100 protein-coding genes and 1 pseudogene (1 of these 101 only partly in view) are annotated in these 115,343 nt (G+C 40.8%); 47 read left to right on the top strand and 54 right to left on the bottom strand.

Annotated features, from left to right (window positions below; genetic code table 11):
• The 4 genes from N6B01_RS00210 to N6B01_RS00225 all read right to left on the bottom strand — a co-directional run.
• Positions 1–1,235: the beginning of an error-prone DNA polymerase gene (locus tag N6B01_RS00210; protein WP_262079339.1), read on the bottom strand. 2,026 nt of this gene lie to the left of the window's left edge; only the first 1,235 of its 3,261 coding nucleotides appear in the window; its start codon is at positions 1,233–1,235; its stop codon lies off the left edge, out of view.
• Positions 1,236–1,254: 19 nt separating this feature from the next.
• Positions 1,255–2,823: a Y-family DNA polymerase gene (locus tag N6B01_RS00215; RefSeq protein ID WP_262079341.1), complete on the bottom strand. Its 1,569-nt coding sequence runs from the start codon at positions 2,821–2,823 to the stop codon at positions 1,255–1,257.
• Positions 2,723–3,577, bottom strand: a complete 855-nt coding sequence (locus N6B01_RS00220) for an ImuA family protein (protein ID WP_262079343.1) — start codon at positions 3,575–3,577, stop codon at positions 2,723–2,725. The genes N6B01_RS00215 and N6B01_RS00220 overlap by 101 nt, the downstream gene beginning before the upstream one ends.
• A 192-nt stretch (positions 3,578–3,769) precedes the next feature.
• Positions 3,770–4,270, bottom strand: coding sequence for a DUF2938 domain-containing protein (locus N6B01_RS00225; RefSeq protein ID WP_262079344.1), 501 nt, complete (start codon positions 4,268–4,270; stop codon positions 3,770–3,772).
• 180 nt (positions 4,271–4,450) lie between these two features.
• Between N6B01_RS00225 and N6B01_RS00230 the strand changes: the two genes are divergently transcribed.
• Positions 4,451–5,101: an ArsR/SmtB family transcription factor gene (locus N6B01_RS00230; RefSeq protein WP_262079345.1), complete on the top strand. Its 651-nt coding sequence runs from the start codon at positions 4,451–4,453 to the stop codon at positions 5,099–5,101.
• A 336-nt stretch (positions 5,102–5,437) separates the two neighbouring features.
• Positions 5,438–5,809, top strand: a complete 372-nt coding sequence (locus N6B01_RS00235) for a hypothetical protein (RefSeq protein ID WP_262079346.1) — start codon at positions 5,438–5,440, stop codon at positions 5,807–5,809.
• A 280-nt stretch (positions 5,810–6,089) separates the two neighbouring features.
• Here the strand turns inward: N6B01_RS00235 and N6B01_RS00240 are convergent, their stop codons facing one another.
• The 9 genes from N6B01_RS00240 to hrcA form a co-directional block, all read right to left on the bottom strand.
• Complete coding sequence (locus N6B01_RS00240; protein ID WP_262079347.1) at positions 6,090–6,968, bottom strand: ribokinase; 879 nt, start codon at positions 6,966–6,968, stop codon at positions 6,090–6,092.
• Complete coding sequence (locus N6B01_RS00245; RefSeq protein WP_262079348.1) at positions 6,965–7,837, bottom strand: MurR/RpiR family transcriptional regulator; 873 nt, start codon at positions 7,835–7,837, stop codon at positions 6,965–6,967. Before N6B01_RS00245 ends, N6B01_RS00240 begins: the two co-directional genes overlap by 4 nt.
• A 255-nt stretch (positions 7,838–8,092) precedes the next feature.
• The gene (locus N6B01_RS00250; RefSeq protein ID WP_262079349.1) at positions 8,093–9,076 is read right to left on the bottom strand and encodes a sugar phosphate isomerase/epimerase family protein; all 984 of its coding nucleotides are present in this window, start codon (positions 9,074–9,076) and stop codon (positions 8,093–8,095) included.
• Between the two features lie 105 nt (positions 9,077–9,181).
• Positions 9,182–9,622, bottom strand: coding sequence for an RbsD/FucU family protein (locus N6B01_RS00255; RefSeq protein WP_262079351.1), 441 nt, complete (start codon positions 9,620–9,622; stop codon positions 9,182–9,184).
• A gap of 74 nt (positions 9,623–9,696) precedes the next feature.
• Positions 9,697–10,755, bottom strand: coding sequence for an ABC transporter permease (locus N6B01_RS00260; protein ID WP_262079353.1), 1,059 nt, complete (start codon positions 10,753–10,755; stop codon positions 9,697–9,699).
• Entirely contained in the window at positions 10,752–11,747 is a 996-nt protein-coding gene (locus tag N6B01_RS00265) for an ABC transporter permease (protein WP_262079354.1), read from the bottom strand. Before N6B01_RS00265 ends, N6B01_RS00260 begins: the two co-directional genes overlap by 4 nt.
• The gene (locus N6B01_RS00270) at positions 11,740–13,224 is read right to left on the bottom strand and encodes a sugar ABC transporter ATP-binding protein (protein WP_262079356.1); all 1,485 of its coding nucleotides are present in this window, start codon (positions 13,222–13,224) and stop codon (positions 11,740–11,742) included. The genes N6B01_RS00265 and N6B01_RS00270 overlap by 8 nt, the downstream gene beginning before the upstream one ends.
• Positions 13,225–13,285: 61 nt before the next feature.
• Complete coding sequence (locus N6B01_RS00275; RefSeq protein WP_262079358.1) at positions 13,286–14,287, bottom strand: substrate-binding domain-containing protein; 1,002 nt, start codon at positions 14,285–14,287, stop codon at positions 13,286–13,288.
• 747 nt (positions 14,288–15,034) lie between these two features.
• Positions 15,035–16,105, bottom strand: coding sequence for a heat-inducible transcriptional repressor HrcA (hrcA, locus tag N6B01_RS00280; protein ID WP_182418359.1), 1,071 nt, complete (start codon positions 16,103–16,105; stop codon positions 15,035–15,037).
• A 388-nt stretch (positions 16,106–16,493) separates the two neighbouring features.
• On the opposite strand from hrcA, the gene rph reads away from it, so the two are divergent.
• The 8 genes from rph to N6B01_RS00320 all read left to right on the top strand — a co-directional run bounded on the left by rph (position 16,494) and on the right by N6B01_RS00320 (position 24,190).
• Complete coding sequence (gene rph / locus N6B01_RS00285) at positions 16,494–17,216, top strand: ribonuclease PH (RefSeq protein WP_262079360.1); 723 nt, start codon at positions 16,494–16,496, stop codon at positions 17,214–17,216.
• Positions 17,217–17,218: 2 nt separating this feature from the next.
• Entirely contained in the window at positions 17,219–17,863 is a 645-nt protein-coding gene (locus N6B01_RS00290; RefSeq protein WP_262079361.1) for a non-canonical purine NTP pyrophosphatase, read from the top strand.
• On the top strand, positions 17,863–19,008 hold the full coding sequence (hemW, locus tag N6B01_RS00295; protein ID WP_262079363.1) for a radical SAM family heme chaperone HemW: 1,146 nt from the start codon (positions 17,863–17,865) through the stop codon (positions 19,006–19,008). Before N6B01_RS00290 ends, hemW begins: the two co-directional genes overlap by 1 nt.
• A 34-nt stretch (positions 19,009–19,042) precedes the next feature.
• Positions 19,043–20,041, top strand: coding sequence for a hypothetical protein (locus tag N6B01_RS00300; RefSeq protein ID WP_262079365.1), 999 nt, complete (start codon positions 19,043–19,045; stop codon positions 20,039–20,041).
• Positions 20,042–20,069: 28 nt separating this feature from the next.
• The gene (locus N6B01_RS00305; protein WP_262079366.1) at positions 20,070–21,068 is read left to right on the top strand and encodes a hypothetical protein; all 999 of its coding nucleotides are present in this window, start codon (positions 20,070–20,072) and stop codon (positions 21,066–21,068) included.
• 312 nt (positions 21,069–21,380) lie between these two features.
• Positions 21,381–22,124, top strand: coding sequence for a hypothetical protein (locus tag N6B01_RS00310; RefSeq protein ID WP_262079367.1), 744 nt, complete (start codon positions 21,381–21,383; stop codon positions 22,122–22,124).
• A gap of 63 nt (positions 22,125–22,187) precedes the next feature.
• Positions 22,188–23,204, top strand: coding sequence for a hypothetical protein (locus N6B01_RS00315; RefSeq protein ID WP_262079368.1), 1,017 nt, complete (start codon positions 22,188–22,190; stop codon positions 23,202–23,204).
• 338 nt (positions 23,205–23,542) lie between these two features.
• On the top strand, positions 23,543–24,190 hold the full coding sequence (locus tag N6B01_RS00320; RefSeq protein WP_262079370.1) for a hypothetical protein: 648 nt from the start codon (positions 23,543–23,545) through the stop codon (positions 24,188–24,190).
• 115 nt (positions 24,191–24,305) lie between these two features.
• Here N6B01_RS00320 and N6B01_RS00325 read toward each other — a convergent pair whose 3' ends face one another.
• Positions 24,306–24,476, bottom strand: coding sequence for a YdcH family protein (locus N6B01_RS00325; protein WP_371739635.1), 171 nt, complete (start codon positions 24,474–24,476; stop codon positions 24,306–24,308).
• A gap of 307 nt (positions 24,477–24,783) precedes the next feature.
• Between N6B01_RS00325 and N6B01_RS00330 the strand changes: the two genes are divergently transcribed.
• The 7 genes from N6B01_RS00330 to N6B01_RS00360 all read left to right on the top strand — a co-directional run bounded on the left by N6B01_RS00330 (position 24,784) and on the right by N6B01_RS00360 (position 29,226).
• Positions 24,784–24,990 (top strand): YdcH family protein, encoded by a 207-nt coding sequence (locus N6B01_RS00330; RefSeq protein ID WP_182418371.1) that lies wholly within the window; start codon positions 24,784–24,786, stop codon positions 24,988–24,990.
• Positions 24,991–25,069: 79 nt separating this feature from the next.
• Positions 25,070–25,567 carry a 5-(carboxyamino)imidazole ribonucleotide mutase gene (purE, locus tag N6B01_RS00335; RefSeq protein WP_262079372.1) on the top strand — a complete coding sequence of 166 codons (498 nt, stop codon included), beginning with the start codon at positions 25,070–25,072 and terminating at the stop codon, positions 25,565–25,567.
• Between the two features lie 2 nt (positions 25,568–25,569).
• Entirely contained in the window at positions 25,570–26,643 is a 1,074-nt protein-coding gene (locus N6B01_RS00340; protein ID WP_262079374.1) for a 5-(carboxyamino)imidazole ribonucleotide synthase, read from the top strand.
• Positions 26,644–26,949: 306 nt separating this feature from the next.
• The gene (ykgO, locus tag N6B01_RS00345) at positions 26,950–27,075 is read left to right on the top strand and encodes a type B 50S ribosomal protein L36 (protein WP_182419567.1); all 126 of its coding nucleotides are present in this window, start codon (positions 26,950–26,952) and stop codon (positions 27,073–27,075) included.
• A gap of 273 nt (positions 27,076–27,348) precedes the next feature.
• Positions 27,349–27,822, top strand: coding sequence for a YcgN family cysteine cluster protein (locus tag N6B01_RS00350; RefSeq protein ID WP_262079376.1), 474 nt, complete (start codon positions 27,349–27,351; stop codon positions 27,820–27,822).
• Positions 27,823–27,879: 57 nt separating this feature from the next.
• Positions 27,880–28,659, top strand: coding sequence for an N-formylglutamate amidohydrolase (locus tag N6B01_RS00355; RefSeq protein ID WP_262079377.1), 780 nt, complete (start codon positions 27,880–27,882; stop codon positions 28,657–28,659).
• 279 nt (positions 28,660–28,938) lie between these two features.
• A complete protein-coding gene (locus N6B01_RS00360; RefSeq protein ID WP_182418376.1) occupies positions 28,939–29,226 on the top strand; it encodes a DUF2312 domain-containing protein in 288 nt (95 codons plus the stop codon).
• Between the two features lie 115 nt (positions 29,227–29,341).
• Here N6B01_RS00360 and N6B01_RS00365 read toward each other — a convergent pair whose 3' ends face one another.
• From N6B01_RS00365 to N6B01_RS00405, 9 genes are all read right to left on the bottom strand, one after another.
• On the bottom strand, positions 29,342–30,058 hold the full coding sequence (locus N6B01_RS00365) for an ABC transporter ATP-binding protein (RefSeq protein WP_262079378.1): 717 nt from the start codon (positions 30,056–30,058) through the stop codon (positions 29,342–29,344).
• A complete protein-coding gene (locus N6B01_RS00370) occupies positions 30,055–30,804 on the bottom strand; it encodes an ABC transporter ATP-binding protein (RefSeq protein WP_262079380.1) in 750 nt (249 codons plus the stop codon). The genes N6B01_RS00365 and N6B01_RS00370 overlap by 4 nt, the downstream gene beginning before the upstream one ends.
• Positions 30,801–31,835 carry a branched-chain amino acid ABC transporter permease gene (locus N6B01_RS00375; protein ID WP_262079381.1) on the bottom strand — a complete coding sequence of 345 codons (1,035 nt, stop codon included), beginning with the start codon at positions 31,833–31,835 and terminating at the stop codon, positions 30,801–30,803. Before N6B01_RS00375 ends, N6B01_RS00370 begins: the two co-directional genes overlap by 4 nt.
• On the bottom strand, positions 31,832–32,698 hold the full coding sequence (locus N6B01_RS00380; RefSeq protein WP_262080681.1) for a branched-chain amino acid ABC transporter permease: 867 nt from the start codon (positions 32,696–32,698) through the stop codon (positions 31,832–31,834). Before N6B01_RS00380 ends, N6B01_RS00375 begins: the two co-directional genes overlap by 4 nt.
• A gap of 227 nt (positions 32,699–32,925) precedes the next feature.
• Complete coding sequence (locus N6B01_RS00385; protein ID WP_262079382.1) at positions 32,926–34,098, bottom strand: ABC transporter substrate-binding protein; 1,173 nt, start codon at positions 34,096–34,098, stop codon at positions 32,926–32,928.
• A 95-nt stretch (positions 34,099–34,193) separates the two neighbouring features.
• A complete protein-coding gene (gene pobA, locus N6B01_RS00390) occupies positions 34,194–35,366 on the bottom strand; it encodes a 4-hydroxybenzoate 3-monooxygenase (RefSeq protein ID WP_262079383.1) in 1,173 nt (390 codons plus the stop codon).
• Positions 35,367–35,384: 18 nt separating this feature from the next.
• The gene (locus tag N6B01_RS00395) at positions 35,385–36,425 is read right to left on the bottom strand and encodes a 3-carboxy-cis,cis-muconate cycloisomerase (protein WP_262079384.1); all 1,041 of its coding nucleotides are present in this window, start codon (positions 36,423–36,425) and stop codon (positions 35,385–35,387) included.
• Positions 36,426–36,622: 197 nt separating this feature from the next.
• A complete protein-coding gene (locus tag N6B01_RS00400) occupies positions 36,623–37,621 on the bottom strand; it encodes a complex I NDUFA9 subunit family protein (RefSeq protein WP_262079386.1) in 999 nt (332 codons plus the stop codon).
• 266 nt (positions 37,622–37,887) lie between these two features.
• Positions 37,888–39,318 (bottom strand): aminotransferase-like domain-containing protein, encoded by a 1,431-nt coding sequence (locus N6B01_RS00405; RefSeq protein WP_262079388.1) that lies wholly within the window; start codon positions 39,316–39,318, stop codon positions 37,888–37,890.
• A gap of 211 nt (positions 39,319–39,529) precedes the next feature.
• Between N6B01_RS00405 and N6B01_RS00410 the strand changes: the two genes are divergently transcribed.
• Positions 39,530–40,438: a DMT family transporter gene (locus tag N6B01_RS00410; RefSeq protein ID WP_262079390.1), complete on the top strand. Its 909-nt coding sequence runs from the start codon at positions 39,530–39,532 to the stop codon at positions 40,436–40,438.
• Positions 40,439–40,532: 94 nt separating this feature from the next.
• On the opposite strand, the gene rplS is transcribed toward N6B01_RS00410, so the two are convergent.
• From rplS to rpmE, 4 genes are all read right to left on the bottom strand, one after another.
• Positions 40,533–40,919 carry a 50S ribosomal protein L19 gene (gene rplS / locus N6B01_RS00415; protein ID WP_182418384.1) on the bottom strand — a complete coding sequence of 129 codons (387 nt, stop codon included), beginning with the start codon at positions 40,917–40,919 and terminating at the stop codon, positions 40,533–40,535.
• A gap of 179 nt (positions 40,920–41,098) precedes the next feature.
• Positions 41,099–41,797, bottom strand: a complete 699-nt coding sequence (gene trmD, locus N6B01_RS00420; RefSeq protein ID WP_262079392.1) for a tRNA (guanosine(37)-N1)-methyltransferase TrmD — start codon at positions 41,795–41,797, stop codon at positions 41,099–41,101.
• 23 nt (positions 41,798–41,820) lie between these two features.
• Entirely contained in the window at positions 41,821–42,411 is a 591-nt protein-coding gene (rimM, locus tag N6B01_RS00425; RefSeq protein WP_262079394.1) for a ribosome maturation factor RimM, read from the bottom strand.
• A 335-nt stretch (positions 42,412–42,746) separates the two neighbouring features.
• Positions 42,747–42,968: a 50S ribosomal protein L31 gene (gene rpmE, locus N6B01_RS00430; RefSeq protein WP_182418387.1), complete on the bottom strand. Its 222-nt coding sequence runs from the start codon at positions 42,966–42,968 to the stop codon at positions 42,747–42,749.
• A gap of 155 nt (positions 42,969–43,123) precedes the next feature.
• Here rpmE and N6B01_RS00435 point away from each other — a divergent pair, with 155 nt between their 5' ends.
• Positions 43,124–44,923 carry an ABC transporter transmembrane domain-containing protein gene (locus N6B01_RS00435; protein ID WP_262079397.1) on the top strand — a complete coding sequence of 600 codons (1,800 nt, stop codon included), beginning with the start codon at positions 43,124–43,126 and terminating at the stop codon, positions 44,921–44,923.
• A gap of 107 nt (positions 44,924–45,030) precedes the next feature.
• On the top strand, positions 45,031–46,347 hold the full coding sequence (locus N6B01_RS00440) for a bifunctional folylpolyglutamate synthase/dihydrofolate synthase (RefSeq protein WP_262080682.1): 1,317 nt from the start codon (positions 45,031–45,033) through the stop codon (positions 46,345–46,347).
• Positions 46,348–46,353: 6 nt separating this feature from the next.
• On the opposite strand, the gene N6B01_RS00445 is transcribed toward N6B01_RS00440, so the two are convergent.
• Together N6B01_RS00445 and N6B01_RS00450 are read right to left on the bottom strand one after the other, a co-directional pair.
• Positions 46,354–46,887, bottom strand: coding sequence for a metallophosphoesterase (locus tag N6B01_RS00445; RefSeq protein ID WP_262079398.1), 534 nt, complete (start codon positions 46,885–46,887; stop codon positions 46,354–46,356).
• A gap of 125 nt (positions 46,888–47,012) precedes the next feature.
• The gene (locus N6B01_RS00450; RefSeq protein WP_410007270.1) at positions 47,013–48,584 is read right to left on the bottom strand and encodes a phospholipase D family protein; all 1,572 of its coding nucleotides are present in this window, start codon (positions 48,582–48,584) and stop codon (positions 47,013–47,015) included.
• A 302-nt stretch (positions 48,585–48,886) separates the two neighbouring features.
• Between N6B01_RS00450 and N6B01_RS00455 the strand changes: the two genes are divergently transcribed.
• Entirely contained in the window at positions 48,887–50,116 is a 1,230-nt protein-coding gene (locus N6B01_RS00455; RefSeq protein ID WP_262079400.1) for an MFS transporter, read from the top strand.
• Positions 50,117–50,211: 95 nt separating this feature from the next.
• On the opposite strand, the gene N6B01_RS00460 is transcribed toward N6B01_RS00455, so the two are convergent.
• A complete protein-coding gene (locus N6B01_RS00460; RefSeq protein WP_262079401.1) occupies positions 50,212–51,210 on the bottom strand; it encodes a KpsF/GutQ family sugar-phosphate isomerase in 999 nt (332 codons plus the stop codon).
• Positions 51,211–51,401: 191 nt separating this feature from the next.
• Positions 51,402–52,286: a UTP--glucose-1-phosphate uridylyltransferase GalU gene (gene galU, locus N6B01_RS00465; protein WP_410007216.1), complete on the bottom strand. Its 885-nt coding sequence runs from the start codon at positions 52,284–52,286 to the stop codon at positions 51,402–51,404.
• A gap of 286 nt (positions 52,287–52,572) precedes the next feature.
• Here galU and N6B01_RS00470 point away from each other — a divergent pair, with 286 nt between their 5' ends.
• A complete protein-coding gene (locus N6B01_RS00470) occupies positions 52,573–53,046 on the top strand; it encodes a hypothetical protein (RefSeq protein ID WP_262079402.1) in 474 nt (157 codons plus the stop codon).
• A 131-nt stretch (positions 53,047–53,177) separates the two neighbouring features.
• Here the strand turns inward: N6B01_RS00470 and lpdA are convergent, their stop codons facing one another.
• Entirely contained in the window at positions 53,178–54,584 is a 1,407-nt protein-coding gene (gene lpdA, locus N6B01_RS00475; RefSeq protein WP_262079403.1) for a dihydrolipoyl dehydrogenase, read from the bottom strand.
• 527 nt (positions 54,585–55,111) lie between these two features.
• Here lpdA and arsC point away from each other — a divergent pair.
• The 5 genes from arsC to ptsP all read left to right on the top strand — a co-directional run bounded on the left by arsC (position 55,112) and on the right by ptsP (position 62,396).
• Positions 55,112–55,477 carry an arsenate reductase (glutaredoxin) gene (gene arsC / locus N6B01_RS00480; protein WP_262079404.1) on the top strand — a complete coding sequence of 122 codons (366 nt, stop codon included), beginning with the start codon at positions 55,112–55,114 and terminating at the stop codon, positions 55,475–55,477.
• Positions 55,478–55,661: 184 nt separating this feature from the next.
• Entirely contained in the window at positions 55,662–56,801 is a 1,140-nt protein-coding gene (locus tag N6B01_RS00485) for a phosphatidate phosphatase App1 family protein (protein ID WP_262079405.1), read from the top strand.
• A gap of 903 nt (positions 56,802–57,704) precedes the next feature.
• Complete coding sequence (locus N6B01_RS00490) at positions 57,705–58,025, top strand: septal ring lytic transglycosylase RlpA family protein (RefSeq protein ID WP_246708240.1); 321 nt, start codon at positions 57,705–57,707, stop codon at positions 58,023–58,025.
• A gap of 440 nt (positions 58,026–58,465) precedes the next feature.
• Entirely contained in the window at positions 58,466–59,719 is a 1,254-nt protein-coding gene (locus N6B01_RS00495; RefSeq protein ID WP_182418399.1) for an aspartate kinase, read from the top strand.
• A gap of 406 nt (positions 59,720–60,125) precedes the next feature.
• Entirely contained in the window at positions 60,126–62,396 is a 2,271-nt protein-coding gene (gene ptsP, locus N6B01_RS00500) for a phosphoenolpyruvate--protein phosphotransferase (protein WP_262079408.1), read from the top strand.
• Between the two features lie 85 nt (positions 62,397–62,481).
• On the opposite strand, the gene N6B01_RS00505 is transcribed toward ptsP, so the two are convergent.
• The 4 genes from N6B01_RS00505 to N6B01_RS00520 all read right to left on the bottom strand — a co-directional run bounded on the left by N6B01_RS00505 (position 62,482) and on the right by N6B01_RS00520 (position 67,993).
• Positions 62,482–62,994, bottom strand: a complete 513-nt coding sequence (locus N6B01_RS00505) for a hypothetical protein (RefSeq protein ID WP_262079409.1) — start codon at positions 62,992–62,994, stop codon at positions 62,482–62,484.
• Positions 62,995–63,218: 224 nt separating this feature from the next.
• A complete protein-coding gene (locus tag N6B01_RS00510; RefSeq protein ID WP_262080684.1) occupies positions 63,219–65,210 on the bottom strand; it encodes a MacB family efflux pump subunit in 1,992 nt (663 codons plus the stop codon).
• Positions 65,211–65,215: 5 nt separating this feature from the next.
• Positions 65,216–66,424, bottom strand: a complete 1,209-nt coding sequence (locus tag N6B01_RS00515) for an efflux RND transporter periplasmic adaptor subunit (protein WP_262079410.1) — start codon at positions 66,422–66,424, stop codon at positions 65,216–65,218.
• Positions 66,425–66,490: 66 nt separating this feature from the next.
• Positions 66,491–67,993, bottom strand: coding sequence for an efflux transporter outer membrane subunit (locus N6B01_RS00520; protein ID WP_262079411.1), 1,503 nt, complete (start codon positions 67,991–67,993; stop codon positions 66,491–66,493).
• Positions 67,994–68,648: 655 nt separating this feature from the next.
• Between N6B01_RS00520 and N6B01_RS00525 the strand changes: the two genes are divergently transcribed.
• The 4 genes from N6B01_RS00525 to acs all read left to right on the top strand — a co-directional run bounded on the left by N6B01_RS00525 (position 68,649) and on the right by acs (position 74,110).
• Positions 68,649–69,407, top strand: a complete 759-nt coding sequence (locus N6B01_RS00525) for a lysophospholipid acyltransferase family protein (protein ID WP_182418405.1) — start codon at positions 68,649–68,651, stop codon at positions 69,405–69,407.
• Between the two features lies 1 nt (position 69,408).
• Positions 69,409–70,737, top strand: a complete 1,329-nt coding sequence (locus N6B01_RS00530; protein ID WP_262079413.1) for a 3-deoxy-D-manno-octulosonic acid transferase — start codon at positions 69,409–69,411, stop codon at positions 70,735–70,737.
• A gap of 4 nt (positions 70,738–70,741) precedes the next feature.
• A complete protein-coding gene (gene lpxK / locus N6B01_RS00535; RefSeq protein WP_262079414.1) occupies positions 70,742–71,746 on the top strand; it encodes a tetraacyldisaccharide 4'-kinase in 1,005 nt (334 codons plus the stop codon).
• A gap of 414 nt (positions 71,747–72,160) precedes the next feature.
• Positions 72,161–74,110, top strand: coding sequence for an acetate--CoA ligase (acs, locus tag N6B01_RS00540; protein WP_262079415.1), 1,950 nt, complete (start codon positions 72,161–72,163; stop codon positions 74,108–74,110).
• A 153-nt stretch (positions 74,111–74,263) separates the two neighbouring features.
• Here the strand turns inward: acs and queE are convergent, their stop codons facing one another.
• The 3 genes from queE to N6B01_RS00555 all read right to left on the bottom strand — a co-directional run bounded on the left by queE (position 74,264) and on the right by N6B01_RS00555 (position 77,059).
• Entirely contained in the window at positions 74,264–74,986 is a 723-nt protein-coding gene (queE, locus tag N6B01_RS00545) for a 7-carboxy-7-deazaguanine synthase QueE (RefSeq protein WP_262079416.1), read from the bottom strand.
• Between the two features lie 12 nt (positions 74,987–74,998).
• Positions 74,999–75,367: a 6-carboxytetrahydropterin synthase QueD gene (queD, locus tag N6B01_RS00550; RefSeq protein WP_262079417.1), complete on the bottom strand. Its 369-nt coding sequence runs from the start codon at positions 75,365–75,367 to the stop codon at positions 74,999–75,001.
• A 171-nt stretch (positions 75,368–75,538) separates the two neighbouring features.
• On the bottom strand, positions 75,539–77,059 hold the full coding sequence (locus N6B01_RS00555) for a metallophosphoesterase family protein (RefSeq protein WP_262079418.1): 1,521 nt from the start codon (positions 77,057–77,059) through the stop codon (positions 75,539–75,541).
• Positions 77,060–77,280: 221 nt separating this feature from the next.
• Here N6B01_RS00555 and N6B01_RS00560 point away from each other — a divergent pair, with 221 nt between their 5' ends.
• From N6B01_RS00560 to N6B01_RS00600, 9 genes are all read left to right on the top strand, one after another.
• Complete coding sequence (locus N6B01_RS00560) at positions 77,281–79,383, top strand: ATP-binding protein (protein WP_262079419.1); 2,103 nt, start codon at positions 77,281–77,283, stop codon at positions 79,381–79,383.
• Positions 79,384–79,593: 210 nt separating this feature from the next.
• Entirely contained in the window at positions 79,594–80,229 is a 636-nt protein-coding gene (locus N6B01_RS00565; protein WP_262080686.1) for an ankyrin repeat domain-containing protein, read from the top strand.
• A 1,129-nt stretch (positions 80,230–81,358) separates the two neighbouring features.
• Positions 81,359–82,795, top strand: a complete 1,437-nt coding sequence (locus tag N6B01_RS00570) for an FAD-binding oxidoreductase (RefSeq protein ID WP_262079420.1) — start codon at positions 81,359–81,361, stop codon at positions 82,793–82,795.
• Between the two features lie 78 nt (positions 82,796–82,873).
• The gene (locus N6B01_RS00575) at positions 82,874–83,950 is read left to right on the top strand and encodes an ABC transporter substrate-binding protein (protein ID WP_262079421.1); all 1,077 of its coding nucleotides are present in this window, start codon (positions 82,874–82,876) and stop codon (positions 83,948–83,950) included.
• A gap of 219 nt (positions 83,951–84,169) precedes the next feature.
• Positions 84,170–85,270 carry an ABC transporter ATP-binding protein gene (locus N6B01_RS00580; RefSeq protein WP_262079422.1) on the top strand — a complete coding sequence of 367 codons (1,101 nt, stop codon included), beginning with the start codon at positions 84,170–84,172 and terminating at the stop codon, positions 85,268–85,270.
• Entirely contained in the window at positions 85,267–87,027 is a 1,761-nt protein-coding gene (locus tag N6B01_RS00585) for an ABC transporter permease subunit (protein ID WP_262079423.1), read from the top strand. The genes N6B01_RS00580 and N6B01_RS00585 overlap by 4 nt, the downstream gene beginning before the upstream one ends.
• A 65-nt stretch (positions 87,028–87,092) precedes the next feature.
• Positions 87,093–87,992: a 4-hydroxy-tetrahydrodipicolinate synthase gene (gene dapA, locus N6B01_RS00590; protein WP_262079424.1), complete on the top strand. Its 900-nt coding sequence runs from the start codon at positions 87,093–87,095 to the stop codon at positions 87,990–87,992.
• 209 nt (positions 87,993–88,201) lie between these two features.
• A complete protein-coding gene (locus N6B01_RS00595; RefSeq protein WP_262079425.1) occupies positions 88,202–89,023 on the top strand; it encodes an IclR family transcriptional regulator in 822 nt (273 codons plus the stop codon).
• 29 nt (positions 89,024–89,052) lie between these two features.
• Positions 89,053–90,204, top strand: a complete 1,152-nt coding sequence (locus N6B01_RS00600) for an alpha-hydroxy acid oxidase (protein ID WP_262079426.1) — start codon at positions 89,053–89,055, stop codon at positions 90,202–90,204.
• A 149-nt stretch (positions 90,205–90,353) separates the two neighbouring features.
• Here the strand turns inward: N6B01_RS00600 and N6B01_RS00605 are convergent, their stop codons facing one another.
• On the bottom strand, positions 90,354–91,328 hold the full coding sequence (locus tag N6B01_RS00605; protein ID WP_262079427.1) for an NAD-dependent epimerase/dehydratase family protein: 975 nt from the start codon (positions 91,326–91,328) through the stop codon (positions 90,354–90,356).
• Between the two features lie 297 nt (positions 91,329–91,625).
• Positions 91,626–92,099, bottom strand: coding sequence for an SUKH-3 domain-containing protein (locus tag N6B01_RS00610; RefSeq protein WP_182418423.1), 474 nt, complete (start codon positions 92,097–92,099; stop codon positions 91,626–91,628).
• 221 nt (positions 92,100–92,320) lie between these two features.
• Here N6B01_RS00610 and N6B01_RS00615 point away from each other — a divergent pair.
• Together N6B01_RS00615 and pncB are read left to right on the top strand one after the other, a co-directional pair.
• Positions 92,321–92,543, top strand: a pseudogene (locus tag N6B01_RS00615) (IS6 family transposase); the annotation flags it as partial.
• A gap of 242 nt (positions 92,544–92,785) precedes the next feature.
• Positions 92,786–94,090: a nicotinate phosphoribosyltransferase gene (gene pncB / locus N6B01_RS00620; protein ID WP_262080688.1), complete on the top strand. Its 1,305-nt coding sequence runs from the start codon at positions 92,786–92,788 to the stop codon at positions 94,088–94,090.
• A 113-nt stretch (positions 94,091–94,203) separates the two neighbouring features.
• Here the strand turns inward: pncB and N6B01_RS00625 are convergent, their stop codons facing one another.
• The 12 genes from N6B01_RS00625 to N6B01_RS00680 form a co-directional block, all read right to left on the bottom strand.
• Positions 94,204–94,572 (bottom strand): hypothetical protein, encoded by a 369-nt coding sequence (locus N6B01_RS00625; protein ID WP_262079428.1) that lies wholly within the window; start codon positions 94,570–94,572, stop codon positions 94,204–94,206.
• Between the two features lie 111 nt (positions 94,573–94,683).
• Complete coding sequence (locus N6B01_RS00630; RefSeq protein ID WP_262079429.1) at positions 94,684–95,010, bottom strand: hypothetical protein; 327 nt, start codon at positions 95,008–95,010, stop codon at positions 94,684–94,686.
• Between the two features lie 28 nt (positions 95,011–95,038).
• Complete coding sequence (locus N6B01_RS00635) at positions 95,039–95,803, bottom strand: glutamine amidotransferase (RefSeq protein WP_262079430.1); 765 nt, start codon at positions 95,801–95,803, stop codon at positions 95,039–95,041.
• Positions 95,804–96,335: 532 nt separating this feature from the next.
• Positions 96,336–96,785 carry an alternative ribosome rescue aminoacyl-tRNA hydrolase ArfB gene (gene arfB / locus N6B01_RS00640; RefSeq protein WP_262079431.1) on the bottom strand — a complete coding sequence of 150 codons (450 nt, stop codon included), beginning with the start codon at positions 96,783–96,785 and terminating at the stop codon, positions 96,336–96,338.
• A 177-nt stretch (positions 96,786–96,962) separates the two neighbouring features.
• A complete protein-coding gene (locus N6B01_RS00645) occupies positions 96,963–98,057 on the bottom strand; it encodes a ceramide glucosyltransferase (protein WP_262079432.1) in 1,095 nt (364 codons plus the stop codon).
• 232 nt (positions 98,058–98,289) lie between these two features.
• Positions 98,290–98,961: a ligase-associated DNA damage response endonuclease PdeM gene (pdeM, locus tag N6B01_RS00650; RefSeq protein ID WP_262079433.1), complete on the bottom strand. Its 672-nt coding sequence runs from the start codon at positions 98,959–98,961 to the stop codon at positions 98,290–98,292.
• A gap of 110 nt (positions 98,962–99,071) precedes the next feature.
• Positions 99,072–100,214 carry a molecular chaperone DnaJ gene (gene dnaJ, locus N6B01_RS00655; RefSeq protein ID WP_262079434.1) on the bottom strand — a complete coding sequence of 381 codons (1,143 nt, stop codon included), beginning with the start codon at positions 100,212–100,214 and terminating at the stop codon, positions 99,072–99,074.
• Between the two features lie 211 nt (positions 100,215–100,425).
• Positions 100,426–102,330, bottom strand: coding sequence for a molecular chaperone DnaK (gene dnaK, locus N6B01_RS00660; protein WP_262079435.1), 1,905 nt, complete (start codon positions 102,328–102,330; stop codon positions 100,426–100,428).
• 407 nt (positions 102,331–102,737) lie between these two features.
• Positions 102,738–103,922, bottom strand: coding sequence for a M20 aminoacylase family protein (locus tag N6B01_RS00665; RefSeq protein WP_262079436.1), 1,185 nt, complete (start codon positions 103,920–103,922; stop codon positions 102,738–102,740).
• 11 nt (positions 103,923–103,933) lie between these two features.
• Positions 103,934–105,235 (bottom strand): MFS transporter, encoded by a 1,302-nt coding sequence (locus tag N6B01_RS00670; RefSeq protein WP_262079437.1) that lies wholly within the window; start codon positions 105,233–105,235, stop codon positions 103,934–103,936.
• Between the two features lie 389 nt (positions 105,236–105,624).
• The gene (locus N6B01_RS00675; RefSeq protein ID WP_262079438.1) at positions 105,625–105,849 is read right to left on the bottom strand and encodes a hypothetical protein; all 225 of its coding nucleotides are present in this window, start codon (positions 105,847–105,849) and stop codon (positions 105,625–105,627) included.
• 68 nt (positions 105,850–105,917) lie between these two features.
• On the bottom strand, positions 105,918–107,135 hold the full coding sequence (locus N6B01_RS00680; RefSeq protein WP_262080690.1) for a lytic murein transglycosylase: 1,218 nt from the start codon (positions 107,133–107,135) through the stop codon (positions 105,918–105,920).
• Positions 107,136–107,716: 581 nt separating this feature from the next.
• Between N6B01_RS00680 and N6B01_RS00685 the strand changes: the two genes are divergently transcribed.
• From N6B01_RS00685 to N6B01_RS00705, 5 genes are read left to right on the top strand one after another with little or no spacing between them, the layout of a single operon-like run.
• Positions 107,717–109,969: a TonB-dependent receptor family protein gene (locus N6B01_RS00685; protein ID WP_262079439.1), complete on the top strand. Its 2,253-nt coding sequence runs from the start codon at positions 107,717–107,719 to the stop codon at positions 109,967–109,969.
• 47 nt (positions 109,970–110,016) lie between these two features.
• Positions 110,017–111,015: an ABC transporter substrate-binding protein gene (locus tag N6B01_RS00690; RefSeq protein ID WP_262079440.1), complete on the top strand. Its 999-nt coding sequence runs from the start codon at positions 110,017–110,019 to the stop codon at positions 111,013–111,015.
• Entirely contained in the window at positions 111,012–111,860 is an 849-nt protein-coding gene (locus N6B01_RS00695) for an ABC transporter permease (RefSeq protein WP_262079441.1), read from the top strand. The genes N6B01_RS00690 and N6B01_RS00695 overlap by 4 nt, the downstream gene beginning before the upstream one ends.
• A 4-nt stretch (positions 111,861–111,864) precedes the next feature.
• Entirely contained in the window at positions 111,865–112,599 is a 735-nt protein-coding gene (locus N6B01_RS00700) for an ATP-binding cassette domain-containing protein (RefSeq protein WP_262079442.1), read from the top strand.
• Complete coding sequence (locus N6B01_RS00705; RefSeq protein ID WP_262079444.1) at positions 112,600–113,784, top strand: NnrS family protein; 1,185 nt, start codon at positions 112,600–112,602, stop codon at positions 113,782–113,784.
• A 14-nt stretch (positions 113,785–113,798) separates the two neighbouring features.
• Here the strand turns inward: N6B01_RS00705 and N6B01_RS00710 are convergent, their stop codons facing one another.
• Entirely contained in the window at positions 113,799–115,259 is a 1,461-nt protein-coding gene (locus N6B01_RS00710; RefSeq protein WP_262079446.1) for a phospholipase D-like domain-containing protein, read from the bottom strand.
• Positions 115,260–115,343: the final 84 nt, after the last annotated feature.

Genomic DNA, 115,343 nt, shown 5'->3' on the forward strand with positions numbered 1-115,343 from the left:
GCTTTTTCTAAACCATAACGGCGGTAAATATATTGCATCACTTCTTCACGCCGCTCATGCTCAAAATCAACATCAATATCGGGCGGTTCATCGCGTGCTTTTGAAATAAAACGCTCAAACAAGAGATCTATTTCATTGGGATTAACATTGGTGATACCAAGGCAATAGCAGATGGCAGAATTGGCGGCCGATCCGCGCCCTTGGCATAAAATGCCCTGTTCTTTTGCAAAAGAAACAATATCATAAACAGTTAAAAAATAAGGTGCGTAATTAAGTTCATCAATTAAAGTGAGTTCTTTTCGAATGATGGCAGTGATTTTATCTGGAATTGCATTTTTATAACGCTCATTTGCGCCTTGCCAAGTAAGATCGCTTAAATAGTTTTGCGGATCCTTGCCTTGTGGCACTGGCTCATCAGGATAGCTATAGGAAATTTCATCAAGTGAAAAGTGAATGGGAGTAACAAAGTCTTGTTGCGCTAAAAGACTATCGGCATAATTGCGGTAAATTCGCTGCAATTCGATTATCGGCTTCATATGTCTTTCAGCATTTTTAGCAAGCTGATAGCCAGCTTCATCAAGACTTGTATGTAAGCAAATTGCAGTAAGAACATCTTGCAATGGTCTGCGCTCGCTACGATGATAAAGAATATCTGTCGTGGCAATGAGCGGAATATTTACCTGCTGGCTAAGGGTCAGTAATTTGGCTGCGCGCCTTTGATCGCTGCCCATATAGGCCATATCAAGAGCAAGCCAAACTTGCCTTGGTGCAGCATTGACAATTTGCAATAATTGGCTTTTTAAAGTTTCAATCTCTTTAATAGTGGGAATGGTTGCTGGTGCAATTGTAATAATTTGGAAAAACCGCGCGCGAAAGCAAAAATCTGCCCAGCTAATATGGCACTGCCCTTTGATTTGTGAGCGCATTTTTCCTTCGCTTAATAGGCGGCAAAGCTGGCCATAGGCTGCACGGTCACGCGGATAAACAATTAAATCAGGCATATTATCGGTAAATTGTAAGCGGCAGCCGACCAAATAGCGAAAATCTGGATTTTCTTGCTGTATTTTACGGGCTGCGGTTAAGCCACGAATAATGCCGGCAAGACTATTAATATCGGCAAGGCCAATGCCGCTATATCCAAGCTTCGCGGCTTCCTCAATCAGCTCATGGGGGTGGGATGCGCCTTGCAAAAATGAATAATTGCTGCGTGTTACCATTTCAAAAATTGCAACCATTTTGGGCTACCTTGAATTTTTAAGCAAATAGGCCATGCAAAAACCATTTTGGCGAAGCTTTTTCGCTGTAAAGTCCATAGCGAAAAATCCAAAAACGCCGGCCAATTTCATCTTCCACCCGATAATAATCGCGGGTGGGTGCAGAATTTTTCCACCATTCTGCACCAATACGCTCTGGCCCTTCAGCAAGGCGGATACGGTGTAAAACACGTCGCCAACGAAAAGAGGCAGGTGGGCTGTCGGGAACGGCAGCCACCACATCAATCGGTTGCGGCGGCACAAAAATGCGGCAGGGGCGTTCTGCGGCCTCTTGATTTTGAGCAAAAAACATCGCCTCATCAAAATGATCTGTTTTTACCTTGCCGGCATAAAGCGCGGGTTGCCATGCAAAGGCTTTTTCGGGGATATGGCTTTGGTGAAGCTCAAGGCGTAAAACCCGATCATGCCCTAAACGGGTGGAAAGCCTATCAATAAAGCTAGTAATTTCACTATTATCTTGGGATTTTACAAATAGATTTTGCTCCACTGCAACAATTTTTTCACATTCAAGAGCTGCAAAAGCAAAAGCATCAAAACCATAACCAATATCTAGTGGCGTTGTCAAAGATGTAAGACGCTCTTTAATCAGCCGCATTAATTGCGCCGCTTCGTTTAAGGGCTTACTTGTTTCAATGGCAATGATTTGCCGTGCGCCATCAACTCTAAAAAATGCAATATGGATAAGTTTTGCACCTTCACCGCAATCACGCAATTTTTTACAAAAATCTTGTGCTAGAGGTTCTAATACGACAATCATCTGATCTTCGTTCATCACTGGATCATTAAGGCGACCAATTTTATAGTATAAAGGTTTAGGCGTAATTGGTGAAATGGGATGATGTTTCTGCCCATAGAGTAATTGTAATTTAGTAACTGGTACTGCGCCAAACCGGGCATTTAATGCAGCAGGCTTTAAATTGCGTATTGCACCAATGGTTTTAAAGCCAGCCTTGGTTAAGCCATGATAAATTGCCCCCTCAAGCTCTAAGGCTTTAAGTGGCATTGTATCAAGTGTAGGAGCTAAATTTTGCTTTTCAACAATTCCACCCTTGCCAAAACGCGCAAAAATACGTGCCGCATGGGGTGTCGTCGTGATAGCGGCTTTGGTTTCAAACCCCAAATTTTGATAAAATTCTATAACCCTATCAAGCATAGTTTTTGCGCCACCAAAAAGATGATCGCAACCGGTAATATCAAGCATTAAACCAAAGGGAAGATTATAGGCGATAAGCGGCGTAAAACGCTCAGCAGCTTCAGCTAGCCATTTTAAACAAGCACTATCCTTATGCGGCTCGCTCATTTGTACTTCAAATTCTGGAAAAATGGCTTTAGCTTCGCTCATGCTTTGGCCAATATAAAGTCCTTTTGCTGCTGCCTGCCGGTTGATAGCAGTGATAACCAGTCCCGATGCCTGACGGCTAATTAAAGCCAAGGCATTGTTTTCACTTTTAACTGGCGTGTTTTTTTGCCTTGAACGCATGATGCGATTGGTTGGTAGGTATGGAAAATAAAGGGCGAGATAAAGTCGGTTCACTAAAGGTTTTGTCATGAAAGTTCCATTCCATAGACCAATGGCCAATGCCGCCAGAGCGGTTACGAATAAGTTCAACATCAAAAAAAGGCGCACCGGGTGCCATTGCACCCGATGAGATTGATTGGCCACTTGCTATGCGCCAACGTGTAAAAGCACTGCTGGTTTTGGGGGCGTTTTTGGCCATGAGCATGAAAGCTGGAATATTGTTTTTTTCACTGGCAAGATGCAAACGGCGACTGGTGGTAAAATCCAACGCTTTGCAACTATCCGATAGGCTTAAAACAACACCGCTAATATTTTTTAATTGTAATGCGTCATCACCAGCTTTTAAAACATCGGTTAAATGGGCGCAGCGGATAAGGATTAATTGCGAAGGATCAAGCCCCATAGCAATAATGCCATAGGGATTTAAACCACCATATTCAAACAAAATGCCATCATCTTCAATCCAGATAAGCGGTTGTAAGCTTTGACCCTTATTGGCACGTAAAATTAAAGCTAACACAAAACCATAAGCGGCTTGCCAATGCGATGGGGCAGGGACAATTTCATGTAATGATCCACGCAAAATTGGCTTTATAATCTCATCTGCTTCACTTAAACCTAAGCAAAAATGGCTAAATTCAACATTATTTAGGCTTTGATGATTATAATTTGTATCAGCTTTATGAAAATGGTCTATTTGATTATTTGATAAAATGTGCGCAGCTGGACGGCCTTCCATTTTGGCAATTTGCTGACGCAATTTGTTTAAATTAGCTTGATCCATGCTCGACTCACATTTAATATGTTCTTGTTTTGTTCTTTATGCTGGATAAAGCAAAAAGAGTCAAGAATGCAAATGTGATGGCCATTTTATGGTAATGAGTGCATCAGAAAAATTAAGAGTTAAATCTATGATATAGTAATTAAAAAACCATATTTCATTTTTCTATTTAGCGGGATTATCTGTTTGATATTTTTAATGTAGATATAAAGGTAGAAATATTAAAGCTGCAATATAAAGACCTAAGCCAAATGATAAATGCGCATTTAAACTTTTAACACGAGCTATAAAAGGTTGCGGGGTTTTATTGGCTGCAAAGCCAAAACCAAATGCTGGTTGCATGATAAAAAAAGGCATGACTGTACTTATCAAGCCCATGACTAAAGCAGGCCAAAGGCTTGGGTGTTGTAGCCAGTTTTTACCAGTAAAATAGATGAAAATTGCTGCAAAAATAATGCCTATAAGATAATGAGAAAACCATCCTAATATTTTTTCACCCGCGATCGGCTGGCTTTTAAAAATATTATTGTGGCTTAATTGGCCGTGGCGCATATGGCCAATTAAGCGGCCAACTAAACGATAATCAAGAGATGAAATGGCAAATATTTTTTGTAAAAATAATGCCCATAAATCCATAATCAATGTTGCTCCGATGCCAATAATTATGATTGAAAAAAATAAATCAAAGTCATTCATAAATATTGTCCCCTTAATCATTCAATCAATATATTGAATGATTAATTTATGGTAATGACAATGTCAATAAAATATTATATAGGGTGCTAAAGGTGTATTGTTTGGTTTTTCAAAAATTGTGTGACAGAGGCAAACAAGAATTCATATAATTATTTTTATTGTTTAAATGAAGAACTCATCATGACACAAATTGAGCTTGTATATATGGAAAAAATGGCTGATATTGCAAAAACTTTAGGGCATAGCCATCGCTTAAGTTTATTGAACCATATTGCTCAAGCAGAACGTTCCGTTGAGGTTTTGGCAGAGCTTTGCCATTTGTCGATTGCCAATACATCGCAGCATTTACAACATTTGCGTCGAGCTGGTTTTGTTGAAACGCGCCGCGAGGGTAAAAATATTCATTACCGTTTAGGCGAGGGACCAATAATTGGCCTTTTATTGTCTCTACGTGATTATGTTGAGTTCCAGCAAGTGGCTATGCAGCAAGTTATCAATGATAGTATCAGTAAACTTTCTAAGTTAGAAGCTGTTTCGATTGAACAATTATTGGCGGATATGCATGATCAAAGCATCGTGGTTTTGGATGTGCGCTCACATGAAGAATATGCAAGCGGCCATTTGGTTGGCGCAATCAATATTCCAACGGCTGAACTAGGACAACGCTTATCAGAATTACCGCTTAAGAGTTATATTGTCGCTTATTGTCGTGGGCCTTATTGTGTTTTATCGACTGAGGCAGTGCGTATGCTCAATTCTAAGGGATATAAGGCGAAGCGTTTAGCTGCTGGATTTCCCGAATGGAAAGCAGCAGGCTTACCCATAGGATAAAATCTTTCATAAAATTATTGAATGTTTCTTGTTAAGTGCAATTAATGATTTGGTGATCAAATCACGGATAAAGTTTTTATGGTAGATAAAGCAAAAAGAGTCAAGATTTCAAAACTAGTAGTAAATTATACAAAAGTGAGTTTTATAAATAGTCAATCACTAGGGACTGGACTATTTCGTGCAAATTAATGGAGTTTGACTCTAAAGCGGTAAAGCCCAAATAGGAGTAAACAAAATAAATGATAGAGATTATAAAAGGTTTTAAATATAATCTTTCGCAAAATGAGTTAAATTCTTTACTTGAAATGGGCTGGTTTCCAACAAGAAATGTCGATATTGAAAAAAATGTCTAGCCTTATTAAAGATGGCTGTATAATTTCAGATTTTGCAGTGAATTTTGCACGTCAATTTGATGGACTGTTCAAAGAATGGTGCCATTCTAGACATAAAACGTTATTAGCTGAATTTGATTTAGGTGGTTCAATAGCATTTGAGAAACCTGATTATCAGCGGTTTACTGATAATGGTCTTTTAGAAATAACTCCTATAGGTGAATATATAGTTCCTTCAGGCCTTTTAACGGATAAATTTGGAAATTTTTATTCTTTTGATGTTTGGGATCATATTGTCAGGCTTGGTTCATTTTGTGAATTTTTAAAAGGGTTATATTATGGAAAATTTAATTATACTGAAATTTATTTTAGATGAATAATTGTAAAATTATCCTCAGTAACGAATATTTTTGAGAAAATATTGTATGTAAACTAAGCACTTTTTTGTAATAGGTGGATTAAGATTTTATTTGTGATAACTTATCAAAATCGTTCCTTTTAAAACATCCCATATGGGGTGAAAAAGTTTAGTCTTTAAGCTTGTTAGCTTATAGGATACCTTAGATAAGTGAACTTAAAAGCAGGTTATGTTCCCTCGCATGAGGACAATTACTTTTCATTTATCCTCCCATTTAGCAACTATAATACGATATAGGCTATTTTTCGGCTTGGCTTACGTGAAGCGCCGCAGCACTGTTTCCCACGCTGATGGCTTCCGCGAGTGAAGCGCCTTTGAATAGCTCTGCTGCAAGTACCCCAATAAATTTATCGCCTGCACCATGAGTGCTCACAAGTTTAACCTTTTGGGCTGGAATTTGCCCTGTCTCACCGTTTTGGCAGGCAAATGCAACGCCATCGCCACCAGCGGTAACAACAATATTGGGATAATCTTTAACCAAAATTTTTGCGGCTTTCAGCGCAGCTGTAAGCGAGTTGATTGGTGCACACTTGGCTAATGCTTCGGCTTCAACTGTGTTGACAACCAAAATATCAATAAGTTTTGCGAGTTGTGAAGATAAAGGGCGCGCTGGTGCTGCATTTAAAATAACTGTTCCCCCAGCCTTGTGCATGGCTTGCGCCGCATGAACATTTGCTGTGTCTTGTATTTCATTTTGTAATACAAGAATTGAACCGTTACAAAATACGTCTTGGGCTGCGATTACGTCGTCTTCACATAAGGCAAGATTACTACCCGAAACAATAACTGCACCATAATCGCCTTCTGCATCGAATATGGCAACACTCATGCCAGAGCCGTCACCTTCAATAGTGCGCAGCCAACGGGTGTCAACGCCATGATGATTGAAATTATCTTTTAAAACCTGTCCAAATGTGTCTGATGCTACCACGCCGATCATGACGGATTTTACGCCATGATTTGCCGCCGACACAGCTTGATTGCCGCCTTTCCCGCCACATTTAGGGTGCCATGCCGTACCAGCAACGGTTTCACCTTTTTTTGGGCGATCTGGGCTTTTAACAATGATGTCGTAGTGAATACTACCAAATACAACAACGGCAGGGGTGATGGTCATATGAATTTATCCTTGCGCTTGGAGGCTACCGCAGTTCTGGTCTTGTTAAGACCACGTTCGGCGGCATCATAGTCACGTTGTGCGACAGCTACGAAAATAGCATCGAGAATATTGAGCTGCGCAATGCGAGCCGCAGCATTTTCGCCCATTAATGGTGAGCCTTGTGCTGTGGAACATAAAACCACATCGGCTTGTTGGGCAAGTGGGGAGGATTTATAATTGGTAATAGCAATTGTGCGTGCACCATTGCGGCGTGCCAATTGCAATGCCTCGATGACGGCAACTGTATTGCCTGAATGAGAAAAACCGATGGCGATATCCTCATGCCCAAGTAGCGATGCCGACATCAACATAATGTGAGAGTCATCATAAACGCTGGATCTAACCCCGATACGAAGAAATTTATGCGCGACATCACGCGCAATTTGGGCTGATCCGCCTGCACCATAAAAATCACGTTGCCGTGCATTATAAATGAGATCTGCAGCGCGATCAAAAGCTTCAATGTCAATAATCGCCAAGGTTTCTTCTAAAGCTTGAATAGAGGTGCGAAAGACTTTTTGGACGATTTGCTGTGATGTATCTTCGGGCGAAAGTTCTTGATGCATTTCGGCAGTAGGCAAGCGGTTATATTCGCTAACGGCACTGCGAAAATCCCTATAGCCGGAGAAGCCTAGCTTTTTTGCAATTTTAACCACCATAGCTTCGGATACGCCCGCTTCTTCAGAAAGTTCTTTAAGCGGCGTTTCATCGTCAAATCTTCTAAGCGAAAAAACCGTTTCAACCACTCTTGTTTCAAGAGGGGTAAGGAGCGGCATCATCATTCGAATATGAGGCCCGACGGCTTTGAAGTTTTTGTTAAATTTCATCGACGTTGCTTTCTCAAATGAATGTTAAAAATTATAGATTGCAATTTAAATCAATTGGGTAATCTTACCATTATAAATAGGTATAAAAATAGGCATATGGATCATAAAATTTATGTGTGTAATTGGGCTTAACCTCTCACTTGAGATCGAAATTTTTGATAACATATTTCAATATTTCTAATATTAGAGCATTTTTATCAAAAGTGTAAAATGACTTTTTAAAAATGCTCTAATATTGCTTTTGCAAAAATTGCTCTATGCGCCAATCAATGCTTCATTAACAATGCGCATAGCACTCACCGCATCTTGCTGTGCAATAGCTTCTCCAAGGCGATTATCGGCGTTTAGCTGATCGGCAATGGTAAGTAATCGCGTTACTGTTGCAATATTTGCTTCGCATTCGGCTACAGGGTCAAGACCGCTTGCATCGGGAAATGTGTCAAAGTAAAGAACACCATTATAACCATCATTGCGAATTTGCCGTAAAAGTTCAAGGGTTGAACGCATATGCACAGCCCCTACCATTAAACCATCATCGCGTTTGGCGTAACCATCATTAAGGTGCACACCTAATAAACGGCTGAAACGGTGGATTAGGGATGCCGCAAATGCGGGTTGTTCGCCGCAATAAAGCGAGTGGGCAAAGTCAACAGTCACGCCTAGATTGGGCGCGCCAACATTTTGGATGGCAAGTAAAGTTGTTGCAGCATCTCGCAATAGGGCCTGTGCTCTTGGCTCATCTGGTTTATATTCGATGCTGATCAAACATTCAGGGTCATGTTCTGCAACCTCGCGAATACCTTCAATTTCCCAATCCCAAACTTGCCCATAATCTAGTTGGAAATTATAATCAAAGCCATCTTGTCCTAGCCAAAGAGTCATCATATTGGCATCCATCGCCCGCGCCGCATCAATACCACGCTTGGTTAGATCAATCGCTGCGCGCCTTACATCCTTGTTAGGATTGGTAAATGCACCCATTTTGAAGCTTGGATTTGTATAATAGCGCATAGCAAGCCCGCTAATATTTAAGCCAAGATCATTAATGCGCTGACGCACTGTTGCTGGATCATCAAGGACATGATCGGGATAGTTTAAATCTACATCGGTGAGACCATTGGCCTTGGACGCTCGCTCAACCATTTGCATAAGGGTTGGCTTGCTTGTTTGGTCTGGCCATGCAAGATGAGGCGCGGAAGCAAAAGAGTTAAGGCGGGTTGCAAAACGAGTGAGGGACATAGTAAATCTCCAGAATTAAATATTTACAAAATTTAGTAATGTTGTGAAGTACGGTTAAGCAAATATGCTACACTTTTTTAAGTGTAGCGTAATTTTTGAAAAAGCCTAAATTACCCCCATCTTCAAGATGAAGCAGCCATATGGACTAAGGTCTGAAGTGCGCACAATTGCAAAAGCTTTCTTTGATGCTTCGTAAAACTCAAACCTTTCCAGCGAGCCAATCTTGATTGCTTTCCCTTCCGCCTTATCTATAACCGCTTGAATGGTGGTATGGATAGGCATAATTTTTTCTGCTTCGCCCACCACTTCCATTCTAAAAATTGGTACGTCAACAAAGGTATCTAATGGCATGACCGAAAGAATGGCTTCAACAGCCCTTGGCAGTTCGCAACCGGCCATATTGATAATTTTGCCATGGGTTGTATATTTTGCCATGCTTGTAGAGGGGTAATTGGCATCACAAATGACAATCTCGTCACCATGCCCCATTGCCATCAATACATTTAATAGCTCTGCACTGAGAGCAACATCTAAACCTTTTAACATTTGTTTCTCACTCTTTCATTGCCATGTTTAACTGAAGGCATTTTTGTAAAAATGAATTTATTGCGTCAAGTAAGCTAATGGGTAGTATTATCACTAGAAGATACTGGCATTGGCGGCTTTATTGAGTTTGATCGCCATAGATAGTAAAAAAATTCTCGTAGTGAAGCCGCCTCATACATGCTGGCTGCAATAAGAATCCCTCCCCAAATTGCAAAGGTGAGGAATTGGCTAACACTAAGTACGACGCAAGCAGTAGAGATAATTTGCAAGATGATAAGTGCCAAAACAACGCCGCTTACTTTGCCAAATCCACCTAAGGGATGTACACCGCCAAGAACGCAGGCCAATATAGTGACCAAGAGATAACTTTCTCCATAGGATGCATTGGCTGAGTTAAAGCGCGCCATCATTAATAACCCTGCTAAAAAAGCTAAAATTGAACTGATGACATAGATTTGGACAACAACTTTTCGGGTATTGATGCCAGAGAACCGCACCGCCCGTTCATTAGAGCCGAATAAAGCAATTTTAATGCCTAGTGGTGTGAAGCCAAGCAATATAGCCATTGGAATTGCAGTTACGATGAATAAAGCCAACGGCATTGGAATTCCAAAGACCGATCCGTTGCCAATAAAAACAATTCCCGATGGGAAGCCTGATATGACAGTGCCATGGCTTAATCCAACGGCAAGCCCTTTGACAAGTGTCATGGTTGCTAATGTTGCCAAAATGGGCGAAACTCGCAAATAGCCGATTAATATGCCATTTAATAAGCCGATAATCACCGCAACTATAAACCCCGTCGCTACTGCCCCTAGTTGCCAAAAAATAACAACCGAATTACTGGCATCTATCGGCATAAGTGTTAGGACATAAGCAATGGTGAGGGCTGATAAATTAGCCGTTGCAATAATAGATAAATTGATGCCACCAGAAAGCAGTGGCACCATCATTGCAAGCGATAAAAGACCAAGTTCTGGAAGCTGAAGAGCCATTGAGCGCAAGCCATCTTCAGAAAATAGACGATCGCCAATAAAAAGTCCAAGGACAAGGATCAATGCCAATAATAATGTGCAAAGGCGCGTATTATTGTTATTAAAGATTTGAAAAATTGAAGATTTGGCTTTCATCATGCAACTCCTGGAGCTTCGCGCCAACGCCGGCGGGCATCGCGTGCCATACTAATCACCGCAGCAATAATGACTAAGCCTGTGAAAAATTGTGACCAATAAGAGGATACGCCAAGCAAGGTCAAACCGTTTTCCATAATTGCGATAAGGGCAATGCCAAGCACTGCGCCGCCAACGGTACCTGCGCCGCCTGTCACGCTTGCCCCGCCTAAAAATGCGGCGGCTATGACATCAAGTTCTTTTCCAACCAATGCGGTTGGCGAAACTGATTGGGTATATTGAGCAAGAACAAGAGAGGCAATACCCGCAGCAAATCCCATATAGCCATAGACAAAAAGATTAAGACGAAAGACGTTAAAGCCAACACGCTGTGCAGCATCTGGATTACTTCCAAAAGCATAAATTTGCCGACCAATATTAGTTTTATTTAATAATATCCATGTAACTGCGAGAGTTAACACCAATGCAATTATTTGTAAGTTGATAGCATATTCCATACCGTCATTATCAGTATAGAAAACAAGGTCAACACCGTTAGTAAACCATTCAGGCAGCATAAATATATCTTGCCCTTTGGTGATGGTTAAGAGTAGACCAAATATGACACTTTGGGTTGCAATAGTCACGATAATGCTTGGAATACGCAAAGTGCTAACAAGAATCCCATTGATGACACCAAGGCTTAAACCCACAGCGCATGCGATTAGTGTAACGCCAAGCCAGCCAATGCCATAATTATTGGCGATGGTTAAAGCAACATATTGCGCAACGGTCGCAACAGCGGCAAAAGAAATATCGATCCCACCAGCGATGAGAACTACTAGCAATGCGGCAACCAATATGCCCATATAGGAAAACGAACTTAAAAGATCCATTATATTTTGTAGACTGGTAAAATTTGGCCTTAATATCGACAATACGACCACAAATATTATGATTACAATGGCGAGCCAAAATTCTTGACTTTTACGTAATTTCCAAAGTCGATCAAACATAAACGGCCTCCTTTAGCTCAGCTTCACTGGTCTGGTGGGATAAATATTCTGCGGTGATTTTTCCATCATGCATCACCAAAATGCGGTCGCTATGGTAAAGAACCTCTGATATTTCATCTGAAATGAGGATCACAGATAATCCACTTGAAGCTAAGTTTTTAATAACATTATAAATTCCATCCTTGCCATGGAAGTCAACGCCAACCGTTGGGCTGTCAAGGATCAAAATTTTAGGGTTGGTTGCCAGCCATTTTGCAATGACAACGCGTTGTTGATTGCCGCCCGACAAGGTTTGTACCGCAAGCTCTGGATCAGCTACCTTTATTTTAAGATCACCGATCCATTGACGGGCAATGTCATTGCAGGTGCTTTTTTTAATAATGCCAAATTTGCTTTTAATCGCATTAAGGACAGTAACAACAATATTGGTACTAATCGGTTGGTCAAGATTAAGCGATAGGTTTAATCGATCTTCAGGAACATAAGCAATGCCATTATGTATTGCTTGGGTATTGGAAGAAAATCTTACCGCTTTTCCCTCAATTTCGATTGTACCCTTGTCAGGCTTATTCATGCCAAATAAAGATAAGGCCAACTCGGTGCGACCAGAACCTAATAGACCGGTAATGCCGAGGATTTCACCTTTATATAGGCTTAAATTAATATCATCATATTCATGGCTACGGCTAAGTTCGTTGACCTTTAAAATCGGCTTTGCTCGATCAATAGCGCGTTCAGCCGTCTCGTAATGGAATTCCTTGCCGGACATGAGATAAACAAGCTGATTTTCAGTCATATCCTTGGCATCATAAGTACCAAGCTTTACGCCATCACGTACAACCGTGACACGATCGGCTATTTCGAGTACTTCATCAAAACGATGACTAACAAAGACAATGCTGATGCCGCGATTTTTTAACTCGACGGTTAAGGCTAAAAGTGCATCGACCTCATGACGAGTCAAGGACGCGGTTGGTTCATCCATAATCAGCAATTTTGCATCGGCGGCAATAGCTCTGCATATGGCGACCAATTGGCGTTTGGCAATAGGTAGTTCGATCACCAATTCATCAAGGTCAAGGTCAGCATTAATATTCTTTATTGCCGCTAACGCTGTTTGCCTAATTTTAGACCAGCTTATCGTATGTAATTTACCACGATGCTGACCAATGGCGATGTTTTCTGCAACAGTAAGATTGGGAAATAGCGATAAATCTTGATAGATAACCTGTATTCCCAAATTACTACTTTCAACAGTAGTTAAATGAGAATACTCCTTTCCTTCAATAATCAGTCGGCTGCCATAATCGGGAGATTGCACACCTGAAATAATCTTGATCATTGTAGATTTTCCAGATCCATTACCCCCAACCAAGCTATGGATCTCACCTTTTGCAAGATCAAAATCGACATTTGAAAGCGCTTTAACCCCGCCAAATGTTTTGCTTAGATTTTGCAACTCAAGAAAATTCACCATCACTATCTCCCTGTCATCGCTGCGATGACTACAGTTTAAAACGAGTTCTAATCCACGTTGATTAAAGACCCAGTTTAACGAGATCAGCGATATTTTCCTTGTTGATAGATAGAATTTGTTCTACTTGAACAGTATTATTGCTTTCATCGACAACCGCATCGCCTAGTCGAGGGATCGAAATACCCGTTTCAATTTTTTTGCCGTCCAACACCATACGAGCAAGAGCTACCATGCCATAGCCGGCATCTTTGGGATTCCATAAAAAGCCTTCCCTAATCACGCCAGTCATGATCATTTGTTGCGCTTGTGATGGAATGACCGTACCAACAATGGCGATTTTCTTTTGTAGCTTCTTTTGGCGGATAACATTACCAGCACCAATAGGCCCATTTGAACCCATTGAAAGAATGCCTTTTAAATTTGGATAGGTTTGGATAACGGCTTGGGTAACTTTAGCGGCTTCATCAATGCGATCAGCGCCAGGAAACCTATCTGCTGCCAACTTCATTTTAGGATAATGCGCTTTTTGATAAGCAATAGCTGCGTCAGCCCATTGATTATGGCCGGTTGTGGTGAGTGTGCCTACGTAAACAACATATTCACCTTCTTCACCCATTTCGCGGGCGAGGGCCTTCATTTGCGCTTCACCAAATGACTTGGCGCTCATCAATTCAAGATCCCAAGTTTTGTTTTTTTGTGTGTCACCTTCTTGGGTAATAACAGCAATACCAGCATCACGCGCGCGTTGGATTGCTTGAGCGGTCACATTTACATCAAGAGGTATAAGACCGATAACATCAACTTTTTTAGCAACCAAATCATCAATTAATTTGACCTGTTGGGCAGGATCAGCCTGTGCAGGTCCAACCATTGAGGCATGGATATTAAATTCCTTCCCGCCTTCTTGTAGGCCTTGGTTCAAAATATTAAACCATGGAATGCCGGCTTCTTTGACAACAACAACCATGGTTTTTGTTTCTGATGCCAGTGCTACTGAGGAAGTGCCGATAATGCCAGCAAGTGTGATGCTGGTGAGTAATTTAAGTATTGTTCTCCGATTCATAACCTATCTCCCAATATGGCTTTTGAAAGTGAGATTTGCAAAGCAGGTATCGCACCTCCATACGTATAAACTTTCTTAACTTTACAAAATTACAATTATAAGGAAAGTAGAAATATGTCAAGAAGGACAGGAGGATAATGCTGTTTTGTAAGGGGTTTGATATCAGCTTTTGTAAATAATATATTAACGATTGAAAATTAATTACAATCAGATCTATCTGAATTTAAACTATTTTTAGTTTTTGATAGTGATATTGCTATTTATCAAAAGTATTTTCGGATTGTCTAAAGTTTCTATTATAACGATAAAGTTCTTAATGAAAAAGGCGAGTTCCAAGTTGAAGTGCAACACTCCTGAGCAATATGGGATTGCTCACTTTACCGACCCAGAGTGTTGCCATGACATCTTATTCGCATGGGGGGTGAAGAAAGATCACAAATTCAGTATTTGCATATTTTGGGTTGTAATCTGAATGTGATTGCAAAACATCTGTCTAATCATCGTTTAATTATTGGCCCCAAGATCAATCGCAACCGCCTGCCCCATGGTGGTTATTCCTCGCTTGTTGCGTAAGGGCGCTATTTGCATCAATGCAAAAGGTTGCACCTTCTAGAAAAGAACAGCCCCTTGAAAATTTTCGTCTCGGCGGCTCTTCTTGCATTTAATCCTTAGGTTCTTACAAAAATTTACTCATACCATTTCGTTCAAATTAATATGTCCTGCCGCTAATTGTTTTTGTTGGCTAACTTAACGCAATAAGCGTGAGACAAGTTGGGCGGTATAATCAACCATCGGCACAATACGCGCATAATTAAGTCGTGTTGGGCCAATAACGCCTAAAGCACCAATGACCTTTTCATTGCTATCACGAAAAGGCGCAACCACCACCGATGAACCTGATAGGGAAAATAATTTATTTTCAGAGCCGATAAAAATACGCACGCCCGATGCTTCCTCGGCAAGGTCAAGCAATTGCACCATGCCATCGCGGGTTTCCAAATCATCAAACAAATTGCGTAAACGCTCGATATCTTCCTTGGCGTGAATATCTTCTAATAAATTTGCGCGGCCGCGCACAATAAGGCGCGCTGGCATATCAGCACTGACGCCGCCCCAAACGGCAAGGCCATTATCGACCAATTGTTGGGAAAGCGTATCGAGATTGGCACGTGTTTCATCACGTTCACGGGCAATATCATCACGCACTTCGTTTAAGCTTCGTCCCTTAATGTGGGCATTAAGGTAATTACTGGCTTCCGCTAATTGTGAATGGGTAACGCCTTCTGGCAATTCTACGATGCGGTTTTCAACTTCGCCATTTTGATTAACCAGTACAACTAAAGCGCGGCGCGGATCAAGGCGCACGAATTCAATATGCTTTAATGATCCATCGGATTTAGTTGCTAAAACAAGCCCCGCACCGCGCGATAGACCAGAAAGCACTTGGCTTGCCTCGGTTAAAAATTGTTCAACTGACTGGCTGGAACCCGCAGCATGCACTTGCTCTTCAATCTGTTTGCGTTCATTAGCCGGTAAATCACCAACTTCCATAAAAGCATCAACAAAAAAACGTAAGCCAAGCTCGGTTGGCATCCGACCGGCGGAAATATGCGGCGCATAAATAAGACCCGATTGTTCCAAATCGCTCATAACATTGCGAATAGTAGCAGGCGATAAGGACGATGTTAAATTGCGGGATAAATTACGTGAGCCTACCGGTTCGCCATCGGTTAAATAGCTTTCAACAATGCGGCGAAAAATCTCGCGAGAGCGCTCATCCATTTCACCCAATCCCATTGTATCAAAAACCGATGACATGATATTAAAACCCAAAACCTTTTTGTTCGCTTTAAGCGCGGTTAAAAGCAGCGCATAAATACATTGCTTTATATATAGCTATTTTAAAATATAGGATCAATAATTATAAATGATTGATAGTGGTCATGTATTTATAAAAAGCAAAAGCAAACGATTACAATTGTCCACACCAATATAGTCAATTCATGATAAAAATTGAAAAAAAAATCAAAATACGTATTTGTTTATTTAATTTCAAAGTCTAATAGTTTAAACGTGAAAATCTGCTTTTGGTATTTTATGAAAGCAGCTATATCTTATATTGTCCCCGTGCCCGATGAAAGATCAAGTTCTTATGAATTGCATCTTTTAATATCTTTCGTGGCATAAAATTAGAAAGGCCTTTTCCATGCGTCATTCCAACCGTTCCAATGATCAAATGCGACCAATTTCTTTTGAACGGGGGGTCAATAAGCACGCTGAAGGCTCATGTTTGGTTAAATTTGGCGATACCCATGTTTTATGTACGGCAAGCTTGGAAGAGCGCGTTCCTGGTTGGATGCGTAATACAGGTAAAGGTTGGATAACAGCTGAATATGGCATGTTGCCACGTTCAACCAACGACCGTATGCGCCGTGAAGCGTCATCAGGTAAGCAAGGTGGTCGCACGCTTGAAATTCAGCGTCTTATTGGCCGCTCATTGCGCGCTGTTGTTGATTTGCAAGCCTTGGGTGAAATGCAAATTACCGTTGATTGCGATGTATTGCAGGCTGATGGCGGCACTCGTACCGCAGCTATTACCGGTGGCTTCATCGCACTTTATGATTGCTTTGCTTTGATGGAAAAACGCCAGATCGTTCGCGTTGAGCGCGTATTGAAAGATCATGTTGCGGCGATTAGCTGTGGTATTATTGGCGGCGAGCCAATGATTGATCTTGATTATAATGAAGATTCAACTGCTGGAACAGATGCCAATTTTGTTATGACTGGCAAGGGCGGTATTGTTGAAATTCAAGGCACTGCTGAAGGTGAGCCTTTCTCACAAGACCAGTTCGACAGTCTTTTAAAGCTTGCCCGTAATGGCATCAACCAATTGGTTGAATTGCAAAAACAGGCAATTGCCAAGGCTTAAAAATGCGTACACTAGATACAAAAGACATTATTGTTGCCACGCATAATGCGGGCAAGGTAAAGGAAATTGCCGAGCTTATTGGTCCATTTGGCTTTCATACCAAATCAGCCGGTGAGCTTGGTTTGCCTGAGCCTGTGGAGACGGGCACTACTTTTGAGCAAAATGCCTATATCAAAGCATTTGCTGCCGCAAAAGCAACTGGCTTGCCAGCCTTGTCAGATGATTCTGGTTTAGAAGTTGATAGTCTTAATAAAGAGCCGGGTGTTTATACGGCTGATTGGGCTATTCAAGCCGATGGTAGCCGTGATTTTGCTCATGCTATGCAAAAGGTGGAAACTGCCTTGCAGGAAAAAGGCGCAGTGCGTGATGAGCAGCGTCATGGCCGCTTTGTGAGTGTGCTTTGCCTTGCTTGGCCTGATGGTCATGCCGAATATTTCCGTGGGGAAATTGAAGGCATAATTGTTTGGCCACCGCGTGGTGATCAAGGTTTTGGCTATGATCCAATTTTTCAGCCCGAAGGTTTTGATACCACTTTTGGTGAAATGTCGGCCACCCAAAAACATGGTTGGAAAAAAGGTGATAGTGAAGCGCTGTCGCACCGTGCCCGTGCCTTTAAACTTTTTGCCGAAAATATGCTGGAAGATTAATGCGCGAGCCTTTTGGCATTTATATCCATTGGCCGTTTTGCGCGGCCAAATGCCCCTATTGCGATTTTAATAGCCATGTACGGATGCGCGGTATTGATGAGCCGCGCTTTCGTGCGGCTTTTTCGCGTGAAATGGCAACATTACGCGAACGTATTGGCCATAAAACCATTACCAGTATTTTTTTAGGCGGCGGCACGCCATCCTTAATGGAGCCGCAAACCGTTGCCCATTTATTAAATGAAGTTGCCCGCCATTGGACAATTGAAAATGGGGCAGAAATTACGATGGAAGCCAATCCCTCAAGTGTCGAGGCAGATCGTTTCCGTGCTTATAAAAGCGCTGGGGTTAACCGTTTATCGCTTGGTGTGCAAGCGCTTGATGATGCAGAGCTAAAACGTCTTGGTCGTATTCATGATGTTAAACAAGCCATTTATGCAATTGGCCTCGCGCGTGATATTTTTCCGCGCCTGTCTTTTGATCTTATCTATGCTCGCCCCAATCAAACACCGCAATCATGGGAGAGTGAGTTAAATCAAGCAATTGACCTTGCTGCCGATCATTTATCGCTTTATCAATTAACTATTGAAGAAGGCACTGCCTTTCAGCGCCTTTATGAAGCAGGAAAATTAAAACTGCCAGAGCCTGAAGATGCGGCATTGCTTTATGACATTACCCAAAATATAACGGCTAAGCGTGGTTTGCCCGCTTATGAAATTTCCAATCATGCGGTGCCGGGGGCTGAATCGCAGCATAATTTACTTTATTGGCGCTATCAGCAATATTTAGGCATTGGCCCTGGTGCGCATGGTCGTTTTATTGAAGGTGATAAGCGCACGGTTACAATAACCGAAAAACTGCCAGAAAAATGGTGCGATTTGGTTGAAGAAAAAGGCCACGGTATTATTGAGGAAGAATATTTAACCAAAGATAATCAAGCCGATGAAATGCTGCTTATGGGGCTTCGCCTTTATGAGGGGCTAGATATCCATTCGCTTGAAACCTTGCGCGGAAAGCCGCTTGATAATAAGGTGATGGCTGAATTACAAGAATATGGCCTTATTGAAATGGTTGGCAATAGCCGCTTACGCGCTAGCGATAAAGGGCGCATTTTGCTTGACCATATTATTGGAAAACTTGCCGCTTAAATGATTCAAAAAATCAAAATAAGGGTGATGGTCAATGAGTGAAATACAAGGGAATATTTTACCTATAGAGTTACCCGCAAAAAGAATTCAACTGGTTTATCTTACCAACTGGGCTATTGTTTTAGCCGTTTTACCTTGGGCGCTGTTTTTTTTGTTATTGTTTTTTGGACCATTTTTGATTGGTGGTTATCACCCTATGAAACACTTATGGAATGATTGGGTTGTTTCTAGAAATTATGAAACCATTCCTAATGCTTATGCTGATTATTCTTGTTGGGATAACGGAGGGGGTCCAAGATACATAACTTGCGGCGTTACATATTATGAAAATATTCCCTCGCTTAAACAAAAGCTCAATATTAGGTTTGAGAATTATCCTTATAGCTGGTTTAATTTTTTAACACCGGATGATTTGGTTTTAGAGGGACAATCACCAATGATCCGTAGTGTTTATAACCCCAATAGAACAACGTTTCTTTTTGGCGTTGAAACAATTAAAATACGTTTTTTAACTTATTTTGCTTGGCAATTATTACTATTTTTGATTCTCGTTGCTTGGTTTTTCGGCTTGTTTTTTTATTGGCGCATATATTATTGGCGCAGTGTTGCCAATGATGTATGTTTAAAAGCAGTAAAAATTGTTGACGTAACGCAGAGCCGACGAAAAAATATATTATATCATTATTATGGCTTAAGCCCATCAATACTTGCTATGAATATGCGGACTTTACCCTCTTCTTCAACCGGTATTTTAATAAATCTTGCTGCTTTTAATACTTCATTTACTTCTTTTAAAAAAGATAAGCAGCCTTTTTATTTAGATGAAGAGAAAACAATTGCTGTTGCGATTGAAGCAAAGCAAGCAGGCGGCGGTTATATACTTGATCATGATTTAACGTGGCTAAAACTATCACCACAAGACAAACAAAAACTTGTTGCAAATATTAAAGCCTATCAACAATGGATTGCACAGCACCCTGAAAAATTGCAACAATTAAGTGAGGCAATCGACGCAAAGCCAAAAAATAGATAAATGCTTAAAAAGCAAGGGCGGCAAAGTAATGAGTGAGCTAAAAGACAATAGTTTAGATATAGAATTGCCGGTTAAAAAAATCCGGCTCACCTATCGAAGCAATTTAGGGATTATACTTGTTTTAACTTTTTGGACTTTGTCTTTTTGTCTAATTTTAATTGGACCTGTTATTATAGGTTCCTATTATCCAATTAAGCGTTTATGGAATGATTGGATTGTTTCAAAAAATTATGAATTTATTCCAAATGCTTATGCAGGTTTTGGCTGTAACGAATATGAGAGTCTGTTAGATTATGTTAATTGTGGTGTTATATTCAATGTTGGTAACCCGTATAAAGAAGAAAAATTAAGAGATGGTTTTGAAGATTATCCTTATAGTTGGCAAGTTTTTTTAACGCCGAAGAATTTGTCTATGGAAGGCAAATCTCCAATGGTTAGGAGTGTTGATGATCCAAGTAGAACCAGTTTTTTATTTGGTATTGAAACAGTAAAAATACGTTTTTTAAGTCTGTTGATAACAAAAGCGTTTCAATTTACATTTATAGCCGTATGGTTTTATGGGCTTTATATATGGTGGGAAATTTATTATTGGCGGCGTTTCCCCAATAATGTGAAGCTGAAAGCAGTCAAAATTGCTTCGATTTATGTAGCTGAAGGTAAGGGAAAAGTTTACCACTTCTTTGGCTTAAGCCCATCTATTGCTGCTAGCGGTATAAGATATTTGCCTTCATCAGTTACGATTGTTATGCCAAACCCTATGCGGCATGCCTTGGCAGCAACGCAATTGCGTAACGGGTTAGAGCCTATATTTTTAGATAAAGAACAAACCATTGGTGTTGCCATCGAAGCGCAGCAAGCTGGTAGCGGCTATCTGCTGGATTATAATTTGACCTATCTTGTTTTATCAAAAAAGGACAAGGAAAAGCTCATTACCAATATTAAAGCCTATCAACAATGGCTTGCTCAACATCCTGAAAAATTGCAACAATTAAGTGAGGCAATCGACGCAAAGCCAAAAACTAGATAAATATCTATAGTAGTTAGGGTGACAGTTGCAATGAGTGAAATACAAGATAATACTGTTGATATAGAGTTACCTAAAAAGAGAATTAGGTTAAAATACGGAACGAATTGGATCATTATATTAGTATTGTCTTTTTGGACGCTTTTTACTGCGTTAGCAATATGGTTTTTAATTTTTGAGGGTAGTTACGCTGGCATTAAACGCTTATGAAATGATTGGCGTGTTTCGCAGAATTACGAAATAATTCCAGATAGCTATGCTAGATATCAATGTTGGGATGATGTCGGTAATGCAGGTGACATAAAAAATTGTAGTGTGATATTTAATTTAGGTCAGCGCAATGAACAAAAATTAAATTACCGCAGAGAACATAATCCTTATAGTTGGTATCAATTTTTAACTCCCGATAACCTTTCTTTATCCGGCGATTCACCAATGATAAAAAGTGTTAATGACCCAACTAAAGTATCTTTTATTTTTGGTGTTGAGACTATAAAAATAAGGTTTTTAACTTTTCTAGGTCAAAAACTTGTTTGGGGTATAATATTATCTGTTTTCCTTTGGGGGCTATATATTTGGTGGCGGGTTTTATATTGGCGCAGTGTGCCTAATGATGTCCGATTAAAAGTCGTCAAAATTGTTGGATATCACGATAGATGGCTTGGTAGAGTTTACTCATATTATGGTTTGACAAAAGCTGAAGTGCTTGAGGCTTTAAAAATAAACCCGACACCTAACACTTGGGTTTTTACAAAGCCACTACGCACGCAGTTATCGAATAATCCGATAAGAAAAAGTCAAAAACCCATTTTTTTAAGTAAAGAACAAAAATTTGGGTTAGCTATTGAAGCCAAGCAAGCAGGTGGTGGTTATTTATTAGATTATAATTTAACGCGGCTTGCTTTATCCAAACAGGATAAAGCAAAATTACAGACCAACATTAAAACCTATCAGACGTGGATTGCCCAGAACCCTGAAGCATTGCAGAAATTTGATGCTTATATTGAAAATATGCCAGAAACTGAGCTTGAAAAAACTTATAACCCACCTAAACAATAAGTGATTTTGAGTTACCTTATATATTGGGGCAATAAATAGTTAGAATATAAAAGCGACAAACTAATGAATGACCTACAAGATAATAGTTTAGATATAGAGCTACCGGTTAAAGAAATTCGTTTAAAATATCCTGGTACTTGGTTTTTTACCGGCATAGCAATATTTTGGACTGTATTTTTTGGCGGGACTTTTTTAGCTATTGTCGTATTCAATGGGTATCTTCCTCTCAAGCATATTTGGACAGATTGGGTCATTTCTCAAAATTATGAGGTCGTTCCGGAATTACAGGCTGATTATGGATGTAGGCAAAGTAATTATCATCTTATTGAATGTGGTTTTAGCTTTGAAAAAGATGGAATTTTAGTAGAGAAGTATAAAGGTAAATTTGATGACTACCCATTTACTTTATATGATTTTCTAACTCCTGATAATTTTGCATTACGCGGAAAATCTGCTGTTGTAAGAAGTGTCAATGACCCTAATAAAATTACAATTCAAGTTGGTATTGATACGTTAAAAACACGTTTAGTTGCTTTTCTGGCCATTTATATATTTATGGGTAGTATGGTGTTACTTGGCTTGTGGGGGGCAAGTGTCTGGTGTCGGTTTTGTTATCATCGGCTTACGCGAAATAAGGTACATATTTGTGCGGTCAAAATTGATAGGGTTGATAAACGTTGGGGCGGTACATTTTATTACCTTTATGGTTTAAAGCGCGATGGTTACAGCGATGTTTTGATAATTGTACCCAACTCTTTAGCTCTGGCTTTAACATATAAAGCACGAAATGCTGGGCCTTTTACTCTCATAAAAAGGCGCCAAGAGCCTATTTTTTTGGATGAAGAACACACAATTGGTGTTGCCATTCAACCGCAGGGTAATGGCGGCGGCCTTTTATTAGATTATAATTTAACACAGCTTGCTTTATCAAAGGAAAATAAAAATAAGCTGCTTAATAATATAAAGGCCTATCAGCAATGGATTGCACAGCACCCTAAAAAATTGCAACAAATAAGCGATTTCATAGATCAGGAACCAGAGACAAAAATCCAAAAAATATTTAATCCGCCGAAAAATTAGGATTTCGTGTTTTTTGTAGATGATCAAATTTATAAGATAACGATTTTGAGATGAAATATTACTTGCCAATCGTCAATAAGTTATATCTTACGCTGCTGATAGGCATTCTCATCGTAATTAAATGGTAGCACCTTGTGATTGTAATTTGTTGATAATTTAGAAAAATGAGCAGGAATGAGTATTGGTTTGATTATAACTTAATTGATTTTAGGTTTAGCATGAAATACATATTATTATAGAGTAATTATAAATAAAATTTGAGTAAACATATACAATCCAATTGCATATATTAAAATATTTTATATAAATATCTTTTTTATAAATTGGAAACCTATCCCATGCAAAACCGTGATTTGGAAGAAAATGACTTTACGCTACAAGAAATTATAGCTTTAAAGAATATTGCACGCCAAGCAAATGAAGTGCGTCCTATTCGGCACGGGCGTGTTATTGTTCCAATTATAGCTATATTTTCAGGTCTTATTTTTCTAGCCATTTCAATTGGAATATTTATAATTATGTTTTATATAGATGAACCTCTTGAGGATAACGCTAAATATGGCTTTGCTGGCATTTCTATATTTCTTTTTCTTATAAGTATCGTTGTTTTATTTAAAGGTTTTAGAAATATGTTGGGTAAGGGCAAGCCGGTTATTACCTTAACCCCTGAAGGTTTTATTTTGCCAAGGGGCAATAAATTTATTCCTTGGAATTTACTCGTAAACCTTAATATGACAACCTTTAGTTTCATGTCACACATTATAGAATTTAAGATTGCAAAAACACTTGAAGATAAACAACGTTTTTTGGAGAAAAAACCAAAAATAACAGGAACTTTATTTGATAAATCAATCTATAGAGTTGCCGTAACCGCTTTGGGTTTTGAAGGCTTATCATCGGGTAAAATGATGCGTTTAATGGAAACCTATATAGAAGCTGATGCCGCCCGAAAACAATTAGATGCGCTAAATATTATCTATAACTAATAATGTTCATATCTGTTGAACTATAAAATAAGAGCGCTCCTTTGATAGGATTAAACCAAGGGCGCTCAAATATTTATATTATCAGAAATAATTTCGATTTATTGATAAAAATGTTTTAAGCTTCACTGCGCAGAGCTTCAATTTCATCTTTGATTAAGAGTTTTTTGCGCTTTAAATCAGCGACCACAAGGTCATCAACGGATGGAGCATTACTAGCTGTCTTAATTTCAGCCTCTAAAGCATCATGTTTTTTTTCCAATGCTTCAAGATGTGCAGATATGGTCATTATAGTACCTCCATTTTGTTGAACTCTTTAAATACTATGTTGCAATAAATAATTATTGCTTACCTTTTAGATTTATGGATTTTTAAATTTTGATCAAGGGGGATGTGCATTAAAATTTATTTATTTATCTTTTTTTGCAAATATTGCCTTGATTGCTAAAAGCATGTTTTGATTGCCTGTAAAATTGTGCTAACATGCGCGCGAAAACATGGTGACCGGTTATTGCGAAAAATGCTTATTGGCTATCATTTAATTGAAATTTAAGTAATGCCACCTTTAACAGTCGCTTTTAAAAAGCAGGAAAAAAATGGCCTCTGAACAAGAACAAGTTGAAGTGAAGCTCGCTGTTGCCCGTTTAAAACAAGATCATGCTGATTTTGATGCTGCAATAAATGCGATGAGCGCACAAGGTTGCGATCCGCTGCAAATTCAACGTATAAAAAAGAAAAAATTGGCAATTAAGGATCAATTGCAAAAACTGGAAGACCAGATCATTCCTGATATTATTGCATGATGCAATTAAATAGATTGCAACCTAACTTTAAACTTCTTGCTTATTCCATCCCTAACAACGCATAAAGAGGAAATTGTCGATGTCAGAGGTCAATGCAGATATTGCCATTATCATGGGTAGCCAATCAGATTGGGAAACAATGCGACACGCAGCCGATACGCTTGACGCGCTTGATATTTCCTATGAGGCGCGCATTGTATCCGCTCATCGCACACCAGATCGTCTGGTTTCTTTTGCCAAGGGCGCAAAGGGGGCGGGCTTTAAAGCGGTTATTGCTGGTGCTGGCGGTGCTGCCCATTTGCCCGGCATGACAGCAGCAATGACCCCCTTACCAGTTTTTGGTGTGCCAGTGCAGTCAAAAGCATTGTCAGGACAAGATTCGCTTTTATCCATCGTGCAAATGCCTGCTGGCATTCCAGTTGGTACTCTTGCTATTGGTAAGCCTGGCGCTGTAAATGCAGCACTTTTATGTGCTGCTATGCTGGCAGTTTATGATGAGGATCTTGCTAACCGTCTTGATGTTTGGCGCGCCAGTCAAACCGCCAGCGTTGCTGAATTTCCGGTAGACGAGGTGTAAGGATGAAAAAACTACAACTCGGCGACACTATTGGTATTATTGGCGGTGGACAACTTGGGCGCATGTTAGCAATGGCGGCAGCACGGCTTGGTTTCAAAACCATTATTCTTGATCCACAAAGCGATTGCCCTGCAGCGCAATGTGCCAATGATGTGATTATTGGCTCCTTTGATGATGAAGTTGCATTAAATCGCCTTGGCGAATTATGCGATATTATTACTTATGAATTTGAAAATGTTCCGGTGGCAGCCATTGATAAATTGGCGCAAAATCACACTATCGCACCGTACCCAGCTGCGCTTGAAATTGCTCAAGATCGGTTTTTGGAAAAAAAATATCTCAATGAATGTGCAATTACTACTGCACCTTGGCGCCCTGTCGATGATCTTTCTTCACTTTTGGCGGCAATTGCTGCTTGCGGGGGAAAGGGCATTTTAAAAACCCGCCGTTTTGGTTATGACGGCAAAGGGCAAGTGCGGATCTCCAGTGAAGATGAAAAAGAAGCCGAGAGCGCTTTGGCAGATATTGGCAATCAACCGGCCATTTTTGAAGGTTTTGTTGATTTTAGCCGCGAAATTTCAGTCGTTGCGGCGCGTTCGCAAGATGGCAAGGTTGCATTCTTCGACATTCCTGAAAATCGTCATAGCGATGGCATTTTACGCCGTTCTACCATTCCGGCAGCCATTTCTGATGACACAGCCAATCAAGCTCGCCAATATGTTGAGACTTTGCTCCATGCGCTAAATTATGTTGGCGTTATAGCAGTTGAGTTTTTTGTTTTGGCGGATGGTAGTTTGATTGCCAATGAATTTGCACCGCGTGTGCATAATTCCGGCCACTGGACCGAGGCTGCCTGCGTTATATCGCAGTTTGAGCAACATATCCGCGCCATTGCTGGCTTGCCGTTAGGCGACCCAAAGCGCCATAGCGATTGTGTGATGGAAAACCTTATTGGCAATGATGTAGAGCGTCTTCCACAATTATTGAGTGAACCGGATGTTTTAATTCACCTTTATGGTAAAAGCGAAGTTCGTGAAGGGCGCAAAATGGGGCATTTTACGCGGCTTGTTTCTTGATATTTGAAACGAGCTTGACCAAATTTCCAAAGCCAATGTCTTAAGTCATTAGGCGGCTCTCTTGATTGTTAAATCATTGAAATGATTCTTAACAGCAACCAACGAGGGTTAAAACGGTATGAGCAAATTTGTATTATCGGCAAAAATGCTGTTTATTAAAGCAAATGCCTCGTAAAAACAAAATCTTTACGGGGAAAGGCTTGACAAATAGGCACTTTACAGTTTATCAGACAGCAGATTTTAAGAGTCCCCTATTGGGGCTTTTGTGTTATGCCCGGCGACGGGTTGCAAAAAACGGTGATTGATATGAAGATTAAGAATTCGCTTAAAGCGCTTATGGCCCGTCACCGCGACAACCGTATGGTTCGCCGCAAGGGTCGTATTTACATCATTAATAAGACTGCACCACGCTTTAAAGCCCGTCAGGGTTAATTGTGTGGCTGGTCAATATCATTTAGATATTGGGTAAACCAGCAAGCATTTTAATTATCATGGCCTGCTCTTTGAGTGGGCCATTTTAGTTTTAATGGGACAGAATTAGCCTTATTATCAATTGCTTTTTGGCTTTTAATAAAATGCTTATTGCCACATTATATTTGTTGTAAATAGCATGATGAGCATGAATAAAAGGCCTCATAGGCTTATTTTTTTGCCATGCCCTACCTATATATTATTGCATAGTTTTTATTTTGCATCGGTTGTTTTATGAAACACAGCACTACAGAAATACCTTTTTGGCAATATAAAACTCTCAACCAAATGACCAAGGCCGAATGGGAATCGCTTTGTGATGGTTGCGGGCGGTGTTGCATGCATAAGCTTGAAGATGAAGACAGCGGTGATATTTATAATAGCAGCGTTGGCTGCAAGCTGTTAAATGGTGAAACCTGCCTTTGCAATAATTATCCAAGCCGAAAATCTATTGTACCTGATTGTATCCAGCTAACCCAAGAAATTATTGAAACGGTAAAATGGCTGCCTGATAATTGCGCCTATCGCTTGATTAGCGATGGTAAGGATCTTGAATGGTGGCATCATCTTGTTTCTGGTAGCCGTGAAACCATTCATGAGGCTGGCATTTCAGTGCGCGGTAAAGTGCTTGTTCATGAAGATGAATTACATGATCCTGAAGACTATTTGCAATATGTGACGGAAATCATTTATAAAAATCTTTCATAGATTCTATTACTGTCATCACAGCTTTTGACAATTGGGAATAATCAAGCAGGAATAAGAATGAGCTTTTTACCCTTTCATAAAATAGAAGCTGATCGCTCGAAGGCCATGCTTTTATTAGGCGATCATGCAAGACGTGATCTACCCGATGAATATGGCGCACTTGGTCTGCCAAAATCAGAATTTGAGCGTCACATTGCTTATGATATTGGTGTGGAGCCACTTTTAAAAGTTTTGCAGAAAAAACTTGGCGTTCCAGCTTTAATGAGCGGTTTTTCGCGACTCTTAATTGACCCCAATCGCGGTGAGGATGATCCAACCCTTATCATGCAATTATCAGATGGTACGACCATTGCTGGCAATTATCCGTTAAGCGAAGAAGAGCGGCAAAAGCGCATTAATCAATTTTATCGCCCTTATCATGACGCTATTGTCCATGAATTATCCGCCATTGCCACTGAAAGCCAAACAGCGCCATTTATTGTGTCGCTTCATTCCTTTACCCCCAAATGGCGCGGTCAAAGCCGTCCATGGCAAATTGGCTTATTATGGGATAAGGATGGGCGTGCAGCCCTGCCGCTTCTTGATATGCTGCGTCAGGAAGGTGATCTTGTTGTGGGTGATAATGAACCTTATGATGGCGCATTAATTAATGATACGCTTTATAAAAATGGCACAAAAAATGGCTATGCCCATATTTTGATTGAGATTCGCCAAGACCTCATCGTTGATGAAGCAGGCGTTCACGCTTGGGCGGAGCGATTAGCACCAATGCTTATTGATTTAAATAGTCGCAAAGAAATGCACGAAGTCCAGCATTTTGGTACGCGTGCCTATTAAATAAACTAAGTTAGATTTTTCAAAAATGTGCATAAGCCTTAATATGACAGTTTTTAGCGTTTAAAATTTTACAAATGCCAGCATTTTGGCTAATAGGAAACCAAATTTGAGCATTATCAAAGCGGCTACAATCGACCATGCTTTAACAATGCTGCCAATAGTCAGCTTCTGATAAAAGCTTTGATGAGGCAATGAAAATTTGCTGTGTATTTAATCGACATAGCTTTGATTGATTAACTTTATAAAAAGTTTCCTGTGCTTTTTTAGCGCAAGATTATTATGTTGAAATTCACCAATGTGGAGAGTCTCGTGAGTGATATTTTAGATGAAACACAAGCGGTAGCTGTTGGTCAGCTTCGTTCCTTTATCGAGCGTATTGAACGCCTTGAAGAAGAAAAGAAAACCATCAGCGATGATATCAAAGATGTTTATGCCGAATGTAAAGGTTCTGGTTTTGATACCAAGGCAGTGCGGGCAATTATTCGTTTGCGCAAAAAGGAAGAAAATGAGCGTCAGGAAGAAGAAGCAATGCTTCAGCTTTATAAAGATGCTTTAGGCATGCCATAGGGTCTGTGCCATTTAATATTTTTTCAAAAAAGCCCATTGCTTCCAATTATAATCAAATTGCAATCAATGGGCTTTTTATTTGGTTTTTTAAAAAATAACGGTGCTTATTGACGCTCTAATGCAAACCACCAACGCCAAGCAAGGTTTCGATAATGGTGGGATCTTGCTTCAAATCTTGCGGCGTGCCTTTAAAAGCAATTTGACCGCGCTCTAAAATCAGTAAACGATCGGCAAATTCTAATGCTGTTTCAATCCTTTGCTCAACCAGCAAAATGCTCATATCATTACTTTGCGCCATTTTTTTAAATGCCGTCATTAATTCATCGCAAATAACTGGCGCTAAGCCTTCAAGCGGTTCATCCAGCAATAATAGCTTTGGTTTGCCCAAAATAGTTCTTGCGGTTGATAGCATTTGTTGTTCGCCGCCCGATAATTGCTCCCCCATATTATTACGCCGTTCTTTCAATCTTGGGAAAAGCGCATAGGCTTCTTCAATTGCGGTTTTTGACCGTTGTTTAAGACCAGCAATCAAATTTTCCTCAACGGTTAGCGTTGGAAAAATATCTCGAGTTTGCGGCACAAGCCCAAGTCCAGCCAGTGCACGCTCACTTGGGCTAATTTTGCTAATATCTCTGTTCCCTAATTTTATTGTGCCACTATAATGGCGGGTAAAACCGGCAAGGCTTGCAAAAAGCGTTGTTTTGCCAACACCATTGCGACCAAGAATGGCAAGGCGCGAGCCGCTAGCCACTTCAAAACTCACATTTTCAATGATACGGGTTTGCCCATAGCCACTATTCAGCCCACTAACGGTTAAAGATAAGGCGGTCATTGTGCATAACTCCCCAAATAAGCAGTTCGCACATGGCTATCTTGAATGACATCTTGGGGAGATCCATCAAAAATAACGCTGCCTGCTGCCAAAACGATAACGCGGCTTGCAAAGCGAAAAACCAGATCCATATCATGCTCGATCATTAAAACAGCAAGATCATCGGGCAGGCTTGCAAGCGCATCTTCAATTAAACCCGTTTCGCTTTGCGGCACGCCAGCGGCAGGTTCATCCAACAGCAAAACCTTGGGATGCATGGCAAGGCTAATGGCAATTTCAAGCAAACGTTGCTGGCCATAGGCAAGAAAAGCAACCTTTTGTAAAGCAAGACTATCAAGGCGTAGCTTGGCAAGAATTGCATAGGTTTCGTCCATTATATGCGACATTGAGCGATAATTACCAAAGATGCGATTGGTTTTGCCTTCATGCTGCATAAGCGCAAGAGCAATATGCTGTTCTGGTGTCATATCTTTAAATAATCGCGTTACCTGAAAGCTCCGCACCAAGCCTTTACGTACTCGATTAGTAATTTTAGCATTGGTAATATCTTCGCCAGCCAAAATAACCGCACCAGCGCTTGGTTTTAAATGGCCAGTTACCAAATTGACCAAAGTTGTTTTACCTGCACCATTGGGGCCAATAAGGGCAAGGCGGTCACCCTTTTGCATGGACAGTGAGACATTATTGGTAACGGCTAATCCGCCAAAGTTTTTTAAAAGACCAGAAACCTCAAAAATCGCCGTCATGATTTTTTTAACCTCACCAATTTTAAGATTTTTTGAAAACTTCCGTAAAGTCCTTGCGGGGCAAAAAGCACCACAGCAATTAACACTGCGCCAATGATGGTAAGCCAATAAAAGGGATTGGCAGCCGAGACGATATGTTCAAACCATAAAAATGTAACCGCGCCGATGAGTGCGCCATAAAGTGAGCCAGTACCACCAACCACCAACATAACCAAGGATTCTGCTGATAGGGTAAAGCTTAAACTATCAAGACCAACCACTTGCGTTGAAATAGCATTTAAAGCGCCGCCAATGCCAGCAACGCTACCTGCTATAATATACATGCGTAATTGATTGGAGCGGATGGATGCCCCCATAGCCTCAACCCTTACAGGATCTTGCTTGATGGCTTGACATAATAACCCAAAGGGCGAGCGCACAATGAAAATAAGTATAAAAACAACGAGGACAAGCAAAAATAAGCCATATAAATACGCTGTTTGCCCCCAAAGATCAAATTCAAAAATACCCAAAAGCGGATCAACACTAATGCCGCCAAGCCCATCACTGCCGCCCGTCCATTGCGATGCTTTATTGGCAATTTCATGAAATAATTGCACCACTGCGATAGAGAGTACGAGTTGGGCAAGCCCATGGGCGCGAAGAATAATTGCACCCGATATAAGTCCGGCGCATGCGCCAGCAATAAGGCCAATAAGGGTCATTAAAATAGGATCATAAATACCAAAATGGGCGCTAGCAATGCCGGCAGCATAAGCACCGGTGCCAAACAAAGCTGCTTGGCCTAGGGTTGCAATACCGCAATAGCCAGTAATAAGATCAAGCGATAAAACCAATAGTGCAATGGATATGATGCGCGTCAATAATGCAAGATTGTCAGGAAAGACATAAAAACCAATAAATCCTATGCTAAGGATAAGAAAAAGAGCGATTGGGGTTGCAAAATCTAAGCGTTTTGGCACTTTATAACGAGATATCTCAGCCTCTTGCATTATCGGCGATGGGATATCTTTTGATCTATGATCGCTCATCTTTTCATCCTTCCAACCAGACCACGCGGAAAACACATGACAATGATAATCACCGCAAGATAGAAGAAAAATTCGCCATATTCAGGTACAATATAGCGGCCAGTTGTATCAATCGCGCCAAGTAAAAGACAGGCAATCAAAGCTCCCGGTATTGATCCAGCACCACCAATAGACACCACCACTAAAAACGTTACCATATAGCGCATGGCATAATAGGGGTTAAGCGGCAATAATTCCGCGCCAATAATGCCACCAAAGGCAGCAAGACCAATAGCAAGGGCAAAGCTTAAAGTATAAATAGTTTGGGTTTTAATGCCTAAGATTTGTGCCATATCGGCATTGTCCACCGCCGCACGCAGCTTAATGCCAAAACGCGTACGCTCAATTAACAACCACAAACTAAGGGCAATAATCATGCCAGAGGCAATAACAAATAGCCGCTGGGCAGCAATGACGCGAAAACCAATATCAACCGAACCTTGCAAAAATTCTGGTATGGCAATGGTTTTTAATGTCGGGCCAGCCAGATAGTTGGTGATACCGATAATCACAAAGGTGATGCCAATGGTCATTAACACTTGGGTGAGTTCAGGCGCATCATAAATTCTGCGGTATAAAAAATGCTCAAGCGGAATGGCAATCAAAATTGTCACAAAAATCGCCAATGCCATTGCCGCAAAATAGTTTAAATGGAGTTCGCTGACCCCATAGGCGGCAAGATAGCCGCCTATCATAGCAAAAGCACCATGGGCAAGATTAACCACACGCATTAAGCCCATAGTGAGTGATAGGCCAATGGAAATGATAAATAAAACCGTTCCATAGGCAAATGCATCAACACCGATGCTTGCTATTGTTTGCAACACATCTTTCCCCTTATGGATTATATGATAAAAGTCATTTTACACGCACAACAAAATATAAGAGCCAGCCATTTTAGCATTTTAGTTAGGCGTGCTCTAACTGATGATGAAACTGTTTCTTTACAATTAGAGCGCATTTCGATCTGATTGGATGAGATCAGCGCACTAATGCATTGTTTACACCGCATTTTTATCCGAAAACCGCTTCACACTTTTCAAAAAACTCTCTAATTCTGCTCCAAGCCGGGGTCACCCTGCTTTTCAAAGGTTTCGATTTCCTTATTGTAAAACTGTCCTGCATCATCCTTGGCAATTTCGCGCAGATAAATATTTTGGGTAATATGGCGAGAATTAGGATCAATTGACACAGGCCCTCGTGGGCTTATCCATGCCATGCCTTTTACCGCATCAACCGCCTTTTGCGCATCTTTTTTGCCATTGGTCGCTTCAATCATTTTATAAATGACATGCATGCCATCATAGGCGCCAACAGCGGTGAAAGATAATTCTTGTCGGTTACCAATGGCTTTTTGTGCACCTTCAACAAAGCGTTTATTTTCGGGTGAATCATGGGAAATTGCATAATGGAAAGTGGTAAACATGCCAAGCGCACTTGCACCTAAGGCAGGTAAATCACTTTCTTGCGTTAAATCACCGGGGGCAAAGAGCGCAATATTAGCATTCTTCAAACCATTATCGGCATAGGCTTTCATAAAGCCAAGAGTGGTTGGACCAGCAGGTAAAAAGGCAAAGGCACCATCGGCGCCTGAATCCTTGATGCGTTGCATAATTGGACTAAAATCATTGGTAGCAAGCGGCATGCGCAAGGAAGAAACAACCTCGCCACCTGCCTTTTGATAAGCGGTGATAAAGGCTTTTTCTGCATCAATACCGGGGCCATAATCACTAACAACTGTAATGATTTTCTTGGCGCCCTTTTTCATCACCACTTGGCCAAGCGGTGTTACCACTTGCGGCAAGGTAAAAGATGTGCGCACCACATAAGGGCTTTGGGTGGTTATGCTGGAAGTTGCGGCATTCATAATAACCATCGGTACATTGCCCTGTTTTAATAAGGGGGTGACAGCCATGGCATCGGGGGTAAAGAAAAAACCGCCAATATATTGGATTTTTTCGCGCACAATTAATTCTTGCGCAAGCGATTTTGATTTGGCTGGATCGGCACTTGGCACATCACGATAGATAATTTCAATTGTATCATCACCGATCTTATTGCCATGCTCAGCAATGTAAGTATCAATACCTGCTTTAAAATTTTTACCTTGCAACGCAAAAGGCCCAGAAAATGGTCCGATAATACCAATCTTAATCGTATCAGCATAAGCCGTGCCCGCCATAAGACTAAGGCCTGCCAGTAATGCAGTAAAATAGCGTTTCATGTTTCCTCCCAATTTTTTATTTTCAGTAATTGATCCTCATTCCTTGCCATATTATTTGTTTGAATTTTCTTGCTTGGCTCTCACAAGCATTTCATTCAATCTAAACTTTGTAAACCTGTATAATTTTCTGCAAAAGCCTTTTGTGCCGCTTTTGAAGACACAAGATAATCAAACTCGGTGCGTTGCATTTTTTGGTCAAAGGCACTCGATTCATGAAAACGATGCATCATCATGGTTGTTGCCCAAGAAAAACGTTCAGCTTTCCAAATGCGCGCCAAAGCTTTTTTTGAATAATCATCAATGCCAGCATTGGATTTTTCAATATAATATTCAGTGAAAGCCTGCCATAAATAGCGTACATCACTTGCGGCAAGGTTTAAGCCCTTAGCTCCGGTTGGAGGTACAATATGGCCGGCATCACCGGCAAGAAATAGCCGGTCAAAGCGTAAAGGTTCAGCAACAAAAGAACGTAAGGGCGCAATACTTTTTTCAAGGCTTTTGCCGCCTTGTAACCTATCAGCATATTTCTGTGGTATGCGCTGGCGTAATTCATCATAAAAAGCAGCATCAGTCCAATCTTCAACATGATCGGTTAAGGCAACTTGCAAATAATAGCGGCTTCTTGTGAGAGAGCGCTGCGAGCAAAGAGCAAAACCACGCTTGCTATTGGAATAAATCAATTCTTCGGCAATTGGTGGCTCATCGACTAATAATCCAAGCCAGCCAAAGGGATAAAGGCGTTCATATTCAACTATTTTTGCTTGCACAGTGCGCCGGCTAACACCGTGAAAACCATCGCAACCGGCAATAAAATCGGCTTCAACCTGATGGGTGACGCCATCCTTTTTAAAACTAATGCGACAATTATCACCTTGATAATTTTCAATGATGACATCATCAGCTTCATAAATGCTAGGCGCACCGCAATTTTTACGCTCTTTCATTAAATCTTGGGTGACTTCAGTTTGGCCATAAACCATTACTGAACTATGTACTGTTTCGCTAAAATCAATGCGGTGAACATCATCATCAAAGGCAAGCTCAACACCAAAATGCACATGGCCCTCCAGCTCCATGCGAATACCTGCGCCAGCTTCATGAATAAGTTTTCTTGTGCCATCTTCCAAAATACCAGCCCTAATGCGAGATAGCACATATTGCGGCGACTTGCGCTCGATAATTAAAGTATCAATGCCTTGCTTGTGCAATAATTGTCCAAGCAAAAGACCTGCAGGACCTGCGCCAATTATGGCAACTTGCGTTTTCATTTTTCCTCCCAAATGATATTATGACTTTACTGTATTGATAAACTTTGCTCCATTTAATACCTCCGCCGCTAATAATAGCGCTGCACCACTGGCTTGGCATATTTGTGGTAAAACCAACCATTCTAATGTCCAAGCAGCGCCAGAGCGTTCATTTTCATGTATCATCGATTGATGAAGCGCCCCCATAAGTCCTGCATTAAAGCGTCCAATAGCCACCAAGGTTTCAGCCGCAATTGGGTTATGCTTATGAGCCATGGCTGAGGACGCGCCGCCGCCTTGTAAAACGAGTTCTCCCACCTCATTTTGGGCAAGCAAAGCGATATCTTGACCAATTTTACCAAGGGCACCACTGATAAGACTTAAAAAATGACCCACGTCAATAATCGGTTTACGGTCGCTTTGCCAAGAATGTTGCAAGCTCAACCCTAAATCCTTCGCCATAAAATTAGCAATCTGCGAAACATTGCCATCAAAGCTCTTGCCATTACCAATTGGGCCTGCAAGCTGCAAACGCAGGATTTTTTGTCGATAAAAACCAAAATCAGCGCAAATATCTTGCAATAGCGCCTTCCATTGCTGAATTTTGTCAAAAGCCGTAAACGGCAAAGCCACCTGCATGCGGGTATGCGCCATAAGCGGCGTTGCGCCCTGTTGGATTTGCAAATCAGCAAGCAATGCAATTAAGGTTTTAATGCGCTGTTCAAAAATATCCAAAATATTTCTTAGACGCAGCATCAAGCCAGTATCTATAATATCTTGGCTGGTTGCGCCAAGATGCAAAAATTTTTGAAATTGCGGCGCGATATTTTGGCGCAATTGTCGCAATAATTCAGGCACAGCAACGCCGTCTTTTGCCATGGCAGCCGCAAAGCCATTTAAATCTGGGCTAAATGTTTGGCAAGCATCATCAATGACCGTCAAGGCTTCCTCTGTAATAAGCGCGTAATGTTCCTGCGCCTTGGCAAGGGCAAATTCCACCTTTACCATTGCAGCAATTTCAGCCTTTTTGGTAAAAAATGCGGCTATTTCTGTATCTTTAACCAGATCATCAACCAGCACTTTGATGCCCCTTTTTGATGTTTTGAATTATTTCTAATATTTCATTTAAACGCAGATTAGATTTTAAGTAAAATGACTAATTCAATTGATAATATAACCCTGCCGTTATAGTTAAGTGTAAAATTTCATTTGTAAAAGCAAAAAGGGAAAGGTTATAAAACCTTTCCCTTTTATAGAAAAATTGCACATAAAAATGTCTAGCGGGCGGTCACTTTAGAAAACTGACCATGAATCCGATAACGCCATAAATAGCTAGTTAAAATCGCTTCAATGGCGCGTGGTTTAATGCCCACGCCTTCTAAGGTGCGGCCTTCGGCTATTGCTTCACTTGAAACAATATTATCAAATTTCAACATTTTGATTTGATCTGCCGTTGCAATTTTAGGCATAAGCGGAATTTTTGCAAGCAAGCCAAAAACACCGCCCATTAATATGCCAAGACTATAGGGGATTGAAAGAAGCAAACGCTTGCGGCGAATAACATGCAGGGCTTCTTGCATAATTTGGCGGAACGTCATGACTTCAGGGCCACCTAATTCATAGGTTTTGCCCGTTTCAATTTGACCATCAATGCTGCGAGCAATCATTTCAGCAACATCACCAACATAGACTGGTTGCATTTTATTCATGCCGCCCCCAAAAATAGGCAAGAACGGCGAAAAACGAGCCATATCAGCAAATTTATTGAAGAAATTATCTTCAGGCCCAAAAATAACCGATGGGCGCAAGATAATTGCATCGCGATGCGCTTCGCGAACGGCTTTCTCGCCCTCATACTTTGTGCGTACATAATCTAATGATTGCGGCGCATTACCTGTTAAAGCTGATAAATGAATGAGTGGAATACCAGCACTTTGAGCAAGTTCGGCTACATTTTTTGCACCAGCAAGTTGAACATTATCAAAGTTATTTTTGCCAGCATTAAACATAACGCCTGGCAGAAAAATAGCTGCATCAGCATCAATCAAAGCACGAGCAACCGATTCACGAATGCGCACATTGGTTTTAAGCATTTGAGTTTGGCCGACTTCACCAATTTGCAACATATAATAGGCTTGTTCTGGGCGGCGTACTGCAACGCGCACACGATAGCCACGCTTGGTAAGAGCTTCAACCACATGTCGCCCAACAAAACCCGAACCACCAAAAACAGTAATTAATTTAGGGTGTTGGTAAAGATCAGGTCGTAGATCCATCTCGCTCTCCAGCTTTTTTAAGTTACCAGTATTTTATATGCTTATTATGCATTTGATCTAATCTAGCATAAATAAATCAAAATGTCCGCTTTGTTTTGGAATTGGTCTAATGATTTATACCTTTTTTGGATGAACGCAAGTCTCTTCACGCAAACTCTACTGCTAAACGATAATTTTTCGTCAAAAAATGTTTTACCATCAAAATGCACGAAAGTTTAGCCGTTTAAATCTAACTTATCTATATGCTCAATAGATAAATGATTCCCTTATTGCTTATGCCGATTTTTATGCAACCAATTTTGCAAATATTGCGTAATTTTTTCGTCATCGCTTTGGGCAATATTAAAGCGCATGAAATCAGATTTTGTTTGTGATAGTGAAAATACATTGCCGGGGGCAAGGATGATATTTTGCTTTAAAGCATCTTGAGCAAGATCGGCACTATCGAGACCATTGGGCAATTGCGCCCAGATAAATATGCCTGCTTGCGGTTTAATGGCAATTTTAAAGCCCATATTTTCAAAGCGCGGTAATAGTCGCGAAGTAAGACGGGCAAGATTGCCGCGTAAATTATCGCAATGGCGGCGATAACTGCCATCTTTTAATATTTGATAAATGACTTCACCGGCAAAATTAATACCACCCATGGCCGTTGCAATACGCAAATCCGATAATTTGCTCATCCAATCTTTGGGTGCAACAATATAACCACAGCGCATTGATGCTGAAATAGTTTTAGAAAAACTTCCGGTTAATGCGACTTGTTTTAAACCATCAAAGGCTGAAAAACGCGGCGCCGGTTCATATTCAAAATCGGCAAAAACGTCATCTTCAATGACCATCATATGATTGTTTTCAATGATCTTTAAAATGCGATGGGCTTTGAGCGGTGACAAAATCGCTCCGGTTGGATTATGCATAGCAGAATTGGTAATATATAATTTAGGGCTATGATCACTCACCAATTGGGCAAAAACTGTTTCATCAGGGCCATCACTTAAATAGGGAACACCAAATGTTTTTACGCGGTGGGCGCGTAAGGTGGCTAGAAAATTAAAATAGCATGGATCATCGACAAGAACAGTATCACCTGGTTCCAAAAGTAGCCGGCACAGTAAATCCAGTGATCCTGTCGCACAATCAGTTAGTAAAATCATGTCGGGCGACGCCTCAATACCATAATCGGTTAAACGGCGAGCAATTTGTGTGCGCAAACCAATATGACCTTGTGCTGGTCCATAATTAGTCATAGCGGTTGATTTGGCGCGAGCAATTTGGCGTAATGGTTTAGCTAGAATTTCTTCGGCTAACCAGTGACTTGGCAGCCAACCGCATCCTGGTTTTAAGAATTCTGTACCACTTTCAAGCGATTGGCGTGATACCCATAGGGGATCAATCATACGATCAAGCTGCGGCCCCATCTGTGCAAGGTCAAGCGGCTCATTATGTCCAGATACGAAAAATCCAGCACCTTTTTTGGCGCGTATAATACCTTCATTACAAAGCCGCTCATAAGCTTCAACCACGGTTGATTTGGAAACGCCCATTTTTTCTGCAAAACCACGGATAGAGGGCAAACGCTCACCTGCCGCTAAATGGCGGGTCGCGATACGCTCTCGGATCTCAGCCATCACAAATTCAACCCGTGTTATTGGCGCTGTTTTTTGTTTATCAACCATATTTGCCATGACACTCATTCGTCGCTAGCCTTTTCCTGTGGTTCAGTGATCTATCTTTTATAACTGTACTTATATTTTTAACGGTACAGTTTAATTAAATTGTACTGTACTGTATCTAGTGATTTTGCGCAATAGTGATTAAAAACAAAGAAAATAACGCTGATATTTTGTTAAAATGGCAAATTTTCATCAGCGAATTGCAAATCATAAAATTTATAAGGGCAAGAAAATGTCTGATGCTTCACTTCATATTACCAATGTTGGTTCAACCGTTACAAAATCTAAGAAGTCCAATGGTTATTTAAGCGGCTTTTTAGGGGTGGCAATTTTTGCAGGTTCCTTGCCTGCCACTCGCATTGGTGTTTTGGATATGAATCCTTATTTTTTAACCACGGCGCGTGCCACCATTGCCGGTATTTGTGCAATTTTAGTGGTTTATTTGCTTAAAGCTAAACTACCACAAAGAAGTGATGTCTTTAGTCTTATTTTAACCGCTCTTGGCATTGTTGTAGGCTTTCCTTTATTTTCAGCCCTTGCACTCCAATATACAACGTCCGCACATTCTTTAGTTTTTACCGCTCTCATGCCGTTGATGACGGCAATTTTTGCAGTATTGCGCGCAGGCGAGCGGCCCAAGCCAATATTTTGGCTGTTTGCGATTATTGGTAGTTTGTGCATTGTTGCTTACTCACTATTACAAGGCTTTTCAGCCGCGCCGATGGGCGATATTTTTATGATCCTTGCAATAATTTCAGCCGGCCTTGGCTATGCGGAAGGGGCTAAATTGTCTCGCCGCCTTGGTGGCCCCTTGGTTATCTCTTATGCTTTAATTATATCGCTGCCATTAATGATTGTTCTAAGCATTGTATTTCGCCCTAGTGATTTTAGCGCTATTTCAATAAATGGTTGGCTTGCCCTTGCCTATGTTAGCCTATTTTCAATGTTTATCGGCTTTTTCTTTTGGTATAAGGGACTGGCTGAAGGCGGTATTGCTAAAATTGGTCAATTGCAATTATTGCAGCCTTTTATGGGTATGATATTATCAGCAGTTATCTTGCATGAACATGTTGATTTAATGATGGTTGTTGTGTCTGTTGGTGTTATTGGCTGCGTATTTGGTGCAAGGCGCTTCGCCTAATCTGTTTAATATTCTTCGACAGTTTATAATCAACCAATAAAAAAGCCGGATAGAAACTATCCGGCTTTTTTATTTATTTTAGCTTTATAAAAGCTTATTTTGCAGCTTTTTTATTGCGATTGTCTTTTTTCTCAACAATACGAGCAGCCTTACCAGTTAGGCCGCGCAAGTAGTAAAGCTTCGCACGACGAACTTTACCGCGACGAACAACTTCAACACCTTCAACAAGTGGAGAATAAACTGGGAATACACGTTCAACGCCTTCACCAAAAGAGATTTTGCGAACGGTAAATGTTTCTTGCAAGCCGCCGCCTTTACGGGCGATACAAACGCCTTCATAAGCCTGTACGCGGGTACGTGTACCTTCAGTAATACGTACGAGAACGCGAACTGTGTCACCAGGTTGGAAAGCAGGCAAAACGCGCTTTGCTTCAATCTTTGCACATTGTTCAGCTTCGATCTGAGCAATAATATTTGTCATAATGTAAGACCTTCTTGTTCTTCTCAACAAGCCAGAACGCCCAAACACTTGTTTGATAAATATTTATCTTCAAACTATGCCAATTGGCAGGAGCGGATAATCTCGTTATTGATTTTAAGGATCTAGAAAATAGATTTCTAAAACTTGTGAGTAGCCCTTACACTAGCAAAGGTGATAAATCAAGCTTTACTCGTATTTTTACAATATTTATCCCAAAGGTCAGGTCGCCGCTCGCGGGTAATATTTTCGGCCTGCTGTTGGCGCCAAGCATTGATCGCCTTATGATTGCCAGAGGTTAAAACATCAGGAATGGCAATGCCTTCAAACTCTTGTGGTCTAGTATAATGGGGATGCTCAAGAAGATCGGCTTCAAAGCTTTCAACACTTGCTGATTCCATATTGCCCATAACACCGGGTAAAAGCCTGATAATTGCGTCAAGAATAACCAAAGCTGCGGTTTCACCGCCCGATAATATATAATCACCAATTGATATTTCTTGCAAATTCCTCTGGTCAATGACCCTTTGGTCAACACCTTCAAAGCGGCCGCAAATAAAGGTTGCGCCATCAAGGGAGGCAATTTCATGCGCCATGGCTTGATTAAATGGCTTACCGCGTGGGCTCATTAAAAAACGCGGCAAATCGGCAGGGGTCGAATCAATCGCACTTGCTAAAACATCCGCTTTCATCACCATGCCTGCGCCACCGCCTGACGGTGTATCATCAACATTGCGGTGACGGCCTGTTGCAAAATCACGAATCTGTATTGGGTTGCACGACCAAATTTCCTGCTGCAATGCTTTGCCGGCTAATGATTGACCAAGAAAGCCCGGAAACATTTCAGGATAAAGCGTTAAAATATGCGCATTAAAGGCCATAACAATTGATCCGCTATTGAAGGTTAGTTTTTAGCAAGTGAGCTATTGGCTAATTTTTGTGCCTCTGCAAGTTCTGCATCGGTAAATTCATCTTCTTTTTCGCTCACCAATCCGGCAAGAACGGGGTCTATAATGATTTTACCGCCAGCAATATCAATAGTTGGAATCGCTGCTTGAGTAAAAGGAATAAAGACGAGCTTACCGGTTTTATCACTCATTTCAATAAGATCGCCGGCACCAAAATTATATAGGCTTCGCACTTTACCAATTGGCGTATTGTCAAGATCATGGACTGCAAGACCGATGAGATCCTCAAGATAAAATTCATCTTCCTCAAGGTCTGCAGGTAACTGATCGCGCTCAACAAAGATTTCTTTGCCATTAAGACTTTCGGCCTTTTCACGGCTATCAATACCGGCAAGCCTAGCAACGAGCATATCTTTTTGCGGGCGCAGGGACAAAATTTTGATATTGTTGCCATTAGCATCATAAAGTGTCCCATAATCACCCAAGGCAAGTGGGTCACTTGTAAAGCTTTTTATACGCACTTCGCCTTTAATGCCATGGGCCGCACCGATTCGGGCTAGTAATACTGGCTTATTGAGCTTTACCATGATTTATCCAAACCTCATTTTGACTTATTGGAGGATGTTTAAAAAAACGTCTTAAAAATAAAATGGCTTTTTTCATGTTTTATGTGGATAAATAACATAAAATATACCACGATTTATTTAAACTTATCACTATAATTATGCCCTGTATTTTACACTGAGCTAATTTTTAAATTTTATTATGCGAAATAATAATTAAAAAGCCGCGCAATGCGCGGCTTTTTTAAATTGTCTAAAATATCCTTATTATATTTTAAAAATAAAACACAAAAGAAGAATTAGAAAGGGAAATATTTCAATTAAATATCAGTAACTTAATTGAAAAATCCGCCAAAGGCTTAGATACCAAGATTGCCAAAACGATTCTTGAACTTGGATACGCGGCCACCACGGTCAACAAGACCCTGTGATCCACCAGTCCAAGCTGGATGAGAATTTGGATCGATATCAAGGTTAAGAGTATCGCCTTCTTTGCCCCATGTTGAACGGGTCATGTATTCTGTACCATTGGTCATAACAACCTTGATGGCATGATAATTTGGATGAATGTCAGCTTTCATTATCGTTTCCTGAACTTTATTCCGCTAATCCCAATTTGAGGGGTGCGAACCAACTAATCTTTTGCTAAAGAAAACCTATCTAACATTACAGGCTTTCAAAAATCAGATTCTGCCTATACATCAGCATGACGACGATAACAAGGGCACAAAGTAAAATGGCATTATTTCGCGGCAAAAAAGATGAAAAAAACAGTAAAAACCAAAAAAATGGTAAAAAGACGCGACCGTTAAAGGTACTTTTCCCCTATATCAAGCGCAATCGCGGCATTTGTTTGGGCGCACTTATTTCATTAATTGTTGCAGCTCTTGTTATGTTGGCATTACCTATTGCCATTCGTCGTATGCTGGATCACGGTTTTTCCGATAGCAGCGGCGAAATGATTAATTCCTATTTTGTCATGATGCTAGCCTTAGCAGCCATTTTAGGTCTTGCCTCTGCAGCGCGTTATTATTTTGTTATTACCCTTGGTGAAAAAGTCGTCAATCATTTACGTAGTGATGTTTTTTCTCATGTGGTTGATTTGTCGCCGGGTTTTTATGATCGCTCTCATTCTGGCGAGATCGTCTCGCGCCTTTCAGCCGATACAACCCAAATAAAATCCGCTGTGGGTGCTAGCGTGTCTGTCGCCTTGCGCAATATTATTATGGCGGTGGGCGCTGTGATTATGATGATTATCACCAGCCCGAAATTATCAACACTGGTATTAATCACCATTCCCATCATTGTTATTCCGCTTATTGCCTTTGGCCGCAAAGTGCGTGTACGAACCCGTAAAGCACAGGATAGGCTAGCGGAAGCTAATGCTTTGGCGGGTGAGCAAATTGCGGCAATCCGCACCGTACAAGCCTTTAATGCGCAAAATTTTGTTTCATCGCAATTTAAGAAATTGGTTGATAAGGCGTTTAATGCAGCGCGCCAATCGGTGCAATCGCGGGCTTTTTTAACCGGATTTGCTATTTTTCTCGTCTTTGGTAGCGTCGTTGCTGTTTTGTGGATTGGCTCTAATGACGTGCTTGCCGGTAAAATGAGTGGCGGCACTTTAGGTCAATTTGTGCTATATGCGGTTTTTGCGGCAAGCTCCTTTGGGCAATTATCCGAAGTTGGCGCCGAACTTGCCCAAGCAACGGGCGCGGCTGAACGTATTGCTGAATTATTGGGCGAAAAGTCTGATATTACCAAGGCACAAAATGCGCGCGCCATTGCCAAGGATATGGGCGACAGTGTGCGTTTTGATGATGTTTCCTTTACCTATCCAACAAGACCGGATTTCCAAGCCACTCATCATTTGAGTTTTGCAGTGGAGCAGGGTGAAAATGTAGCCTTTGTTGGGCCATCGGGGTCTGGTAAGAGCACAATTTTTGCGCTTTTGTTGCGTTTTTATGATCCACAAAGCGGTAAGATTTTTATAAATGGCCAAGAGCTTACCCTAGCCGATCCTTTTGATATACGCGACCATATTGCTTATGTTCCACAAGATGTTGCTATTTTTGATGGTACAATGCGTGATAATATTGCCTTTGGCCGCCCTGATATCAGTATGGCGGAGATTGAGAATGCAGCGCGTGCTGCCAATGCTTATGATTTTATTCATGAATTGCCCAATGGTTTTGATACGGAAGTTGGCGAGCGCGGTGTTACTTTGTCAGGCGGGCAAAAGCAGCGCATTGCCATTGCGCGTGCTATTTTGCGCAATGCACCAATATTACTGCTAGATGAAGCAACCTCAGCCCTTGATGCAGAAAGTGAAATGCTGGTGCAAAAAGCACTGGAAAAATTAATGGAAGGGCGCACTACATTGATCATTGCCCATCGCCTTGCGACCGTTTTAAAAGCTGATCGCATTATGGTTATGGAAAATGGTCACATTGTTGAACAAGGAAAGCATGAAGAACTGGTTGAAAAGTCTGGTCTTTATGCCCGTTTAGCCCATTTGCAGTTTTCAAACCATGTCTAATGCAAAAATTTAGGCTTCTATTCACCATTATAAATTTATAGTTTTGCTTGCTTAAGAGATAAAATATGACAACGTGTCAAACGGCTGATGATCTTATCAAAGAATTTATGCGCCATCACCCCAAAGGCTTTGACTTGTCTTTAGGGCGCATTAGTGAGCTTTTAGAAAAATTAGGTTCACCGCAAAATAAATTACCGCCAATTTTCCATATTGCTGGCACTAATGGCAAGGGTTCTGCCAGTGCCTATTTAAGATCGCTATTGGAAGAAGCCGGCTATGGTGTCCATGTCCATACGTCTCCCCATCTTGTCCATTGGCATGAGCGTTATCGCCTTGCGCAAAATACGCGTGCAAGCCAAAATGGTCAAAAAACAAGTAGCCAATTTGTTGATGATGCCGTTTTAGCCGATGTTTTGCAGCGTATTGGCACGGCAAATGCTGGTGCAGCGATTACTGTTTTTGAAATATTGACTGCCGCTGCCTTTTTGCTTTTTGCCGAGCATCCTGCCGACGCAATTATATTGGAAGTGGGATTGGGTGGTCGTTTTGATGCCACTAATGTCATCGCAAGCCCAGCCGTCTCGCTGATTATGCCAATATCGTTAGACCATCAAGCCTTTTTGGGTGATACAATTGCTGCCATTGCCGGTGAAAAGGCTGGCATTATCAAGAAAAAATGTCCGGTGGTGATTAGCGCGCAACAAAGCGATGAGGCTTTAGATGTTTTAACCACTATTGCCCAAAAAAATCACGCACCGACTTATATTTTTGGCCAAGATTTTACCGCTTATGAAGAACATGGGCGCATGGCTTTTCAAAATGAACAAGGCTTGATTGATTTACCATTGCCACAATTAAATGGTGCTTATCAAATTCAAAATGCGGCTAGTGCTATTCAAGCGGTAAAAGTTGCCGGCTTTGCAATTCAAGATGAGCAAATTGCTAACGCTTTACGTCATGTTTATTGGCCGGGGCGAATGCAAAAATTAGTATCAGGTGCATTGCTCGATCATGCTGCAAAAAATTGCGATATTTGGATAGATGGCGGTCATAATCCTGCAGCTGGCGCAGTTACGGTTGCGGCATTAAAGAAAATTATGAGCAATCAATATGATCGGCTTTATCTCATTGCTGGTATGATCAACACCAAGGATAGCCAATCCTATTTTGAAAATTTTGCTTGCCTATCGCCAAAGGTCTTTACTGTGCCGGTGCAATCATCCGATGCGGGTATTGATTCAAAGGATCTTGCTGCAATGGCAAAAGCTGCTAAGCTTGATGCAACAGCAACTGGTTCGATTGATGAAGCTTTGCAGGAAATTGCAACTATAAATGATGAAAGCAAACGCAGCCTTATCTTGATTTGCGGCTCGCTTTATCTTGCAGGTGACGCCTTAGACCAAAATGGCACACCACCGCTCTAGAATGACTTATTTGCTCCAAAGCTTTAACGGCGGCAATGTTTTGGTGCGTTGCTTTATCGCCTCAAGATCTGTTGGCTTATAATCCCATAAGTCAACGCCGACATTGATGCTTTTATTGGTGCCTTGCCACTTATCATGGACATGACCAAAAAGATGTAAGCTACCATGGTGGTCGCCGTTCCAGCTTAAAAGTGGATAATGGCAAAGCACTAATTTTGTTTCACCATCACTCAGCTCAAAAAGATCATGAATACTTGCCCATGGCAGGCGCTTGACGCTGCTGTGATCATGATTGCCAATGATGAGATGTTTTTGCCCGGGAATAGAGTTGAAAAGGGCATTTAATAATGCGGCATCTTTGTTTTTCTTGCCGCAATAAAAATCGCCAATGATCCAAAGATGATCGTCTTGCATGACACAGTCTTGCAGATTTTGCAGCAAGGCGGCATCCATATCATCTGTATTTTCAAAGGGGCGATCGCAATAATGAAGAATATTCTTATGGCCGAAATGCGGGTCGGCAGTATACCAATGTTTCATGGCGCAATTTTATCACAGGAAATAGCGGCTCACAATGCGCACTTTGATAAAAAAAATGGCTGTTGCATTAATCAAACACAGATGCTTGATATTTTAAGCAAGTCGACAAAACTAGAATTACAATACTATAATTGCGATTCAATCGGCAGCCAACTAATAAGCTGCACAAAAAGTCGCCGCCAAATTGATGTTTTGGGGTCGTGTTTATAAATCTCAAGCTTATCATCTTCAATGTCATGCCAATTTAAACGGTCTTTTTTATCAAGCATCACTTCATAGCTCATATCATCATTGATTTCTTCGCAAAAAAGTTGATCCATCATGATAGCGATTTCGCGGCAATCAAATAAAATGCCCATTTCGGTGTTAAGCGATGCCGAGCGTGGATCAAAATTGAATGAGCCAACAAAGCCACGCTCACGGTCGATCAAAAAAGCTTTGGTATGTAAGCTTGCATGGCCTGAACCAAAAAGCCGCAAATGGTGATGACCACTATCGGCCTTTAACTCATAAAGCTTAACGCCGCCTTTTAATAGTTTTTTGCGGTAGCACATATAGCCGCCATGCACTACAGCGACATCGGTTGCTGATAGGGAATTGGTGAGAATTTGCACATCACAACCATCAGCTGCAATTTTGGTTAAATGCTCGCTGCCTGCAACACCTGGAATAAAATAGGGCGATGTTATTTGTAAATTGGTGTTTGCCTCATTGATAAAGGGCATTAAAATTTCCATAAGCCAATTATCTGCGCCTTTATTAAGGGCTTTTTCTGGTGGGTCTGAAATGACTTTCACCATATCGGCCGCAATGAGACGACCATTTTTTTCTAAAAAATGATGAAGTCCCAAATGATGGTGCAAATAATCAAGATAGGGGCGAGCCTTTGCCGATTTACGGAAAAGCCGCAATTTTGTTTTCCATTTATCGGGATTTTTAAGCGTGCGCGGTAGGGTTAGGGCATGGATTGGCAAAACCACTTCGCTATTCCAAAATGTATCAAAAATGCTTTCAGCATTGCGTACCTCTGGCCCAATGAGTATGAGATCAAGATCACGAAAATTAGACTTCTGCCCCGCACCAAAATAGGCGTCACCAATATTGCGTCCCCCAACAAAGGCAAGGCGACCATCGGCAATAAAAGCCTTATTATGCATACGCCGTGTTACAGTTAAGGCGCGCAGGGCCATTTCTAATCCACGTTGCAAACCATTTTGACGGGTACGCGAAGGATTAAACATGCGGATTTCGATATTTTGATGTTGGTCAAGAGCTACATAAGCGCGATCACGACCTTGCGCATTAATATCATCCAGAATGAGCCGCACTTTGACACCGCGATCTGCCGCTTCAACAATTTCGTTAAGCAAGAGCCTCCCCGTTACGTCATCGTCCCAAATATAATACATCATATCAAGGCTGCGCTCTGCCATGCGCGCTGCAAGAACGCGGGCGGCAAAAGCATCAAGATTATTAATCAATAGCGACAGGGCATTATAACTTACGCCGAGGCCATTACGCTCATGGGCAATTTTTTGCACCAATTGATCTATCTGGGTTGCATTTTCTTCCAAAGGCAAAGCATAAGAGGGTTCGCCGCGTGCTTGTTTAGCAAAGCGACCATAAGTATAGACGGCAAGAATGGACGCGAGTGCAATAATAATTACAATCAGCAAAAATATTTTTAAAAAGTCCAATATGCTATCCATTTGCTCCAAATGATGAAAACTCCCTTGATGGTTTTATTGGAATTCTGCTAAAACAACCACATTCATATCAGTTATAATTATTTGAAGTTCATGACATATTTATGTATGAACCATAGACTTATCAATGAAGCCTATTAAAAGATTTTTGAAAATTAACTGTCATATTATCCTGCATGTAAAAATGAAAAAATCATATTTGCGGCACAGCACATTTGCTAATGCAAATGTTACAAAAACTGCATCGCAGTTTTTAACGATCAAGACATGGCAACAACAAGATAGAGATAAAAATGAGCGCGCAAGCCGACCCTTATTGGAAAAGCAATGTTATTATCGTCACCCTTGGTGCTTTTACCACCATTGTCGGTATGACATTGCTGCTGCCAATATTGCCGCTCTATATTGCTGATCTTGGTGTTGATAAACCATCTTCCATTGCGTCATGGTCAGGTATTACCTATGGTATAACCTATTTTGCCGCAGCTCTTGTCGCACCACTTTGGGGGCGGCTTGGTGATCTTTATGGCCGCAAATTGATGTTGGTGCGGGCAAGCTTTGGCATGGCAATTTCCATTGCTTTAATGGGCATGGCAACATCTATCGAGCAGTTATTTTTCTTGCGGCTTTTAACTGGTCTTGCTGGCGGCTATGCCTCTGGTGCAGCTATCTTAGCTGCAACACAAGCACCGCGCGATCAAACCGGATGGGCGATTGGCCTTGTTTCATCAGGTATTATGGCTGGTAATTTCTTAGGGCCATTAATTGGTGGTATTTTACCAATTTATATTGGCATCAGAGCTTCTTTTTGGGTTGTTGGTTTGGTTATATTTATTACCTTTTTGGTAACGACATTCATGTTAAGAGAAAATAAAAGCCTATTTCAAAAACGTGAAGTACCAGATAAAGCGCAAAGTAAACCTTGGCGTAGCGTTATGACTGTACCGGTGATTATTGCTTTGACCACCGCAATGTTGTTGATGTTTGCAAATATGTCAATTGAGCCAATTATTACTCTTTATGTTCAACAATTAATGACTGTTGATGTTGGTGATTTGCAACAATCTCATTTACAGGGCGTGACTTTTTGGGCTGGTATTATTATGTCGGTGACGGCCCTTGGTAGTGCATTATCAGCTAAACGATTAGGTAGCCTTGCCGATAAAGTTGGCTATCAACCGGTTTTGATTATCGCCATACTTTGTTCTGGGCTTTTGCTTATTCCGCAGGCCTTTGTTACCTCACCCTTGCAGCTTGCAATTTTACGATTTTTCTTAGGTGTTGCTTTAGGCGGACTTATTCCATGCATTACCGCTAATTTACGGCAAAATATTAGTGATGATAAGCTTGGAACCGTGCTAGGTCTATCGGTTTCTTGCCAATATGTTGGGCAGGTTTTAGGGCCGTTAATGGGGGGCTATATTGGGGGCTATTTTGGTATGGAGCCAGTATTTTTTATTACCGCTTTTGTGCTTATTCTTTGTGCTTTGGGCAATATGCTTTTATTGGTAAATAAAAAATAGAACATTTGGCTCATTTTCAAATTGGCCTAAAAGCTCTATTTTTATGTTTTATGTAAAAAATGTTTAAATAAACAAGAATTAAGTTTTTGGGCAAATTACAATGTACCAAGGCGCAATAAATCGTGGAAATGTAAAATCCCAATCGGTTTATCATTCTCCACCACCAATAAGGCGCTTATTTTATATTCATTAAGTAAGGCCATTGCTGATGCAGTAATCGCATCTGGATTTACGGTTTTCGGTGATTTTGTCATAACATCATCAACCTTTAATTGTGAAAGGTCGCGGTTACAGTTGCGCGCAAGGTCACCCTCAGTCACGATACCGCTGAGTTTGCCATTGTCATCAATAACTGCAACACAGCCAAAATGCTTTGCCGCAAGCTCTTGCATAGCAAGCGGCATTGGTGTGCCCAATTTTACCAGTGGTATACTGTCATTTTTATGCATGACATCACGTACAAAGCTTAAACTTGCACCAAGCGAACCACCTGGATGATAAATCTTGAAATCACTTGCCGAAAAATGTCGTGCTTCAAGTAGAGATACAGCCAAAGCATCGCCAAGCGCCAATTGCATACCGGTTGACGTTGTCGGCGCAAGACCATGCGGACAAGCTTCCTCAGCTTTTGGTAGCAACAAAAGAATATCAGCTTGCCGACCAAGGGCTGAATCTTCGCCGGAGGTCAATGCAATCAGCGGAATTTTAAAGCGACGTGAATGGTTTAATATGCCTTTAAGTTCTGTTGTTTCGCCAGACCAGGAAAGCGCAAGAATGACATCATTACGGCCAATCATGCCAAGGTCGCCGTGATTGGCTTCTGCCGCATGGACAAAAAATGCCGGTGTTCCAGTTGAGGCAAGGGTGGCTGCAATCTTTGCGCCAATGTGGCCGCTTTTACCAAGTCCTGTTACAACCACGCGACCATTTATGCCGGCAATAGTTTGTACTGCGGTTAAAAATGGCTCTGAAAGACCATTTTTTAAAGCTTGCTCTAGCGCTTCAAGCCCAGCCTTTTCATTTTGCACTGTTTTGAGCGCAGAATGAATAACAGATTGTTTGTCTATGCTTGTTGTGTCTGCAATTTTTTCCATGATAATATCAAATAAATTAAAATTCTATCGCCGTCTATAAAATTATCGATAACAGCTTTCGGTGCTGTAGTTTTTCGATTTAAATATAGCCGTTATTTAAAAAAATAAAGTCAGGAAACAGCTAAATTAAAGCTACCCTGACTTTAACAAATCAAGCCGACATATTGTAAATCAATAGGGATGATTTACAATTATGATTTTTGTGCATTATTTAATAATTCGGTTAGCGGACCTATAATCCTATCGCGCATGTCATCACGTTCTAAACCAAAGGCGACATTAGCTTCAATAAAACCAACTTTTGAGCCGCAATCAAAGGTTTTACCTTGGAAGTGATAGCCATAAAATTCTTGGTTTTTTGCAAGCTTTTTCATACCATCGGTTAATTGGATTTCATTTCCTGAACCGCGTTCTTGGTGGGCAAGAATATCAAAAATTTCAGGCTGAATAATATAACGGCCATTAATAAATAAGTTTGATGGGGCGCTACCAGGTGCTGGCTTTTCAACCATTTCAGTAATTTCAAAACCATTGGCAATGTTGTTGCCTTTGCCAACAATACCGTATTTATGGGCTTCTTCTGCAGCGCATTCTTGCACCGCAATAATATTGCCACCCGTTTCATTATAAAGGCGCACCATTTCAGATAGGCAACCTTGTTGAGATTGCATGATCATGTCGGGTAATAAAAGGGCAAATGGCTCATTGCCAACAAGTTCGCGTGCGCACCATACCGCATGACCAAGACCTAGGGGATCTTGTTGGCGGGTAAAAGATGTTGTGCCCGGCAAAGGTTGCAATTCTTGCAAAAGGCTTAGTTCTTCTTTTTTGCCACGCGATTCAAGATTTTGGTATAATTCAACTTGCGCATCAAAATAATCTTCAATCACCGCCTTATTACGACCGGTAACAAAAATCAAATGCTCAATACCAGCGGCGCGTGCTTCATCAACCACATATTGAATAACGGGCTTATCAACAACAGTCAGCATTTCTTTAGGCACTGTCTTCGTTGCAGGAAGAAAACGAGTGCCAAGACCGGCAACAGGAAAAACCGCTTTACGAATTTTGCGCAAGGAAATACCCCTTTTATAATATAGGCTTAAAAGCCGTTAAACTGCGTTATAAAGTACCATAATTTTTTACATATATCCCATTTAATTACAATACACCCTTTTGCCGCATTTGTAATGATATTTGATATTGTTAAAATTGCTAGCTCATCAACTATTGGTGTAATTGCATGTTGTGCCAAAACCCAAATTGGCTTTAATGAAAAATGCATAAAAGAGAGGCGATGATTAGCTAGAAATGAAATTTAGCGGCGGCAATCTTTATCCATAAATGCGTAAACGGTAGAAAATGTCTAACAAAAAAACTGTTAATTTTGAAGTCAACTACGGCTCGTCCTTAACAGGTGGCTTAACTATGCAGCTGGTACCCGTTGAGCAAGGAATTGTCGACTATGTAAATGAAATGGAGAATTTCTATTATGATGATGGAATATGCATAAACGAAACTGCCTTTGGGTTTATTGAAAGATGTATCGCTGAAAATGTGCGTGATAATTATTGCCATTGGGGCATAACAAAAATTGATAACGAGGAATGGGAAATCATCGTCACCGCAGTGAAGTATGTGGTTAGTGATTGGCGAAACGCTAAAAGCATAATAGATGTCATGGCTAGCCTCAATCGTTTTGAGGATGATGGTTTTTATCAAAAATTATATTTTGAAAAAACGCGAAAAGAATTTTTAAACTTTGCTGAAGAGTTTTTGCTCTGGGGCAATGGCGTGTTTGAAAAATACAAGACCATGGTTGTATTGGGCCTTTGATGGGTGGGTTATCGTTATTGACTCAGGTAAAATTGTGCCGATAGCCACTCCTTATTTGTAAAAAGTCCCTATTAAAAATAAAAGCCCCTTTGGCAAAACCAAAGGGGCTTTTGTTTAAGCATTTTTAAAATTTACATATGCAAAGGCTTAGCAAATGTAGCAAGGGCTGCTTCACGTACTGCTTCCGACATGGTTGGATGTGCGTGGCAAGTACGGCCAAGATCTTCTGATGAGCCACCAAATTCCATGAGCACGGCAATTTCGTGGATCATTTCACCAGCACCATAACCAAGAATATGACCACCAAGAACCCGGTCGGTCTTTTTGCAAGCTAGGATCTTTACAAAACCGTCTGTATGCTGCATCGAGCGTGCACGACCATTAGCAGTGAATGGAAATTTACCGACATTATATTCAATGCCAGCAGCTTTTAATTCTTCTTCCGTTTTACCAACAGACGCAACTTCTGGCTGGGTATAAACAACGCCCGGAATCACATCAAAATTAACATGGCCTTTTTGACCAGCCAAAATTTCAGCGACAGCAACACCTTCATCTTCAGCCTTATGGGCAAGCATTGGGCCTTTAACCACGTCACCAATAGCATAAACGCCATCAATATTGGTTTTCCAGTGATTGTCAATTTCAACGCAACCACGATTGTCAAGCTTAACGCCAACTTCTTCAAGTCCAAGACCAGTTGTATAAGGCTTACGGCCAGTTGCAACCAAAACAACATCACCATGAAGCGATTGGGTTTCGCCACCGCTTACAGGTTCATAACGCACCGTTGCACCCATGAAGCCATTTTCAACACCGGTTACTTTAGCACCAAGCTTATAAGTAATGCCTTGCTTTTCCATAAGTCTTTGGAAGTTGCGCGATACTTCGCCATCCATGCCACCAAGGGCTTTATCAAGATATTCAACAATTGTTACTTTTGTACCAAGACGCGCATAAACTGAACCAAGTTCACTACCAATAACACCCGCACCAACGACAATCATTGTTGATGGAACTTTGGTTAGCGCCAAAGCACCGGTTGATGAAATGATGGTTTTTTCATCAAATTCAAATTCAACACCAGGGATACCTGCAACATCAGAGCCAGTTGCAATAACGATGTTTTTGGTTTCAACAGTTTGAACACTGCCATCTTCAGCGGTTACTTCAATTTTGCCTTGAGCAACAATTTTACCAGTGCCAATAAAAGTATCAACCTTGTTCTTTTTAGCTAGAAAGGCAACACCGCTGGTATTGGCATCAATAACGCTTTGCTTGAATTCCATCATTTTGGCAAAATCAAATTCCGGCTTGCCAATTTTAACACCGATTGAATCATAGCCATGAGAGGCTTCGGCATATATTTCTGAAGCGTGAAGCAATGCTTTTGATGGAATACAGCCAACATTGAGGCATGTGCCGCCAAATGTTTTACGCTTTTCAATCATTGCGGTTTTAAGCCCTAATTGGGCAGCTTTAAATGCACAAACATAGCCGCCAGGGCCTGAACCGATCACCACAACATCATAAGACATGATTCTTCCTTTTGCTTTGGGTTTTCCCATCGTTTATCGGTGATTAGCATAAATTATGTGAGTCTCAAAAACAAAGTTGAGGCAAATGACAAATTTTATTGTCTTTGGTTTAAATATCATGTTGGTAAAATTTATTTAATCCTAATTAATGATAGACCAAATAATTATATACATAATGCAATAGAAACCGTGGTGGCAAAGCAGGTTTTCAAGGTTTTTGGATGTTAGATTTTTAAAGTTAAAATTTTTTTGTGTTGGTTGTAATAAAATTGTTATATTTTTATTCTTAATATGCAGTTGTAAATTACATTTTCTGTTTGAAAAAAATTGTGATTAATGTAGGCTTCATTTATTAGGCTGGTAAAATGAGATTTTTGCTTAGACTTTTAACAAATTGCTTATTGGCGGTTTTAATTAAAACTACCTATTAATAAGGTTAAGATTTTAATGAAAATGTCAAATAGCAAGTTTCAATAAAATTTAAGCATATTCTTCAATAATACATTGATGACTAATTGGGATTATATATGCAAGCTTTTGATGTTATCATTTATCATAATCCACGTTGCAGTACTTCGCGTGATGTTCTCGATATGATCAGGGCAAGTGGTATAGAGCCTCATATCATCGAATATCTTAAAACACCTCCATCAGCATTAATGTTGAATATCTTGGCTAAACGCTCCGGTATCGAGTTGCGTGATTTTATCCGCACCAAGGAAGAAGCTTATAATAAATTTGGTCTTGATGACCTAACGCTTAATGATGAACAGATTTCTGCGCTGATGCACGGACATCCAGAACTTATTAATCGACCAATTGTTGCGTCGCCAAATGGCGTTAAATTGTGCAGGCCGGCAACAAGCGTTAATGAATTATTGGTTCAAAATTAAAAAGTCTGGCGCTCATTTTGATGGTTATACCATATTTATATGGCTAATACGAATAAGACACAAAGAATAGGACTAGTTTATAAATAGCATTGTTGGTTAAGGCTTTGAAAATTGGTTTAACATAAGTTTATTGCAAGCCGCTTCTCTTTTGGGGAGGTGTACAAGGACTGGACGTATTGAACATATGGCAGATCTCGGTATTCAACAAAAAAGACGTATGAGGGGGGTTGATTCTCCTGCCTTTCGCAAGCTAATCTCAACTGTTGGTTTTATTGTCCCAATGATAGGAGTTGCTACCGCGAACCCTTTGTTAAAAAGTGATGAATATGTAATGTTTTTGCCCGATATTGCCTATGAGCAAAGCGATGGCAAATATGTTGCAGGTGTGCAAGCCTGGGTCTATGAAAAACAAAGACGACCCGGCTTAACTCAAATGCTCGCGCTTTTTTTAGGGATTGATCTATCAAGCCTTACCCCTGCAGAACGCCAACGCTTTTATGAACGCACGCAATTATTTCGGGTTGATTCAGAGCGGGGGAAGCAAATTCTCGTTACCGATATTGCTGGTAATCGCCATAGCTTACCTTTGACTAAGCGTAGCGGAAGAACAGGTGATGTTGTGGCCATTTTGCCACCACAGCCTTTTGGAGAAGAAAATAAAAAAATATTTTTTGAATTAAATGGTCGAGGTAAGCCTGCCAATCATAATCAGGCAACGGCGTATTTTGCTCCTAAAAGTGGTCTATCCATTGTTTCAGATATTGATGATACAATTAAAGAAACCAAGGTTGGGAAAACCCGGCAAGTATTGATCAAAACATTTCTAGAGGAGTTTGTGGCTGTTGATGGCATGAGTGAATGGTATAGCGATCTTGCCAATGATAAGGAGGTTGCTTTTCATTATGTTTCATCTTCGCCTATTCAGCTCTATCCACTCTTATCTGAGTTTATGAATAAGGCGGGCTATCCCGAAGGCAGCATGCATCTGCGCGAAACAACCCGCTGGACCGAAATTGTGCCACGCGGTGCAGCGCGCTTGCATAAGCCATCTTCCATTGAACGTTTGGTCAAGGCTTACCCAAATCGCCATTTTATTTTAATTGGTGATTCAGGCGAGCATGATCCGACAATATATGCAGATTTTATGCGTAAATATCCCAATCAAATCATTGGTATTTGTATCAGAGATGTTTCATCTGAGGGAGTAGCCAAAAATTACGCAGAAATTTTTGCAGGTTTACCTGCGGAACAATGGTTGGTTACCGATTCAGTTGAAAAAATGCGGTTGGCTGTCAATCAATGGCGCAGCGCCCACGGTTATTAATATTTTTAGAAATATTTAAACGGGAGAGTGTTGTGGCATTTAAAGTGATGGCGCTTTTCGTCTTGTAGCAAATATTACTGTGAAGCGTCATTTTGGGGCTCGTTAGCTTATCGGGCTAACTAAAATAGAGTTTCAAGGATCTTCATTTTACTTAGCGCATCTTGAAATAACCTCAAAAATCGATAGAGCACATGGTGAAGAGAAGAAAACGTTAATGGCATTTTGCTGCATTTGTTATTTTTTTAGGTGAAAGATGATAGCCTCAGCAAATTGAATGCGTCATAATTTAATTTTTTTTATTTAACCATGCCACATATCGACCAATTATGGCGAAATCTCCCAATTTGCGTCAAATTTCCTAAAATCAAAATAGAAATATCGTTTAGAAATCCTATAAATTTACGCTAAGGCTGTGAATAACTTAACTGAATTATGACCACAATAAGGAAATCTTACCAATTGGGGCAGGTCATTTTCAAAATTGGGCAAGGAAGCGTCTGCTTCTTTTACTAATAGAATATTCCAATTAACTTTTCCAAAAAGCTTTGATCATTGTTCAAAATCTATCGTAAATTATTTAAAATATTGAATACCTGATTTTTAATATCATTTATTTGTAATTGAAATAAATCAATCGATATTTTTTTTAATATAAAAATATAAAAAAATTAATGTAAATAATTATAGGAATATAATTAATATAAATTTACTTAAAATATAAGAGTTATCATTTTGATACAATTTTTTTTAAAATTCTTCGATTTGATATTATCAAATTTTCAACACAGCATCGCCATATATTACCCTTAGGTCAGCAGTCATTAACCAATATTATCAATAACAATTGGAAATGATATGTCTTCTGCCCTTAGCCGAGCTGTGTGTTTGCTTGGTGCAATTGCAATGCCGCTTATTACTCTTATGCCTCAAACTGCATCTGCAGCTAGCCAATGTGGACGTGCTTCTTGGTACGCGCTTTACTCCAAAACTGCTTCAGGTGAGCGCATGAATCCATCAGCTATGACCGCCGCGCACCGCTCCTTGCCATTAGGCAGCAAAATCCGTGTTGTCAACAAAGCTAATGGTAAATCAGTTGTGGTGCGCATTAATGATCGCGGACCTTTCATTCGTGGCCGCGTGCTTGATCTATCTAAAGGTGCAGCCCGCGAACTTGGCTATATAAGTGCTGGTCACGCCGCTGTTTGCTATGAGCGTATTAGCTAATATACGCTGCCAATACCAAGCGCTATAAAACTATTGTTTCGAGTGCTTCTAAATTGCAGCTTTATACCCACAAAGTTTGATATATTTGCCAAACTGTTAGCTTGCGAAATTGCTAGTTTTTCTATAAGGAAAAAATAGTGGTAAAGCCTAGCGATTATATTAATAGAAAAATGATTGCTATTTATGGCCGCGACGCTTGCAATTGAAAACCCCTTAAGGTTTTATATGCGAATATATCAAGATATTTGAAATGCCAAATTGCTTTCTCATTATCTTGGAATTTTTTAGCATTGATTGTACTGCTATTTGGCTAAAATAGTTGTCAATCAATGGTAAGTGGGCTGGGATATCGCGTGATCGTGATGTTCTTCTTAGTAAACATAAGGGTAGCTACTGCTTTTCAAGCATAGGCCCCAATTTGAAGTGGCAAGTGACGCAAAATGGCGCGTATTGTGATGAAATTCGGAGGAACCTCCGTTGCAGATATCGACCGCATCCGTAATGTAGCACGTCACGTTAAACGTGAAGTTGACGCAGGCAATGAAGTTGCTGTTGTTGTTTCAGCAATGGCAGGAAAAACCAATGAATTGGTAGCATGGACAAAGCAGGCCTCTGCCATGCATGATGCACGCGAATATGATACGGTTGTGGCATCGGGTGAACAGGTAACGGCGGGTTTATTAGCTATTGCCTTACAAGATATGGGTATTGATGCGCGGTCATGGATGGGGTGGCAAATCCCAATCCGCACAGATAGTACCCATAGTTCAGCGCGTATTCTTGATATTGACCCAACTATTTTGCTTGAGCGTTTCGCGCTTGGTCAAGTTGCGGTTATTGCAGGCTTTCAAGGGATTGCACCTGATAATCGCATTGCAACCCTTGGGCGCGGTGGTTCTGATACCAGTGCTGTGGCTATTGCTGCGGCAGTAAAAGCTGATCGTTGCGATATTTATACTGATGTTGATGGCGTTTACACCACAGATCCAAGAATTGAGCCAAAAGCACGCCGTTTGCACAAAGTCGCCTTTGAAGAAATGCTTGAAATGGCATCATTGGGTGCCAAGGTTTTACAAGTGCGCTCGGTCGAGCTTGCGATGGTTCATAAAGTGCGTACCTTTGTACGTTCTAGTTTTGAAGACCCCGATGCTCCGGGAATGGGCGATTTAATCAATCCACCAGGAACACTTATTTGCGATGAGGATGAAATCGTGGAACAACAGGTTGTAACAGGCATTGCCTTTGCTAAAGACGAAGCACAAATTTCTTTGCGCCGTATTGATGATCGCCCCGGCATCTCTGCTGCTATTTTTGGCCCATTAGCCGAAGATCATATCAATGTTGACATGATCGTACAGAATATTTCTGAAGATGGTTCAAAAACCGACATGACTTTTACCGTTCCATCGAGCGATGTGGAAAAGGCAGTCAAGATTCTTGAAGCCGATAAAAATGATATTGAATTTGATGCGATTCAATCGGAAACTGGCCTTGCTAAGGTTTCCGTGATCGGTATCGGCATGAGAAGCCATGCGGGTGTTGCTGCAACCGCGTTTAAAGCTATGGCTGAAAAAGGCATCAATATCCGTGCGATTACCACATCAGAAATCAAAATTTCAATTTTGATCGATAGCGCCTATACTGAGCTTGCCGTGCGTACATTGCATGCAATTTATGGTCTTGATAAGGACTAAGAATTAATTGTTGGATTGACTTTTGCCGGTTTTATAACTTGTTTGATAAAAGTCTAATCTTATTCGATGAAAAAAGACAAGCCTTCACCATTAAGTTGAGGGCTTGTTAAATACAGATTGATAAATCGATTATTTTCTAAAAAGGCCCATTTACAAAAAAATGTGTTTGGCTTTTAATAGTATGATAACGATTACATTCGACATGTTATCTTTTTTATTATAATGGAATATGCTCTATTCGACGAATATTTTTGAATAATCAATAGCTGCAATAAGCATCAGAAGAATGTATTTTAGGGCTATTCAATTATTTATTCAAAACCGTCGAAATTAAATATTATTATGTGGTTGGGTGAAATCGTTTTAAAACAATGATCTTGCCAATGAGTGGGAGCCCGTCAAGCCAATGCCAAAGGTCGAAACCGGTCCAAGACTACTCTTAAGAAGAATGCGTGAACTCATGGCTGATGCCATGGAGCCACAGGCACGTCTTGATCTTATTGTGCGCGAAATAGCCCATAATATGGTGACTGATGTTTGCTCTTTTTATGTATTGCGCTCTGATGCAGTTTTAGAGCTTTATGCAACCCAAGGACTTAATCCTGAGGCGGTACACCTTGTACAATTGCGTCTTGGACAAGGGCTTGTTGGCACGATTGCCGCTAATGCTACGCCGCTAAACCTTTCCAATGCGCAAGTCCACCCGGCCTTTGCCTATCTGCCTGAAACGGGAGAGGAGATTTATTCTTCATTTCTTGGCGTGCCAATATTGCGCGCTGGCCGCACCTTGGGTGTTTTGGTGGTGCAAAACCGCGAACAGCGCATTTATAATGATGACGAGGTTGAGGCGTTAGAAACTGTTGCTATGGTGCTTGCTGAAATGATCGCCGCTGGTGATTTGCCGCGCGTATCTCTTAACAGTGTAGATATTGACTTGCGCCGCCCCTATACGCTTAACGGACGCGCGTTAAATGAGGGTATTGGTCTTGGTACTGTTGTTTTGCATGAACCGCGCATCGTGGTTACCAATCTTTTCAATGAAGATATTGATCTGGAGCTGCAAAAGCTCACCACGGCGATGGATTCGTTAAGACTGTCCATTGATGATCTATTGGCGCGCGGTGATGTGGCGCGTGAAGGTGAACATCGTGATGTGCTTGAAGCTTATCGCATGTTTGCCAATGATAATGGTTGGATGCGCCGTCTTGAAGAAGCTATTCGCAATGGTTTGAGTGCTGAGGGTGCGGTTGAAAAAGTGCAAAGCGATACCCGCGCTCGTATGCTTAATTTGACCGATCCCTATTTGCGTGAGCGCCTTTCAGATTTTGATGACCTTGCCAATCGTTTGCTTTATCAGTTGATGGGAAGTAGCCGCGAAGATATTGCTGCAAGTGTTGGTAAGGATGCCATTATTGTTGCGCGTACTATGGGCGCAGCAGAACTGCTTGATTACCCTCGCGGCTCGGTGCGTGGGCTTGTTTTGGAAGATGGTGCTCCAACCAGTCACGTTACAATCGTTGCTCGCGCCATGGGCATTCCGGTTGTTGGGCAAGCAAAAGGTGCTGTGTCATTATCTGAAAATGGCGATCCAGTGATTATTGATGGGGAAGAGGGGCGCTTGCATTTGCGCCCTGCCATTGATGTTGAAAAAGCCTATGCCGAAAAAGCGCGTTTTCGCGCTCGTCGTCAGCAAGCCTATCGTGATTTGCGTGATGTACCGGCATTAACCCGCGATGGTCAAAAAATCATTATGTTGATTAATGCAGGTCTTTTGGTTGATCTGCCGCAGCTTTTTGAGTCTGGCGCTGAAGGTGTGGGGCTTTTCCGCACCGAATTGCAATTTATGATCGCATCAACCTTTCCGCGCTCTAACGAGCAAGAGCAGCTTTATCGCTCGGTCTATAAGGAAATCGGTGATAAGCCAGTAACGTTTAGAACTTTAGATATTGGCGGCGATAAGGTTTTGCCTTATTTCCGCTTTAAAGAGCAGGAAGAAAATCCCGCTCTTGGCTGGCGTGCCATTCGCTTGACACTGGATCGGCCTGCTTTAATGCGTACCCAATTACGCGCTTTGCTAAAAGCATCTATTGGCCGCGAATTGCGGGTGATGCTACCCATGGTAAGCGATGTGAGTGAAATTCATCGCACCAGAGAACTAATTGACCGTGAGATTAATTATCTTGACCGCTTTGGTTATGGCCAGCCAACACGCATCAAGCTTGGTGCCATGGTGGAAGTACCAGGGCTTTTATTCCAGCTTGATGAATTGATGGAAGTGGTGGATTTTGTTTCCGTTGGTTCTAATGATTTATTTCAATTCCTTATGGCGGTTGATCGCGGTAATTCGCAAGTTGCCAACCGTTTTGATCAGCTTTCAGTGCCGATGTTACGCGTTTTACGCAATATTATCCGCGCAGGTGAAAGAGCTGAAAAGCCTGTTACGCTTTGCGGCGAAATGGCAGGAAAACCGATAACCGCTATGGCTTTAATTGGGCTTGGCTATCACCGTATTTCGATGACGCCATCATCGATCGGGCCGGTAAAAGCAATGCTATTGTCGCTTGACGCACAAGATTTACGTAAAAATCTTGATGATATTTTGGATAGCCGTGATACGGGTATTAATATGCGTGAATTTTTGCTGCAATATGCTGAGGATAATAATATCAGCCTTTAAGGATTTAAATGGGCGTAATATGATTTCCAATCTGGATTGACGAGAACCCCCCTTTAATCAAATGTTACAAGTTGGGCAAATTCCCTTATAAGGGGATATGCTCTAGTGTTTCAATGCAAGTAAAATCGCTAAGCTGTAAATAATTATCATGGGAAATATAGGACATTAAAACGCCGCGTGCGGGTGATTTTAGTTTTTTAAATTGCATCAAGTCCATGGCATGTAAGCAAAGTTGTTCAACTATCGAAATGGCATCGCCAAAACTTGGGTGTTGGTTATATCTGTCCCAAATATAAAATGTTATGATATCAAATTTTTTATTATGGTCTAAAGCATTTGCATGATGATTGCGCCACTCTAAACGTATGTCAAAGATATATTCAGAAATGTCTTTTAGTTCGCTAAGGCTTGCATATGTTACTTTATTTAGTGGTTCATTTGCTTTAAAAATTGGATCAATTGCTTCGAGATAATGCTTATATTTTGGGATTGTAAGAATATCAGATTCGTATGAAATTCCTCGAATATCCTGTTCTAAGCAATTAAAGATCATTTTGGCATAGGAATGAAAATGCTTATAGGTAAAGCTTTTATTCACACATCCTTCAAACGTATAAGCTAAAATTTTTTGTTCTCCCTAATCGGTCTATTTGAAGATATTTTTAAAACATTGACAATGGAAAGATACTAAAAAAATATGGTCGGTGTGCCAATGGCAAATAAAAATATTATAATGAATTCAAAAATATCTCGGAATTATAATAGAGCGCATGTTGTTTAAATGCGCTCTATTATTATCTTGTATTTTCTAATCTCTTATTTCTAATCTCTGGCAAGGGCGGCAACAGGATCAAGTTTTGATGCGTTGCGGGCAGGTAAAAAGCCAAAGACAATACCAATAAGGGTAGATGATAAAAATGCCGCTATGATCGAGCCGCTGGTGTATATAAGTTTGAAAGGTGCGCCAAGCACATCAAACAAGAAGCCAACCGACAGACCAAAAGCAATACCTAACGTACCGCCAATTAAACAGACGAGTATAGCTTCAATTAAAAATTGCTGCAAAATATCACTGCGCCGCGCGCCAACTGCCATGCGTACACCAATTTCATTAATGCGCTCCGATACAGTCACAAGCATAATGTTCATTACGCCAATACCACCAACAATCAGTGATATAAGAGCGATGGATGCAATCAGCAGGGTTAAGACTTGCGAACTTTGCATAATTTGCTCGCGGAACTCATCACTATTGCGAATGAAAAAATCTTCAGACCCGTGGCGCATGGTTAAAAAGTTTTTAACCGCTGTTTCAACAACCCGGGAATCATAGGCATCATCAACACGTAAAGTAATCGAGCGCACTGTGGTGGTGCCTAAAAAGCGCGTTTGAACGCTGGTATAAGGCAAATAGAGCGATAATGTATCACTGGCAGGGCCAAAACTTTGCAATTCAATTACACCAATGATGCGCGCTGGGACTTTACCAATAAAAATAACTGAACCAACCGCCTTATCAGGGTCATCAGGAAAGAGTGTTGAGACGGCGGTTTGATCGACAACAAGATCAAGAGTGCGATCTTTAACGCTTTGTTCGTCAAATAAATGGCCTGCAACAAGCGTTGCGCCTTCAGCTGAAAAATATTGTTCACCAACGCCTGTCAGCGATGCATTTGCTTCAATTCCCCCGCGCCGCGCCGTTGTTGTCGTTGAAACGCTTGGCGTTACTGCGGCTGCATAGGGTTGTTCTTTAAGTGCTTGTGCATCAGCATCAACAAGGGTGGTAATCTTGCCTGAACGTAAATCTGCCATGCTGCGGCCCGCAAAAATGGTTAGCGTATTGGTGCCGAGGCGATTAATATTTTCTAAGATTTGTTGCTTAGTACCATTACCAAGCGCGACCATTGATACCACGGCGGCAATACCAATAATAACGCCAAGCATGGTCAAAAATGTGCGCATGCGGTGCGCGTTCATTGACAAGGTTGCCATGCGAAAGGCTTCAAAGAACCGGTCGGTAAAGCCGCGCAAAAAGCCACTGCGTTTATAAACGACATCTTCTTTTTCGATTAAATCAGCCTTACCAGAAACACCATGTTGAGCAGGATTGGCATCAGTAATATTGGGCGTGTCAGTTAAAATTTCACCATCACTTATTTCAATAATACGTTCAGCACGGCGGGCAACATTCATATCATGGGTAACGATGATAATTGTGCGCCCCTCAGCATGTAACTCTTCAAGGATGCGCAAAACTTCCTCGCCAGATTGTTTGTCAAGCGCGCCGGTTGGTTCATCGGCAAGGATGACTTCGCCATCATTCATCAATGCGCGGGCGATTGATACACGCTGCTGCTGACCGCCCGATAATTGGCTTGGCCGGTGGTTGACACGCTCGCCCATACCAAGGCGTTGCAAAAGTCCTTCTGCGCGTTTTTTTCGTTCGCTTGGATTGATGTTGGCATAAATTGCTGGAATTTCAACATTGCCAAGGGCGGTTAATTCACCCAAAAGATGATAACGTTGAAAGATAAAGCCAAAATGGTCACGGCGCAATTCCGAAAGCTGATCGGCATCAAGCTCTAGGGTTTCGCTATTCCTGATTTTGTAACTGCCTGATGATGGGCGATCAAGACAGCCCAAAATATTCATAAGCGTTGATTTGCCAGAGCCGGATGCCCCAACAATGGCTACCATTTCACCTTCATAAATGGTAAGATCAATGCCCTTGAGAACGCTTACTTCACCTTCGCCGGCTGGATAATTGCGGCGCACATCTTTAAGGACGATAAGTGGTCTTTTTTGACTTACCATTACACTCACCACGGCCCCATGCCACGACCACGGCCAGATCCTTGTTGGCCACTTGGCATGCCGCCGCCCGTAATAACTTTATCCCCCTCGTTAAGGCCGGAGAGCACTTCAGCGTTCACCTTATTATTAAGGCCAATTTTGACATCTCGCATTTCGACTTTGCCATTTTCATTAAGAACTCGCACATTATAGCTTCCATCGCGTTTTTTCGCCCCTAAGCCATCGGTTGAAATTAAAAGAGCATTTTCAGATTTGCCAAGGACAATTTTGACTTCAGCCGTCATATAGGTACGCAACGCACCATCGGCATTATCAATATTGAAAATGCCATTATAATAAATAGCCGACGACGAAGATGAACTAGATGTGCTAGCACTTGAGTTAAAACTTATGTCATTGCGAATAGATTCAGGTGCTGGTTCAATCGCTTCCAAAACGCCATCATAGCGCCGTTCTGGATTACCGATCACATTGAAGTATAGGGGTTGGCCAGTTTTGACATTAACAACATCAGCTTCTGAAATTTCAGCGCGGATGGTCATTTTGGTAAGATCACCAATAATTGCAATGGTTGGCGCCGATTGAACAGCATTAACGTTTTGGCCTTCTTGAACAACCGTTGCGAGCACCGTTCCATCAAAAGGCGCCGTAACTCGTGTATAGCCAAGATCTACTTTTGCTGTCTCAACATCCACTTGCGATTGGATAATTTGCGCGTTTAATGCGTCAATTTGGGCTTGGCGCACATTTACCTCGGCCTCAGCACTATCAAAATCAGCTTTTGACACTGCATTGCTCGCAATCATATTTTTTTGGCGAGCAAGGTTTTTTTGCGCAAGTACTAGTTGAGCTTGCAGCTCGGCTAGCTTAGCGTGATTGTTGCTCAGCGCTGCTTCTTTATTTTTAAGATCATTTGCTTGAGTAGTTGAGTCAATTTCAGCTAATAAATCGCCTTCTTTTACTTCACTGCCGGGCTGAACTTTAAGTGAAATAATACGACCCGTTGCGCGCGCGCCTACGGCCACCAAGCGATATGGTTTGACAATACCGGTCGCAAGAGCGGTTACCTCAATATCACCGCGTTTTATCGGGGCAGTCATATAATTGGGTTCGCTTGTTTGGCTCGAAAATAACATTTGATAAAGAAAATAGACAATAATCAGCGCAATGGCGGCGATGATAACCAGTAATAATTTCTTTTTTGGTTTATACATAAGTCTTTATTCCTATCAAAAAATTTAATTTTATTGGCAAATATGCTTGCTTCTTATTGGCATTTGTTATTGATTGGCTCTTGGTTGAATATGAGGCCCAGTATTGCTGTCGGTAACTTCTTTGCGAGTTGTATCTAATGTTCCATTCCAACCGCCACCTAAAGCTTTCATTAGGGCAATATAATCGGTGGTGATGGATGCTTGCGCATCAATATAAGATTGTTGCGCTGAATAATGAGAACGTTCAGCAGTTAAAAGGTCTAAAAAGCTAGTATTACCCGATGTATAAAGATTGCGCGAAAGATCAAGTGCTTGGCGATAGGAACGCTCGGCTTGTCCTAATTTGGCTGCTCTTATTCTATCTTTGGATAGTGCAACAAGGGCGTTTTCAACTTCCTCAAGGGCAGTTAAAATTTTTGCACGATATGCAATAAAATATTGATCGCGCTGAGCTTCTGCCGCCATTACATCGGCAGCGCGTTGCCCGCCATTAAAAATTGGCACGCTAAAGCTTGGGCCAACTGCCCATGCAATCGATGAATTGCGTCCAAGGTCGCCAATTTGTGAAGCGGATGTTGAAATATTGCCGGTAAGTGAAAGCGATGGATAGCGCGCAGCTTCCTTTTGACCAATGCGTGCTGTTGCTGCGGCATATTGGCGTTCGCTTACTCGCACATCTGGACGGTTTAGCAAAATATCGGCGGGTATTCCACTTGCAATTGGCCATTTGGGGGTTGGAATGGCCTTGCGCTTTGCCATCATTGCATTAAGTGCAGCTGGTTGTTGCCCAGTTAAAACCGCTAAACGGTGGGTGGCGCTTGCTAATTGGCTTTCGAGTTGAGGAATATTTGCTTCAGTGCTAGCAGTTTGTCCCTCGGCATTTGATACGTCAAGCTGCGATACGGCGCCAGCGGCAAACTTATCGCGGGTAAGCTTTGCTGTGCTTTGCTGCGAAGCGACGCTTTCGCGGGTTAATGCAAGTTTTGCTTGTAGGCTGCGTACCTCAACATAATAGCTTGCAACATCACCAATCATTGTCACCAATGTTGCACGTAAATCTTCGTTAGCAGCATCAAGTCCATAACGTGAAGCTTCAACACCGCGCCGATTAGCACCAAAAAGATCAATTTCCCAGCTACTATCGAGGCCACCGCGATAAGCGCCTTGGTCGCTTTGCGTGCCGGTGCGGCTGCGATTATAAGAGCTTGATCCATTAAGACTTGGAAATAATGTGCTATTTGACGAGGCAAGGCTAGCGCGTGCTTCACGAATTTTAGCCTTGGCGGTTGCAACATCATTATTACCGCGAATAGCAACATCAATTAATTGGTCAAGTAAGGGGTCATTTAATTTATACCACCAATTGGCTAATTGCGCTGGTTGCAGCGGCGTTAAATTGTTAGATTTAGACCAGCTCGCTGGCAGTGAAAGATTTGGCTTTTGATAATCTGGACCAACAACACAGCCTGCCAATAAAAAAAGTGATAACATAGCCGACAGGCTTTTAGCCAATGAATAGTTGGATGTTTTATTGGCTAGTCTTTTGGTTATGTGCTTTGTGGCAGACATATTATAAAGGTTTCCTACCTGTTGGCCCTACTGGACTATTTTTCTTGCGCTTTTTGGCGATTACTTTAAATTTTGACTAAAAAATAGCATGTTTGATATGAATGGCGGTTAAACATCATAATTCTTAGCGATGCAATTGTTAGAGCAACAATATTTTTTTAAAAATCTAAATATTTGATTGTTGTTCAATTGTTTTATTATTAAAGCGGTTTTATTTTAAGCTAAGTCAAAGAAGCCCTAGTTTAGCCTAATTGCGTTTAAACATATTTTTTAAAATTTTGCTCGTGAATTATTTGTCATAATTGCAAAATTTTATTCATGCCAATGCTTAGAGCTGAGATAATATGTTTGAGATACTGCAAATAGAGATCTATTGAATTTTAACAATAGGATTGTTAAATTATTTTGTATTGGTAACTGCTGGATGACAATCCATGTTTAATCGCGTAAAGACAAAAGCGTTCTGTTTTATTAAAAACAAATTTTTTACAAAAAATTGATACAAATTTTGCATTTGATGATGCATCACAGTAAAAAAGCATGGCTTTTGCGATTCTCATTTACAAGAATGGGCGCCAAAACATCGAATCGATTGATAGCCTAGTGTGTTGTTGAACTAGGCCATTAACAAATGGAATAAGATTAAGATTGTAATATGGATAATAACCAACCCTCTAAAGATCCCTTTTCAAAACGTTTATGGCGTAAAATTCGGCAACCTTTAAAGGATTCAAAATTTTTTAAATCCCTTTTGGTGCATTTTATGGCAACCTATTTACGGCTGGTTTATTGGACAAATCCATTGTTAAAAGACTCGGATGATCCTAAAGAAGCCCATAAAAAATATAATCCTTTTATTATTACCTTTTGGCATGGTCGCCATATTATGGGGCCATTTTTGCGCCCTAAGGGGGAAACAATCATTGCCATGTTTTCTCGTTCGGCGGATGCGGAACTTAATGCGCGGGTAAGTGAGGTTTTAGGGCTTGAAACTGTGCGTGGTTCGGGTGGGCGCGGTGACAAACAAAAGGCGGAGCGCGGCGGTGCGCGTGCGCTCATTACCTTAAATAAGTCTTTGCGTGCTGGTAAAACAACCGCAATGATTGCCGATATTGCCCATGGTACAGCGCGAGAAGCTGGCAAAGGTATTATTCTTTTGGCAAAATTATCTGGCCGCCCGATTGTTCCTTATATTTATGCTTTTTCGCGTGAAAAAATATTGGAGAAAACTTGGGATAAAACCGCTATACCATTGCCTTTTGGTCGGTCTATTTTTCTCATGGGGGATGCCGTTTTTGTGCCGGAGGATGCCGATGATGATTTATTGGAAAAAAAACGACAGGAACTTACAGAAATTATGAACCGCTTAACTGTTGAGGCTTATGATAAGCTTCACCACAAAAAGCGGGGCTGATATGCGAAATTTAAGAGCAAGACTGGCATTGTCATTTTATCGGGGGCTTGGCTCAAGCTTTCGCCCTTTTGCGCCTTTTTATCTGTCAATGCGTGCAGCACGTGGCAAGGAAGAATTAAAGCGTAAGCGCGAACGGCTTGGTAAAGCGACAAAACCACGCCCATTGGGGCCATTAATCTGGCTGCATTCGGCAAGTGTTGGCGAAACAATGGCGCTTATTCCAATTGTTGAACGTATATTATTGATGAAAATCAATATATTATTGACAACTGGGACAGTTGCGTCGGCAAGGCTTGCAGATGAGCGTTTTGCTGATAGGGTTATCCATCAATATGCGCCGCTTGACATTGTCTCTTGTACAAGGCGTTTTTTAGACTATTGGAAGCCAGATATTTCTATTGTTTGCGAATCTGAAATTTGGCCAGTACGAATTTTTGAGCTTGCTAACCGGAAAATTCCGCAAATCATGCTTAATGCCCATTTATCTGAGCGTTCTTATAAGTCGTGGAAAAAACGCTCACGCGTTGCTTATGAAATCTTTTCAAGATTTGATGCGGTGGTTTGCCAAACGGAAGAAGATGCACGATATTTCCGCGATCTTGGTGCAGTGCGTGTATCGGTATCGGGCAATTTGAAGGCTGATGTTATTTTGCCAGGTAAACCGGCTGAGATTAAGCGTTATAAAAAGGCAATTGGTTTGCGCCCGGTCTGGGCGGCTATCTCAACCCATGAGGGAGAGGAAGCAATGGCGGCCGAGGTGCATAAAAAGCTATTGAAAAAGCATCCTGGGCTTTTGACAATTATTGTGCCGCGTCATGTAGAAAGAGCGCCTGTAATTGCCCGTCATTTCGATGATATTGGTTTGACCTTTGCCAGTAAAGCCTATGACCAAATGCCAACAAATGAGACTGATATTTTATTAGGTGATACGGTTGGCGATATGGGGCTTTATTTGCGCCTTACTCAAATTGCTTTTGTTGGCAAATCCTTAGCCGGCGAGGGCGGTCATAATCCTATCGAACCTGCTTTGAGCGGTGCAGCTATATTAAGTGGTCCCAATATTCAAAATTTTAAAGAAACCTATCAGGCTTTGATGAAAAATGAAGCAGTGCAATTGGTTGATGATGCAACCATGCTTGCCGGTTATGTTCATCATTTATTGGAACGGCCCGATGTGCGTGAGCGGATGATTGAATCTGGCCGCCAAACCATTACTCAATTAAGTGGGGCAAGAGAGCGTTGTTTTGAAGTATTGGAAAAATTTTTACAACCGCTAACTCTTGCTGCGCAATTAAGCCAAGCTGATAATATGTTGAATAAGCGGGATTAAAAAAGTGCAGGCACCAAAATTCTGGTGGCAGAATAACAGCCTTTCAAGCCTTTTACTAAGCCCCTTTGCTTGGGTCTATGGTTATTTCGCGGCTAGAAAAATGCAAAGTCATTCTGCGCCAAAGGTTGATGTGCCGGTTTTATGTATTGGCAATTTTACCCTTGGCGGAGCTGGTAAAACACCAGTGGCGATAAGCCTTGCAAAGACGGCGAAAACTATGGGGCTAAAGCCGGGTATTGTAACGCGCGGCCATGGTGGTTCGGTACAAAATGTCCATATTGTTGATATTGATAAAGATCACGCAACAAAGGTCGGCGATGAACCCTTATTATTAGCGCGCCATGCTCTTGTTGCGGTTTGTCAAGATCGCTTTTTGGCGGCACAATCTTTGATTGAACATGGCTGTGATATCATTTTAATGGATGATGGGTTTCAAAGCCGTAAATTATTGCCTAATTTAAGCCTATTGGTGGTCGATGCATTGCGCGGCATTGGTAATGGAGCTGTTTTTCCCTCTGGCCCGTTACGTGCACCGCTTGCAATGCAATTGGCATTTACCGATAAAATTCTTATTATCGGCAATAGAGCAGCGCAATTTGATAAAACAGTGTTTTTACCAATAAATGGCGGGCAGATAACTAATGCTAAATTACAACCAACAAGCAGTGTCGATTTAAAGGATAAAAAATTGCTAGCCTTTGCCGGCATTGGCAATCCAGATAAGTTTTTTGAAAGTGTAAGCGAGCTTGGCGGCATTATTGTTGAAAAGCGTGTTTTTGCTGACCATCATTTTTTTACCGCTAGCGAGGTAAAAAATATTGCTGTTGAGGCAAAGACCAAAGATCTTATGCTGGTTACCACCGCCAAAGATTATGTACGTTTGAAAGATCAAGAATTTGCTGCCAGTTTAGAAAAGTTGATCATTGTCGATGTCGAAGTGGTTTTTAGCCATGCCGATTATGGCCAAGACCTATTGGCTGAAACAATTAAAAAATTTAAAAGCCGCTAATTTTGACAGTGAATAATAAAGTCTGGAATGCGCTAAAATTTGCTACTATTGTTTAAAATCTAAGTTTTTTATTAAATTTTTTTTTTCAAAAAAAGATCGTTTTTATTTAAAAAAATATGAAATTACTAGTCTAATAAATACTTTTTAATTTATAAAAATGGTTTTTTATCAATATATTATTTATATAAATTGATATTTATCATTTGTTTGAAATAGGTAAAAATTTTAAAGAAATTGCGAAAATTAAATTAGTTCTTCTTTTTTATAAAAAAAGCGGTTATGGTTTAAAAGAACTCTAATGAAACGGTTTGTAGGAGGACCGGTTAGAGGTTGGGCGTTGGAGGATTGCCATTTGAATGATGCATGAGGATTGCATCATCAACATGTGTGGCAAGCGCATTTTTGGAGGAAAATATGACCAATAAAGTTTATCCCGTGCCATCAAGCATAAAGAAAAATACTTTGCTTGATGCGGATACTTATACCAAATGGTATGATGAGAGTATCAAGGATCCAGATACATTCTGGTCGCGCCATGGCCGCAGGATAGATTGGTATAAGCCATTCACTAAAGTTAAAAATACCAGTTTTAAAGGCCGTGTATCGATTAAATGGTATGAAGATGGTGTTACCAATGTCAGTTATAATTGTATTGATCGTCATTTGAAAAGCCGTGCTGATCAAGTGGCAATTATTTGGGAAGGTGACAATCCCTATATTGATAAAAAAATCACCTATCGCGAACTTTATGACAATGTTTGCCGCTTTGCCAATGTGTTGAAAAAACGCGGTGTCAAAAAAGGTGACCGTGTTACCATTTATTTGCCAATGATTCCAGAGCTTGCCTATGCGATGCTTGCTTGCGCCCGTATTGGCGCGATCCACTCGGTTGTATTTGCGGGCTTTTCGCCAGAGGCTTTAGCTGGCCGCTTGGTGGATTGTGAGTCAACCTTTGTGATTACAGCAGATCAGGGTGTACGCGGTGGCAAGCCCATTCATTTGAAAGAAAATGTTGATCTTGCGATTGATATTGCTGCTCGCCAATATACTATTGTCAATCAAGTACTGGTGGTGCGCCGAACCGGTGGTAAAATTGGTTGGGCGCCAGGTCGCGATATCTGGTATCATGAAGAAATGGTTGATGTGAAGGGTGATTGTCCACCTGCCAAAATGAAGGCGGAAGATCCATTATTCATTCTTTATACATCTGGCTCAACTGGTAAGCCAAAAGGTGTGTTACATACTACTGGTGGTTATCTTGTTTATGCATCTATGACCCATGAATATGTTTTTGATTATCATCCTAATGAAGTTTACTGGTGTACGGCTGACGCTGGTTGGATTACAGGACATTCTTATCTTGTTTATGGGCCATTATGTAATGGTGCTACAACCTTAATGTTTGAAGGTGTGCCCAATTTTCCGGATAATGCCCGTTTTTGGGAGGTAGTTGATAAGCATAAAGTCAATATTTTTTATACGGCGCCTACGGCAATTCGCTCGTTAATGGGGGCAGGGGATGAGTTTGTCACCCGCTCAAGGCGTACAAGCCTGCGTATTCTTGGCACAGTGGGCGAGCCAATCAATCCTGAAGTTTGGGAATGGTATTATAACGTGGTTGGTGATGGTCGTTGTCCGGTAATTGACACATGGTGGCAGACGGAAACTGGCGGCCACATGATTACGCCATTACCGGGGGCAACCGATCTTAAACCCGGTTCAGCAACTAAGCCGTTTTTTGGCGTGAAGCTTGATATTGTTGATGCAGAAGGCAATGTTCTTGAAGGGGCGGGTGAAGGTAATCTTTGCATTTCCGATTCTTGGCCGGGGCAAATGCGCAGTATCTATAAAGATCATGAGCGTTTTGTTGAAACCTATTTTTCCACCTATAAGGGAAAATATTTTTCTGGTGATGGCTGTCGGCGCGATGAAGATGGCTATTATTGGCTAACTGGTCGTGTGGATGACGTGCTTAATGTGTCTGGTCACCGCCTTGGTACTGCAGAAGTTGAATCCGCACTGGTTTCTGATCACTCGGTGGCAGAGGCTGCAGTTGTTGGCTTCCCCCATGCAATCAAAGGTCAAGGCATTTATTGCTATGTTTCTTTGATGGAAGGCATTGAACCAACCGATGCACTACGCCAAGAGCTTATCCAACATGTGCGCAAAGATATCGGACCAATTGCAACACCTGATAAAATTCAATTTGCACCTGGCTTGCCAAAAACCCGTTCGGGCAAAATTATGCGGCGTATCTTGCGTAAAATTGCTGAAAATGAATTTGAAAGCCTTGGTGATACATCAACCCTTGCCGATCCCGCCGTTGTGGATGACTTGATTGCTGGGCGCAAAGCAATTGGCTAAGAAATCTCATGCAAAACTGTGCAATGGTTTTGCATAGAGTTTTATAAAATAGAATGTCAACTTTGCTAATGCAGATTGACATTCTATAGCTACAGAATTGTAATTATTATTCCACATATTCCGATCGAAAGAATTTTTGTATAGTATTCATCTTTAAACGCTACGTTTATTGCCCCATATCAAAACATGCAGTTGCGGCAAGACATGGGCTTTAAACCAACCATCTAGGCAGACACGGTCAATTAGCCATTCCATGCGATTTAAGATGCCATTCGTATCAATTTCACCATCAAGGTCTTGCGGTTGCGGCGGCGTGTGATTGCCGGGCTGCAAATAAATATCTATATCGCAAAACTCCTCACCAATTGATCGCGCAAATTGGTAATCTACATCATCGAAAACGACAAATTTCAAAACGACTTTGGTATTTTTAGCAGCTTTTATTGCAGATTTTAAAATAGTACGGTCGCATTGCATTTTGCTAGATGGTGGTTTGGGGCTTAAAACCAGCCAATCAAGATCTTTAAACCATGGTTTGACGATAGAGCCTTGGGTTTCCATTGCAAAGGAATGACCGCGTTCTTTGCCAGTATGAATAAGATTATCAAGCGGTTGAATAGCAGGATTACCACCCGATAAGGACACCATAATAGAACGACCATTGGATAGTTTTTCAACTTCGTTTAATATAGTGCTGCTTGTCATTGGCTGCCATTGCTGGCGATAGCTACTTTCAACCGCATAAAGCGTATCACACCAGTCGCAACGATAATCACAGCCACCAGTACGCACAAAAACCGTTGGCATGCCAATAAGTACGCCCTCACCTTGAATGGTGGGGCCAAAAATTTCGCAAATGCGAATTGTATCAGTCATTGATCAATACCGTTAATCGTCATGCTTGGGGCAATATTTAGCCCAAGTTTTTGGTGTTTCACTTACTCTAACCGCATTTATTTGTGGGCATTGCGGTTTGAAACGCTCATAAAAATGGCGGGCAAGATTTTCAGCTGTGACACGATCATGGCCTAAAACATCATTTAAATGTCGATGGTCATATTCATCATCAATGATTTTTTTAGCAAAAGCCAGTTCTCGATAATCAACAACAAAGCCAAAATCATCAAGATCTTCTGCGGCAAGTTCAATGACCACAATATAATTATGGCCATGTAAACGGGCGCATGGGTGACTTTGCGGTAAGGCTGTCAACTGATGCGATGCGGAAAAATGAAATTCTTTGGAAATTATAAACATAGTTCAAACCACCTTATGTCAAAACGTGGTTTAATTGCGGCATTAATAGCAATGCCAGCGGTATGGGGTACCGCATAGTTTACTCTAAGCATAATGTTGTCCTTGTTTTAAACGGGTAGGCTGCGACCGTAAGCTGGCCATTATCATTAGCACAGCAAAAAGTAAAGGCTTTTAAGCGGCAAAAGATTTTGCTTGCTTGCTCATAATCCCTAAGAAATCGATTAGTGAGATAAAAGACTGCTCATTTTTTAGAAATTCTTCTGCGTTAAAGCATACCGGCAGGCTTTGATAAAAATCTATATTTTCCTCATCTATATAGGGCAGTGCGAAATAGGAGCCAAAAAGCAAAAGATAATAATCAATAAGGCATTGGTAGATTGTTAATTTTTGCGGTACCGATCGATAAAGCAGTGCGCGGGGTGATATGAATGCGATAAGCAATTGCTCTTTGATGTCTAGAAAATCATGGGGCCAATCGCGTTTTAAATATTTATGGTCAATTAAATGACGGATAGAAGATAAAAGAAAGCCTTGGTAATCTCCGATAAAATCGGTATCTTTAAAATGGCTGTTGCGTTCATTTTTATAAAGTGGAAAGGCAATTTCGAAATTTTCAACATTTTCAAGCAAAATGGCGTTAATAGTGATGTTGCCATTATCAATTTCAATGATACCATAACCTGCGGGAAAGCTTACAGTTGAAGGCATGGCATAATTATGGAGGTTATTAAATTGCGAATGGCCAAGAGCATGCATATGACCGCTAAAATGATAGCAAAGACCAGTTTTTGCTAATTTTTCACTAAAGGCTAAGGCTGGCATACGTTTTGCCCAGCTTACACCGCCTGCTAGCATATTTGTTTGTTCATGGCGCGGAAAACCAACCATTGGGTAATGGGAAAAAGCCAAAACTGTTTTGCCTTTTTGCTTGCCGCGCCTTACGATATCGGCAATCCAACCTTCAATATAGGGGCGATATTCAAGCGTTTTTTGCCAAGCAGCATTAGCATGCAAAATATATTTGCCTGTCCTATCTTGCCGTACAATATTGCCATCCAATAAAATAAGCCAAATATCATCTTCTATTTCAAGTAAATAAGAACTATCACTTGCTAAAAAACTATAATCATCAGTGTTTTTCGCCGATGCTTGCAGCCATTTTTTAGGCGTTTCGTGGTAAATAAAATTTGGGCTTTCGCCCATACCCCAATGCTTTGTGTATTCTAGTGCTTGGGCTTTTGTCGAGCACACCATGTCGGGGCTATAAAATACATGGCCTTCCGCTTGCTTGTTACCGGTTACATGAATGCCCTGTTGATCACTGGCTTTCACTAACCATTTTTCAAGTAGCTTTCCTTGGTCGTCAAAACAGTCATGATTGCCAAAAAGCGCATAAAAATGCATTTGATAGCGCAAGGACATTTTATCGAGAATATTTTTTAATGCTTGATAATTGGGGGCTTGTCCATCATCGGTTAAATCACCAAGTAGCACCACATGTTTAATGCCGCGTTTTTGAATATCATTAAGAGCGTTGTTAAGAGCGGCAATACTTTCATTAAAAACGCGGGTGGAAGCCATGCTATCTTTTAAGCTACGTAAACCAAGATCGCCACTGCCTGCTTCAAAAAGACCATAGCCAAAATAAATATCATGCAAATGGATATCGGATAAAATTGCTATTTTTTGCATGAAAATTCCTCTATTTTCACTATAAAATAGTAATATTCTGTCTTATAAAGGCGGTAACGCTTGATATTGAAAGCTAACAATGGCCAAGAAACTACGTCTTAGCAAGTAAAAATTGTACAAATTATTTTATTATCTCTCAGTTTTAAAGCGAATTTGTTTCGACCATAACAAATTTTGTCATATTTCTTAGGTAGGACACCCTCATGAAAAAAGAGGATATAATGCAGGATAATATAATTAATAAACAAGAACAGCCTCAAAATACTGCTAATTTATGGGACGATGCTTATGAATATTATATGATTGGCTATTATTTTTTGCGGATTTTGCATGGTACAAAGAAGCGCAATAAATATGTAATTAATCAGGAAATTTTAAATTGGTATGAGGAATATCACCTTATATTAGGTCTCTCGATTCCAGAATTTAATCGCATGGTCAAGCTGGAAGAGGGGAGTTTATCTATTGATGATTTTCGCTTAACATTGACGCCGTCCATTTTTCAACAAAAGCAGCCAGTTCCTAGACTATCAAACTTGCAAAAGCGTCTTGATATTCTCGCCGATATATTAAAATTAGATGGTGATGAAGTTGCTGTTATAAATGCAGTTTATCGCTTTGTTCGGTTTTTGCCACTGATGAAAATGATATCAGCTTTTGATGATAATAGTTGGTTACGCAGTGAACCAGATTTTAAGCACCTTTCTGATGTGCTTGGTAAAAATATCATGCAAATGCGTGAATTATTGCGCGATGATTCAAACCTTATACAAATGGGGCTGATTAAGGATCGCCATGGCGATAGCTGCACCGTATCTGAGCTTTTGATCAAGATCGTTGAAGGTGAAAGCTTTGAGATGGACGAGCTTTGCAACCAATTGGTTGGCTTGCAAACCAAACCCACCTTAAGCCTTAGCGATTATGATTTTTTGGCGCAAGATTGCGATGATGCTATTCGTATATTAAGTGGTAGTCTTGATAAGGGCGCAAAAGGCGTTGGCATATTGCTTTATGGCGCCCCAGGTACCGGTAAAACTGAATTTGCCAAGCTTCTAGCCGAGCATAGTGATGCACGCGCTGCTTTTATTGGTGAAGCAAGCGATGATAATAAAACCGATCCATCGCGCTATGAACGTCTTGTGCATTTATCGCTTTTGTCTGCCCTTGGCAAAAAAGCAGGTCGGGTTGTTGCCATTGTTGATGAGGCTGATGATATTTTTGCCGGCATTGATAATTATGATCCACGTGGTCGCGCTGGTTCCAAAGTCTTTATGAATAGGCTGGTTGAAAGCAGCGAAATTCCAGTAGTTTGGATTGTTAATGACTTGGAAAAGCTTGGCGAAACTATTTTGCGTCGTATGCTGCGTATTATTGAATTTCCAAAGCCAGCAAAAGTCATTCGCGAACGGATTATTACTCAAGAAGCTGAGAAAAACGGTGTTCGTCTTGATAGTGAAAGCTTTGAGATTTTGAGTAAGATACCCGCAGCACCTGCGCTTTTTGCAAGCGGCCTAAGAGCGGCGGCTTTGGGCGGCGGTGATGGGCGCATGGCCGTTTCTGCTGTTCATTCGGTGTTTAAGGCGCTTGGCGGTGAAGTACCTCACGCTTTAGATAAGGATAAAGCACAGGCAAAAAATTTCGAGATTGAGCTTGCCAATTCAAATGCGGATTTAAAGCAATTGGTCGAAAAAATTGTTCATCTCGGGCCAAAGCCATTATCCTTTTTGTTTATGGGAGCATCAGGCACAGGAAAATCACTTTTTGCCCGTCATTTGGCTGATAGGCTTGGCATGAAAGTTGCCCATAAGCGCGCATCAGATATTTTAAGCATGTGGGTTGGTGGTAGTGAAGAAAACATCGCCAACATCTTCAAGCAGGTTGCTGAAAATAATGAATTCTTGATCATTGATGAAGCAGATTCGCTGTTATTTAATCGCGAAGGTGCTATTCGCAGTTGGGAAGTTAGTCAGGTTAATGAAATGCTGACTTGGATGGAAAGCCACCCTTTGCCTTTTGCAGTGACAACCAATCTGGTTGAGCGGCTAGACCCTGCGGTCTTTAGACGGTTTTTGTTTAAAATTGAATTTTTGCCATTAAATTATGACCAAATTCAATTTGCTTTTAAACGCTATTTCAAAAGTGATGCGCCCGATAGTGTATTGGGATTAACACAACTGACCATTGGTGATTTTGCCGTTGTTGCCCGTAAATGCGATATATTGGCGGTTGAAGATATTGAAGCCATTGCGCAAATGCTAAAGACTGAAATTGAAATGAAAAAAGAAGCATCCATTCAATCATTATTATTGATGAATGGCACGTGAGCGTAACTAACCTTTGAAGCGAGCCGCATTTTGTAAAAATAGACTTTGTTAAAATGCGGCTTTGTCATTCATTTAACAAACAAACTGTCTATAATCTGTAGACTACCCGCAATTTACATCCATGCTATATTCTTAGATTTTAATGTTGTGAGGAGAAATTTTAAAATGGTCAAGAATATGTTGAAAGCTCTATGCCTAGGGCTTGGTATCATGTCAATCGCTTGGGGAGGATCAGCTATGGCAAGAAGTTTAAAACCAATAGAAAGCCAGCTTATTCAAGCGGTTAAAAAGCATGACAAAGCAAAAGTTGAAGCGTTGATAAACTCTGGTGCTTCGCTTGAAACACGTGATAGCGATGGTTCTACTCCTTTATTGATTGCTACCCGCGATAATGATATTGACATTGCTCGCATGTTGATTTTGGCGGGTGCGGACGTCAATGCTAAGGATAAAATTCAAGATAGTGCTTATCTTTATGCTGGTGCACGTGGGCATTTAGAAATATTGCGCCTAACCCTTGAACATGGCGCAGATGTGGAAAGTCTTAATCGCTATGGCGGAACAGCGCTTATTCCTGCTTGTGAACGCGGCCATGTTGAAACGGTAAAAGCTTTGCTGGAAGCAGGCGTTGATGTCAATCACGTCAATAATCTTGGTTGGACGGCATTGCTAGAAACGGTCATTCTTGGCGATGGTAGCAAAAATTATGTCGAAATTACCAAGATTTTATTAGATCATGGCGCAGATGCAAAAATTGCTGATAAAAATGGTGTCACCGCCTTAGATCATGCAAAACAAAAAGGCCAAAAGGACATTGTCGCCATTCTTGAAAAAGTCCAAGGGTAAAGCTTCATCTATTTCACAGCCTTCAAGACATTACGCGACTTGAAGGCGATAAGCCATGGATTAAATGGAAAACTGCTATCCATAGAAGCCACCATAAAATAAAACTGTTATTTGAATTTGATGATCGCCAAAACTAGTCGATTGGCCTGAGTAATTTCGATAAGCGATGGGACAACATGCTTGATGATATATTTCCCGATGCACAAGAAATATAACCCGAATGACTTTCCTTCATAGATATGCGAAGATATGCGACAAAGCCAAAATTATTAGTATGTGGAAAATCGCAATAATATATAAATGGATTATCAAAATCCAAATACCAATAGCGGCCAATTAACAAAACACTTAAATTTTTTATTAAAAAAACCGATTAACACTATAAGTGACAAAGTATAGCCACTTTAAAGTGGCATTATATATTTATAAAAAAGCAATACCTAAGTTTAAAAAAACAAGGCGTGATAAACACGATCCAGTTCCATCAATGCTTGGCTTTTATTCAAATCATTTAAAGGAAATATTATGCGTAAAATATTGCACATGCTATTTATTGGAAGTTTATTGATATGCAGCGCATGTGCATTAGATGTCGATCGCATCCTAAGGGTTGTTTCTTTAGCTCATCTTCTTGACAAAGGGTGCCAACAGAATACTTCATTGTGCAACAAATATAATCAATGTGTTTATAACGGGGTAAAATTGGACCGTTCCATCAAAAAAGACGACATTACTGCTTACAGCATAGAACTGAGTGGCCAATTATCTGAAAAAAGCAAAAATAGTCGTATACAAAAGTGGATTAATTATTGTGCCGCGAAATATAATATAAAACAATAACAAAGATATTTATGCTCTCATTGGATGTTAACCCGATTGAGCCTCGCTGCAAAAATTATTCTTTAGCTAGATCAACATCAAAGTGTGAGGCTATTGGTTGTTTTAGGCCTACCTATTTTTGACCATTGTGTTTTTAAACATGGTGGATTTTTGCATGGGTAAAACATCAAAAATTTCTCGCGGTGAGATGAAAAAAATGAAGATAAGCTGTTTATAAAAAAATTAGTATTGTAATTCATTTTCATTGATGTATTCTTATTGCAGTTACATTAATCGCAATGAGATTAAAATGGGAAGAGCATTTATTGATCATGTAACAAAGCTGATTGGCACTCAGGCTGTCGTTACCGATAGGGATGAAATTGCAATAGCTGCGCAGGATTGGCGCGGCAGATATGAGGGGGAGGCCCTTTGCATTTTGTATCCCGCTAATACGGATGAGCTAAGCAAGGTTTTAAAACTATGCTATGAGCTGGATATTGCCGTTGTGCCACAAGGTGGCAATACCAGTCTTTGTGGAGGATCAGTTCCACAAAATGCCGATGATAGTGGCAAACAGGCAGTGATTATCGGCTTAAAGCGGCTCAATCGCATTTTAAATGTAGATGTTATTGGCAATACTATCGAGGTCGAGGCTGGCTGTATTTTAGCAAATATCCATGACGCAGCCAAAGAAGTTGATCGCTATTATCCAATAAGCCTTGGTGCGGAAGGTTCATGCCAAATAGGTGGCACAATTGCAACCAATGCCGGTGGCACATCGGTTTTGCGTTATGGCAATACCCGTGAAAATGTCTTGGGCTTAGAAGTTGTTCTTGCCGATGGTAGTATCTGGTCGGGGCTTAATGGTTTGCGCAAAAATAATACCGGCTATGATTTAAAACAATTATTTATTGGCGCTGAAGGTACGCTTGGCATAATAACCAAGGCAGTATTAAAATTACACCCTTTGCCGCATAATCATGCGCTTGCATGGCTCGGCTTTTCTTCATTGGATAGTGTTTTAAAATTATTGCCGCTTTTTCAGCAGGCATGTGGGGCAAAACTCTCGGCTTTTGAATTGATGAATGACTTCCAATTAGATTTGGTGGTTGAATTTGTGGCAGACCGCCGCTCTCCGCTGCAAGAACGCCATAATTGGCATTTGTTAATCGAATTATCGGACAATACATCCGATGCCGCACTAAATGACCTTCTACAAACTGTTTTAGAACAAGCTTTTGAAAATGAATTGGTTGATGATGCGATCATTGCTTTAAGCCAAAAACAGTATTTTGATTTATGGGAAATTCGTCATAGCGTTTCGGAGGCAAATAAAAAGGCGGGTATTGGGCTTACAACAGATTGCGCTGTGCCTTTGTCGGCTATCGTTAATTTTATCGAAGATGCCACAACCAATGTTCATGCAATCATAGAAAACCTACCAATTATCATTGTTGCACATCTTGGTGATGGCAATATTCATTTTATTCCATTTTTATCTTTTGATGTTTGGGAAAAATGTGAAAATCGTGACCAATTAGCACAACGCCTTAGGCGTGCGGTTGATGAAGCGGCTTTGTCTTATAAGGGAACATTTAGCGCTGAGCATGGCATAGGGCGCATGCATTTACCTGAAATGGCACATTTTAAATCTGATGTAGAATTAAAAATGATGCGGGCAATTAAATCAGCCTTTGATGCAAAAAATATAATGAATCCGGGTGTGTTGCTGCCGGATATGTAATAAATGTCTTTGTAAAAATAAGCTCAAAGCTTTCATGATTGTGATGAGGGGAGAGCAAAACTAAGTGAGGAGAATGCAATGAAAAATCAAATATCGCGTAGAAATTTATTGAAACTTGGTGCTTTTAGCACTGTAGCGCTTGCCGCCCCCGCAGTTTGGAGCCCATCACGAGCACAGGGTAAAAAACGTATTACTGTAAGAGATGATGGTGGCATTTATAATCAGGCTTACACCGAAGTATTCTATCGTCCATTTACTGAAAAAACCGGTATTGAGGTTATTGGTGTGCCTGCGAATGCAGAGCCTGCAGCGCAAATCCGTTCTATGGTAGAAACTGGCACATATACTTGGGATATGGCTAAAATTTCTCAGCCAACCATTCTTGTCTTAACCTCTGGTGAGCGCAAATATTTGCAAAAGCATGGCCTTGAAAGTGATCCGGTCATTTCAACAATTCCGCAAAAATATATGAGCGAATGGGGTGTTGGCAATAATATTTATGCGACAATCCTTGCTTATCGCAATGAAGCCTTTGAAAATAAGCAAGCTCCTGCTTCATGGGCTGATTTTTATGATATTGAAAAATTTGAAGGCCGCCGCGCTTTGCGTCGTCATCCCTTTGATACGATTGAAGAAGCGCTTTTTGCCGATGGTGTCGATATTGCTAATATGTATCCTTGCGATACCGAGCGAGCATTTAAAAAGCTTGATCAAATCAAAAATGAAATTGAAGTCTTTTGGACAAGTGGCGCGCAGGTCGAGCAAATGTTGCAATCTGGCGAGGTCGACATGGTGCCTGTTTGGGTTTCACGCGCACATTCGGCCATTGCAGCCGGCAGCGATATTGGTGTTGTTTGGGATCAAAATATTTGGGGCGTGGATAATTGGTCTATTTTGGAAGGTACGCCCAATGCTGATCTTTGCCGTGAATTTATTATTTTTGCGTCCGATGCCAAGCGCAATGCCGAGCTCATGAAATTCTTCCCCGCCGGTGTTGCCCAAGTTGATGCTTTTGAATTTATTGATCCAAATGTTGCAAAAAATTGCCCAAGCTTCCCTGCTAATAGTGAAAAAGGCATTCAGATTGATGCAAAATATTGGCGCGACAATCAAGAAAAGCTCATCACAGATTATAATCAGTGGCTTTTGAGCTAAACCAAAAGCCTGCTTAATCAACAATAGATAAAGCCATTTTAATCACTCAAAAGCCCTTTGGGGCTTTTGAACAGGGGTGCTTTGTTTTTAAATGGCTAAAAATGGCGATTGATGAATGATTTAAAACACGAGCATTTTAAAAAATTTAAAAAATCGTTCAATTTGCCCCTAAAACCCAATTAATTCATGAAACAAACAAAAATTTAAGAGGAGAGCGATATGGGATCATCTAGTTTAACCATCAGACAGCTCAAAAAAACATATGGTAATTTTATCGCTTTGGCACCAACTGATCTTGATGTACCCGAAGGCGAGTTTTTAACCCTTCTTGGTCCTTCTGGTTCTGGTAAAACAACACTTTTAAATTTGATTTCAGGCCTCACCACACCTGATAGCGGTTCAGTTCTAGCCGGTGAGCGCGATATGACCTTTGCGCCGCCCCATGCGCGTGATTTGGGGGTTGTTTTTCAAAATTATGCGCTTTTCCCGCATATGACGATTGTAGAAAACATCGCTTTTCCATTGCAGATGCGAAAAATTCCCAATGATAAAGCAAAGTCCATGGCGTTAGAAGCTTTGGAAATGGTGCGCTTGCCGCAAGTTGCGCAGCGTTACCCTAAAGAGCTATCTGGCGGACAACAGCAGCGCATCGCTTTAGCACGCTGCATGGTTTACAAGCCATCTATTATTTTGATGGATGAGCCTTTAGGCGCGCTTGATAAAAATTTGCGCGAACATATGCAAATTGAGATTAAACAACTTCACCGCGAAATGGGTACAACTATTGTCTATGTCACTCATGATCAGGAAGAAGCGATGACCATGTCAGATCGCATCTGTTTGATGAATGCTGGTGCTATTGAGCAATTGGGTACGCCTGCTGATTTATACTTCCGGCCGCAATCCTTGTTTACCGCACAATTTTTGGGTGAATCCAATATATTTAAAGCGCAAATGAAAAGCGATCATGGCGAAGAATGCACTCTGCAATTGGCTGGAACGGCGATAAATGTGCGTGCCATGCGCAATAATGTAGATTTTTCGAATGATAAATCAGTCAATATCATGATCCGCCCACAAAATATGATTATCTCTTATCAGCCGAGTGAAAATAGCATCAAGGCAAGTATTTTTGATGTTATGGTAACCGGCAGTTTGACTAAGCTTTATGTTAATACGCAGATTGAGGGAGGTAACCAAGTTGTTGCTTCTTTTGTGACCCGCAATCAAAGTGAACAATATAAGCCTAATGATATAATTTATTTAAGCTGGGATGTGAGTGACAGTGTTGTTCTTCCAAATAGTGAGGAACGCAAATGAGCACATCACCAAGTCCTGCCAAAGCACAGAATAAATGGCTAAAGCCGCTTTTAATGGTGGCACCGATTATTATTTTATTGTCGGTCTTTTTGCTTTATCCAGTTTTCCAGCTACTCTTTTTGAGTGTTTGGGGCAAAGATGGCTTTACTCTTGCCCCTTATCAGCAAATTTTTTCATCTTCTTTGTACATGAATGTTATGTGGATCACGCTAAAGATTGCGTTTTTCACTACAGTCATTGCAATTATTTTAGGTTATCCGGTAGCCTATACAATTTCCCGTGCTAAAGAAAAAACCAAAGCGCGTTTGATATTTTGGGTTTTGTTAGCTTTTTGGACAAGTTTTCTTGTGCGTGCCTTTGCATGGGTGGTTATTTTGGGGCGCAATGGCGTTATCAATAATACATTAATCGGCTTTGGTATTATCGATAAGCCGCTTAACCTACTTTATGGCTTTAATTCAGTTCTTATTGGTATGGTTCATGCCATGATCCCATTGGCGATTATGACTATGCTATCGGTGATGGAAAATATCGATCGTAACTTGCCGCGCGCCGCAGGCACATTGGGGGCAAAGCCTGGAAAATCATTCTGGACGATTTATTTTCCCTTATCCATGCCGGGCGTCGCTGCGGCAAGCATCATGGTTTTTGTCACCGCAATTGGCTTTTTTATCGTACCAGCCTTGCTTGGCGGTAGACGTGATACCATGATTACCCAGCTTATTATTGATCAAGTACAGCAAACATTAAATTGGGAATTAGCTGCAGCAATTTCTGTTTTCCTTCTCCTTGTGGTTGTGGTCATCTTTATGGTTTATGATCGCATTTTTGGCTTTCAAAGCTTAACTGGCGAGAGTGCAACGACAACGCATAAGCGAAACTCAATTTTTCGCATTTTGGGTAATCGCGTACTTTCTTATATTGGTGATACAACCGATTTTATCCTAAAAATCTTCCCCAAACGCAAACAGCAGGAAAATGAGCAAGCTTCAGTCGGTGTTCGTAGCTTTGTATGGGTATTATTAGTGGTTATCAGTTTGCCAGCCTTTTTGATGATCCCACTATCATTTAGTACTGCCAATTTGTCATGGCCGCCAACCGGTTTTACTTTAAAATGGTATGAGGCCATTTGGCAGTCACCAATTTGGATGCAAGCTATCTGGCGCTCGATCATCATCGCAACCGGCACAGGTATTTTATCAATGCTTATTGGTGTACCAACTGCGTTTTTAATGGTGCGCCATCAAATGCGCGGTAAAAGCATTATGTTAGCCTTTATCTTGTCGCCAATTATTGTACCGCGCATTATTGTTGCTGTTGGCTTATTTTATGTTTTCGCTCAGCTTGGCATTGTTGGTACTATTCTTGGTTTGGTTATCGGTCATACCGTGGTGGCGGTACCTTATGTGGTTATGACGATGATGGCAGTGCTGCGCAATTATGATGTCAGATTAGATCTTGCCGCACAAAGTCTTGGCGCGACACCATGGAAAGCATTGAGGAAAGTAACATTTCCAATTTTAGGCGCTGGCATGTTTTCCTCATTCTTGTTTGCTTTTGCAACATCATTTGATGAACTTACCATTGCGCTATTTTCAACTGGTGGCGTTACGACCACCTTACCTAAGCAATTCTGGGATGAAGTTACCCTATCGGTGTCACCGGTAATCGCAGCCGTATCAAGCGGACTTTTGATTTTCATCGCTATTTTAATTTTCGTTGCCGACAAATTACGCCAACGTAGTCTTAATCGTTAAACTTAATTGCCAAACATTTGTGACATTCTCATTGATGTTTGGTTTATCTTCTGGAAAGAATTATTATGTTAACTTCACATGACCTAAAGGGTATTATCCCTGCAATTCCAACACCGCTTAATAATGATGACACAATTAATATTGATGCATCAAAAGCTTTGTTTTCGTGGCTATTACAGCAAGGTATTGATGGCGTTTTACCTATTGGCGGAACGGGTGAATATGGTTCACTGGCGCGTGCTGAGCGGCTAAAATTTGTCGAATTATCAAAAAAAGCAGTTGAAGGTAAAAAACCAGTTATTGCTGGGGTTTTAGATGCTGGCTATTATGATGCGATTGCTGCAGGAAAAGATCTTGCAAGTGCTGGTGCTGACGCACTTTTAGTGGTAACGCCTTATTATACCAATCCAACTCAAACCGGACTTTATGATTATTATTCGCGTTATGCAGATGCTTCCCCTGTACCTGTTTTAATTTACGAAATTCCTTATCGCACACGTATCGCCATTAATCCGGAAATTATTCACAAATTATCCCATCATCAAAATATTATTGGCATGAAGGCATGTAACACCGACATGTATCATTTTTTACAGGTTGTCGCCGGGGTTAGTGATAATTTTTCGGTTTTAAGTGGTGAGGATGGTCTTTTCCCATTGCATATGGCAGCTGGTGCAAAAGGTGGTATTGTTGTAACTGCAACCATGTTACCAAAAGCATGGCGGCTTATTTTTGACTTGGTCAATGCTAATCGTCTTCAAGAAGCCCTTGAGATTCATCGCGCAATTATTCCTTTGCTCAATTTAACTTTTGCCGAAACAAATCCAGGCCCGATGAAGTCGGTGCTCGATCTTGTTAAAGTTAATGCGCCCCATATGCTTTTGCCATTGGAAAAGCCAAATTTAAACCTATCCAATTCGCTGCGCGAAACCTATGCAGCGTTAATCGAGCGTTTTGAAAAATAGTTTTAGCTATTATAGATCACTCCTTGTAATGATAAGAATTGCAGGGAGTGGTTTTTAATCTATCAACAGTTTAATTTAAAATATGCTGACAATAATGTTGCTGTTTTTTTTGCAAATTAAATATATGGTTTTGAAAAATTATAAACTTCTTTTACAAATATGCATCTAAATCAAAATCGCTTAATTTTTAAATTATTGAAAGAATAAATATGCCCAAATTCTTGTCGGGTTCCAAACAAAACGAAATTGAAAATGATCCAAGGGATTCATCTTTATTCATTGGTTCTACCGAAAAGACATTTAGAGTTCTGCATGCTTTTGATGCTCCCCAAAGACAGTTGCCTTTATCTGATATTGCCCGTTTAGCCAATTTGGATCGCAGCGCCACCCAACGTATTGTTTATACTTTAGAAACCTTGGGGTATTTACAGCGTGTGCGCCAAACTAAAAATTATGCGCTAACTTCAAAAATATTACAGTTTTCCTATAATTATCTTAAATCGAATGAGTTGATTGATAAGGCCTCGCCCTATCTCTTCGCAATCAGCCGCGATATTGGTGAAACAACCAATTTGCAAGAGCTTGACGGTAATGAAGTTGTTTTTGTTGCGCGCTTTCCAGGCCAGCATCTTGTCAATGTTGATATTACTATTGGTAGTCGTTTACCTGCGGTTTTTACCGCGACAGGAACGGCTATTTTGTCGCGCCGTCCTATTGATGAGCTTGATGCAATTTTGCAATCAACCGTGCTTAATCCTCTTACTCCTTATTCATTGACCGATCCGCAAAAAATTCGTGAGCGTATTTTGGCAACTAAGGAAAAAGGTTATGCGCTGATTAGCAATGAAACAGTTATGGGGGATATTTCGCTTGCTGCCGCCATTACTGATGAGCATGGTATTGCAGTTGCCGGCCTTAATATTTCTGTTCCAACCACCCGTTGGACTGTTGAGCAAGTTGAAAAAGAATTGGTTCCCCATGTGCTTGTTGCTGCGACATCCATATCGTTTTCCAAGTTTAATTCCTATTGATTTTTAATTATATTTTCTTTGAGGCCGAAATGAAAAAATTGTTAAACTTTCACGATTATCGGCAGGCTGCCAAAAGAAAATTACCGCGTTTTTTATTTGAATATATTGATCGTGGCAGTGAAGATGAACATGCAATTTGTAATTTGCATAATAGTTTTTCCAACATACGATTAACCCCAAAAATTTTACAAGGCATTGATAATCCAGATTTATCAACCCAATATTTCAATAAAAATTATAATATACCGCTGATTATTGCACCTACTGCTTTGGCGGGTATCGTTGCTGTTGATGGTGAGGTAAAATTGGCAAGGAGCGCCGGTAAACTTGGCATTCCTTTTACTGTATCAACCCAATCGGTCACCACGATTGAAGATATTCGACAAAATGCGGCAGAAACTGAATTATGGTTTCAGCTTTATATGTGGCGCAATCGCAAACTCACGCAAACACTTTTAGAAAGAGTTTGGAATACAGGTGTAAGCACTTTGATGGTAACTGTTGATACACCAATATCACCAAAGCGCGAATATAATCAAAAAAACGGCTTTTCTATTCCGTTTCGTCCATCTTTGCGCTCCATATTGGATATTTTGGGCGCACCGCATTGGCTATTTTTTGTTCTTTTGCAATTATATAAAAGAAATGGTATGCCAAGCTATGGGCATTATCCAGAAGAATTTCGCCATAATATTATGTCCGTAAGCCAAAATGAAGAGTTGCGCATTGAGGATAAACTCAACTGGAGTGATGTTGAAAAATTACGCACTACATGGAAAGGGCAAATTATCCTAAAAGGCATATTATCGCCTAATGATGCGCAAAAAGCATTGGCGCTCGGCATGGATGGCATTGTTGTCTCTGCCCATGGCGGCCGAAATTTTGATAGTGCAGTAACCCCAATTGATGTTCTTGAGCCAATTATTGATAAAATGGGCGAAAAGCTAGCTATTTTTGCCGATAGTGGCGTGCGCCGTGGCAGTGATATTGCCAAATTATTATCATTTGGCGTAAAGGCAGTTTTATTAGGTCGCGCGCCATTGTGGGGATTGGCGGGGCAAGATGAAAAAGGTAGCATGATAATTCTTCAATTATTAATTGAAGAATTACAGCAAACCATGATTATGCTTGGATGCAAAAATATTGAAGATTTACCAATGTCGCGTAATGCGCAAAAATGATTTTAATAATTCTTTATTTTGATGTTTATATTGCGCAGCTTTGCTGCCAATATTATAATTTTCGATGATAATATCTGTATCAAGCAAAAATGCATTGCTACTATTGTTAGCCAATAAAATGATTATAGAAGCACCGCGAAGATGTGAACTTATATTTTGTGATAAGCTTTAAACCAAGATATAAATTTTGATAATCCATCATCAAGCGATGTTTGGGGGGCAAAATTCAGATCGCGTTGCGCTAATGTTATATCGGCATAAGTCATAGGCACATCTGCTGCCGGCATTGGCTCATATTGTTTGATTGCTGCCTTATTTGTCCACTTTTCGATAAGGTTTACAAATTCTTCAAGTTTTGATGGCCGGTTATTGCCTAAATTATAAACTGGCTCGATCGTGTTTTCAGTATTCAAAATACGATTTATTGCACCAATAATACCATCGACAATATCATCAATATATGTGAAGTCGCGCATCATATCGCCATAGTTAAAAAGCTTTATCGGTTTTTGATGCAATATAGCATCGGTAAAAAGCCAAGGTGCCATGTCTGGTCTTCCCCAAGGGCCATAAACTGTAAAAAAGCGTAAACCTATGCTGCGTAAACCGTGAATATGTTGATAGGAATTGGCTAAAAGCTCGCCAGCACGTTTGGTACTTGCATAAACGGAAACAGGTCCATCAACTCTGTCGCTTTCACTAAAAGGTATCTTTTTATTGCTACCATAGACCGATGAGGAACTTGCATAGATAATCGGTACGCTTTTTGGCATTTTAAGGGCTTGTTCAAAAACCGTTACCTGTCCGGTGACATTTGAATGAACATAGCTATAGGGATTTTCTATCGAATAGCGCACCCCAGCCTGTGCTGCTAAATGAATGATGATATCGGCATCCATATCATCAGATATGGCTGATCGTAATTCTTCCGGCAGCGCTATATCGGCTTTAGAAAAACGGAAATTTTTATCATTTTGCAATGATTTTAGCCGATGTTCTTTTAGTGTTGGGTCATAATAAGTGTTGAGATTATCAATGCCAACCACGCTCCAGCCATTTATAAGGAGTTGTTTTGCAACATGAAATCCAATAAATCCTGCCGTTCCAGTTACAATTGCTTTCATATTGATTAAAATCCCATATAAGATATGCCGGTTAAAATATTGCAGTTTAGTCAGTCTTTGTTATTTTTGATAAATATTTTTTTATCAAATTCTTAAGCTGCTTGACTAAAGCGACATTAATTTACCTGACTTTTTCAACTGTTTTTGTCTTTGCGTCAAGCTTTGATTTAAACCTATTTTAGTTTGGGGTAATCCAACGTTTTTGATAGTTCCGTACTAATAAAATCGAAAGCTACACTTTCCAATGAAGTGCTTAATTTACATAAAATATTTTTCAAAAAGGTTATTAAAAAATAATTATTTTATGTTTATTTTAGTAAAATTCAACTGCTTTTTATTACATAATCTTTCTAAAAATTCAGAAAATGAACCAAGTTTTGTAATATTATCCCAATCATCAAAAGAATAAAAATTACCAAATTTATCAGTTAGCAACCCAGAAGTGATCACATATTCGCCCATAGGGGTCATTTCTAATATTCCATTATCTGTAAACCTTTGATAATCTAATTTATCAAATCCAATTGACCCCCCCAAATCAAATTCAACAAATGGCGTTTTCCATTCACCGTAATTTTCTATTTTTGATAATCCATCAAATTGTTTTGCAAAAGACTTTGCAAAATTTGAAACTATACAACCGTCATTAATAAGGTCGTTTAGCTTATTTTCAATATCAACTTCTCTTCCCTGAAACCATCCCATTTCTAGCAATGGTTTCAATTTATCTTCCAATAAATCACATTCAAAACCTTTTATTATTTCCACCATTTATTTTCTCCTATTTTGGTTTTATAGCCGTGGCACCCAAATATTTAAGTGCATCTTTAGGCCTCGTCGCAAATATTACTTGTAATTTATATTAACGTAAAAAATAAGAAAACTTGAGACTATGCCTGCCTATTTTAGGGAGCCTTAAATGCTAACGAGATTAAAGAACAAATTATTTTATAGGGCAAGAAATGATTTTAAAGCCAATTTTAGTAGTTGGGCACCTTGAAGCAATGATCATTATTCAGGCTATCAATTGGTATATTCGCTATTGTTTAAGCTATAGGGATATTGAAGAGCTGTTATTGGAGCGCGACATCAAGGTTGATCTGGGTTAAATCAACCGTTGGATGCTGAAATATGCGCCAAAACAAGAAAAACGAGTGCGAAATTTCGAGACCAGCCCCATGCGGCGCAGTTTGCATCGATGAGACATATATCAAGTTTTTCTTAACTGTTTATTAAATATTTAAAGAAATTCTCTTGGCAGTTACAGTCATTTTAAACAATGCAATTTTTTTAATAAAAAGCAATAAATTAACTTTTATTGTCGCTAAACTTGCTTTAACACTAGGCAGCTAAAGCATATAAATGGTTCAAAGTGGTTTTGAGCTATGATATGCAAAGATTATCATAGAGCATTGCAGCAATGATGCATCTATTGACGGTTTAAAGGTTCATGAATGATGGCTCGCACCGATATTGCCCGACGTGTTTTTAACCATACATGGAAGCTTGATCCGATTGTTCGATCATTGCTTGATACTGATTTTTACAAATTGCTTATGCTGCAAATGATTTGGGGGCTTTATCGCGATGTTGATGTGACCTTTTCGCTGATCAATCGCACCAAGACTGTGCATTTGGCCGATGAAATTGATGAAGATGAATTACGCGCCCAACTTGACCATGCACGGCAATTGCGCTTTAGCAAAAAAGAAATGATTTGGCTTGGTGGTAATACATTTTACGGCCGCCGCCATATTTTCCAACCAGAATTTTTAAATTGGCTTCAAGATTTTCAACTGCCCGAATATGAATTGCGCCGCCGTGATGGCCAATATGAATTGCGCTTTTCTGGCCCTTGGACCCATACCACCATGTGGGAAATTCCTGCCCTTGCAATCATCAATGAATTGCGCTCACGTGCCGCAATGCGCAATCTTGGCCAGTTTGCCTTGGATGTGCTTTATGCGCGCGCCAAAGCCAAAATGTGGGGTAAGGTTGAACGTTTACGCAAATTGCCAGATATTCGCATTTCAGATTTTGGCACGCGGCGCCGCCATTCCTTTCTTTGGCAGCGTTGGTGTGTGGAAGCCTTGAAAGAAGGCATTGGCACAGCTTTTACTGGTACTAGCAATGTGCTGTTAGCTATGGATACGGATGTCGAGGCTCTTGGCACCAATGCCCATGAATTGCCGATGGTGGTTGCCGCTTTAGCTCAAAATGACGAACAGTTAAGCGCTGCTCCTTATAAGGTTATGCAGGATTGGAACCGCTATTATGGCGGCAATCTCTTAATTATTCTGCCTGATGCTTTTGGCACAGATTCATTCTTGCGCAATGCCCCTGATTGGGTTGCAGATTGGACAGGATTTCGCCCTGATAGTGCGCCACCAATCGAGGGTGGTGAAAAAATCATTAAGTGGTGGCAAGAGCATGGTAAAGACCCACGCGAAAAATTATTGATTTTTTCTGATGCTTTGGATGTTGATACGATTGAAGAAACCTATCGCCATTTTGATGGGCGGGTAAGAATGAGTTTTGGTTGGGGGACTAACCTAACCAATGATTTTGCTGGCTGCGCACCGGACGCAATTTCGGGCCTTAAAGCGATTTCATTGGTGTGCAAAGTTACCCATGCCAATGGTAGGCCTGCTGTTAAATTGTCAGATAATTTGCAAAAAGCAACTGGCGAACCTGATGAAATTAAGCGCTATATTGATTTTTTTGGCAATAAGGATCGCCTTGACCGCCCAGTAGAGATTTAGCAATTGACTTGCATTAAAATTGCAAAAATAATTTTGGTATGAGCATCTTTGCGTGTGACCGTATTTTTAAATAGGTCTAGCTGATTATTTTTTAATGTCAGCAAAGCATTTTGTTATTTGATAAGGTGTCTAAAATCAATTGTTGAGGATTTAGCACCCTCTAAACTCTTATGGTTTTCAGTCAACATTTTTTTCAGCAAATTTTTTACTTTTAAAAAATCTTGCATCAGGTTTTTATGGAGAATTTCTTCTCCTGAAATTATTGGAAAATCTGTGTAAAGAAGTCCATTTTCTAAAATATCCAAAATGGTTTTATTATCTGTTCGACTTTCAATGAAGGAAATAAATTTGGGCAAAAATATTAAATCTTCAGCGCATTCAGAAGAAATGCAATTATTTATTTGCATATCTATTAGGGTATATAACATACACGAAATTAGAAAATCGTAAGTAGTTTTTTGGTTTTTAAGGGGATCAATCATTTTATCAACTGCTCTAAGCAGTCTTACTGGAGAATAAAATTAACCGCTTGATGAAATTCTTTAGCGGTGATTAAAAATGTGAGTTAACATTTTTAAACGCGTAAACTATAATTATTGATAAGGTCGATCCGCAGGGTGAATGTAAGAGGGTAAAATTGTCTTATAAACATAAAGAAGATCTTTCGCCATGCAGGCCAATCCGTCCTCATTTTCCATAGTGTCATAAAAATTAAAAAGGTCTTCGGGGTTGTTAACTCCCAATGCTTTTTTTTTCCATTCAAGAAAGCAAACCAATAAATTAGCTTCATTATCCTTTGATATACCACTTTCACGTTTTTGCGAAAATACACCAGAATAAAAATGATACATGCCAGAAGCATTGATAACAAACATTCGTGGACGTGTGGTCATCAAAAATAGGGTATGTTCAATGTCCATGCATTTCCTCTTTTAGAAAATTGCAAGCCTACGCTAATTCATTAATATGAAAAATTTTGTTAAGCGCTTGTTTTAACCAAGTTAATAAAGCACAATCATATAAAAACCTGCCATCTAAATGGCATTTGCCATTTTGTGCGCCCATATCATTAAAGCGCTGCGCACCATGCACCACCCAGCGTTGCATCATGATGCGAGTTAGCTCCGCATGGAACTGAACGCCCCAGGCGTTTTCACCATAGCGAAAGGCTTGGGTGGGATAATTCGCGCCGCTTGCTAATAATAGTGCATCACGAGGAAGATCAAAACAACCTTCAAGATGAAAATGATAAACCATTTTTGGCCAGTTAAATAGGCTTTGGCCAACAGGAGTTGCCTCAATTGGATACCACCCAATTTCTACCAAGCCGTCCTTGTGCGAGCGAATTTGGCCACCAATATGGCGAGTTAACAATTGCGCTCCAAGGCAAATGCCTAAAAACGGTTTATTCTCACGCAACGGCACACTAATCCAATCCGTTTCATAGCGTACATAATCATGGGGATCATTGGCACTCATCGGGCCGCCAAAAATCACAACACCACTATGATGCACAAGGGTTTTGGGTAGTTTCTCACCTAGGGCAGGGCGTCTGATATCAAGGGGAAAACCAGCCTTTTGCAATAATTGTCCCACACGTCCAGCGGTAGAGCTTGCCTGATGCAAAACTACTAAAATAGGAGCTTTTTCCCCACTAGCTAATAAGGGCCGCTCATCATCATAATCCAATTTGAAATTATATGCCAGTGACATGATCTATCGCTCAACACCCATAATTTACAACCAGCCAATTATTTTTGGCAAACCCTTAAGCGTTTTTCTGGTGGTTCAGAGTGACGCTCTCTTTATCGTTTAAAGCAATATTTACCGCAAATTTTTCTATTTTTGGTAAATATGCTAAGCAGAAACACATCAATTTAACTGTTGTTTGGTGATGTTTTCTAAGTTTTTTATAAAATTGCTGCACAATTTTAAAAAAATCTTACGATAATCAACTTTCTATAGGCGCAAAGTCAATTCTCATTTCAGAAACAATCTATCAACGCCACGCAAACATTTGCAAACTGCCATTGATCAAACAATAAATATATTAACCATCTTATAAGCTATTTATTACTATAGGAAAAAGATTAAAACGAGTTTAATTTATAAAAATAACGAAAAATTGTTCAAAAATCGGCAAGAAAATAAAATTTTAATCCAATTAATGCCGATTTTTACACCACTTGAATGGTTGAATTTCTTCAACTTGATAAAAGTCCGTACTTGGCTAAAGGAACATAGACTAATCGTCTTTAACGCGGCCGCGTAATTTTTTAACGCTGCCGCGGCTCGTTTTACTGACTAAGCGGCGCTCCACCGAGGCTTTGGTTGGCCTTGTTTTCTTTCTTGGCGGTGGTGGTGGCGCACTTGCTTTTCGCAGTAAATCAACCAAACGCTCGCGCGCATCAATTCTGTTGCGCTCTTGTGTGCGAAAGCAATCAGCCTCAAGCAAAATTTGCCCATCCTTGGTGGCGCGTTGGCCGGCAAGTTTAATTAGGCGATCAATTATATCGGCAGAAATATCAGCTAAATGCGGGAAAAAACGCAATTGTACCGCAGTTGCGACCTTATTGACATTTTGTCCACCAGGTCCACTTGCGCGAATAAAGCTTTCTTCAAAACTGCTTTTATGAATGGTGATGGTTTCATTTACATAAAGGAAATCGTCACTTAAGTCTATTTTTTGTACCATGACGTAACCATCTTCAACACATGTTTATATTGGCTTAACCCATCGCTAGACTGGAGAAATTGCAGCATCTTTAGCAGAAAAAGGTATTAAACGCAAATCTACACGATGCGTTACTGAAATTGACCCCAGTATTTTATAAATTGTCGATTTTACGATCTATTGGCAATGAAAAAAAAATTATTTTTTACCAATATCAACCTTATGACCCTGCCATTGATAGCCACCTTTGCCAAAGGCTGAAAACCATACTGCTACTAATAAAATATCGCGATAAAAAATAGCAATTGCTTGCCGTATGGACATTGGCCACCCCACATAAGCGGTGGTTATGAATTCTACGCCATACCAAACAAGCATAAACCAAAGAATGGAGGTGAAGGACACCGCCCCCAAACATGCTGCAAGCAATAGGCATAGCAGTGGAAAAACGCTACCTGACAAGATTTCAATGTAAAAGAAAAAGGCAAAGGAGTCACGGCGCAGTTTGGCCCAGCGAACTTGCCTTGACCATACTGGTTGAAATTGCTTTTCGCCAAGCGGTTGGGCAAAAGGCATTGCAGATAGGCGTACTTTTAGTCCTTGTGAGCGCACGACCTTGGTGGCGGCAGCGTCTTCGGCAATTTCACTCGCTAGGGCTTCAATACCACCGGCATTATCTAATACCTCGCGCCGCCAAAATAATGTCTTACCTTGTGCAAAGCCGTTGCCAAGCGTATCGGAACATAATTGCCAGCGTGCTTGATAGCTATTTAAGAAAGCTGCTTCTACATCAGCAGCAAAATTTTCAGGCTCAGTACCAAGCGGCGGCGAAGCGACAAGCCCAGTATCATTTTTAAAACGAGCAAAAAGCTGAGCAATATAATCAGGCGGCATCAATACATTGGAATCGGTCATCACTACCCAATCATATTGAGCGACTTTCCAACCTTTGATTAGGTTGTTTAGTTTAGGATTTGGGCTAATTGGATTATCACCAATTAATAATTGTGATGGCACATCAGGATATTGCGCCATTAGTTTTTCAACCAAGGGAATAACTGGATCATTATCGCGCGAAACACAAAAAATAATTTCTTTTTTAGGGTGGTCTAGCGTGAAAGCGGAAGTAAGTGTACGTTCTAAATTATTTTCAAGACCAGCAACTGGCCGCAAGATAGTTACACCCTCATCATACCAAGTCTCAATTGTGCTAACGGGATGCCATTTTGAGCGAATAGCCACAACAAGCAAAGTTACAATTTGAAGCAATAGACACAAAGCTGCAAGTGTCACTAAAATGGTTCCTATAATCCACACGCTTGCTTTTTCCTCTCAGTTTTCAAAACTGTTATTTATCATAAATCTTATTTAATTCATTTTTGGCAAACTGTGAAGCTGCTTTTAATTAAAAGACGTATAATCAAATAATTAGATCTAATGATTACTAGGCTTATAATAAAAATCTACCCTTTGCCAACATATTATTTATAGCTATATTGTTTAGAACAAGAAATTGTCAAAAATATTATTGTGGTTTTATCGGAAATATTTCCCCTTGGTGCAGTAAAAATGCAACCAATTTTTTGACATCAAAAAGACCGTTAAAAGCACGATGCTCAAGATCTAATCCACCGGCATAAGCTCCCAATGCAGGTAAGATCAGACGTGAAAAATCGGTAGCAAAACAAAAGCCGCGTATAGATGCGCCATAGCGTTTAATCCGCTTAGCTGGGTGTAAATGGCCAGAAACTTGGCCCTTTTCACCATTTATTTGCGGTTCATGACAAAAAGTAAGGGTCTGAATTTTTTTTTCTGTAACAATTTCGCCACTTAAATTATCTGGCAAAAATGGATCATGGTTGCCGCTAATCCAAATCCAATGAAATTGTTGCGATAAGCTTGTCAAATATTGGCGAATGTCCGGTGCGATAAAATTAAATATGCGCGTATCGTGAAAGCTGTCACCAAGGCTTAATATTGCTTCAGGTTGATAATGCGCAAATAGCTTTGCTAATTTTTCAATAGTAATTTTAGTGTCAAGGGGTGGTATAAGGTGACCTTGACGTGCAAAGGCATTGCCTTTTTCAAAATGTAAGTCGGCAATAATTAATAATTTTTTACTTGGCCAATAAATAGCACCCGATGCATCAAGTATAAGATCTTGGCCACAAAAGCATATTTTAAAGGCTGTTCTCAAATAATATTTGCCTCTTAATCAATGAAATCTTCTAGCCATATATTGCTTAATGCTTGAAATGATTCAACACCATAGGCTTTACCCATGGTGTTGAAGGTATTGCATTTCAGTTAGTTTTTTCCCATGTTTTCAAAAAAGTCTTTCATACGTGAGAAAAAGCCGTGCGATTGCGGAGAATTTTCATGATTAGACAATTCATCAAATTCTTGTAGCAATTCACGTTGGCGCTTGGTTAGCTTTTGTGGTGTTTCAATCGTTACTTGAATATAAAGATCGCCTTTTACCTCTTGGCGCAAGACGGGCATGCCTTTGCCGCGTAAGCGGAATTGCTTGCCGTTTTGCGTACCTTCTGGCACTTTGACTAAATTTTGTGCGCCGTCAAGGGTTGATACATCAAACTCGCCACCAAGCGCTGCCTTGGTCATTGAAATGGGCACTGCACAATAAAGATCCGCACCATCACGCTGGAAAAACTCATGCGGTTTGACCGATAGGAAAATATAAAGATCGCCATTTGGTCCACCGCGCGATCCGGCTTCGCCTTCATTCGATAAGCGGATGCGTGTGCCATCTTCAATACCGGCTGGAATATTGACCGAAAGCGAGCGCTCTTGCTCGACTTTGCCTTGACCATGGCATTTAGGGCATGGATCCTCAATGACTTCCCCGCGACCATGACAAGTTGGGCAAGCGCGTTCCACGGAGAAAAAGCCTTGAGATGCCCTTACACGCCCAGCACCTTGACAGGTTGGACATGTTTTTGGTTTGGTGCCTTTTTTAGCACCAGTGCCGGAGCAGTCGTCACAAACAATATGGCTTGGCACACGAATTTGTGCAGTTTTACCGCTATAGGCTTCTTCAAGTGTGACTTCCATATTATAGCTAAGATCGGCGCCACGTTCACGGCCGTCACTACGACGACGGCGGCCGCCGCCCATCATATCGCCAAAAATATCTTCAAATATATCAGCAAAGCCACCGCCAAAGCCGCCGCCAAAACCTCCGCCGCCGCCAAAGCCACGATCACCATTTTCAAAGGCAGCATGGCCATATTGGTCATAAGCGGCGCGTTTTTGTGGGTCTTTTAACACATCATAGGCTTCGCCAAGTTCTTTGAATTTACGTTCAGCTTCTGCGTCACCGGGATTACGATCAGGGTGATATTGCATTGCTAATTTGCGAAAGGCTGCCTTTAGCCCCTTTTCATCGCATCCACGCGCAACGCCCAGCACTTCATAATAATCGACCTTCATATCTTGAATAATCCTGTTCTATTATTCCATTTCCATAGAACACATCTTATGAAAATATTATAGGTAGTGGCTTTAGTGAACTAAAGCCGTAGATTTTAAAGGATAACTATTGCCATTATAAATTCTCAATAGTCTTGAATTTCGAGCTTTAGACAAAAGCCCGACCCGCTTTAAAGTGGGCCGGGCTTTTTATCGTTAAAGCATTTTTACATTACTTTTTCTTATTATCGTCAATTTCTTCAAAATCAGCATCAACAACATCATCCTTGCCGCTTGCAGCATCTGCCGCAGCCTCAGGATCATCAGCCATATTACTGGCTTCATACATGGCTTGCCCAAGCTTCATGCTTGCTTCTGTAAGCCTATCACTCTTAGCGCGGATGTCGTCAGCATTATCACCTTCCATTGCTGCCTTAAGGTCAACAATAGCGGTTTCAATTGCAGCCTTATCTTCAGCCGAAACCTTATCACCATAATCAGCAACAGATTTTTCTGCAGAATGGATAAGACCTTCAGCCTGGTTTTTAGCTTCAACAATTTCACGACGCTTCTTGTCATCTGCGGCATGTTCTTCAGCTTCACGAACCATCTTTTCGATGTCATCATCGCTAAGACCACCAGATGCCTGAATACGCACTTGCTGTTCTTTACCAGTACCTTTATCTTTTGCAGAAACATTAACGATACCATTAGCATCAATATCAAATGTCACTTCAATTTGCGGTACGCCACGTGGTGCTGGTGGAATACCAACTAGGTTGAATTCGCCAAGCATCTTATTGTCGGCTGCCATTTCGCGCTCACCTTGGAATACGCGAATAGTCACAGCATTCTGGTTGTCTTCAGCAGTCGAGAACACATTAGATTTCTTGGTTGGAATAGTTGTGTTACGGTCGATAAGACGAGTAAACACGCCACCAAGAGTCTCAATACCAAGTGAAAGTGGTGTAACGTCAAGCAATAACACATCGGTTACGTCGCCTTGGATAACGCCAGCTTGAACTGCTGCACCCATTGCCACAACTTCATCAGGGTTAACACCCTTATGAGGATCTTTACCAAAGAAGTTTTTAACAACTTCTTGGATTTTTGGCATACGAGTCATACCGCCAACAAGAACCACTTCATCAATATCAGCAGCGGTCAAATCAGCATCTTTTAATGCAGCCTTACAAGGTTCAATGGTGCGCTTGACGAAATCTTCCACCAAGGATTCAAATTTGGCGCGAGTAAGTTTCATGGTCAAGTGCTTTGGACCAGTTTGGTCTGCAGTGATAAATGGCAGATTGATTTCAGTCTGCTGAGCCGATGAAAGCTCGATCTTTGCCTTTTCAGCAGCTTCTTTCAAGCGCTGTAATGCAAGCTTGTCGTTCTTAAGATCGATGCCTTGTTCTTTTTTGAATTCATCAGCAAAGTAAGAAACAAGACGCATGTCAAAGTCTTCACCACCAAGGAATGTGTCACCATTGGTTGATTTTACTTCAAAAACGCCATCGCCAATTTCCAAAATCGAAACGTCGAAGGTACCACCACCAAGATCGTAAACAGCAATGGTCTTACCGTCTTTTTTCTCAAGACCATAAGCGAGTGCTGCAGCAGTTGGTTCGTTGATAATACGAAGAACTTCAAGACCGGCAATCTTACCAGCATCTTTGGTTGCCTGACGCTGTGCATCATTAAAGTAAGCAGGAACAGTAATAACTGCTTGTTCTACTTTTTCACCAAGATAGGCTTCAGCAGTTTCTTTCATTTTCTGCAAAATCATTGCAGAAATCTGTGAAGGCGAATAGGTGTTGTCTTTTGCTTCAACAGCAGCATCGCCATTGTCACCGCGTACAATAGCATAAGGAACAAGTGCCTTATCCTTAGCAACGGTTGGATCATCAAAGCGACGACCGATAAGGCGCTTAACCGCAAAAATTGTGCCTTCTGGATTTGTCACGGCCTGACGTTTTGCAGGTTGCCCAACAAGGCGCTCACCGCCATCGGTGAAAGCAACGATTGATGGGGTGGTGCGTGCACCTTCCGCATTTTCAATTACTTTTGCTGTTTTGCCGTCCATGACAGCAACGCATGAATTGGTGGTACCAAGGTCAATACCAATAATTTTTGCCATTTTTCTCTCCATTCAGCGAACCACAAGGACCTATAAAAGCGTTCCGTAATGTGGTTCCTAATCGTTAATTTTGTTAAGCTTGAAATAAATTCCAACATAACAAGTTGATGGGTATATAAGGAGCGGTTTTTTTTACTGCAAGAGAGGATTGAGTTGTTTTTGCACTTCTTTATCAAAAAAATTGCTTTTTTTATTATTTTTTGTGTTTTTTTACCAAGCTGTGTCATTTTTGAAGTGGATTGATAGCAAAAACTCGTATTTTACTGTTTAATATATAGGTGTAGGTTTATAAAAGCCACCGCTATCCTTATATCATCGGCAGCCGTTTTCCTAATCCTTGCAAGGGGTGTTGGTTGCAAATAAAACCACCAACACCAAGCAACATTATTTTACAATTTTAAAAAGACCTAACGCAGATAGCTTTCAACCAACATAGCAAAATAACTGCCACCAAGTGGGATGAGTGCGTCATTAAAGTTATAGTTGGGATTATGCAAAGGCGCACTTTCACCATTGCCAATCATTAAATAGCTGCCTTTACGCTCTTCAAGCATAAAAGCAAAATCTTCACTACCGGAAACTCTTGGCATATCGCGATTGACCATTGTGTCACCAAAGGCATTTTGGGCAACGTCAAGCGCAAATTCGGTTTCTGCCTGATGATTAACAAGCGGAGGGTAGACGCGCTTATAAATAACCTCTGCTGTTGCGCCAAAACATTCAGCCTGCGTTTTTGCAATTTTTTCGATACGCTCTTGTAGTAAATCACGAGTTTGTGGGGTGAAACAGCGTATTGTCAGCAGCATTTCAGCACTATCAGGAATAACATTGGCGGCAAAACCTGCATGAAAACTACCAATGGTTACTACTGCCGCTTCAGAAGGTGGTACATTGCGTGATACGATTGTTTGTAGCGCATTAATGAGCATGCCACCAATGGCAATAGGATCAATGGCTTTTTCAGGCAATGCGCCATGACCGCCTTTGCCGTGAATGATTATTTTAGCCGTATCGCTAGACGGCATGAAAGTACCCACTTTACTGCCCATGTAGCCAATTGGCGCATCCGGCCAATTATGCAATGCAAAAATCTTATCACATGGATATTTTTGAAATAACCCATCATCTATCATGGCTTTTGCGCCGGCATAACCTTCTTCTGCGGGCTGAAAAATCAGATTAACTGTGCCATCAAAATTCTTGCTTTCGGCAAAATAACGAGCCGCCGCCAATAACATGGCCGTATGACCATCATGGCCACAAGCATGCATCTTTCCAGCATTTTTACTGGAATAAGAAAGGTTGGTTTGCTCTTCAATCGGTAGAGCGTCAAAATCTGCTCGCAGACCAATGGTTTTGGTGCCATTGCCGCATTTTAGTTGGCCAACAACACCAGTTTTGCCAATTTGCGTTTCAACCTCATAGCCCCAACTTTTTAATAATTTCGATACAATATCTGCGGTTCGATGCTCTTCATAGGCAAGTTCTGGATGGGCGTGTAAATCTTGGCGAATAGCAACCATATCATCATTAAAGCGCATGATATGATCTTGGATGTTTTGAATATTAGGAAAATTTTGCTTTGTACTCATAGTTCAAAACCTTATCGTTTGTTACGTTTTTCATGAAACAGTGAAGCTGCGATAATACCAATAATGAGGGCTGACCCGAGATACCAAAATGGCGCCATGATATTTTTGTCCGATATTTTTAAAAGCCAAGTCACAATGATTTGTGCTGTGCCGCCAAAAATAGTAACACCAAAAGCATAGATCACTCCCGTTGCAGTTGCACGAATTGACCGCTCAAAAGCTTCCATAATCATTAAAACGCTAAATGTCATAAGAAGGCCAAGGCAACCAATGCCGATGGTATGGAAAATGAAGAATAATGTTGGTGTTGCAACAAAATAAAAATCAAAAAAGCTAGCTATAAGCGCAATGAGCAAAATTATCAGTGCAACTGGCTTACGCCGTTCCAACTTATCGCATAAAAATCCAGAAATAATTGAGAAGATTATCATAACAATACTGGCATAGCTGGTAACCAGAAAAGTCTGCGATTCTCCCATAGTCGTCACTGTTTTAAGATAATTTGGCATGTAGAAAATCAAAATATACATAAGCGCAGTGACAGGTAAAATATAAAGAACGCCAAGGCAAGTTTGTAGCAAATGCTTGTCTAACAAAACTGCGAAAGGATGGCTGCTTTGTTGTGTGTGGCTTTCCGCTTCAAAGGTTTCATTAATATGGGCACGAATATAAAGCCCTACAGGAATAATAAGCAACGAGAAGATGAAAGGCACGCGCCAACCCCAACTATGCAAGGCTTCCGTCGATAATACTGCTGTTAGACTAGCCGCCATGAGCGAACCGGTTAGAGAGCTTAAGCCTTGACCGATAAATTGCCAGCTAACAAAAAAGCCACGTTGATGACGTTCTGCCGATTCCATCAGCAATGTTGTTGCTGCACCAATTTCGCCGCCTGCAGAAAATCCTTGCAATAGCCTACCAACGACCAATAAAATCGGTGCCATAATACCAATAGCCGAAGCAGGCGGGGCAAAACCAATCAAAGCACTGCCTAAAGCCATTAACAAAATTGTCAAAAGCATAGCAGCTTTTCGGCCCTTGCGATCAGCATAAGCTCCAATCATGATGCTACCAAGCGGACGCATAACAAAGCCGACACCAAAAACGCCAACCGAAAATAAAAGCGATGTCAACCAGTCTTCTGATTTAAAGAAAACTTGTCCGATAATACCAGCAAAAAAGCTATATACGGTAAAATCGAAAATTTCCAAAAAATTGCCAATACTAGCTGCTACAATCAGCTTGGTTTTTTCAGATTTTGTTTTGAGCGCAGAACTGGTCGTTGTCTGTACTCCATTTTTGGAATGTACCATAGTTCCCCAATATCTTTTTTAATTAAGAGTTCATCTAAAGATATAATTTATATAGAATAATTAAAAAAATAAAATCAATTCGTAAGGGATTAAGATTTTTATTGATTATTGGTTCAATATAGATTGTTTTAACCATATTCGCCCCAATTGATTTGCACCCGATAATAATCGCCTTGTTGTTTTATAAATAGGCTATATTCATACTGCACATTATTGTCATTTTCATTGTAGAATAAACAGTAATGGTAGGATTCTAGCTCAAATTTATGAGGGTGGATTTCACAGTATTTAAGTTGAAATCTTTGCTTATAAAAATTAATAATTTCTGACAGCGAGAGGGTGGTTTTAAACTCTACCACGCGATATTCGAAACTGGTCACCTCAAATATTTAAAAAGAAAGCCTAATTGGTTTGATAATATTATGTGAGGGAATAGGAAAATTTTGCAAATCTGTGGGTAAAAACCAAGCGTAAAAACTATCTTTTTTAACACCTTCTTCTAAAATAGGTGCCATAGCAAGACTTGTACAAATTATAAGTGCTAGACCAGAAAAGATGGCGAAAATGGCAACAATAAATCGGATGATTGCTTCCTTTTCAAAATGAAATGGCATTGGGATTAATTCATTTACCCTAATGCCAATTTATGACAGTCTATTCGTATAAAATTGTGTTTTAGCGGTTATCGCCGTCTTAAAACACTTAAAACTTCACGGCTTGGGTGGCCATCAGCTTTCAAACCATTGCGCTTTTGAAAAGCTTGAATGGCTGTTTTTGAAGCTTCGCCAATGCGCCCATCAATTGGACCATTATAATAGCCAAGGCTTTTAAGATGATTTTGCAATTCTTGCCGCTCGCTCATGCTAATGGGCGTAAAGGGCCGGCTCCAATCACGCACCAAACCACCATAGCCAGCAATTCTATCAGCCAATAAGCCGACTGCAAAGGCATAGCGATCAGCTGAATTATAACGTTTGATGACATTAAAATTCTTAGTCACCAAAAATACGGGCCCTTCACGTCCATCTGGTAATTTAAGAGTTGCTGAATCGTTAGGAAAAGGAAATGCTGAGCCATTAGCACGGCGCAAGCCAAGACGCTGCCATTCAGCAAGGCGTAATGATCCACCGGGGAATTTACCGGTGGCAGGTAATATAACTTCATAGCCCCAAGTTTTGCCACTCTGCCAACCATTTTTGTGGAGCAAATTAGCCGCAGTTCCCAATGCATCAGGAATAGAATTCCAAATATCACGCCTGCCATCGCCATCAATATCAACAGCATAGTCTAAATAACTGGTTGGAATAAATTGGGTGTGTCCTAAAGCACCAGCCCAAGAACCAGTTAAATGTGAACGGTCAATATCACCACTTTGCAAGATTTGCATTGCTGCTATTAATTGCGTACGGCCAAATTTTGCCCGCTTGGGATAGCCATAGGCAAGGGTTGCGAGTGAGCGTATAGCATCACGCATGATATCATCGCGCTTTAAAGCTGCGCCATAATTTGATTCCATTGACCAGATAGCGAGCAAAATATAACGGCTAACACCAAAGCGTTGTTCAATAACATTGAGAACTTTTGCCCATTGGCGACCATGGGCCTGTCCTTGAGCTACTGCTTCATCTTGAACACGATTATCAAAATAATTCCATGTCGGATCTTTAAATTCAGGTTGCCATGCCGCCTTTTTCAAGACTTCAGGATCTGGCGTAGTAACGCCGCGAAAGGCAAGATTGAAAGTTTTATCACTTATGCCCGATTGGCGAGCAGTGCTACGAAATTGCTCAATCCAACGCAAAAAACCTGCATCGGCAAAAGCCGGCGAAACACCAACAAAACTTGCACCAAATATAGCAAAAGCTGAACCAATGACCAATTGGCGGCGCGATATACCCATAGTGGTAGGCGCATCATGCTGGCTTTGTATTCCATTCCTATGCCAAAATTTTTTCATGATAATCCTCTTTTGCAATGATCAAACCTATCATCCCACAGCAAGAGTTATTAATCCGTTTATAAAATTGCATATTATTCATATAATACAGGATTTAAACGTGGTTTTCAAAGTAAACATTTGTTTTTCACTTGATGTACGCGTCAATTCATAGCGTTTTTTGGATAATTGAAATAAATCAAGTCATAAACATACACTTGTTAAAATCTAGTCTAATTTTGTGTGTAATTGATGACATGCGCCTTTTTGGCACATTTTTTTATGCTTAAGGGCTTGTATTATTTGTTGAGAAAAAAATACAACTATTATTATAAAAAGACAAAGTAGAGATTGAGATTATTGTTTTAATTAAAATTTTGCCGCTAATTGCGACGGGCTTTTGAGGGAAAGTTTGATGTCATTATTGGTAAAAATTTGCAAAATTGGTTGATGCGTAAGTGATGTGTTGCCTCGTTTGATTTGGAAATATGTCCATTTTATTCATTCCGTTATTGCAAATAATTTTGTAGGTAAGGAGAGTAGGGGTGCCTCATTTCATCAAGCAAGGCTCAAAAACCCATTTGGGCCATAAATCGTTATTTGCCACAAGTTTAGTTGCACTATTATTGTCAACAGGGTTGGCGACCGCGCAAACCGCAAGTCCTGGTGCCCCAATCGTTCTTGATGCTGTTGTTATTGATGGCAACAATGGTCGTGAAGCTGAGGTTGAACGTCGTTTCCAAGCAATGCCAGGTGGCGTTAATCTTGTGTCGCAAGATGATATGCCAACGTCAGCCAATCTTACCTTATCGCGTGCATTAGAGCAGGTGCCAGGTGTGGTTATTCAAAATTTCTTTGGTGGTAACGATCAGCCACGTATTCAAATTCGTGGCTCTGGCCTGCAACAAAATCCTGTAGAGCGCGGTATTTTAATGCTGCAAAATGGCTTGCCGCTCAATCGCGCCGATGGATCTTACATTGTTGGGCTTGCTAATCCTAGTCAAGCGCAATCTATCGAGGCTTACCGTGGGTATATGGCAAATCGCATTGGCGCAACAGTGCTTGGCGGTGCTATAAATATGGTGTCGCCCACAGGTTTAAGCCAGCAAGGCGCAAGCTTTACCGCAAGTGGTGGTAGTTTTGGTCAATATAATTTGGGTGGCCAATTTGGTTTTGCCAAAGATAATTATGATGGTTTTATACAAGTCGATCATAGCAAGCGCGATGGGTTTCGCGATTATAATGCTTCAGAGCGAACGAGCATCAGTGGTAATATTGGTTTTCGTATCAATGATAGAGTAACAACTCGTTTTTTTGCAGGTTATACCGATCTTGATTTTGATGTTGCGGGGCCAGTTAATAAAACGATGCTTAAAAAACGCCCTCAAACCAATTGGTCTGGGCCAACGCTAACACCAAATGGCGCAATTAACCCCGGTCCTAATGTTTGGCGTGATCGCCCAAAGCGTGAAGCAACTCAATATCTTATTGGTAATCGTACCAGTTTTGAAATGGGTGCGCATCTTTTTGATGTGGCTTTTAGTTATAGCTATAGTGATGATATGTTTCGCTTTCCCGTTTCAGCCGGCGTGCGTCAATCAAAAGGTGGCGACTTTACCGCTCTTGCTCATTATGCATATAGCCCTGATGAAAGTAAAGCTTTACCCCTTTTCGAATTGTCATTGCTTTATGCAACGGGTTCGATGGAGCGTGATTACTATCTTAATCAATCAGGCAGTAAAGGTGCAAAATTTGGTGCCAATGATTTAGATTCAACAACCCTATCACTATTTGCAGGTTTAAATGTGCCAATTGCGCAAAAATGGACATTATCGCCATCTGTGTCGTTTGCACATGCCACCCGCGATAATGATGATCGTTATGATGGAGTAAGGCGGCCAACCATTGCCTATAATCCACGCATGCCTGATCGTCTTTTACCTAATGGTGCGGTTGCGGCAAACGATACAAGTTATAAGCATAGCTATTCTGGTTGGAGTCCAGCCCTTGCGCTTAGCTATGAAATTTCCGATGAACAAACTGCTTATGTAGCCGTTAGCCATAATTTCGAGCCGCCAAGTCAAGATGATCTGATCGCGACAATTAATGGCACTCCAAATTCGAGCGCTGGTCGCCCTAATCCAGCAACGCCTTTTGTATCCTATGCAAGTTTTGCAACGCCTGATCTTGATGCACAAAAGGCAACAACAGTGGAAGCTGGTTGGCGTGGTCGGTTTGATCGCTTCTCCTTTGATCTATCTAGCTATTATTCATGGGTGGATAATGAATTATTGAGTTTGCGTGATGTGAGCGGCGCACCACTTGGTGCCGTCAATGCTGATGATACGCGTCATTTTGGTATTGATATCGGGCTTGGTGCACAGTTTACCAACCAATTTTCGGGGCGTTTGGCCTATACTTACCAAAATTTCCGTTTTCATGATGATGCGCTACGCGGCAATAATTATCTTGCTGGAGCGCCGCGCCATATTATCAATGCCATGTTACAATATCAGCCAATCGATGAATGGATTATTCAAACCAATGTGCGATGGCTGCCAAGCAAAACTCCAGTTGATAATATGAATACGCTTTACAATGACGCCTATGCAATTGTGGATTTGCGCAGTGAATATCAAATCAACAAAAATTTCAGAATATTTGGCGAAATAACCAATTTATTTGATAAAAAATATGCGTCTTCTACCATTATTGCAGATTCTGCACGACCTGACCAAGCGGCTTTTTTACCAGGTGATGGCAGAGGTTTTTTTGCAGGTATCAAGGCTTCGTTCTAAATACTGAAATAGTCCTAATGGCCATGTGCAAAGGAGAATAGGGTATCATGTTTAAGGTGAATAGACGTCATGTTCTTTTAGGTTTGGCCACAAGTACTATAATCCTACCCAATATAGGACAGGTATTGGCGCAAACAAGTGAAGAGCAGGCGGCCAACATTATTTGGGGCCCGCCAGCAACGCCATCGCTTATCCCAGCTTTTGCGATTGCTAGTGGCATGCTTGACGAGCTTATTCCCAATTGTCAGTTTAAAGTTTGGAATAGCCCCGATCAAATCCGTGCTGGTTTAACCTCAGGCAAAATTACTATGGCGATTATGCCAAGCTATAGTGGTGCTAATCTTTATAATCGGGGGGTAAAGCTGCGGCTTGCCAATATTTTAACTGATGGGCTTTTATATATTGTTGCCAAAAAGGATGCCAATATTACATCACTTGCGGACTTAAAGGGCAAAAAGCTCGCGGTTCCTTTCAAAAATGATATGCCAGATCTTGTTATGCAAGCGGTGTTAAAAGCTCATGATATCGGGCAAAATGAAATTTCCATTAGCTATATTGGTAGCCCACCAGAGGCTATTCCAATGCTAATGATGGGGCGTGTTAATGCTGCGGTTTTGGTTGAGCCAGCAACCAGTGCAGCCATAGCAATGAGTGAAACTGCCCATAAAGATTTGGTTCGCGCCCTTGATATTCAAGACTTATGGCAAAAGGTGACGGGAAGTAAAATTTTACCGCAAGCCGGCCTTTTAGTTGGCCAAGGATTTGAAGGCGCACAAGGAGATGATAAAATCACGCGTCTTAATGATATTTTCAAATTGGCAACCGAGAAAATATTGAAAGATCCACAAATGGCCGCTAAAAGTGCTGCCAAATATCTCGATTTTCCAGCAAATCTTATAGAAAAAGCTTTGCCGCATAGTAATCTTGTCGTACATAGCGGGCGCGAAAGTAAGTCATCTTTGCAGGAATTATTCAGCTTATTATTGCAGCAAAACCCCGATATTTTAGGCGGAAAACTGCCTGATGATGGTTTTTTTGCCGGATGATACGTTATCGGATTATGTCGCATCTCTCATGGCTTATCCGTTATTTTTGGGGGGGCTTTGCCGGCCTCGCTGGTTTCTTTTGTTTTTTAGCCTTTTGGCAATTGGCACATGAACTTTATGGCAGTTTTGTACTGCCCTCACCACAGGAAACTTTTTTAAGTTTGCTTGCATTAATCAAGCAAGATGGCTTTGTTGATGCGGCTAAATTAACGGCATGGCGATCTCTTTATGGCTTCTTATGTGCGGCTCTAATTGGTACTTTGGGCGGCTTATTATGTGGATATTCCTTTGCTGCCATGCGGCTTATGCGGCCTATTATCACAATATTACTTGGAGTGCCGCCTATCGGCTGGATTGTACTCGCAATTATTTGGTTTGAGGCATCGGGTGGATCGGTGATTATGATCATTGCCGTTGCATCTTTTCCATTAATTTTTATGAGTAGCGCACAAGGAATTGCAACGCGTGATCGTAATCTTGATGCTATGGCACGTGCTTTCGGCATTGGTTGGTTTAAGCGTTTACGAACAATTTCCTTGCCGCAAATGGTGGCTCATGTCATGCCAGCTTGGTCGCTTTCGGCTGGTAGTGCGTGGAAAGTGGCAGTCATGGCAGAATTACTAAGTTATAGCGGTGGTTTGGGCGGTATTCTTGCGCAAGCGCGCACCTCTTTTGATGTTCCAAAGGTAACGGCTGTTATAATGGTGGTGGTTATTTTTGCTTTGATTACAGAATTTGGCATTATTCATCCCATCCGTGAATTATTGGAAAACTGGCGCCACGCTGATGAGCCATGGGGCGTAAAGAAAAGCGAAAACGATACTGTAGCGATAAAGAAGGATTAAAGCCATGAAACTTCTGTTTGAAGACGTTGCTTTTGCCTATCTTGGCCGCAATATTGTTGAAAATATAAATTTTTCGATATGTGATGGTGAAATCGTTGCGGTTCTTGGCCCCTCTGGCATAGGCAAAACGACATTGATGCAGATGGGAGCAGGGCTTCATCAACCAACTAAGGGGCAAATTATTCGCAATTATCAACGTCAAGCGGTGGTATTTCAAGAACCGCGATTGTTAAATTGGAAAACCACCTTTGATAATATTGCTTATGGTATAAAAAATAATTTATCCCGCCAAGAAAAACGCGCTATCGTGGTTAAAATGGCGGCAGCTGTTGGCCTTAGCCAAGATGATCTACTTAAATATCCCGCCGCTTTATCGGGCGGTATGCGCCAAAGAGTATCGGTTGCAAGAGCTTTGGCCATTAAGCCTGATATAATCTATTTTGATGAACCTTTTTCAGCCGTTGATATTGGGCTGCGGCGCAATTTACAAGACATTATCATTCAACAAGCAAAAGGTCTTGGTTTTTGTGGCTTGTTTATCACTCATGATCTCCATGAAGCTTTGCGCATCGCTAACCGGCTTTTATTAATTGGTGGTGTACCAGCCACTATAATAACTGAGCGCAATATTGCCGGTATTGCGGGTGAGCGCAGTGAGCGTGATATTTTTGAAATGATGGAAGCCTATCGTGTTGATCCTGCCTTTGGCGCATTGCTCAATGGTCAAACGGAGGCTTAGATGAGAGCAAAACTATTTAAAAGCCCATTTTTTTCCGAAGGTGTCTTTTTCTTTTTCCCGATTTGCGCGATTTATGCAGCATTAATGCCACTTATCTATGTTGTTGGTTATGGGCTTTCTTTTCCCGCTAGCGATTATATAGTGCCACAACAATGGCACGGTCATGAAATGATTTTTGGCTTTTTTTCATCCGCCCTTGCAGGTTTTTTAACCTCTGCCGTTGCTGAATGGACTGACACCAAACCAGTTCATGGTAAAGCCTTATTTTTACTCTTTATTCTTTGGTTGCCAGCGAGGTTAATTGGTCTGTTTGGTATTGACCATTTAATGATTGTTGCCAGTTTTTTTGATTTTTCTTTTTTAATACTTTTATTGTTTCTTATCCTAAAACCAATCATAAAAAAGCGCCAAACGCGAGCAGTCTCATTTGCCATTTGGTTGATTATTTTAATTATTGTTGAATTTTGTTTAAAATGGGCATGGTGGCATGAGGATGTGTTGCTTGCAAGCCGCGCGCTTAATAGTGAAATTTTAGTATTTGTAATTTTGTTTTCTCTGTCGCTTTCGCGTATTCATATTGTTGTGGTTAATCTTGCTCTTGATCCAAGTGGTAAATCCAGTCCCTATCGCCCGCATCCAGGACGACGAAATCTTGCTGCTTTTTTAACCGCTTTTTATGGTGTGGTTGCATTTTTCTTGCCCGATTCAATGATGCAATATTACTTGGCATTTGCAGCCGCAGCAGCTTTTTTCGACCGGTTGGCAGAATGGTTTATAGGGCGGGCAGTGTTTAAAACAGAAATTCTATGCTTATTCATGGCCAATTTAAGTGCAGGTCTTGGATTGTTGTTGATTGGATTATCGGGCTTCTATCCTTCAATATCGCCCTATCTTGGTTTGCATGTTTTAACAATTTTAACCCTAGGGCTAGCAGTTATCGCGGTGCTTATTATTGCTGGTTTGCGCCATTCAGGTCGTGATTTGACGATTATACCTTGGCAAGCAAAACTTAGCATTTGGGCGATCTGTCTTGCCGGAATCATGCGTGTTTTGCCGCAACTCATTGATGGTTTTCCATTCGCCCATTATCAATATATGATGTCATCACTGTTTTGGAGTGCTGCTTTTATTTTATGGCTTTTTGCTTATGTGCCACTTTTGCGCCACCCACTCCATCATCCTTAAGGGGTGGCTTGTATCTATAAATAGGGTGAAAAAAGCCAGATAACCCGATCAAGAAGGCGGGCAGTAAATGGACGATTTATAAGGTTTTGCAACAAAACTTGTTGGGCGTCTTGCATAGAGTTATCAATTTTTTCGGCAATTTCTTGCGCAAATTGATAATCCATAACCTCCATATCCACTTCAAAATTCAATCGCAATGAACGCGCATCCATATTGGACGTGCCGACATAAGCCCATTTGTCATCGATCACCATAAGCTTAGAATGATTAAATGTACCACCGGCTCGCCAAATATTGCAGTTGTCTTGCAATAATTGATCAAATTGCGCGCGCATGGCACGATCAACCTGTTTTAGGTTGTTTTCGCCTGGTATAACTATATCAACCCTAACTCCGCGCCGTGCCGCTGTTACAAGAGCACTTATTATTTCACGATCTGGCAAAAGATACGGTGTTTTAATACGGATGTGTTTTTGTGCTAACGAAAAGGCGCCAATGAGCATTTTATGATTGGTTTCAATGCAGCGATCAGGACCTGATGGAACGATCCGGATTATTTTGCCTTGGCCTGGTGCAAGGGTAGGGCGGGGAATAGCCCATTCAGCCCCAGTAAGCTTTTCATTGGTGGTAAAAATCCAGTCTTCGGTTGCAACATGAAAAAGATCGGCAACTGCTGGTCCCTCAATACGAAAATGGGTGTCGTTATAAGCTTGATCCCCTGATAAAAGATGCGAGAACCCAACGCGAATATTCATGCCGCCCGTAAAGGCAATTGCGCCATCAACTATCATGATTTTGCGGTGGGTGCGTAAATTGGCGTAAGGCAGGCGCAGGCCGATGATAATATTGCCGTTAAAAACATCAACAGGAACATTATGTTGTTTTAACAAATGCACGACACTTGGAAAAGAATAGCGCGCGCCAACTGCATCAATTAAAACTCGTACTGCTATGCCGCGCTTTACCGCATTAGCCAATGCGTTTACAAATTTTATTCCTATAGGATCGCGGTCAAAAATATAGCTTTCTAACAATATGCTGCGTTTGGCATTAGCTATAGCATCGAGCATAGCTTCATAAGCAAGATCGCCATCGTTTAATGCTTCAATATAATTGCCGCTTGTTTGATTGCAGCGGCTGACCTTATCGCCAAGACGGCTCATGGCTGCGCCGAAATATTGATAATTTTGTTCGATTAGTGACTTATCAACCGCATAATCGCTGAAGTGAAAATGCGCAATTTCATTGACTTTACGGCGCTGGCTGTCAACGCTTTTGCGTCTTATACGATTAACGCCAATAATCGCATAAATAACCGCTCCCAAAATAGGCGAAAGGATGATAACGCCCACCCAGCCGATAGCGGTGCGCACTTCTTGCTTGGTCATTGTTGCGTGAATTGCAGCGGTTAAACCCATGACAACTGATAAAACTGCAAGAATATGGGGCCAATAATGGAGAATTAGTTCAGTCATAAGGCTCTCAATCAAAATTTGATATCGTTGTCTTTGGCTGTGCTTCATTGTGATGAGCAGCAGTTTACTTGCATTTTCAATATT

The organism is Bartonella sp. HY406 (assembly GCF_025449315.1).
In the GTDB taxonomy this organism is placed as follows: domain Bacteria; phylum Pseudomonadota; class Alphaproteobacteria; order Rhizobiales; family Rhizobiaceae; genus HY038.

What these genes read in the sequence shown, in the direction of transcription:
- N6B01_RS00300 (WP_262079365.1), top strand. Translation starts at nt 19,043, where the DNA reads ATGAGTGAAATACAAGGGAATATTTTACCTATAGAGTTACCCGCAAAA.
- trmD (WP_262079392.1), bottom strand. Translation starts at nt 41,797, where the DNA reads ATGGCCTTTAATGCGCATATTTTAACGCTTTATCCTGAAATGTTTCCG.
- dnaJ (WP_262079434.1), bottom strand. Translation starts at nt 100,214, where the DNA reads ATGAAGGTCGATTATTATGAAGTGCTGGGCGTTGCGCGTGGATGCGAT.
- rpmE (WP_182418387.1), bottom strand. Translation starts at nt 42,968, where the DNA reads ATGAAAGCTGACATTCATCCAAATTATCATGCCATCAAGGTTGTTATG.
- hrcA (WP_182418359.1), bottom strand. Translation starts at nt 16,105, where the DNA reads ATGTCATCGGTTTTTGATACAATGGGATTGGGTGAAATGGATGAGCGC.
- N6B01_RS00600 (WP_262079426.1), top strand. Translation starts at nt 89,053, where the DNA reads ATGAAAAAATTGTTAAACTTTCACGATTATCGGCAGGCTGCCAAAAGA.
- N6B01_RS00485 (WP_262079405.1), top strand. Translation starts at nt 55,662, where the DNA reads ATGGCAGATCTCGGTATTCAACAAAAAAGACGTATGAGGGGGGTTGAT.
- N6B01_RS00215 (WP_262079341.1), bottom strand. Translation starts at nt 2,823, where the DNA reads ATGACAAAACCTTTAGTGAACCGACTTTATCTCGCCCTTTATTTTCCA.
- N6B01_RS00360 (WP_182418376.1), top strand. Translation starts at nt 28,939, where the DNA reads ATGTTGAAATTCACCAATGTGGAGAGTCTCGTGAGTGATATTTTAGAT.
- arsC (WP_262079404.1), top strand. Translation starts at nt 55,112, where the DNA reads ATGCAAGCTTTTGATGTTATCATTTATCATAATCCACGTTGCAGTACT.
- N6B01_RS00230 (WP_262079345.1), top strand. Translation starts at nt 4,451, where the DNA reads ATGACACAAATTGAGCTTGTATATATGGAAAAAATGGCTGATATTGCA.
- N6B01_RS00355 (WP_262079377.1), top strand. Translation starts at nt 27,880, where the DNA reads ATGAGCTTTTTACCCTTTCATAAAATAGAAGCTGATCGCTCGAAGGCC.
- arfB (WP_262079431.1), bottom strand. Translation starts at nt 96,785, where the DNA reads ATGGTACAAAAAATAGACTTAAGTGACGATTTCCTTTATGTAAATGAA.
- N6B01_RS00515 (WP_262079410.1), bottom strand. Translation starts at nt 66,424, where the DNA reads ATGTATAAACCAAAAAAGAAATTATTACTGGTTATCATCGCCGCCATT.
- N6B01_RS00325 (WP_371739635.1), bottom strand. Translation starts at nt 24,476, where the DNA reads ATGACCATATCTGCACATCTTGAAGCATTGGAAAAAAAACATGATGCT.
- dapA (WP_262079424.1), top strand. Translation starts at nt 87,093, where the DNA reads ATGTTAACTTCACATGACCTAAAGGGTATTATCCCTGCAATTCCAACA.
- N6B01_RS00220 (WP_262079343.1), bottom strand. Translation starts at nt 3,577, where the DNA reads ATGGATCAAGCTAATTTAAACAAATTGCGTCAGCAAATTGCCAAAATG.
- N6B01_RS00305 (WP_262079366.1), top strand. Translation starts at nt 20,070, where the DNA reads ATGAGTGAGCTAAAAGACAATAGTTTAGATATAGAATTGCCGGTTAAA.
- N6B01_RS00700 (WP_262079442.1), top strand. Translation starts at nt 111,865, where the DNA reads ATGAAACTTCTGTTTGAAGACGTTGCTTTTGCCTATCTTGGCCGCAAT.
- N6B01_RS00575 (WP_262079421.1), top strand. Translation starts at nt 82,874, where the DNA reads ATGAAAAATCAAATATCGCGTAGAAATTTATTGAAACTTGGTGCTTTT.
- acs (WP_262079415.1), top strand. Translation starts at nt 72,161, where the DNA reads ATGACCAATAAAGTTTATCCCGTGCCATCAAGCATAAAGAAAAATACT.
- N6B01_RS00610 (WP_182418423.1), bottom strand. Translation starts at nt 92,099, where the DNA reads ATGGTGGAAATAATAAAAGGTTTTGAATGTGATTTATTGGAAGATAAA.
- N6B01_RS00225 (WP_262079344.1), bottom strand. Translation starts at nt 4,270, where the DNA reads ATGAATGACTTTGATTTATTTTTTTCAATCATAATTATTGGCATCGGA.
- N6B01_RS00530 (WP_262079413.1), top strand. Translation starts at nt 69,409, where the DNA reads ATGCGAAATTTAAGAGCAAGACTGGCATTGTCATTTTATCGGGGGCTT.
- N6B01_RS00250 (WP_262079349.1), bottom strand. Translation starts at nt 9,076, where the DNA reads ATGTCCCTCACTCGTTTTGCAACCCGCCTTAACTCTTTTGCTTCCGCG.
- lpdA (WP_262079403.1), bottom strand. Translation starts at nt 54,584, where the DNA reads ATGTCTTATGATGTTGTGGTGATCGGTTCAGGCCCTGGCGGCTATGTT.
- N6B01_RS00435 (WP_262079397.1), top strand. Translation starts at nt 43,124, where the DNA reads ATGGCATTATTTCGCGGCAAAAAAGATGAAAAAAACAGTAAAAACCAA.
- rplS (WP_182418384.1), bottom strand. Translation starts at nt 40,919, where the DNA reads ATGACAAATATTATTGCTCAGATCGAAGCTGAACAATGTGCAAAGATT.
- N6B01_RS00690 (WP_262079440.1), top strand. Translation starts at nt 110,017, where the DNA reads ATGTTTAAGGTGAATAGACGTCATGTTCTTTTAGGTTTGGCCACAAGT.
- N6B01_RS00565 (WP_262080686.1), top strand. Translation starts at nt 79,594, where the DNA reads ATGTCAATCGCTTGGGGAGGATCAGCTATGGCAAGAAGTTTAAAACCA.
- N6B01_RS00555 (WP_262079418.1), bottom strand. Translation starts at nt 77,059, where the DNA reads ATGCAAAAAATAGCAATTTTATCCGATATCCATTTGCATGATATTTAT.
- N6B01_RS00490 (WP_246708240.1), top strand. Translation starts at nt 57,705, where the DNA reads ATGCCGCTTATTACTCTTATGCCTCAAACTGCATCTGCAGCTAGCCAA.
- N6B01_RS00670 (WP_262079437.1), bottom strand. Translation starts at nt 105,235, where the DNA reads ATGGTACATTCCAAAAATGGAGTACAGACAACGACCAGTTCTGCGCTC.
- N6B01_RS00625 (WP_262079428.1), bottom strand. Translation starts at nt 94,572, where the DNA reads ATGATTGATCCCCTTAAAAACCAAAAAACTACTTACGATTTTCTAATT.
- N6B01_RS00290 (WP_262079361.1), top strand. Translation starts at nt 17,219, where the DNA reads ATGCGTACACTAGATACAAAAGACATTATTGTTGCCACGCATAATGCG.
- N6B01_RS00245 (WP_262079348.1), bottom strand. Translation starts at nt 7,837, where the DNA reads ATGAAATTTAACAAAAACTTCAAAGCCGTCGGGCCTCATATTCGAATG.
- N6B01_RS00240 (WP_262079347.1), bottom strand. Translation starts at nt 6,968, where the DNA reads ATGACCATCACCCCTGCCGTTGTTGTATTTGGTAGTATTCACTACGAC.
- N6B01_RS00260 (WP_262079353.1), bottom strand. Translation starts at nt 10,755, where the DNA reads ATGATGAAAGCCAAATCTTCAATTTTTCAAATCTTTAATAACAATAAT.
- N6B01_RS00635 (WP_262079430.1), bottom strand. Translation starts at nt 95,803, where the DNA reads ATGTCACTGGCATATAATTTCAAATTGGATTATGATGATGAGCGGCCC.
- N6B01_RS00570 (WP_262079420.1), top strand. Translation starts at nt 81,359, where the DNA reads ATGGGAAGAGCATTTATTGATCATGTAACAAAGCTGATTGGCACTCAG.
- N6B01_RS00445 (WP_262079398.1), bottom strand. Translation starts at nt 46,887, where the DNA reads ATGAAACATTGGTATACTGCCGACCCGCATTTCGGCCATAAGAATATT.
- N6B01_RS00340 (WP_262079374.1), top strand. Translation starts at nt 25,570, where the DNA reads ATGAAAAAACTACAACTCGGCGACACTATTGGTATTATTGGCGGTGGA.
- pncB (WP_262080688.1), top strand. Translation starts at nt 92,786, where the DNA reads ATGGCTCGCACCGATATTGCCCGACGTGTTTTTAACCATACATGGAAG.
- queD (WP_262079417.1), bottom strand. Translation starts at nt 75,367, where the DNA reads ATGTTTATAATTTCCAAAGAATTTCATTTTTCCGCATCGCATCAGTTG.
- N6B01_RS00385 (WP_262079382.1), bottom strand. Translation starts at nt 34,098, where the DNA reads ATGAAACGCTATTTTACTGCATTACTGGCAGGCCTTAGTCTTATGGCG.
- N6B01_RS00705 (WP_262079444.1), top strand. Translation starts at nt 112,600, where the DNA reads ATGAGAGCAAAACTATTTAAAAGCCCATTTTTTTCCGAAGGTGTCTTT.
- purE (WP_262079372.1), top strand. Translation starts at nt 25,070, where the DNA reads ATGTCAGAGGTCAATGCAGATATTGCCATTATCATGGGTAGCCAATCA.
- N6B01_RS00370 (WP_262079380.1), bottom strand. Translation starts at nt 30,804, where the DNA reads ATGACGGCGATTTTTGAGGTTTCTGGTCTTTTAAAAAACTTTGGCGGA.
- N6B01_RS00595 (WP_262079425.1), top strand. Translation starts at nt 88,202, where the DNA reads ATGCCCAAATTCTTGTCGGGTTCCAAACAAAACGAAATTGAAAATGAT.
- N6B01_RS00560 (WP_262079419.1), top strand. Translation starts at nt 77,281, where the DNA reads ATGCAGGATAATATAATTAATAAACAAGAACAGCCTCAAAATACTGCT.
- hemW (WP_262079363.1), top strand. Translation starts at nt 17,863, where the DNA reads ATGCGCGAGCCTTTTGGCATTTATATCCATTGGCCGTTTTGCGCGGCC.
- N6B01_RS00410 (WP_262079390.1), top strand. Translation starts at nt 39,530, where the DNA reads ATGTCTGATGCTTCACTTCATATTACCAATGTTGGTTCAACCGTTACA.
- N6B01_RS00405 (WP_262079388.1), bottom strand. Translation starts at nt 39,318, where the DNA reads ATGAGTGTCATGGCAAATATGGTTGATAAACAAAAAACAGCGCCAATA.
- N6B01_RS00510 (WP_262080684.1), bottom strand. Translation starts at nt 65,210, where the DNA reads ATGGTAAGTCAAAAAAGACCACTTATCGTCCTTAAAGATGTGCGCCGC.
- queE (WP_262079416.1), bottom strand. Translation starts at nt 74,986, where the DNA reads ATGACTGATACAATTCGCATTTGCGAAATTTTTGGCCCCACCATTCAA.
- N6B01_RS00520 (WP_262079411.1), bottom strand. Translation starts at nt 67,993, where the DNA reads ATGTCTGCCACAAAGCACATAACCAAAAGACTAGCCAATAAAACATCC.
- N6B01_RS00320 (WP_262079370.1), top strand. Translation starts at nt 23,543, where the DNA reads ATGCAAAACCGTGATTTGGAAGAAAATGACTTTACGCTACAAGAAATT.
- N6B01_RS00680 (WP_262080690.1), bottom strand. Translation starts at nt 107,135, where the DNA reads ATGGGTATATCGCGCCGCCAATTGGTCATTGGTTCAGCTTTTGCTATA.
- N6B01_RS00525 (WP_182418405.1), top strand. Translation starts at nt 68,649, where the DNA reads ATGGATAATAACCAACCCTCTAAAGATCCCTTTTCAAAACGTTTATGG.
- ptsP (WP_262079408.1), top strand. Translation starts at nt 60,126, where the DNA reads ATGCCAAAGGTCGAAACCGGTCCAAGACTACTCTTAAGAAGAATGCGT.
- rph (WP_262079360.1), top strand. Translation starts at nt 16,494, where the DNA reads ATGCGTCATTCCAACCGTTCCAATGATCAAATGCGACCAATTTCTTTT.
- N6B01_RS00400 (WP_262079386.1), bottom strand. Translation starts at nt 37,621, where the DNA reads ATGGATCTACGACCTGATCTTTACCAACACCCTAAATTAATTACTGTT.
- N6B01_RS00585 (WP_262079423.1), top strand. Translation starts at nt 85,267, where the DNA reads ATGAGCACATCACCAAGTCCTGCCAAAGCACAGAATAAATGGCTAAAG.
- N6B01_RS00665 (WP_262079436.1), bottom strand. Translation starts at nt 103,922, where the DNA reads ATGAGTACAAAGCAAAATTTTCCTAATATTCAAAACATCCAAGATCAT.
- N6B01_RS00365 (WP_262079378.1), bottom strand. Translation starts at nt 30,058, where the DNA reads ATGACCGCCTTATCTTTAACCGTTAGTGGGCTGAATAGTGGCTATGGG.
- N6B01_RS00440 (WP_262080682.1), top strand. Translation starts at nt 45,031, where the DNA reads ATGCGCCATCACCCCAAAGGCTTTGACTTGTCTTTAGGGCGCATTAGT.
- N6B01_RS00605 (WP_262079427.1), bottom strand. Translation starts at nt 91,328, where the DNA reads ATGAAAGCAATTGTAACTGGAACGGCAGGATTTATTGGATTTCATGTT.
- N6B01_RS00470 (WP_262079402.1), top strand. Translation starts at nt 52,573, where the DNA reads ATGTCTAACAAAAAAACTGTTAATTTTGAAGTCAACTACGGCTCGTCC.
- N6B01_RS00710 (WP_262079446.1), bottom strand. Translation starts at nt 115,259, where the DNA reads ATGACTGAACTAATTCTCCATTATTGGCCCCATATTCTTGCAGTTTTA.
- N6B01_RS00455 (WP_262079400.1), top strand. Translation starts at nt 48,887, where the DNA reads ATGAGCGCGCAAGCCGACCCTTATTGGAAAAGCAATGTTATTATCGTC.
- rimM (WP_262079394.1), bottom strand. Translation starts at nt 42,411, where the DNA reads ATGGTAAAGCTCAATAAGCCAGTATTACTAGCCCGAATCGGTGCGGCC.
- N6B01_RS00350 (WP_262079376.1), top strand. Translation starts at nt 27,349, where the DNA reads ATGAAACACAGCACTACAGAAATACCTTTTTGGCAATATAAAACTCTC.
- N6B01_RS00675 (WP_262079438.1), bottom strand. Translation starts at nt 105,849, where the DNA reads ATGCCATTTCATTTTGAAAAGGAAGCAATCATCCGATTTATTGTTGCC.
- N6B01_RS00630 (WP_262079429.1), bottom strand. Translation starts at nt 95,010, where the DNA reads ATGGACATTGAACATACCCTATTTTTGATGACCACACGTCCACGAATG.
- N6B01_RS00270 (WP_262079356.1), bottom strand. Translation starts at nt 13,224, where the DNA reads ATGGTGAATTTTCTTGAGTTGCAAAATCTAAGCAAAACATTTGGCGGG.
- pobA (WP_262079383.1), bottom strand. Translation starts at nt 35,366, where the DNA reads ATGAAAACGCAAGTTGCCATAATTGGCGCAGGTCCTGCAGGTCTTTTG.
- N6B01_RS00255 (WP_262079351.1), bottom strand. Translation starts at nt 9,622, where the DNA reads ATGTTAAAAGGTTTAGATGTTGCTCTCAGTGCAGAGCTATTAAATGTA.
- N6B01_RS00495 (WP_182418399.1), top strand. Translation starts at nt 58,466, where the DNA reads ATGGCGCGTATTGTGATGAAATTCGGAGGAACCTCCGTTGCAGATATC.
- N6B01_RS00265 (WP_262079354.1), bottom strand. Translation starts at nt 11,747, where the DNA reads ATGTTTGATCGACTTTGGAAATTACGTAAAAGTCAAGAATTTTGGCTC.
- N6B01_RS00330 (WP_182418371.1), top strand. Translation starts at nt 24,784, where the DNA reads ATGGCCTCTGAACAAGAACAAGTTGAAGTGAAGCTCGCTGTTGCCCGT.
- N6B01_RS00460 (WP_262079401.1), bottom strand. Translation starts at nt 51,210, where the DNA reads ATGGAAAAAATTGCAGACACAACAAGCATAGACAAACAATCTGTTATT.
- N6B01_RS00315 (WP_262079368.1), top strand. Translation starts at nt 22,188, where the DNA reads ATGAATGACCTACAAGATAATAGTTTAGATATAGAGCTACCGGTTAAA.
- N6B01_RS00275 (WP_262079358.1), bottom strand. Translation starts at nt 14,287, where the DNA reads ATGAATCGGAGAACAATACTTAAATTACTCACCAGCATCACACTTGCT.
- N6B01_RS00375 (WP_262079381.1), bottom strand. Translation starts at nt 31,835, where the DNA reads ATGAGCGATCATAGATCAAAAGATATCCCATCGCCGATAATGCAAGAG.
- dnaK (WP_262079435.1), bottom strand. Translation starts at nt 102,330, where the DNA reads ATGGCAAAAATTATTGGTATTGACCTTGGTACCACCAATTCATGCGTT.
- N6B01_RS00695 (WP_262079441.1), top strand. Translation starts at nt 111,012, where the DNA reads ATGATACGTTATCGGATTATGTCGCATCTCTCATGGCTTATCCGTTAT.
- ykgO (WP_182419567.1), top strand. Translation starts at nt 26,950, where the DNA reads ATGAAGATTAAGAATTCGCTTAAAGCGCTTATGGCCCGTCACCGCGAC.
- N6B01_RS00580 (WP_262079422.1), top strand. Translation starts at nt 84,170, where the DNA reads ATGGGATCATCTAGTTTAACCATCAGACAGCTCAAAAAAACATATGGT.